Genomic DNA, 113,435 nt, shown 5'->3' on the forward strand with positions numbered 1-113,435 from the left:
GTCCAGACCGGCCTGCACGGCCTCGACGGCCTCGTCCAGGGTCAGCCCGCCGGCCAGGTGCTGCTCGGGGGCCCAGCGGATCTCGCCGTAGACGACGCCGTCGGCGACCAGGTCCTCGACGAACTCGCGGGCCACGCGGCGCAGCTGCTCGCGGGTCTGCATCACGGCGGTGGTCAGGGCGAAGACCTGCAGGTACTTCTCGAGGGACTCGCCGTTGGCGTGCTCGGCGATCCACTCGGCCAGGCCCTCGACGGTGTCCGCGGGGACCTCGACGCCGGCCTCGCGGGCCAGGTCGAGGACGGTGCCCACGCGCAGGCCGCCGTCGAGGTGGTCGTGGAGGGAGACCTTGGGCAGGACGGCCAGGTCGACCTCGAGCGGGGAGGGGGATGCGGTGTCCGGAAGCTGCGTCGTCGTCACGGGCGTCACTCTACGGCAGGGCGCTCAGCGCAGGGCCTCCTGCTCGGCCAGGGTGAGGCCCTTCACCCCGGAGCCCAGCCGGCGGCGCAGCAGGGCCTTGAGCAGACGGTCCAGCAGCAGGCCCACGAGCGCGGCACCCGTCACGGAGACGGCGATCTGCAGCACCGGATTCTCCAGCCAGCCCGCGGTCAGGCGCGCGATCATGATCGAGTACGCGGCCCAGCTGGCCGTGGAGAGCAGGTCCAGCGCCACGAACCGCACCGGCGGATAGCGGGTGGCGCCGGCCGTGAGGTTCAGGGCCACGCGGCCGCCGGGGATGAACCGGGCGGTGAACAGCAGCAGCGCGCCGTGGCTGTGCAGGTGGTGCCGGGCGACCTCGACCGTGGCCCGCACCCGCCGCAGCCGCATCCACCGGAACCGCTCCACGCCCACGGCACGGCCGATCGCGTACGCGGCCACGTCCCCCAGGAACGCGCCCGCGAAGCCGACCCCCCACAGCGCCCACAGGGAGAACGGGTGCCCGTCGCGGACGATCGCGCCGAGGGCCACCAGCACCGACTCCGACGGGAAGATCGGCACGATTCCGTCGAGCAGGCACAGCAGCAGCGTCAGCGGCAGGACCCACCACTGCGCGGAGGCGTGGAGGATCGCCTCCTCGAGCCACGCGAGCATCCGGTCAGCCGATCCGGTCCAGGATCACGGAGCGCTCGCGCAGGGTCCGGGCGTCGACGTCGTCGAGCTCGCCGACGGCCCACCCGCCGGCGAGCGCGGCCCTCGCCCGCTCGAAGCGCTCCGGCGTGTCCGTGTGCAGGGTCAGCACCTTCTGACCCTGGGCCACGCGCTCACCGGGGCGCACGTGCACCTCGACGCCGGCCGCGGCCTGGACGGCCTGGCCCTGCCGCTCCCGTCCGGCGCCGAGGCGCCACGCGGCCAGGCCCACGGCCATCGCGTCCAGCTCGGTGAGGACGCCGTCCGTCTCCGCGACGACGTCCTCGGTGTGGGCCGCCGTCGGGAGGGCCGCGCGGGGGTCGCCTCCCTGGGCCTCGATCATCCGGTTCCACACGTCCATCGCCCGGCCGTTGGCCAGGTGCTCGGCCGGGTCCACGTCCGTGACCCCGGCGCCGGCGAGCATCGCGGCGGCGAGCGCCACGGTGAGCTCCACGACGTCGGCCGGGCCGCCGCCGGCGAGCACCTCCACCGACTCGCGGACCTCGAGGGCGTTGCCGGCCGTCCGGCCCAGGGGCACGGACATGTCCGTGAGCAGCGCCGAGGTGTCCACCCCGGCGTCCCGGCCGAGGTCCACCATGGTCCGGGCCAGCTCGCGGGCGGACGCCTCGTCCTTCATGAACGCGCCCGAGCCGCACTTGACGTCCAGCACGAGGGCGCCGGTGCCCTCGGCGATCTTCTTGGACATGATCGAGGAGGCGATCAGCGGGATGGCCTCCACCGTGCCGGTGACGTCGCGCAGGGCGTACAGGCGCTTGTCCGCCGGGGCCAGGCCCGAGCCGGCCGCGCAGATCACGGCGCCCACCTCGGAGAGCTGGCGCAGCATCGCCTCGTTGCTGAGGTCGGCCCGCCACCCGGGGATCGCCTCGAGCTTGTCCAGGGTGCCGCCGGTGTGGCCGAGGCCGCGGCCGGACAGCTGCGGCACGGCCACCCCGAAGGAGGCCACGAGGGGGGCCAGCGGCAGGGTGATCTTGTCCCCCACGCCGCCGGTGGAGTGCTTGTCCGCGGTGGCCAGGGGGCGGCCGTCCGGGGTGGTGAGCCCGCCGAAGTCCATGCGCTCGCCCGAGGCGATCATCGCGTCCGTCCAGCGGGCGATCTCGGCGCGGTCCATGCCGTTGAGCAGGATCGCCATGGCCAGGGCGGACATCTGCTCGTCCGCCACCACGCCACGGGTGTACGCGTCCACCACCCAGTCGATCTGCTCGGGGGACAGCGTCCCCCGGTCCCGCTTGGTGCGGATCACCTCGACGGCGTCGAAGGGCTCGGCCTGCGGCTGCGCGGTCATGGGGGTCTCCTCGGGGGACGGCTGCGACGGTCAGCCTCCGACTCTAGCGAGCGGGCCCGGGAGCGCGCCGCGGGTCAGGGACGGTCCGCCCGCTCCAGGTCGGCCGGGCCGAAGGCGTCCGGGAGCACCGCGTCGATCCCCCGCTCCCCCGCCGGGGTGAGCAGCACGAGCCCGGGGGCGCGGAACTCGTACAGCAGCTGGCGGCAGCGGCCGCAGGGCATGGTGAGCACGCCGTCGCCGTCCACGCAGACGAACGCGGCGAGTCGGCCGCCCCCGCCCATGCGCAGGTCGGCCAGCAGCGCGCACTCGGCGCACAGCGTCAGCCCGTAGGACGCGTTCTCGATGTTGCAGCCCGAGACGAGGCGGCCGTCGTCGGTGAGCGCGGCGGCGCCCACCCGGAACCCCGAGTAGGGCACGTAGGCGTGCTCCGTGGCGGCCAGGGCCGCGGCCCGCAGCCGGTCCCAGTCCACGCGCGGCGCCGTCGTCGTGTGCTGCCCGTCCGCCACGGCTACTCCTTCACGTACGGCACGCCCGAGGCGGCCGGGCCGCGCGAGCGGCCCACGAGGCCGGCCACGGCGAACACCGTGACGAGGTACGGGAGCATCGCCATGAACTGGCTCGGCACCGGGGTGCCGAGGATCGCCAGGACGTACTGCATGTTGGTGGCGAAGCCGAACAGCAGCGCCGCGAAGAACGCGCCGATCGGGTTCCAGCGGCCGAAGATCACGGCCGCGAGCGCGATGAAGCCCTGGCCCGCCGTCATCTCCTTGGTGAAGGACGACGCGGAGACGAGCGTGAAGAACGCCCCGCCCATGCCGGCCACCGCACCGCCCAGCAGGACGGCGGCGTAGCGCGTGCGGTTCACGTCGATGCCCACGGTGTCCGCGGCCTTGGGATGCTCGCCCACGGCGCGCACGCGCAGGCCCCAGCGGGTGCGGAACAGGGCGAACCACAGCGCGATCACGAGCAGGTACATCGCGTAGCCCAGGATCGTCTGGTCGAACAGGATGGGCCCGAGCACGGGGATGTCCGCCAGGCCCGGAATCCGCAGGTTCGGGAAGTGCGGCGGCGCGTTGAGCTCGGTGTCCCCGCCCGTGAGGACGGTGGAGTACAGGAAGCTCGTCAGGCCGGCCACGAGCACGTTGAGCACGACGCCGACGATCACCTGGTTGACCAGGTACTTGATCGAGAACACGGCGAGCAGCCAGGACACGAGGACGCCGGCCACGATGGCGGCGGCCAGGCCCGCCCAGGGCGAGCCGGTGGCGGTGCCGACGACGGCGGCCGTGAACGCGCCCGCCAGCAGCTGACCCTCGATCGCGATGTTCACCACGCCCGAGCGCTCGGCCAGGATGCCGGCCATCGAGCCGAAGATCAGCGGGACGGCCAGCGCGAATGAGCCGGCGATCAGGCCGGTGAGGAACACGGTGGTGTTGTCCGCCGAGCCGATCACCCAGATGAGGAACGCGGCCACGAAGGCGACGGCGAACAGGGCGGCGGCCCAGCCGGGGGTGCGCCCCGAGCGCAGGGTCGCCAGCCAGGCCACCGCGGTCAGCACCGCCATGAGCCCGACGAGCAGCCAGCCCCCCAGCACGGGGTCGGCGGTCAGGTCCGGGAGCACGACGGCGTCGGACGCGTTCGAGAGTCGGAAGGTCGCCGTCGCCTCGGGGGCACCGAGGGCGAAGACGGCCAGGGCCAGCAGGGTCAGGATCGTCAGGGCGATCGGGGTGGTCCAGTGCCGGACCACGACCCGGGCGGGCTCGGCGGCCTCGGGGCGGACGACGTCGGCGTGGGGCCGGGCGGCGGTCGCGCTCATCGGGCGTCCCCCTTCTGCTCGTGCGGGCGGTGGGTCGGGGCCGTGTCCGTGGGCTGCGTGGTCGGGGCCTGCGGGTCCGCGACGGCGGTGGCCGCGGCCTCCTGGACGCCCGTGGACGGGGCGGCGGCGTGGCCGCCGGCGCCGGTCACCGCGGCGCCGGCCACAGCGGGCTGGGTCACGGGGTCGGCGGCGCGGCGGGCGCGGGCGGCGCCCGGGGCGGGCAGCCGGAAGATGGCGCGCACCAGCGGCGGGGCCGCGATGAGCAGCACGATCACGGACTGCACCACGAGGACGATGTCGACCGGCACCCCGGTCTCGGTCTGCATGGTCACGCCGCCGGCGCGCAGGGCGCCGAAGAGCAGGCCCGCGAACAGCACGCCCACCGGGTGGGACCGGCCGAGCAGGGCCACCGTGATCGCGTCGAAGCCGAAGGACCCGGCCACGGAGGTGTTCAGCGTGCTCTCCGTGCCGGCGACGTGGGTGGCGCCGGCCAGGCCGGCGAGGCCGCCGGAGATCGCCATGGCGGCCAGGTAGGAGCCCTTGACGGAGATGCCGGCCGTGCGGGCGGCGTCCGGGTTGGCGCCCACGGCCCGCAGGCGGAAGCCGAGGGTGGAGCGCTGCATCAGCCACCACGTGAAGAGCACGGCCAGCAGCGCGACGAAGAAGCCCCAGTGCAGCCGGAAGTCGGTCCCCAGCAGCCGCGGGAACATGGCGGAGCGGTCCAGCGGCGCGGACACCGGGTTCGTGGTGCCGGGCGCCCGCAGGACGGGGGTGTTCAGCAGGTACGCGAGCAGGTTCACCGCCACGTAGTTGAGCATGATCGTGAGGATCACCTCGTGCGCGCCGGTCCAGGCCTTGAGCACGCCGACGACGGAGCCCCACAGCACGCCGCCGAGCACGCCCATCACGACGACGAGCAGCAGGTGCACGCCGGCCGGCAGGTGCAGGTGCACGCCGAACCACGTGGCGAACATGGCGCCGAAGATGAACTGGCCCTGGCCGCCGATGTTGAACAGGCCCGCCCGGAAGGCGATGGCGATGCCCAGCGAGATGATGATCAGCGGGGTCGCCACGGTGAGGGTCTCGGTGAGCGGGTAGAGCATGCCCGTCGCGTCCGAGGCCCGGTAGTTGAAGACGGCGCCGCGGAACAGGGCCGCGAAGGCTCCGGCGAACGCGGCCCAGGCGGCGGAGAGCAGGTCGCCCGGGCGGGCGAAGAAGTAGCCGGCGGCGTCGCGGACGTCCTCGTCCACGGCGATGATCAGCAGGCCGGAGATCAGCAGGGACAGCAGGATCGCCAGGGCGGTGACCGTGCCGTTGCCCGAGAGGACCCGGCGCAGGGCGGAGTCGGCGGGGGCGGGCCGGGCGCGGGGGTCGGACTCGGGGGCCGGGCGCTGCGGGGCGGCGGTGCTCACGGGCGCTCTCCTTCCGTGGTGGGGTGGGCGGCGGGCGCCGCGCCGGTGGTGCCGGGCGTGTCCGCGGCGACGTCCGCGCCGGAGGCGAGGGCCGCGTCGTCGGGGGTCTGGCCGGCCATCATGAGGCCGAGCGTCTCGCGCGAGGTGTCCCCCGGCACGATGCCGACGATCCGCCCGTGGTACATCACGGCGATCCGGTCGGCCAGCTCGAGGACCTCGTCCAGCTCGGTGGAGACGATCAGCACGGGGGTGCCGGCGTCGCGCTCGGCGATGATCCGGTCGTGCAGGAACTCGATCGAGCCGACGTCCACGCCGCGCGTGGGCTGCGAGGCGATGAACAGGCGCAGCCCGTCCACGAGTTCGCGGGCCATGACGACCTTCTGCTGGTTGCCTCCCGAGAGGGAGGACACCGGCAGGTCCACGCCCTGGGTGCGGACGTCGAACTCGGCCACGCGGCGCTCGGCGAGCGCCCGTACCGCGGCGGGGCGCATCTGCACGGCGTTGCCGGCCGGGGCGACGTCGTACCGGTTGAGCACCATGTTCTCCGCCACGGAGAACGGGCCGACGAGCCCGTCCGTGGAGCGGTCCTCGGGCACGAAGCCGACGCCGGCGCGGATGATCTGGCGGGTGGACCGGCCGATCAGCTCCCGGCCGTCCAGGGTGACGGAGCCGGTGGCCTTGACCAGGCCCATGATCGCCTCGGTCAGCTCCGTCTGCCCGTTGCCCTGCACACCGGCCACGGCGAGGACCTCGCCCTGGCGGACGGCGAAGGACACGGCGTCCAGCAGCACCTGGCCCGTGGGCGAGACGACGGAGAGGTCCTCGACGCGGAACGTCTCCTCCCCCAGGGTCGGGGCCGTCTTGCGCCGCTCGAGGACGACGTTCCGGCCCACCATGAGGGCGGCCAGCTCGGCGGCCTCGGCGGAGGGCTCCGCCGTGCCGACCACGCGGCCGCGGCGCAGCACGGTGATGTCGTCCGAGACGGCCTTGACCTCGCGCAGCTTGTGGGAGATGAACACGATCGCCGTGCCGTCCGCCCGCAGCTGCCGGATGATGCCGAGCAGCTCGTCGGTCTCCTGGGGGGTGAGCACGGCGGTCGGCTCGTCCAGGATGAGGATGCGCGCGTCGCGGACGAGGGCCTTGATGATCTCGACGCGCTGCTGCACGCCCACGGGCAGGTCCTCGACGACGGCGTCCGGGTCCACGTCGAAGCCGTACTGGGCGGAGATCTCCCGGATCCGCCGGCGGGTGGCCTCGAGGTCGAGCACGCCCAGGGCGCGGGTGTGCTCGTCGCCGAGGGCCACGTTCTCGGCCACCGTGAAGACGGGCACGAGCATGAAGTGCTGGTGCACCATGCCGATGCCCGCGCGCATGGCCTCACCGGGACCGGAGAACCGGACGGGCTCGCCGTCGAGGAGGATCTCCCCCTCGGTGGGCTCGTAGAGCCCGAAGAGGACGTTCATCAGGGTGGACTTGCCGGCGCCGTTCTCGCCGAGGAGGGTGTGCACCCGCCCCGACTCCACGGTCAGGTTCACGTCCTCGTTCGCGGCGAACGAGCCGAAGCGCTTGGTGATCCCGCGCAGTTCGAGCCTCATCGAGGGCCTTCCGTCTGGTCGATGCTCGTGGTGCCGCGCTCGGCGGCGGGGGCGGGCCGGGCGCCCGCGCGCCGCGGGGCCGGTCCGGAGGGGTCCGGGCCGGCCCCGCGGCGGTGGCGAGGCGGGTCAGGCCTCCGGGGAGTACTCCGAACCGACCTTCAGCTCGCCCGAGATGATCTTCGCCTCGAGGTCCTTGAGCTCGTCCTTGAGCTCCTGCGGCACCGTGTCCTCGAAGTCGTGGAACGGGGCCAGCTCGACGCCCTTGTTCTCCAGCGTGCCCACGTAGGGCTCGGCCGAGAACTCGTCCTTCAGGTCCGCGGCGATCACGTCGGTGACGGACTGGCCCATGTTCTTCTTCACCGAGGTGAGGATCAGGTTGCCGTCCTTGGTGGACTCGTAGCCGTCCGAGTCCGGCCAGATGACCTTGACGTCCTTGCCGCCCTGGTTCGCCTCGCGGACGGCGTCCAGGGTGCCCAGGCCCACGGGGCCCGCCACCGGCATCACGATGTCGGCGCCCTCGTTGATGAAGTTGGCGGTGTTCGTCTTGCCGTTGGCCACGTTCTCGAAGTCGCCCGTGAACGAGCCGGTCTTCGCGTCCTTGTCCCAGCCCAGGACCTTGACGTCCTTGTCCTTGACCTCGTTGTAGTGCTCCACGCCGCGGGCGAAGCCGTCCATGAAGATGGTGACGGTGGGGATCTCGGCCCCTCCGTAGGTGGCCACGGTGCCGGTCTCGGTGGTGCCCGCCGCCAGGTACCCGGCCAGGAACGCCGCCTGCGCCGTGTCGTAGGTGAGCTTCTGGAAGTTGTCGGTGAAGTCGCCGTCGGTGACGTCCACGCCGAAGAAGTGGGTGTCCGAGTGCTGGGCGGCGATCGGCTTCATGGCGTCGCCGAGGAGGAAGCCCACGCCGATGACGGCGTCGCAGTCGCCGTTGACCATGGCGGTCACGTTCGGGGTGTACTCGCTGGGCTCGTTCGACTCGGCCTCGCTGGTGGTGATGCCGTAGGCCTCCTCGGCGGCCTTGAGGCCCTCGTAGGAGGACTGGTTGAAGGAGCGGTCGTCGAAGCCGCCCTCGTCCGAGACGATGCAGGCCTTGTAGTCGTTGTTGTCCGAGCCGACGCCGTCCACGGTGGCGATGGCCTCGCTCTCGGCGGCGCCGGAGTCCGAGGCCTCGGACTGCTCCGGCGGGGCGCCGCACGCGGTCAGCAGCAGGCCGGAGACGCCGAGCGCGGCGGCGGGGAGCAGGAGACGACGGCGGCGCGCGGCCGACGGGGTGGCGATGCCCATGGGGTCCTCATTTCGGAAGGCACGGTGCGAGGTCCGCGGCCGGTGGCCGCGGAAAGACGGGGCCCGTGCGGGTGGCCCCGTCCGGATGAGCGCGAGTCTACCGAACGGTGGGCCCGTCCCCTCCGGCGGGGGCGGGCGGCGGGGTCAGTGGTGGTCCTCGCCCGTGAGCACCTGCAGCGCGGCGGCGGTGAAGACCCGCATGCCCACGCCGATGGCCCGCTCGTCCGGCGCGTAGTCCCCGCGGTGCAGATCGTAGATGGGGCCACCCGGGGACCGGGTGCCGAGGCGCAGCATGGAGCCGGGCACCTTCTGGGTCATCCAGGCGAAGTCCTCGCCGCCCATCGACTGCGGGGTCAGGACGATCGCCCGGGAGCCGAGTTCCCGCCGCGCCGCGGTCTCGATCAGCGCCGTCTCGCCCTCGGTGTTGTGCACCGGCGGGACGCCGCGCACGTGCTCGAGCTGCACGTGCACGCCGTACGGCGCGGCGACCTGTCGGACCACCTCGTCGAGCAGCGCGCCGGCCTCCTCCCACACGTCCGCGTCGAGGCAGCGCATGGTCCCGGCCAGGTAGCCGGTGTTGTCGATCGCGTTGGGCGCGCTGCCGGCGGCGATCTGCCCCCACACCACGGAGACGGCCGAGCGCACGTCGATCCGCCGGGAGAGCACGGCGGGCACGTTCACGGCGATCTGGGACAGGGCGAAGACCATGTCCTCGGTGAGGTGGGGCCGCGAGGTGTGCCCCCCGCGTCCGGTGAGGGTGATCCGGATGGTGTCCGCCGCCGAGGTGATGGCGCCGATGCGGGTGCCGATCGAGCCGACGTCGACCTGGGGGTCGCAGTGCGCCGCCAGGATGCGGGGCACGTCGTCGAGGATCCCCTGCCGCAGCACGGCCAGGGAGCCGCCGGGCAGCCGCTCCTCCGCGGGCTGGAAGATGACGCGGACCGTGCCGTGGACCCGCTCGCCGACCGCGCGCAGGTCGGGGTCGGCGGTGGCCCCGCGGAGGATGCGGCCGAGGGCGACGGCCACACCCGCCATGACGGCGGTGTGCATGTCGTGGCCGCACGCGTGCGCGACGCCGTCATTGACGGACACGTAGGGCAGGCCGGTCTCCTCCTCGACCGGCAGCGCGTCGATGTCCGCGCGCAGGGCCAGCACCACCGGCCCCTCCCCGACGTCCACGTAGGCGCCCGTGGACTCCATCCGCACGGGCGAGAGCCCGTAGCCGGAGAGCAGCTCCACGATGCGGTCGGTGGTGCGGTACTCCTCATAGGAGAGTTCGGGATGCCGGTGCAGGTCCCGGCGGAAGGACACGATCTCGTCCTCGAGCTCGGCCACCACGGGGCCCACCGAGGGGACGGAGGTCGGACGGGGCCCGGTCAGCACGGAGTCGGAGGTGGTCATGGCCCAGCACCCTACTCCGGGGGTGCCGGTCGGTGCGGACCGGACCCGGCCGGGGACGCGGTCAGAGGACCTCGTCCACGCCCTCGGCCTTGAGCGCCTCGACGGCCTTCTTGACCTCCTGCGCGTGCTCCGTGGTGGTGACCAGCAGCGCGTCCTCGGTGTCCACCACGACGACGTCCTCGATGCCGATCAGCGCGATGACGCGCTTCGTGTCCGTCACCACGACGCCGGACGCGTCGTCCGAGTACACCCGCGGGGTGTCGCCGATCACCGTGATGCCGGAGGCGTCCTTGACCGGGTTCAGGCGGGCGATCGCCGCGAAGTCCCCCACGTCGTCCCACGTGAAGGAGCCGGGGATCACGGCCACGTCGCCGACGGCGGCGGCGGGCTCGGCCACGGCGTAGTCGATGGCGGTCTTCGTCAGCTCGGGCCACACCCGGGCCATGACCTCGTCCCGCTCCGGCGTCTCCCACGCGCGGGCGATCTGCATCAGGCCGGCGTGCAGCGCGGGCTCGTTCTCCTCGAGGTGGGCCAGCATGAGGCCCACGGGCGCCACGAACATGCCCGCGTTCCAGAGGTAGCGGCCGGACTTCACGTACTGCTGGGCGACCTTCAGGTCCGGCTTCTCCACGAACGCGGCGACGTCATGCGCGTCCGGAGCGCCGGCCACGCGGAGGCGGCGGCCCCGGCGGATGTAGCCGAAGCCCGTGGCCGCGTGCGTGGGCTCGATGCCGATGGTCACGATCCGGCCGGTGGCCGCCGTCTCGACGGCCTGCCGCACCGCGTCCTGGAAGACCTCCACCGGGGAGATCACCTGATCCGCCGCGAACGAGCCCATGATCGTGTCCGGGTCACGCAGGGAGAGGATCGCCGCGGCCAGGCCGATGGCGGCCGCGGAGTCCTTGGGCGAGGGCTCGAGCACCAGATCCGTCTCCGCCAGATCCGGCAGCTGCATGCACACCGCCTCCCGGTGGGCCCCCCCGGTCACCACGAGCATGCCCGCGGCCAGGGGCGCCAGACGGTCCCACGTGGCACGGATCAGGGTCTGGCCCGAGCCGGTGAGGTCGTGGAGGAACTTCGGCGCGGCGGCCCGCGAGAGGGGCCACAGGCGGGTGCCCACGCCCCCGGCGGGGATCACGGCGTGGAAGCGGGACAGGGCCGTGCCCGGCGCGGCCTCGCGCGGGGCATCGGTCAGGTTCGGATCGGTGCTCACCGGGCCAGACTACGGAACCGTCCGGACGGGGGACCACTCGACGCGTCCCAGGCGGGGCACAGCCCAGACCGAACAGGACGGCGGCGGGGCGCCGCACGCGTCACAGTGGTCGCCCGGGTCCCGGTCGGGCACGGAGGCGCGGGAAGGGTCTACCCTAGGTGGAGGAATCCACTCGCACACGCCCCTGCCCGTCGTCGTCCCACGGCGGAGGACCGGGATCGTGCATTCCCCCTGGAGGTATCAACCGTGTCTAGCGCCACTGCGCAGGCCCCGGCCAAGAACGGCCGCGGAACCCTGTACCGGGGCCACGGCGGCATGTGGTCCTGGGTGGGCCACCGCGTCACCGGCGTCGTCATCTTCTTCTACCTGCTCGTCCACGTGCTGGACACGGCCCTGGTCCGGGTCTCCCCCGAGGCCTACAACGCCGTGATCGGCTCGTACAAGACGTGGTACTTCGCGCTCGGCGAGGCCGGCCTCGTCGCGGCGATCATCTTCCACGCCCTGAACGGCCTGCGCATCATCCTGGTCGACTTCTGGAAGGGCGGCACCCAGCACCACAAGACCCTGCTGTGGATCGTGCTGGGGCTGTGGGTCGTCCTGACCCTGGGCTTCGCCATCCGTCACTTCAGCCTCGCACTCGGAGGTCACTGAGCCATGAGCACCACCGCTGAGACCACCATCGCGGCGCCCCGCAGCCGCCGTCTGGACCCCAAGTACACGCGCGACGGCGGCGGCCGCGGCAACTTCGAGATGCTCGCCTGGCTGTTCATGCGCATCTCGGGCGTCTTCCTCGTCGTGCTGATCGCCGTGCACCTGACCACCAACCTGCTGGTGGGCGACGGCATCCACGCCATCGACTTCGGCTTCGTGGCCGGCAAGTGGGCGCACCCGCTGTGGCAGTTCTGGGACCTGGCCCTCCTGTGGCTGGCCATGCTGCACGGCGCCAACGGCGTGCGCACGATCATCAACGACTACACCCGTCGCGGCAGCGCCCGCTTCTGGCTGACGATGATCCTGTACATCGCCACGGCCGTGATCATCATCCTCGGCACCCTGGTGATCTTCACCTTCGATCCCTGCATGGTGGACGCCTCCGGCGCCCTGCTCGAGGGCTCCCCGGCCTTCTGCGGCTGACCTCGGAAACGCTCACCCTGCGGTGCGGCCGGCCCGAGCGGCCGCCGCGTCACAGACACCCAGAAAGAGAGACCTGAATGCAGGTGCACAAGTACGACGTGGTGATCGTCGGCGCCGGCGGCGCGGGCATGCGCGCGGCCATCGAGGCCGGTCAGCGCGCGCACACCGCCGTCCTCACCAAGATCTACCCCACGCGTTCCCACACCGGCGCGGCCCAGGGCGGCATGTGCGCGGCCCTCGCCAACGTCGAGGAGGACAACTGGGAGTGGCACACGTTCGACACCGTCAAGGGCGGCGACTACCTGGTGGACCAGGACGCCGCGGAGGTCATGGCTAAGGAGGCCATCGACGCGGTGCTGGACCTCGAGAAGATGGGCCTGCCCTTCAACCGCACCCCCGAGGGCAAGATCGACCAGCGCCGCTTCGGCGGCCACACCCGTGACCACGGCAAGGCGCCCGTGCGCCGCGCCTGCTACGCCGCGGACCGCACCGGCCACATGATCCTCCAGACGCTGTACCAGAACTGCGTCAAGCACAACGTGGAGTTCTTCAACGAGTTCTACGTGCTCGACCTGCTGCTGGTGGAGGAGGACGCCGTGCGCGAGGACGGCACCGCCTACAAGCAGAAGCGCACCGCCGGCGTCGTCTCCTACGAGCTGGCCACCGGCGAGATCCACGTCTTCCAGGCCAAGTCGGTCATCTTCGCCACCGGCGGCGCCGGCAAGGTGTACAAGACCACCTCGAACGCCCACACGCTCACCGGAGACGGCATGGCCATCGCCTACCGCGCGGGCCTGCCGCTGGAGGACATGGAGTTCGTGCAGTTCCACCCGACCGGCCTGGCCGGCCTGGGCATCCTGCTCTCCGAGGCCGCGCGCGGCGAGGGCGGCATCCTCCGCAACGCGGACGGCGAGCGCTTCATGGAGCGCTACGCCCCCACCATCAAGGACCTCGCCCCGCGCGACATCGTGGCCCGGTCCATGGCCGAGGAGGTCCGTCAGGGCCGCGGCGCCGGCCCCAACAAGGACTACGTGCTGCTCGACCTGACGCACCTGGAGCCCTCGCACATCGACGAGAAGCTCCCGGACATCACCGAGTTCGCCCGCACCTACCTGGGTGTCGAGCCCTACACGGAGCCGGTGCCGGTGTTCCCCACCTGCCACTACTTCATGGGCGGCATCCCCACGAATATCCAGGCCGAGGTCCTCCAGGACAACGACACCGTCGTGCCGGGCCTGTACGCCGCCGGCGAGGTGGCCTGCGTGTCCGTGCACGGGTCCAACCGCCTGGGCACCAACTCGCTGCTGGACATCAACGTGTTCGGCCGCCGCGCCGGCATCTACGCCGCCGAGTACGCCGCGCAGGCGGACTGGGTGGAGCTGCCCGAGGGCGGCGAGCTGCCGACCGTGGAGCACATCGAGAACCTGCGCTCCGCCACCGGGTCCGAGCGCGTCGCGGACATCCGCGCCGAGCTCCAGGAGTCCATGGACGCGGACATGCAGGTCTTCCGCGACGAGGACTCGATCCGCCGCGCACTGGCCAAGATCGAGGAGCTGCGCGGGCGCTACGAGAACGTGTCCGTCCAGGACAAGGGCCACCGCTTCAACCTCGACCTGCTCGAGGGCATGGAGCTGGGCTACCTCCTGGACATCGCCGAGGCCATGACCCTCGCGGCCCTGGGCCGCAAGGAGTCCCGCGGCGGGCACTACCGCGAGGACTACCCCGACCGCGACGACGAGAACTTCATGGCGCACACCATGATCTACCGTGACGAGACCGCGGAGATGGAGGGCGTCAAGGGCATCCGCTTCGAGACCAAGCCCGTCGTCGTGACCCGTTACCAGCCGATGGAGCGTAAGTACTGATGAGCCACTCAGCAACCGAGACCGAGGCCCCCGTGGCCCAGGCGCAGACCCAGTCCGCCGGTGGCGGCGCAGGCGAGGTCGAGAGCTTCGACATCGTGCTCAAGGTCCGCCGCTACCTCCCGGAGTCCTCCGAGGAGTCCTACTGGGACGAGTGGCGCCTGACCATGTACGGCACCGACCGCGTGCTGGACGCCCTGCACAAGGTCAAGTGGGACCACGACGGCACCCTGTCGTTCCGCCGCTCCTGCGCCCACGGCGTGTGCGGCTCCGACGCCATGCGCATCAACGGCCGCAACCGCCTGGCCTGCAAGACGCTCCTGAAGGACCTCGACCTGTCCAAGCCCATCCTGGTGGAGCCCATCAAGGGCCTGCCGGTGGAGAAGGACCTGATCGTGGACATGGACCCGTTCTTCCAGTCCTACCGCGAGATCATGCCGTTCCTGGTCGCCGAGGGCCACGCGCCCACCAAGGAGCGCTACCAGTCCCAGGCCGACCGGGCGATCTACGACGACACCACGAAGTGCATCCTGTGCGCCGCGTGCACCTCGTCCTGCCCGGTGTTCTGGACGGACGGCCAGTACTTCGGCCCGGCCGCCATCGTCAACGCGCACCGGTTCATCTTCGACTCGCGTGACGAGGCCGGCGACATGCGCCTGGAGATCCTGAACGACAAGGAGGGCGTGTGGCGCTGCCGCACGACCTTCAACTGCACCGACGCGTGCCCCCGCGGCATCCAGGTGACCAAGGCGATCTCCGAGGTGAAGCGGGCCATCCTGGCCCGCCAGTTCTGATCCCCCCGCACCACGACGGCGGCCCGTCTCCTCGCTCGAGGAGGCGGGTCGCCGTCGTCGTGCGTGGTACCCCTCCCGCCGAGGCCCGCAGACGCGCCGTCACCGGCCCGGCGTAGCGGCGTGTCTGCGGGCCTCGGCGTGGGGACGGGCGGGACCGGAGGCGGAGTCGGGGGCGGTCCGAGCTCAGACGTCGAAGGCGTCGCGCGTCTCCCGCCGGTGCGCCACACGCAGCCACACCGCGCTGGACACGAGCATCCCGACGACGGCACCCAGCACGACCGGCCCCCCTCCCCCGTCCTGCACCATCCGTCCACCGTCGACCATCCAGAAGGCCGCCGTGAGCATCCCCAGCACCACGAGCACGCTCCCCACGGGGCGCACGGCCCGGATGCGGCGGGTGATGCCGGCCAGGAGCACCAGGGTCAGGACGACCACCGCCGCGGCGGCCACCGGCCACGCCCCCGCCGGGGTGAGGAACGCGGCGACGTCGGCCTCGGTGACCTCGCTCGCGCCCCAGGAGCGCGCCTCCAGCACGGCGCGGGCGTAGCCGGGCGTCGACTGCAGCGCGAGCACGCCCCCCACGCCGGCCGCGCTCAGTGCGCCCGTGACGGCCGTGACGGTCTGGAACAGGCGCAGGGGACGCAGCGACGCGAGATCGGGGGCGGGGTCCGTGATCTCGTGGGGATCGTCGTCGAGGGGGTGCATGCCCCCATCATGCCCGGCGGCGCAGGAAAGTCGTCGCGAGGCCGGGGTTGAAGGCGCACACGAGCCAGGCCGCGTTCACGAGCGCGAACAGCCCGCCCAGGACCAGGGGCAGCACCACGTCCCCGGCAGGGAAGACGAACAGGCGGATGGTCCCCAGCAGCGTCACGAAGATGGCGATGGAGGCGAACAGGGCGCCCATGATGCGCGCCGTGTTGCTGTGCCGGGTCAGCCCGACGAGGACGATCGCGTAGACCGCCAGACCCAGCAGGGTCGCGAACCAGACGCTGCCGGTGAGGGCGCCCTCGATCGCCTCGGCGGTCATCGCGGGCGACTGCGCGCTGCCCTCGGGCAGCGAGTCCGCGATGTCCTGGGCCGCGCCCGGGAGGAGGTTGCGCAGGATCGACGCGGCGTAGAGGACCGCGGACGCGACCGTCAGTCCGAGCAGCGCCCGGAACACGCCGGGGGTGCGGGCGTCGGGGCGGATCAGCGGGCGGGCGTCCGGACCGGAGTGCCCGGCGATGCGCCGCCGCGCCTCATCCGGGCCCACCACGGGCCGCCCGCCGCCGTCCAGGTCGTCGGGGTGGGGGGACACGGGATGCGGGGGTCGATGATCGGAGGCCATGTCGCCATGGTCTCCGCTGGCCGACGCCGGGGCGAGGGCTGGCGACCCCGGACTCGCCGCCGGCGAACGGCGTCGGGATCAGGCGCGGCGGCCCTGACGGGTGTAGGCCGCGACCTGCGGGTTGAAGGCCTTGACCAGCCACAGGATGTTCACGATCACCAGCGCCAGGCTCAGCACGGAGGCCAGGACGCCGCCGATGCCGGGGTAGGTCACGAAGGAGAAGATGCCGCCGACGGCGCTGAGGGTGCCCAGGATCGCGACGACGATGCCGAGGATGCGGGCCCAGTTCTTGGCCCCGCGCAGGTTGAAGTACACCAGGGCGTACAGGGCCACGCCGATGAGCAGGACGATGATCGTGCCCACCGTCACGGAGGCGCCCACGACAGGCGCGATCTCCTCCACCTGCTCGGGGGTGAGGCCACTCTGGCGAAGGGAGTCCCGCATGCGTTCGATGCTCTCCTCGCCGCCGAACAGGGCCGGCAGGGAGGACAGCACGTACAGCGCGAGCGACGTGAGCGTCAGCGTCAGGAGCGCGGGGAACGCGGCCGGCTCCGGGACGATGCCGTACGGGCTGCCCGGCTGGGCGCCGTAGCCCGGGGCCGCGTAGGGCTGCGTGCCGTAGCGGGAGCCCGCGGCGGGCTGGCCCGGGTTCGGGTCCTGGTGCGGTCGATCGGTGGTCATGGAGTGTTCCTCGGTGTCGTGGGTGACGGTGATGGCGGTGACGGGCGCGGCGGCAGGATCACTCGTGCCGCAGTGCCTCGATGGGATCCTTCCGGGCCGCACGCAGGGCGGGCAAGGTGCCGGCGATGAACGCGATGGCCACGATCAGCAGCAGGATCAGCAGCAGGGCGAGGGGGTTGACCGCGAACAGGACCAGGCCGGTGACGCCGCTGAGGGGGCCGGTGGTCAGCACCTGGTTCGCGATGAGTCCGACGGCGACGCCCAGGCCGATGCCGATCAGCGAGCCGAGCAGGCCGATCACGACGGCCTCCATGGTGAACAGGCCGAAGATCTTCCCGCCGGTCATGCCGAGGGCCTTCATGAGGCCGATCTCCCGGGTGCGCTCCTGCACCGCCATGAGCAGGGTGTTGATGATGCCGAAGCTGGCGGCGAGCAGTGCGATGAGTGCGAAGCCGGTGAGCACCCACGTGACGGCGTCGATGATGCCGCGGATCACGCCGAGCTGCTCCTCGAGGGTCTGCGCCAGCAGGCCCTGGTCGGCCAGCGCCTGCTTCACGGCGTCCTCGTTGGCCTCCGGATCCTCCACGATCGCCGTGGCCTGGAAGTAGGTGTCCCGCTGGGACTCCGGCAGGCCCTCCGTCGTGATGTCGTAGATCGCCTGCTCGAGCGACTCCGACGGCGTCGGGGCGGTGCCCGCACCGGACGCGGCCGCCTTCGTCACACCGACCACGGTGGCCTTTACGGACTTCTGCTCCTGCAGCGGGGTCGCCGCCACGACGGTCAGCTCCGTGCCGATCAGGTCCTCGGCGTCGCTGGCGCCCAGGTCCTCCACCCACGACTCGGGCATGACGATCTCCGCGGCGCCGGCCTCGGGGGCACGGCCGGCGGAGAAGGTGAGCATGTCGATCTCACCGGAGCTGCCCATGAAGCCGGTCTGCCACTTGCGGTCGTCCGGGCCCTGGATGTACTCCGGCTCGGCCACCCGATAGGTCTTCACCTCGGTGACGTGCTCGGTGTCCTCGATCGCGGCGAGGTCCTCCTGGGTGAGCAGTGGCATGCCGAACATCTCGCCGCCGGCGGCGTCCTGCTCCGTGTACTCCTGGGGCGAGCCGCTCGCCGGACCGGCCGAGGACATGTCCTGCTGCTTCATCACGGTCAGCTCGCCGGGCTTGCCGAAGCCCTCGACCACGTTGTCCACGTACTTGTTGATTCCCGCGCCGAGCCCCGTGGTGAGGGTCAGCGTGAATGCGCCGATCACGATCGCGACGACGGTGAGGAAGGTGCGCAGCTTGGAGCGCATCGTGTTGGCGAGCGCCGTGCCCGCGACGTCGGTGGCCTTCATGCCCGTGCTCCGTCCTGCTCGGTGCCGATGCGCTCGTCGGCGATGACCACGCCGTCCTGCAGCTCGACGCGACGGTCGCACTTCGCGGCCAGGTCGTCGTCGTGCGTGACCACCACGAGGGTGATGCCGTCGTCGCGGTGCAGGCCGAAGAGGATGTCCTCCACGGCCGCCGAGGTGGCGGAGTCCAGGTTGCCCGTGGGCTCGTCCGCGAACAGCACCGTCGGGTTGTTCACGAGCGCGCGGGCGATGCACACGCGCTGCTTCTGGCCGCCGGAGAGGTCCGTGGCCTTGTTCTTCGCCTTGTCCGCGAGCTCGAGCCGCTCGAGCACCGCCATGCCGCGGCGGGTGCGCTGGGCCCGGCCCACGCCGGCGATCTTCAGCGGCAGCACGGTGTTCTCCAGGACCGTCTGGTTCGGGTTCAGGAAGAACTGCTGGAACACGAAGCCGAACCGCTCGTTGCGCAGCTGGGAGATCTCCGCGGCCTTGAGCTGGGAGACGGGACGGCCGTCCATCGCGACGACGCCGGCGGAGGGCTGGTCCAGCAGCGCCAGCAGGTGCATCAGGGTGGACTTGCCGGAGCCGGACTTGCCGACGACGGCCAGGGACTCGCCGCGCTGGATCTGCAGGGTGATGCCCTTCAGCGCGTCGAAGCGGGACGCCCCGCGGCCGTAGACCTTGACGAGGTTCTCCGTCTCCAGGACAGGTTCGGCGCCGGGTGGGACCTCGGCGACGGCGGGGATGGGGACCGCGGTGGACATGGCTCCGGCACTCCTCTGTCGGTGGGGCTCGCCCCCGCTGCGGCAGGAGCGGAGGCAGTGCCTCCATCCTGACAGCCACGCACGTGCCGCCGCCTCCGCCTCGAGTCGGAGAAACACGACGGCCCGCGTCCCCCGCAGGTCGGGGGCGCGGGCCGTCGTCGGGGGGCCGCGGGGCCGGTGCGGCCCGGCTCAGCGCAGCGGCGGCAGGAAGCCGACCTTGGCGTAGACGTCCTCGAGCACGGGGGTGGCCACGGCGCGGGCCTTCTCGGCTCCGGAGGCGAGGATGCGGTCCAGCTCGGCGGGGTCGTCCAGCAGCGCGAGGGCGCGCTCGCGCACGGGGGCCAGGCGCTCGACGACGGCGTCCGCCACCGCGACCTTGAGGTGCCCGTACATCTTGCCGACGAACTCCTCCTCGAGCTGCGGGATCGGCGTGCCGGACACCGCGGAGAGGATGGTCAGCAGGTTGGAGACGCCGGGCTTGAGCTCACGGTCGAAGCGCACCTCGGTGCCGTCGTCGGTGACCGCGGACTTGATCTTCTTGGCGGTCTTCTTCGGCTCCTCGAGGATGTTGATGAGCCCGTTCGGGGACGCCGCGGACTTGGACATCTTCGACGTGGGGTCCTGCAGGTCGTAGATGCGCGCGCCGGTCTCCGGGTAGAAGCCGGTGGGCACCACGAACGTCTCGCCGTAGCGGTGGTTGAAGCGCTGGGCCAGGTCGCGGGTGAGCTCCACGTGCTGGCGCTGGTCGTCGCCCACGGGCACGCCGTGCGGCTGGTAGAGCAGGATGTCCGCGGCCATGAGCATGGGGTACGCGAGCAGGCCGACGCCGGCCGCGTCCGTGCCCTGCTTGGCGGACTTGTCCTTGAACTGGGTCATGCGCATGGCCTCGCCCATGCCGGTCATGCAGGTCAGCACCCACGCCAGCTGCGCGTGCTCGGGCACCTGGGACTGGACGAACAGCGTGGAGCGCTCGGGGTCGATGCCGCCGGCGATGAACTGCGCGGCGGCCACCCGCGTGCGCTCCGCGAGCGCGGCCGGGTCCTGCGGCACGGTGATGGCGTGCAGGTCGGGGATGAAGAAGAACGCCTCGAAGTCGGCCTGGGTGCGCTCCCAGTTCACGAGGGCGCCGAGGTAATTGCCCAGGTGGAGGGAGTCCGCCGAGGGCTGCATGCCGGAGAGCACGCGGTGCCGGGCGGACGCGCCGGCCAGGTGGGCGGTGGCGGCGGCGTCCTGGGCCAGGACGTCCTGCACGGAGTTCTTCTTCATGGTCATCTCAGCCTCGGGTCTCTCCTGCACGGTCAGAACTGGTAGTCGACCACGAGCGGGGCGTGGTCGGAGAAGCGGGTGCCCCAGCTGGGGGCGCGGTCCACGACGGCGGTCGTCGCCCGCTCGGCCAGGCCCGCGGTCGCCATGTGGTAGTCGATGCGCCACCCGGCGTCGTTGTCGAAGGCCTTGCCGCGCATGGACCACCACGTGTACGGGCCCGGCACCGGCCCGGCGAGGGCGCGGTGCACGTCCGTGAAGCCGAGCTCGCCGAAGAACCGGTCGAAGTAGGCGCGCTCCTCGGGCAGGAAGCCGGCCTTCTTCACGTTGCCCTTCCAGTTCTTGATGTCCAGCTCGGTGTGGCCCACGTTGAGGTCGCCCGTGACGAGGGCATGCTCCTCCCCCGCGGCCAGCTCGGAGAGGCGGCGGACCATCTCGTCGAGGAACCGGTACTTGTCCACCTGCTTCGGGGTGTCGACCTCGCCCGAGTGCACGTACGCGGAGACCACGGTCAGCGGCGAGCCGTCCGGCAGGCGCAGGTCGGCCTCGATCCAGCGGCCGGCGTCGTCGAAGTACCCGTCGGCGTCGGCGATGCCGGTGCGGACCTCGCCGAGCGGGAACCGCGAGGCGATCGCGACACCGGCCCGCCCCTTGGCGGCGGCCACGGCGTCCGCCAGGTGCACCTCGTCCCAGTCCTCGCCCACGATCTCGCGGACCAGCTGCGCCGTGACGTCCGCGGGGGCGCGCACCTCCTGGAGGGTGAGCACGTCCACGCCGCGACCGGCGAACCACTCCCGCATGCCCTTGCGGTGCGAGGCGCGGATGCCGTTGACGTTCACGGTGGCCACGCGCACGGCGCCGTCGGCCTTGGGCGCCCCGGCGTTGGCGTGCACCACGGGCTCGCCCTCGGCGGGCTCGGGGTACTTCCCGGTGACGGGGTCCTTCTCGGGCAGCGCCGTCATCAGCCGATCACCGTCCCGCTCACCGGGCCCTCGGCGCCGCCGGCCCGGGACTCCTTGATCATGTCGCGGGCGTTGGAGGCCGTGATGTCGATGGTCTCCAGGGCGCGGTCCACCATCTCGCGGTCCATGCCCTCGCCCGCGGCGAGCTGCTCGCGCACCACGCGCACCTGCACCTGGGCGATCTTGAACGAGTGGTCCAGCTTGGTGTCCCGCAGGGGGTCCGCGGCCGGCGCCTGCGGGGCCACCGCGGGGGCGGCGTCGGTATCCCGGCCACGCAGGGCGGCGACGTCGGCGCGGGCGTTCTGCATGGCGGTGTCCACCTTGCGGCCCGCGGCCTGGACACCGCGGCGCATCTGCAGGTACACGACCACCGCGAACACGAGCCAGCCGGCGGCGACGGCGACCACGAGCCACCCGATCACGTCGTTCTGGTTCGCGGCGAAGATGATCGCCACGATCAGGATGACGATCATCGCGACGAACCCGAGCGATCCCACGCGCAGGCCGGCGCGGGGGCCGCGGCGCGCGCCGTCGGGACCGGGGGTCAGGGACTGGGACATGGGTGCTCCTCCGGAGGGGCTCGTGGGGTCTGCCCTCCATCATCCCGCATCGTGGGGTGGGGTCCGAATCGGGCGGCCCGCGTCGGTGCCTATCCTGAGGCGATGACCCCCCGCCCCCCGCACCCCGCCGACCCTGCGTCCGGGGCCTTCACCCCTGACCAGCGCCGCATCCTCACCGCACTGCTCATGCCGCTCTTCCTCGCGCTGATGAGCGTGTCCGTGGTGAACGTGGCGCTGCCGGCCATCGAGTCGGGCCTGGACGCCACGAGCGCGGATCTGCAGTGGGTGCTGGCGGGGTACACGCTGACGTTCGGCACCGTTCTCGTGGCCGCGGGCCGCGCCGGCGACCTGTGGGGGCGCAAGAGCCTGTTCCTGGCGGGCATCACGCTGTACATGCTCGGCTCCCTGCTCTCCGGCCTGGCCGGGGACACCCTGCTGCTCAACGCCGGGCGCCTGCTCACGGGCCTGGGCGCGGGCGTGTTCAACCCCCAGGTCATCGGGTTCATCCAGTCGAACTTCCACGGCCGCGCCCGCGGGCGGGCCTACGGGCTCTTCGGCACTGTGGTGGGCCTCGGCGTGGCCGTGGGGCCCCTGCTCGGCGGGCTGTTCCTCGGCGCGTTCGGCCCCGAGTGGGGCTGGCGCTCCACGTTCCTCATGAACGTGCCCGTGGGCCTGGCCGCTGTCGCGATGGGCGCCCTCTGGCTGCCGCCGCCCACCCGCGTGCACGGCCTGCCCCCCGCCCCCGGCCCGCGCGGGATCGCGGCGCTCGACCCGGTGGGCGCCCTGCTGCTCGGCGCCGGCGGGGTGAGCCTCATGGTGCCGTTCATCGTCCCGGGCACCGCCTGGCTGCTGGTGCTCGCCGCCGCGCTCGTGACGGCGTGGTGGCTGTGGGAGAAGCGCGTAAAGGCCCGGGCCTCGGCCACCGGCGTGCAGCCCATGGTGGACCCGGCCCTGTTCCGGCGGCCGTCCTTCACGATCGGCGCGCTCGAGTCCACCATCTACCTGGCCACCATGCCGGCGGTGTTCGCGATCGTGGCGATCTTCCTGCAGCGCGGCATGGGGTTCACGCCGCTTGAGGCCGGCCTCGTGGGTCTGCCCGGCGCCGTCGTCGTGGCCTCTCTGTCCCCGTGGGTGGGCTCGATGGTGCAGCGGCGCGGGCCCGTGCTCGTGCTGCTCGGCGCCCTCGTGGGCCTCGTGTCGCTGGGGGTGCTCGCGCTCGCGTTCGAGCGCAGCGCGGCCGGCGCGTGGTCGCCGTGGATCGTGGGGGTGGGGTTGATCGTGCAGTCGGCCTCGCAGGCCCTGCTGCTCACCAGCACGCAGGTGCTGATGATGGACGACGTCGCCGGCCACGAGGCGGGGGCGGCCGGCGGCGTCGCCCAGACGGCGCAGCGCCTCGGCACCGCCCTGGGCCTGTCCGTGGTGACGGGCGCGTTCTTCGCGGCCCTGGCCGGCGCCGCAGCCGAGAGCGCCGGGCCGCCGTCGGCCGCGGCGTACGCGCACGCGGCCTCGACCGCCATGGGCATGGTGGCCGTGTGCTGGGCGCTCACCGCCGTGGTCGCGGCCCTGGACGTGGTCCGGCGGCGCCGCGCCGCGCGCGCGGCCTGACCGGCCCGCGGGGCCTCAGCGCAGGAACAGCGCGCCGAGCCGGCGGGCGGCCAGCCACACCCCGACGCCGGCCATCACCACGAAGTAGAGGACGTGGCCGGCGGTCGCCCAGCTCAGCACGCCCACCGCGAGCGCGCGCATCATCTCCACCGCATGCCACAGCGGGAACACGCGGATCACCCACTGGATCGGCTCCGGGTAGACCGCGAGCGGGAAGAACGTGGCCGAGAACAGGAACATGGGCATCAGCACGATCTGGACCCAGTCCATGTGCTGGAACGTCTTCATCCAGCTCGTCACCGCCATGCCGAGGGAGGCGAAGCCCAGCGCCACGAGCAGGGCGCCGGGGATCATGAGCAGCGCCGTCCACGAGGTGACGAGACCGGCCACGGTCATGACGATCAGGAAGCCGACCGCGTAGATCAGCCCGCGCAGCAGTGCCATCGCGATCTCCCCGAGTGCCACGTCCAGCGGGCCCAACCGCGTGGAGAGCATGGTCTGGTACGTCTTCGCGTAGCGCAGCTTGAAGAACACGTTCCACGTGGAGTCGTAGATGGCGCCGTTCATCGCCGAGACCGCCAGCAGTGCGGGGGCGAGGTACATGCCGTACGGGACGGGGGTGCCATCCGGGCCGGCCACGTCGCCGACCAGCGCACCGAGCCCCAGCCCCAAGGAGGCCAGGTAGAGCACGGGTTCGAAGAACCCGGAGAAGAACACCACCCAGTTGTTGGACTTCAGGGACAGGAACGCCCGCTCCATCACCGCGCGCACGTTGCCCGAGTACGCGCCGGCCAGGCGGCCGCGGCGCACGGGGATCTCGGGCATGGGGGGCACGGCGACGGCGTGTTCCCGCACCACCGAGGACGACGGCGCGGCCGGCTCCGCCTGCGCGGCGGCGGGTGCGACGTCGGCGCGGGCGGCCCCGGTGCGCGCGGCACGGCGGCCCAGGCGCGGGGCACGGTCCCGACGGGCGGCCGTGACGGCGTCGCGGTCCGGGGTGCCTCGGACCCAGCCGAGGCGGCGCGTGTAGATCCGCACCGCGAGCCAGGCCCCGCCGAGCGCGAGAACCAGCAGGAACGCCACGTGCACCACGGTGAGCCAGGCCGGCTCGGCCATCCCGTAGGAGAGCACGCGGCCGAGCTGGGCGGCATGCCACTGCGGGGAGAGCCAGCCGATCCAGCGCAGCCACACCGGCAGCGCCTCGAGCGGGTAGAAGGTCGCGGAGAACAGGAACAGGGGCATGACCACGAGCCGCTGCAGGGTGGCGAACTGGCCCTTGTCCTCCTTCAGGGAGGCCGCGAACGCCATGATCGGCGCGCCGACGGCGAGCCCGCCGAGCGTGGCGGTGAGGACCTGCACCCACGCCCACGGGCTCGAGACCACGCCGAACGCCAGCATCACCAGCAGGAACACGGCGGCCTGGAACACGAACCGCAGGCTCACCGCCACGAGGTGGCCCAGGGCGATCTGCGCCGGAGACAGCGGGGTGGCCTGCGCCGCGTAGTACGTGCGCTGCCACTGGAACCCGCCCATCACCGGGTAGGAGAACTCGACGGACGCCGTCATCAGCGCGCCCGAGGCCAGCAGCGCCGGAGCGATGAACGCGACGTAGGAGACCCCGCCCAGGGCGTCCTGCGGCATCCCGCCGCCCATGAGCTGGGCCAGGCCCAGGCCCATGGCCAGCAGGTAGAGCACGGGCTCGCCGAGCGCCCCGACGAGCAGCACCGCGCCGTAGCGACGCATGGACCGCAGCTGGTGTTCGGCGTAGAGCAGGACGCCGCGGCGCTTCACGCGCTCCGCGGACGCCGCCGCGGTGACCGGCGGGCGCAGCGGCTCGGCGGGCGTGGCGGGGCCGGGGGCCGTCGTCGTGGTGGGGGACGGCACGGGTCAGTCCACCAGGGTGCGGCCGGTGAGGATGAGGAACACGTCCTCGAGGCTCGCGCGGCGGGTCAGCGTGGTGGCGGGGGCGGGCAGGGCGCCCTCGTCGACGAGTCGCTGCACGACGTCGTGCAGGTCGTCCGCGCGTCGGGCGTAGACGAGGACGCGGTCCGGGAGGACCTCGACGCGGTGCACGACGCCGTCACCCACGTGGGCCTGGACGGTGCGGGCCGCGGCCTCGTTGCGGTCCGCGCCGAAGCGCGCCTCGAGGACCTCGCGGGAGGCGTGCTCGCGGATGAGCTCGGCGGGGGTGCCGGCGGCCATGATCTCACCGCCGTCGACCACGACGAGCCGATCGCACAGCTGCTCCGCCTCGTCCATGTGGTGCGTGGTCAGCAGCAGCGTGGTGCCGCGTTCCTTGAGCCGGTAGAGGCGGTCCCACAGGATGTGGCGGGCCTGCGGGTCCAGGCCCGTGGTGGGCTCGTCGAGGAGGAAGAGGGCCGGCTCGTTGACCAGGGCGCGGGCGATCACGAGCCGCCGCTTCATGCCGCCGGAGAGGTCGGTGACCTTGGCGTCCGCCTTCTCGGTGAGCTGGGCGAAGGCCAGCAGCTCCTCGGCCTTGGGCCGCAGGTACGAGTAGGGCAGACCGAAGTAGCGGCCGTAGATCAGGATGTTCTCCCGGGCGGTGAGCTCCTCGTCCAGGTTGTCCTGCTGCGGCACCACGCCCAGGCGCGCACGGACGGCCGGCCCGTCCTCCTCGGGGTCGATGCCCAGGATGGTCAGCTCGCCCGCGGTGCGCTGCGAGGTGCCCGCGAGCATGCGCATGGTGGTGGACTTGCCCGCGCCGTTGGGACCGAGCAGGCCGAAGCACTCACCGGGACGCACGTCCAGGTCGATGCCCTTCACGGCGTGGAACTCGCCGTACTGCTTGCGCAGCCCACGGGCACGGATGACGGAGGCGGGGGCCGCATGCAGAGTGGTGTGACTCACAAGGCGACAGCATAGGCGCACCACCCGCCCGGACGCGCGCCGCCCCCTCGGCGACGAACCCTGCGATTCGCAGGGTTCGTCGCGGGGCGGGGAGAGGTCAGGCGCCGGCCCGCTCCCCGGCCCAGTCCTCGCCGTCGGCGGCGCGCTCGGCGGCCTCGACGACGTTCGCCAGCAGCATGACGCGGGTCATCGGCCCGACGCCGCCCGGGTTCGGCGCCATCCAGGCCGCCTTCTCCTTCACGGCCGGGTCCACGTCGCCCAGGACGCGCGACGTCCCGTCCTCCCCGGTCACGCGGGAGACGCCCACATCCAGGACGATCACGCCCTCCTTGACCTGCTCCGGCTTCACCATGTGGGCGGAGCCGGCGGCGGCGATCACGACGTCGGCGCTCGCCAGCAGCTCGTCGAGGTTCGTGGTGCCGGTGTGGGCCAGGGTCACGGTGGCGTTGACCTCGCGGCGGGTGAGCACGAGGCCGGCAGGCCGGCCGATGGTCACGCCGCGGCCGATCACGAGCACGTGCTTGCCGGCCAGCTCCACACCGTGGTGGCGCAGCAGCTCGACGCAGCCGGCCGGGGTGCACGGCAGCGGCGAGTCCAGCTCGCCGCCGACCGAGGCCACGAGCCGCCCCAGGTTCATGGGGTGCAGGCCGTCCGCGTCCTTGTCCGGGTCGATGGCCTCGAGCACCTTCTGGGTGTCCACGTGCTTCGGCAGCGGCAGCTGGACGATGTAGCCCGTGCAGGCCGGGTCCTCGTTCAGCTCGCGCACGACGTCGAGGATCTGCTCCTCCGTCGCGTCCGCGGGCAGCTCACGCTGGATGGACTCGATGCCCACCTCGGCGCAGTCGCGGTGCTTGCCCGCCACGTACTTCTGCGAACCGGCGTCCTCACCGACGAGCAGGGTGCCGAGGCCGGGGGTGCGCCCGCGCTCGGCGAGGGCGGCCACGCGGCCGCGCAGCTCCTCCTTGATCGCGGCGGCGGTGGCCTTGCCGTCCAGGACCTTCGCGGTCATCGGCGGCTCACCAGCCCTCGAGGCCGTCGTACAGCGGGAAGTCCTCGGTGAGCTTCACGACGCGGGCGCGCAGCGCCTCCACGTCCGGGCTCGGCTTCAGCGCCTCGGCGATGACGTCGGACACCTCGCGGAACTCGGCCTCGCCGAAGCCGCGGGAGGCCAGCGCGGGGGTGCCGATGCGCAGGCCGGAGGTGGTCATCGGCGGACGCGGGTCCCACGGCACCGAGTTGCGGTTCACGGTGATGCCGACCTCGTGCAGGATGTCCTCGCCCTGCCTGCCGTCCAGCTGGGACTCGCGCAGGTCCACCAGGACCAGGTGCACGTCCGTGCCGCCGGTGAGCACCGAGATGCCGTGCTCGGCCATGTCCGGGGCGGTCAGGCGCTCGGCCAGGATCTGCGCGCCGGCCAGGGTGCGCTCCTGCTTCTCCTTGAAGTCCGCGGAGCCGGCGATCTTGAAGGCCACGGCCTTGCCCGCGATCGCGTGCATCAGCGGGCCTCCCTGCTGGCCCGGGAACACGGCGGAGTCGATCTTCTTCTTCAGCTCCTCGGTGGAGAGGATGAAGCCCGAACGGGGGCCGGCGAGGGTCTTGTGCACGGTGGAGGAGACGACGTCGGCGTGCGGCACCGGGTTCGGGTGCAGGCCGGCGGCCACGAGGCCGGCGAAGTGGGCCATGTCCACCCAGAGCCTGGCGCCGACCTCGTCCGCGATCGAGCGGAAGGCGGCGAAGTCGAGCTGACGGGGATAGGCGGACCAGCCGGCCACGATCACCTTCGGCCGGGCCTCGAGGGCCTTCTCGCGCACCTTGTCCATGTCGATGCGGTGGGTGTCCGGCTCCACCTCATACGCGGCGATGCTGTAGTTCTTGCCGGAGAAGTTCAGCTTCATGCCGTGCGTCAGGTGGCCGCCGTGCGCCAGGGACAGGCCCATCATCGTGTCCCCGTGGTCCAGCAGCGAGGTCATCACGGCCACGTTGGCCTGGGCGCCGGCGTGCGGCTGGACGTTGGCGTGCTCGGCGCCGAACAGGTCCTTGGCGCGCTGGATGGCCAGGTTCTCGGCCACGTCCACGAACTCGCAGCCGCCGTAGTAGCGGCGGCCCGGGTAGCCCTCCGCGTACTTGTTGGTCAGCACCGAGCCCTGCGTCTCGAGGATGGCGCGCGGCACGAAGTTCTCCGAGGCGATCATCTCGAGCGTGCCCCGCTGGCGGCCGAGCTCGTCCGCGAGCGCCGCGGCGATCTCCGGGTCCACCTCGGCGAGGGGCTGGGTGTTGATGTCGGGCGTCTGCGTCACGGGGGTTCCCTTCGAACGGGGGTCTGTGCGGCCGGAAGGCTCCGGTGCCCTCCATCCTAGTGACCGGGCGCCGTCGTCGGGTCTGCACGACGGCGGCGGCGGCCCCGGCCGCCACCCTCGGCGCGCGGTTCTTTTGACTGATTCAGAAATATGCCAAGATCGGGGGTGACGCCGCCCACCGCGCCGATCGGTGCGCGGCCGACGTCGATCGACGAAGGAGAGTTCCATGACGGAGTACCAGAAGACGACCCCGCACGCGACCGGTTCCACCCGCCAGAACGGCGCCCCGGCCGTCAGCGACCGCCAGTCCCTGACCGTGGGCAGCGAGGGGCCCATCGTCCTGCACGACACCCACCTGCTGGAGACCCACCAGCACTTCAACCGCATGAACATCCCGGAGCGCCGCCCGCACGCCAAGGGCTCGGGCGCGTTCGGCGAGTTCGAGGTGACCGAGGACGTGTCGAAGTACACCAAGGCCCTCGTGTTCCAGCCCGGCACGAAGACCGAGACCCTCCTGCGCTTCTCCACCGTGGCCGGCGAGCTCGGCTCCCCGGACACCTGGCGCGACGTGCGCGGCTTCGCACTGCGCTTCTACACCGAGGAGGGCAACTACGACCTCGTCGGCAACAACACCCCGATCTTCTTCCTGCGCGACCCGATGAAGTTCACCCACTTCATCCGCTCGCAGAAGCGCCTGCCGGACTCCGGCCTGCGCGATGCCACCATGCAGTGGGACTTCTGGACCAACAACCCCGAGTCGGCGCACCAGGTGACCTACCTGATGGGCCCGCGCGGCCTGCCCCGCACCTGGCGTGAGATGAACGGCTACGGCTCCCACACCTACCTGTGGGTCAACGCCCAGGGCGAGAAGCACTGGGTGAAGTACCACTTCATCTCCCAGCAGGGCGTGCACAACCTCTCGAACGACGAGGCCACCAAGATCGCCGGCGAGAACGCCGACTTCCACCGCCAGGACCTGTTCGAGTCCATCGCCAAGGGCGACCACCCCAAGTGGGACCTCTACATCCAGGCGATCCCCTACGAGGAGGGCAAGACCTACCGGTTCAACCCCTTCGACCTGACGAAGACGATCTCCAAGAAGGACTACCCGCGCATCAAGGTCGGCACGCTGACCCTGAACCGCAACCCGGAGAACCACTTCGCGCAGATCGAGTCCGCCGCGTTCAGCCCGAGCAACACCGTGCCGGGCATCGGCCTCTCCCCGGACCGCATGCTCCTGGGCCGCGCCTTCGCGTACCACGACGCGCAGCTGTACCGCGTGGGCGCCCACGTGAACCAGCTGCCGGTGAACCGTCCCAAGAACGCGGTGCACAACTACGCCTTCGAGGGCCAGATGTGGTACGACCACACCGGCGACCGCTCCACCTACGTGCCGAACTCCAACGGCGACTCCTGGTCGGACGAGACCGGCCCGGTGGACGACGGCTGGGAGGCCGACGGCACCCTGACCCGTGAGGCCCAGGCGCTGCGCGCGGACGACGACGACTTCGGCCAGGCCGGCACCCTCGTCCGCGAGGTCTTCTCGGACCAGGAGCGTGACGACTTCGTGGAGACCGTGTCCGGCGCGCTGAAGGGTGTCCGCCAGGACGTCCAGGCCCGCGCCTTCGAGTACTGGAAGAACGTGGACGCCACGATCGGCCAGCGCATCGAGGACGAGGTCAAGCGCCACGAGGGCGACGGCATCCCCGGCGTCGAGGCCGGCGGCGAGGCCCGCATCTGACGGCCCCCTCCCCCGGCGGGCGCCCGCGCGCCCTCCGCTGAACGCACGGCGGCCGCTCCCTCACACGAGGGGGCGGCCGCCGTCGTCGTGGGGCGAATGCCTTGGTCAGCGCTTGCCCCAGCGGCGCTCCTGCGCCTGGGACAGCTTGTCCTTGACCACCTTCACGACCTTGTCCTTGGCGGGCACGGCCACGTTGTCCCGCAGCGGGACGGCGACCTTGTCACGCACGGTCTCGAACGCGGAGGCCGCCACGGCGCCGGCCTGGGCCAGCTTCGACTCACCCTCGGCGTCCGAGGCTCGGGTCTCGTCGCGGTCCGCCCGCAGGTCCGGGAGGGCGGCGCCCTCGGTGTCGTCCTCGGCGGGCTCCTCATCCGTGGGGGCGGAGGAGGTGGAGGTGTCTGGGGCCACGGTCGTGGGCGTCGACGACGTCGGCGCGGCGGTCCCGGCAGTCCCGGCGGCTGCCGCCGACTGGGCGGCGCGGGCCTCGCGGCGGGTCGCCGGAGTGGCGTCCTCCGCACGGCCGGACGAGGCCGCGGTCGGATCCAGCTCCGGGGCGCCGCCCAGGGGCGTGGCCGGCGTGGTGCCGGCGTGGGTCTCCGGGGCCTCGGCCCGGCGGGTGGCCGGGGCGGCCTCGAGCGGCGGGCGCTCAGCCGCGGGCTCGACCGCCGCCGGCTGCGCGACGTCCGCGCCGTGGTCATCGGTGCGCGCCGGCTCGCGGTCCGCCTCCGCCACGCGACCGGGCACCCCGGGCGTGCCGTCGATGCGCAGGGACCCGGCGGCCGAGCGCTCCGTCCCGTCGACGCCGGTCTGCTGGGCCTGGTCCGACTCGGTGGCCACGACGGTGACCGAGCCGTGCGCGGTGGTGGCGACCGTGTGCGTCTCGAGGTGCTCGCCCTGCGGGACGGGGATCCCGTCCGTGGCGAACTCCTTGGTGGGGGTGTGCTCGGCGGCGACCTCGTCGGCGGGGACGGTCCCGTGCACGTGCTCGGGGGCCGGGGTGAGGTGGCTCCTCTGCTGCGGAGCCTCGGCCACCGGTGCCGCCGGGGCGGGGGTCTCGGTCACCGGGGACGGGGAGGCCGGGGTCGCCGGGACGTCCGCCGCGGGCGTCTGCTCGTCCAGGGTGACGCCGGAGCCGCCGGCCACACCGGCCGCGCCCAGGCCCACGGTGTCCGCCTCGCGCACCGTGCTCGGCACCGCCGGAGCGGGGCGCAGAGTGCCCCGGGTGGCCGGAGCCGCGGCGTCGCGGCGGTGGGTCTGAGCGGTGGCCTCGGTGCTCGGGGCGTCCTGCTGGTCCACGGTCACCCCGGCACCGCCGGCCACGCCGGCGCCGGACTCGTCGGTCTCGCGGTCCGCCGCGGCGGTGTCGAACGCAGCCAGACCCCCGGCGGGCCTCACGGCCGGCGCCGGGCGCGCGTCCTTCTCGGCCGCCACCTCGTCCAGGCGGGAGAGGCGGGTCGGGGCCGCGGGGGCGGCCGCCTGCTCACCCGCGGTGTCCGCGCTGACGCCCCGGCGCTCGAGCCGGGTCTCGGCGGCCTCGGCCTCGGCCTCACGACGACGGCGGGAGGCGATCACCGAGACGATGATCAGGATCAGCAGCACGACGATGATCGCCGCGATGATCCAGTAGAGGGTGGACTGTGGCATGGGGGTGCTCCTCGGTCGTCTGGGGCGACCGGCCGGGCCGGGCGCCGCGTCGTGCCTCCCCCGCCGCCGCGCGGCGGGGAACCTGGTCTTGAGGATGACACGGGGCCCGGCTCCCCGACCAGGGATCAGCCCCGTCATCCCGCGGTTCCGCGCGGCCGGCACCGCCTACCATCGACGCCATGGACACGGCAGCCCTCTCCCCCAGCCCCTCCCCCGCCTCCGGCGCGGAGCACGCCCGCGTGCTCACGCTGGCCTGCACGAACCGCAAGGGCATCGTGCACGCCGTGACGGGCGCCCTGCTGGGCGTGGAGGCGGACATCACCGAGTCGCAGCAGTACGACTCCCCGGACACCGGCGACTTCTTCATGCGCGTGGAGTTCGTGACCCCGGCCACGCGGGAGGACATCGAGCAGGCGCTCGCGCCGGTGCGCGAGGAGTTCGGCATGCGCATGGGCCTGTGGGACGCGGCGCAGCGCATGCGCACCCTCGTGATGTGCTCCAAGGACGGGCACACCCTCAACGACCTGCTCTTCCAGCAGCGCGCCGGCACCCTGCCCATCGAGATCCCCGTGGTGGTCTCGAACCACCTGGACCTGCAGCCGCTCGCCTCCTTCTACGGCGTGCCCTTCATCCACGTGCCCGTCTCGAAGGACCCCTCGAGCCGGGACTCCAAGGAGGCCGCGGAGGACCGGCTGCGCGACCTGATCGCCCAGTTCGACATCGAGCTGGTGGTCCTGGCCCGCTACATGCAGATCCTCTCGGACGAGCTGTGCCGGGACCTGGCCGGGATGGCCATCAACATCCACCACTCGTTCCTGCCCTCCTTCAAGGGCGCCCGCCCCTACCACCAGGCGCACGAACGCGGCGTGAAGCTCATCGGCGCCACCGCCCACTACGTGACCGCCGACCTGGACGAGGGCCCGATCATCGCGCAGTCCGTGCAGCCGGTGACCCACGCCCAGACCGCCGCCGACTTCGTGGCCCGCGGCCGCGACGTCGAGGGCTCCACGCTCGCGCAGGCCGTGCGCTGGCACGCCCAGCACCGCGTCCTCGCGGACGGCCGGCGGACCGTCGTCTTCAGCTGAGCCCGGGACGGCGGCGCCACGCGGCGCCGTCGTCCTCCACACCTAGGCTGGTGGCATGGCCCACATCATCACCGTCGCGGGTGCCACCCCGCGCATCCACGAGTCCGTCTTCCTCGCCCCGACCGCCGCGATCACCGGCGACGTCGAGATGGCCGAGCGCTCCTCCGCCTTCTACGGCGTCTCCGCCCGCGGCGACTCCGCCCCCATCCGCGTCGGGGCGGGCACCAACCTGCAGGACAACGTGGTGCTGCACGCGGACGAGGGCTTCCCGTGCACCCTCGGCGCCGGTGTCTCCGTGGGCCACTCCGCCGTGGTGCACGGGGCCACCGTGGAGGACGACTGCCTGATCGGCATGTCCGCCACGGTGATGAACGGCGCGGTCATCGGCGCCGGTTCGCTCGTGGCCGCCGGCGCCCTGGTGCTCGAGGGGACGCAGGTCCCGGCCGGCTCGCTCGTGGCGGGCGTCCCCGCGAAGGTCCGCCGCCCCCTCACGGACGAGGAGCGGGAGGGCCTCAAGAAGAACGCGGCCACCTACCTGCGGCTGTCCGCCGCGCACCGGGACGCCGTCGCCGGCTGAACCAGGCCCGGAGGATGTGGGACGGTGGGCACCATGCCCACCACTTCCACTCTCCCCCGCACCCGACCCGACGACGTCCCCGAGCGCCTGCTCATCCTCCCCGCGGCGCAGGACGTCGCCGACACCCCCTACGCCCACGCCCGGCGGCTGGCCGAGCAGGCCGTGGCCGACGTCGGCGGCACCGCCGTGGCCGAGGGCGACCCCTCCGCCACGGCCCTGCTGATGGTCCGCCCGATCCCGGTCGACACGCTCGCCGCGGCCCTGGCCGCCCACCCCCACGTGAGCTGGGTGCAGCTCCCGTTCGCCGGGATCGAGCCGTTCGTCCCCCTCGTGCGCAGCCGCCCGGACATCGTGTGGACGTCCGCCAAGGGCACGTACGCGCCGCCGGTGGCCGAGCACGCGCTGCTGCTCACCCTGGCCCTGCTGCGGGACCTGCCCGCGCGCGTCCGCGCCACCACGTGGGGCCCCTCCTCCGGCCGCACCCTGAACGGCCTGAACGCCGTGGTCGTGGGCGGCGGCGGGATCGCACAGGAGTACATCCGCCTGCTCAAGACCTGGGACGTGCGCGTCACCGCGGTCCGCCGACGCGCGGGCGACGTGCCCGGCGCGGACCGCACCGTCACGACCGACTCCCTCGACGAGGTCCTGCCCGGCGCGCAGGTCGTGATGATCGCCGCGGCGGCCACCGAGGAGACCCGCGGCATGGTCGACGCCGACCGCCTCGCCCTCCTGGACGAGGACGCCGTGCTCGTGAACGTCGCCCGCGGGGCGCTGGTGGACACGGACGCCGTCGTCCAGGCCCTCGCGGCGGGTCGGCTGCACGGCTACGGCACGGACGTCACCGACCCCGAGCCGCTCCCGGAGGGCCACCCGCTCTGGACCGAGGAACGGGCCCTCATCACGCCGCACACGGCGGACACCCCGGAGATGTGCGTCCCGCTGCTCCACGCGCGGGTCGAGCGGAACCTGCGGGCCCGCGCGGCCGGGACGGAGCTGGAGGGCCTGGTGGACGCCGAGGGCGGGTACTGACCCGCCCCCGGCGTCCCCGGCGCCGGCTCAGCGGCGCGGCGCGTCCGCCTCGTGCTCGGCGGCGTCACGCTCGGCCGCCATCTCGATCTGGCGGCGGCGCTCCTCGGCGGCCCGGCGGGTCAGCTCGGCGCCGACCTCGGGGTCGCGGGTGAGGTTCTCACCGGTGGTCGGGTCGAACAGGTGCACCCGCGTGGTGTCCACCCACAGGCGGGTCGGCGTGCCCGGCCGGGCGCGGGACTCGCCGGAGAGGGTGGCCACGACGACGGGGCGCAGCTCGTCCGCGTCCAGGTCCTTGGCCAGCGCGGAGAGCATCTCGGCCACGGCCGGGTCCGGATCGAACTCGATGTAGCCGTACTGCTCGTGGCCCAGCCACTCCAGGTGCGTGAGCGTCGCGTCGAAGGTGGAGCCCTGGCCGCGGCGGCTGTCCTCCACCAGCTCGGCGTCCTCGAAGAACTCCGGCCGCAGGCCGAGGAACACGATGTCCCGCCCCTCGGCGGCGCGGGCCTTCTCGGGCGGCACCGGGATGTCACCGATCGGCGAGGACAGCACGTGGCCGCCCTCCTTCTGCCTCAGCGAGGCGGGCAGGAAGTTCATCGACGGCGAGCCGATGAAGCCGGCCACGAACAGGTTGAGCGGCTGCTCGTAGAGCTCGCGCGGGCTGGCCACCTGCTGCAGCTCGCCCTTCTTGAGCACGGCCACCCGGTCGCCCAGGGTCATGGCCTCGGTCTGGTCGTGCGTCACGTAGACGGAGGTGGTGGCCAGGCGGCGCTGCAGCTGCGAGATCTCCGCGCGCATCTGCCCGCGCAGCTTGGCGTCCAGGTTGGACAGCGGCTCGTCGAAGAGGAACGCGTCCGCCTCGCGCACGATCGCCCGGCCCATGGCCACGCGCTGACGCTGGCCGCCGGAGAGGTTGCCGGGCTTGCGCTCGAGGTGGTCCTCGAGCTCGAGCACGCGGGCGGCGTCGCGCACCTTGCGGTCGATCTCCTCCTCGGAGGGCTTGTTGTCCTTGATCAGCCGCAGCGGGAAGGCGATGTTCTCGTACACCGTCAGGTGCGGGTACAGCGCGTAGTTCTGGAACACCATCGCGAGGTTGCGGTCCTTGGGGGCCGCCTCGTTCACGCGGCGGCCGTCGATCAGCATCTCGCCGTCGGTGATGTCCTCGAGGCCCACGATCATGCGCAGCAGCGTGGACTTGCCGGAGCCGGAGGGGCCCACGAGGATGACGAACTCGCCGTCCTCGATCTCCAGGTTCACGTCCTTGATGGCGTGGAAGCCGTCGTCGTAGGTCTTGTCGATGTGGTTCAGGGTGATGGAGGCCATCGGGGGGTCCTTTCAGGAGGTCTCGTGTGCGGGCCTCAGCCCTTCACCGCGCCGTTGGTCAGGCCGGCCACGATCTGACGCTGGAACGCCAGCACCAGGATCACGATCGGGATGGTCACGATGATCGCGGCCGCCGAGATGGCCCCGGTCGGCGACTCGAACTGCGAGGCGCCGGTGAAGAAGGCCAGGGCGGCGGGCACGGTGCGCGCGGTCTCGGTGGAGGTCAGGGAGATGCCGAACACGAAGTCGTTCCAGGCGATGAAGAAGGCGATGATCGCCGTCGTGAAGACGCCGGGGGCGGCCAGCGGGACGATCACCTTGCGGAACGCCTCGAGCGGGGTGGCGCCGTCCACCTGCGCGGCCTGGTCGAGCTCCCACGGGATCTGGCGGAAGAACGCGGCCAGGGTCCAGATGGAGATCGGCAGGGTCAGGGACAGGTAGGGGATGATCAGGCCGACCCACGTGTCGTACAGCCCGAGGGTGCGCCACATGTTGAACAGCGGCGTCACCAGGGAGATGACGGGGAACATCGAGACCATCAGGGACACCGTGAGCACGATCCGCTTGCCCGGGAAGTCCAGGCGGGCGATCGCGTAGGCGCACAGCGTGGCCAGGATGACGGCGATGATCGTGGCGATCACGGTGATGCCGATCGAGTTGCGCAGCGCCGTGAGGAACAGCTCGCGCGAGCCGCCCACGAAGATCTCCTCGTAGTTCACCGTGGACCACTGGGTGGGCAGCAGCTTGCCGTTGGCGAGGTCGGCGGGCGTCTTGAAGCTGGTCGCGAAGATCGAGAACAGCGGGAAGAGGCACCACACGCCGATCACGACGGTGAGGATCCACCACAGTGCGGTGGCCTTCCCGGTGCCGCGACGGTGGGGCGCGCGGCCCTCAGGCGCGCGGCCCTCGGGGGCGGGAGCGGATGCGGCGGTGCTCACTTGGAACCTCCTCGGTCGGCCAGGTCCACCTTGAAGCCCTTGACGGCGATGACCGCCATGAGGGCCACGCACAGGAACAGGATCACGGAGACCGCCGAACCCATGCCGATCTCGAGCCGGCCGATGGACGTGCGGTAGGCCAGCAGCGAGAGGACCTCGGTGCCGTAGGCGCCGTTGGTCATGATGTAGATGGAGTCGAAGATGCGGAACGCGTCCATCGCGCGGAACAGGACGGCCACCATGATCGAGGCCTTCATGTTCGGCAGGATGACCAGCTTCATCCGCTGCCACCACGAGGCGCCGTCGACGGAGGCGGCCTCGGTGAGGTCGCCCGGCACCTGGGCCAGGCCGGCCAGCAGGAGCAGGGAGATGAACGGGGTGGTCTTCCAGATCTCGGAGAGCATGATCACGAACAGCGCGGTGCTGCCCTGCGCGAACCAGTTCAGGTCCGCGTCGACGCCCGGCAGCCACTCGAACCAGGCGTTGATGTAGCCCGAGTCGATCGAGAACATGTAGAACCACGCGAACGCGGAGACCACGGTGATGATGCCGTACGGCACCAGGATGATCGTGCGGATCAGGCCGCGGGTCTGCTTGATGGCGTGGTGCATGGCCAGGGCCAGCAGGAAGCCGAGGATGAGCTCGACCACCACGGTCACCACGGTGATCAGCAGGGTCACCCCGAGGCCCTTCCAGAACACGGGGTCCGTGAGGATCACGCCGTAGTTGCCCAGGCCCACGAACTCGCGGTCGCCCGGCGCGGTGAGCCGGTACTTGAACAGCGAGTCGTAGAGGGCCTGCAGGATCGGGTACAGGACCACGAACAGCATCACGAAGAACGCGGGGCCGGCCAGGAGCCAGCCGAGACGCGCCTCGGACTTCGCGCGCTGGGACTTCACCCGGCGGGGGCGACGACCCTCGGCGGCGCGCGGGGTGGATGCGGCGGGTGCGGTGTCGACGTGGCTCACAGCAGACGCTCCCCTCTCAGGACTTCCTGGATGAAGTCGTCGGTCTCGGCCGGGGTGGACTCGGAGACGCCCGACGGCGGCGCGTAGCGCTGCTGGATCGCGGTGGAGACCTCGTTGTAGTACGGGGTCTGCGGCCGCGGGGCGCCGAGTTCGAGGGACTCCCGGATGGTGTCCGCCATGGGGTACTTCTCGGCGACCTCGGGGGCGTCGTAGGCCGCCGGGTCGGCGGGCGGGTTGCCGTTCTCGACGAAGTACTGGCTCTGGTGCTCGGTGGTGGTGATGCAGGAGATCGCGTCCCAGGCGAGGTCCTGGTGCTCGGACTTCGCGCCCACCCCCAGGTTGATGCCGCCCACGGGCGGCGCGGCGTCCTTGCCCTCGACGGTGCGGGGGTAGACGGCCCAGCCGATGTCCTCGGGCAGGTCCTCCGGCAGCGAGCCCTCCTCCACGGAGCCGAGGGTGGCCGGCCAGACGAACGGCCAGTTGACCATGAACGAGCCGTTCTTGCCCTGGAAGAGCAGCATGGAGGCGTTCTCGTCCTGCGTCGGCAGGCCGGCGCTGCCGAGACCCTCCTTGCCGATCGTGGAGATGATCCGGGCGGCCGTGCGGCCGGCCTCGGAGTCGAGGTTCGTGGTGACCTCGTCCGTGGGCGCCTCGGCGTTGGGGACGATCTGCTCCCCGCCGCCCTCGATGAGCGCGTTGAGCCACACGGTCATGGACTCCGCACGGGCGCCCTGGACGGCCAGGTCCTTGTCCTGGCTGCGGGCGGCCTCGATCAGCTGGTCCCACGTGACGGGCTGGGACATGTCCAACCCCGCGGCCTCGGCGACCGACTTGCGGTACCAGAGCAGCTGCGTGTTGGCCCAGAACGGGACCGTGACGAGCTCGTCCTTCCAGCTGGCGGCCGCGAGCGCGCCCTCCAGGGCGTTGTCCTTCGCGTAGGCCTGCATCTCCTCCGGCACGGGGGCCAGGAAGCCGGGCTCGGCGAGCTCGGGGACGAACGGCGGGTCGAGGGACATGATGTCCATCGACGTGTCGCCCGCGGCGAGGCGGCGGGTCAGCTGCTCGCGCTGGGAGGCGGCGTCCGTCGGAAGCATGGACGTCTCGACTCTGTACCGGCCGTTCGCGGCGTCGGTGCACTGGGCGGCGATCTTCGCCTGCCCGCCGTCGTCGGGGTTGGTGTACCAGGTCAGGGTGGGCGTCTGCTCGGCCGGAGCACACCCGGCCAGGATCAGCGCGCCCGCGGCGACGGCGCCGGCCAGCGTGGCCCGGCGCCGTTGACGTGCCCGCGTGTCGTGTCTCACAAGTGGAACCTCAATCGATGCGAGTCGGATGTGACGGCCATCATCACGCATCACAGCGATTCCTGCACGTTTCGCGGACCCCTTTCTCAGCGGGCGCGGCGGTTCGTCCGGGCGGTCGGCTCCGCGGCGGCGGGATCCTCGGGCCACGGGTGCTTGGGGTAGCGCCCCCGGTTCTCAGCGCGGACCTGCGCGTAGGGGCCGGCCCAGAAGGAGGGCAGGTCGGCGGTCACGGCGAGCGGGCGACCTGCCGGGGAGAGCAGGTGCAGGACCACCGGCTCACGACCGTCCGCGACAGCGGGGGTGACACGCGCCCCGAAGAACTCCTGCAGCTTGGCGGCGACCACGGGCGGGGTGTCCTCGTGGACGGCCGGATAGTCCACGACGACGGCGCGCCCGCTCGGCACGGGCAGGCGCTCGGGGGCGAGCTCGTCCAGCCGGCCCGCCTCCGGCCAGGGCAGGGCGCCGCGCAGCAGCGCCTCGGCGTCCAGGCGTGCGAGGGACCGCCCCGCGGCCAGGTCGGCCGCAAGCCCGTCGACCAGCGCGTCCAGGCCGGGCAGCGCCGCGTCCGAGAGGTCCGGCCACGGGGCGCCGAGGACGCGGTGGAGCAGGTGCACCCGGCGGCGCAGGCGTTCGGTCCGACCGCTCGGGTCGAACCGGGCGAGGCCGTCGGCGGCGAGTGCGGCGCGCACGGCCTGCGCGGCGGCGTCGGGGGCGACGGGGGCCGGCGTCTCCGCCAGCACGAGCGCGCCCAGCCGGTCCACGCGGCGGCCGGTGAGCCGGTCCCCGCGCCAGTCGGCGGTGTCCTCGGTGCGCCGCAGGCCCGCGCCGGCGAGCTCGGCGAGCGTCCGGTCGATCGGCGCGGTCGCGCGGATCGCGGCACCCGTGCCGGCCGCGTCCCCGGCCACACGGGCGACCTCGGCCACGGCCAGCCACTCCTGCCCCGCCAGGCCGCCGCCGGCGGCGTCGCGGGGCAGGGCCGCGCGGGTGCCGGAGGCGAGCAGGTACGCGCCCGCCTCCCCCGCGCGTCGGGCGATCCACGCGGGGAAGGCTAGGGCGGACACGAGGCCGGCGGGGTGCCGGCGCGCGGCCGCCGTCGCCTCGGGCCCGGGCTCTCCCGGCGCTCTCGTCTCCAGGGAGTGGTGCGCGTGCCGACGGGCGAGTCGTTCCAGTCGGTCCGCCTCCCGACGCCAGCGCCCTGCCTCCGGGTGCCGGCCGTCCCGCACGGACGCGACCAGCGCCTCGAGGTCGGCCCCGGGGGCGCGCAGGTCCAGGGCGAGGGCCGCCGTCGCCTCGGCCGCGGGGCGGGGCCCCGTCCACAGTGCCGCGCGCAGGAGGGCGTGGCCGAGCGGCGGGTCCAGGGGCAGCTCGGCCAGGACGGCGCCGTGCGGGGTGATGCGCCCGTCCGCGTCCACCGCGTCGAGGGAGGCGAGCGTGCGCTCGGCGGCGGCCATCGCGTCGGCCGGCGGATCCTCGGGCAGGGTCAGCCCGCGGCCGCCCGGGGCGCCCCACGCCGTGAACGCCAGGGCCACCGGCGCGAGGTCGACGACGGCGAGGGCCGGCGTCGGGGCTGCGGGCGCGGTGCCCAGGGCCGCGGCGGTGTGACAGCGGACCACGGTGCCGGGGCCGAGGCGGGCGGCGCGGCCCGCCCGCTGGCCGGCGGCCGCGCGCGAGGCCTGGACGGTGACGAGCCCGGCCATGCCCCGCCCCCGGTCCCGGCGCGGCTCGCGGGCCAGGCCCGAGTCGATCACGAGGCGCACCCCCGGCACGGTCAGCGAGGACTCGGCGACCGCCGTCGCGACGACGACGCGCGGCACGGCGGGGTCGGCGCGGCCGGCGAGCGCGGCGTCCTGGTCGGCGGGTTCCTGGCGGCCGTGCAGGACGCGGACCTCGGTGTCCGGGGCGAGCGCGGCGACGCGCCCCGCGACCGCCTCGACCTCGGCCACCCCGGGCAGGAAGACGAGGGCGTCCACGGACGGGTCGGCGTCGAGCGCTTCGGCGTGGGCGCGCGCGGCCGTGGCCGCGACGTGGTCGAGGAAGGCCCGGTCCACGCGGCCCTCGGCGGTGAGGCGGTGGCCGCGGAACGGGGCGTGCTCCTCGCGCAGCGGGTGCAGCACGGCCGGGGTGGAGACCACGGGCAGGGGCGCCTCCTCCCCCATGCCGCGGGCCCAGCGGGCGGCCAGGGCCGCCGCGTCCACGGTCGCGGACATGGCCACGAGCACGAGTTCGGGGCGCAGCTGCCGCAGGTCGGCGAGGAGGGCGAAGAGCACGTCCGTGTCCAGATCCCGCTCGTGGACCTCGTCCAGGACCACCGCGTCCACGCCATCGAGCCCGGGGTCGGCGAGGAGGCGGCGCAGCAGCAGGCCCGGGGTCACGAACTCGACGGCCGAGGCCCCGCCGCCCACCGCGTCGCCGCGCACGGCGTACCCGACGGCGGCGTCCGCGAGCCGAGCCTGCGCGTCGGGGTCGGCGCCGGGCAGCACGTCGGCCGCGGCGGCCAGCACCGCCGTGCGCAGCCGCCGCCAGGCCGCGCGCACCGCGACCCGCCGCGGCTGCGTGACCAGGACGCGCCCGCCGCCGTGGTCCGCGAGCCGGACCGCGAGCGCGGGCGGGACCACGGTGGTCTTGCCCGTGCCCGGGGGCGCCTCGACGACGGCCGCCCCGCGCGCGTCCAGTGCGTCTTCGAGCTCGGGCAGGGCGGCGGCGAACGTCAGGCCGGTGCTGAGGCGGCCCAGAGCGGCGGAGAGGCAGGCGGGGACGGAGACGGGATCGACGGGGGTGGGCATCGGGACCCATTGTGCCCGCCTCCGTCGCGCTGTCCCGGGGCCGCCCCACTGACTAGGCTGTGACCCATGACCACACCCGTCCAGGAGCACCTCGATCGCCTCACGTCGGCCCACGCGGGTGAGGGGGAGGTCCCGGACGGGCTGGGCGTCGCGATGCTCATGGTGGACGGGCACCGCTACGTCTCCGGATCCATGACGCCCGTGCCGCTCGCCACGCTCGCCTCTCCCCTGTTCCACGCGCAGGCCCTCGAGGACCTCGGCGCGGTGCGGGTGGGCGAGCGCGTGGGCGCCGCCCCCGTGCGGGACCTGGACCATCGGGTCGAGGTGGACGCCGTCACGGGCCTGCCGCACAACCCGCTCCAGAACGCGGGCGCGGTGGCCACGGCCTCCCTGGTGAAGGGCCGCGGTGGCCGCGACCGCACCGCGCGCATGATGCAGCTGCTCTCCGCACTGTTCGACCGCGAGGTCACCGTCACGGAGTCGGCCGCGCGTGCGGAGAACCGCGCCCAGCATCACACCCGGTCGGCTGCGTGGCTGATGAAGTCCCTCGACACCCTGGACGCCGACCCCGAGACGCTGCTCGAGGACATCGCCACGGTGCGTGCCGCCGCCGTGACCGTGGAGGACCTCGCCCTGCTCGCCGGCACCCTCGCGCACGGCGGTGTCCACCCCGTCACCGGGGACCGTGTGCTGAGCGAGGAGACGGTCCGCGGTGTGCTCTCCGTGATGGACTCCTGCGGCATGGACACCCGGGACTCCCGGTGGGCATACGACGTCGGCCAGCCCGGCTGGGCGTCGACGCGCGGCGGCACGGTGCTCGTGGTGGTGCCGGGCCACCTCGGTCTGGCGCTGCAGTCGGACACGACGGACGAGAACGGGCTCGGCGCCGCGGCGATGGCCGCCCTGCGGACCCTCGTCGAGGACTTCGAGCTGCACCCGTCGGTGGTCACCGGCTCCCCGCGGGCGGCCCTGCGCACCCACTACCGGATCGATCAGGCGCCTTCGGGCACGGTGCGCAGCGCCGTCGTCCTCGAGGCGCTCGGGCGGTTCGCGGACACCGTGCACGTCATGGAGCTGGGCGGTCACCTCGGCTTCAGCCAGGTGGACGCGATCGCCCGCGTCAGCCGTGGTCTGCCCGAGGTCCTCGAGACGCTCGTGGTGGACATGCGCTCGGTCAGCTCCATCTCCCGTCCGGCCCGGCTGCTGGTGGCCCAGTGGTTCGCCCGCGCGCTGGGCAACGGGCTCGACGTCGTCGTCGTGGACAGGGACGCCGCGGAGATGAAGGAGCTGATGGCGGCCGTCGAGGAGTCCGTGGAGGTGGACCTGCCCGAGCCGCTGCAGGATGAGGCCGAGGGGGTGGATCCCGCCGCCGAGGGCGCACAGTTCGTGTTCTTCGACTCCCGCTCGCGGGCCGCCCAGTGGGCCGAGCAGCGGCTGCTCTCCCGCCACGCCCCCCACCTGCTGCCGCGGGACGCCCAGGAGGCGGCCGTGGCACCCCTGCTGCAGCACCTCTCCGCGGACGACGCGCGCCTGCTCGAGTCCATGATGGACGAGCGGGTCTACGCGGACGGCCAGATCATCCGTCGCGCCGGCCAGCCGTTCGGCGGCATCTACGTGATCGTCTCCGGCACCGTGGAGCTCTCGGGTCAGGGCACGGGCAGCCGCCGCGTGCGCCGCACCCTGCTCACCCCGGGGATGACGTTCGGCGAGATGGCCCTGGGCCAGCCCGGCCGCCAGCCCTCCACCGTCCGCGCGCGCGGGCCGGTCACGGCGCGAGTCCTCACCGCCCAGGTGATGGTCGCGCTCCAGGAGGGCTTCCCCCAGCTGGCCCTGGCCCTGTGGGAGGCGCTGGCCCGCGACGCGTTCACCGCGCTGGGCCAGCTCATCCGGGAGACCGGCGCGCTGCAGGACTGACGACCCGCGGGGGCAGCGTCCCCGTGGGACGCTGCCCCCACCCCCGTCACCGCCCGAGGACGTGGCGCAACGCGCCCTCCAGTTCGGGGTCGCGCATCTCGTAGCCGGAGGAGACCAGCCGGTCCGCCACGACCTTCTGGTCCGCCGCGACGGTCTCCACCCGGCCCTCCTCGCCCAGCAGCAGGCGCGGCCCGGCCTCGGGCACCGGGATGAGAGCGGGCCGGCGCAGCACCCGCCCGAGCACGGTGGCGAACTCCTTCGCCGTGACCGGCTCGGGCGCCACCGCGTTGACCGGGCCGGTGACGCCGTCGTCGAGCACCGCGTGGGCGAAGGCCCCCGCGATGTCATCCGCGCCGATCCAGCTCAGCCACGGGCTGCCGTCGTGGCTCTCCCCGCCCGAGGTCGCGACCGGGCCGCCGAGCCCCGCGAGGAACAGCGGCAGCACCTGCTGCAGCATGCCCCCGGCCGGGCTCAGGACCACGCCGGTCCGCAGCATCGCCACCCGGATGCCGGACGTCTCGGCGCGTCGGGCCTCGGCCTCCCAGTCCGCGACGACCTCGGCGAGGAAGTCGTCCCCGGGCTCCAGATCCTCGACGAGGCCGCTGCCGAACGGGCCCGTGCCCGCGTCCGCCCCGTAGTACCCGATCGCCGAGCCGTTCACGAGTGCCCGCACCCGCGCGTCGTCCCCCTCCCGTGCGGCAATCCGGGCGAGCGCGTCCACGAGGGTGCGCGTGCCGCGGACGCGCGAGTCGTGCACGGCCTCCTTGTGCGCGTCCGAGAACCGGCCGGCGATGGGCTCGCCCGCCAGGTTCACGACGACGTCGGCCTCGGCCAGGGCGTCCTCATCCACGGTCTCCCGGCCGGGGTCCCACAGCGCCGCGTCCAGCGCGTCGGCCTTCTTCGGGCTCCGCACGAGCCGGATGACGCGGTGGCCGCCGGTGGTGAGCAGGGCACAGAGCTGCCGGCCGATCAGTCCGCCGGCCCCCGTCACAGCGACCGTGCGGGCCGGCCCGCCGACGAGGGGGCCGGGGTGGGCGGCGTGGAAGTCCAGGTCGTCGGCCATCACGCGGGCGCGGTAGGCGAACTGGCGGCCCAGCTCCGCCTCGAAGGCCTCGTGGGTGCGGCGCGAGGCCGCGGTGCCCAGAGCGGGCACGCGGGACATCAGGGACTCCCCCGGCAGGGCGTACTCGATGTGGTCCGTCACGACCGTGCCGCGCCGGCCGTCCGCCGTGTCCGCCTCACCGGGCGCGGCGTCATCGAGCAGGTGGGTGTGCCGCCAGGAGGCGAGGGGGCCGGAGACCATCTCATCCCGGAACATGCGGCCCTCCTCGTAGGCCGTGTGGCGGGCTCGCCACGGCACCGCGGGCGCGGCCCCACCGGGGAGGCGGGAGGCGACGGCGTCCGGCAGCAGGCCCGTGAGCATCCCATGGGCCGCGCCGGCGAACAGGCCGGCCGCCCCCGGGGCCTGGATGCGCAGCCGCGACTCGGAGCCCACGCGGAGGCCGTCCGTGGGTCCCTGGACCACCTCGCCGGCGAAGGGCGGGGTGAGCCGCTCCAGCGCGCCGGGGTTCTCCAGCCAGCGGAAGACGACCTCACGCGGGTGGCGCAGGAGGGTGCGGTGCTCGAAGACGGTGATCTCGGTCATGGACGCCAGCCTGACACAGGGAGCGGACGGGCGAACACCTGTCCGGGCCGGGCCGTGCAGGACAATGAGGGGATGGACCTGCTTCCCGAGCTGCGCTGGACCGCCGCCGCCCTGCCCGCCACCGAGCTGACCCTCGTGGCCGTCTTCTCCCCCGAGGACCAGACGGTGCGCGCCTCCGGCGTGGCCGTGCCGGGGGACTCGGAGCCCCCCGCCGCCGCGATCGGGCGCCTCCTCGAGACGCTCATGGACCGGCTCGTGGCCCTGGACCCGGAGACCGCCGACCGCGAGATGAACCCGCGCCCCGTGGAGCCGCGTCCGGGTGCGTCCCAGCCCGTCGCCGACGCCCTGGCCGCCTACGCCGCGGGGGACGTGGCCGCGCTGGACGCCCTCGACGTCGCCCAGCCGGGCACCGCGTTCCGGCAGCGGGCGTGGCGGGAGCTGCGCGGCATCGCCCCCGGCTCCCCCGCCACCTACGGCGGCCTGGCCGAGCGGTGCGGGGCCCCGCGGGCCGTGCGTGCCGCCGGCGGGGCGTGCGCCGCCAACCTGGTGGCCGTCGTCGTGCCCTGCCACCGCGTGGTGCGCGCCGACGGCGCCGCCGGCCACTACCTCTACGGCACCGCCGCGAAGCAGGCCCTGCTGGCCCACGAGGCGGCGCGCGCGGGCTGACCGGCCCCTCCCCACGGCAACGTCGGTTGAGTTGTCACGGGTCCCGGGCACGCACACCCGTGACAACTCAACCCGCGTTGCGGACACGAGAAGGGGCCGGGCCGCGCGCTCCACGCACGCGACCCGGCCCCCGGCGCTCAGCCGCTCAGTCGCTCAGTCGCTCAGACGGAGAGCTTGTCCACGATCGCGTTGAGCGTCGCGGACGGGCGCATCACGGAGGTGACCTTCTCCAGCTCCGGCCAGTAGTAGCCGCCCAGGTCCACCGGGGAGCCCTGCACGCCGTTGAGCTCGGCCAGGATGGTCTCCTCCTGGGCCTCCAGCTCCTCGGCGACCGGCTTCGCCGCGGCCGCCAGCTCGGCGTCCTCGGTCTGCTTCGCCAGCTCGCGGGCCCAGTACAGCGCCAGGTAGAAGTGGCTGCCGCGGTTGTCCAGCTCGCCGACCTTGCGCTTCGGGGACTTGCCCTCGATCAGCAGGGTGCCGGTGGCGGCGTCCAGGGTGTCCGCCAGGACCCGCGCGCGGTGGTTCTCGTTCGCGACCGCCTCGTGCTCGAAGGACACGGCCAGCGCGAGGAACTCACCCAGGGAGTCCCAGCGCAGGTGGTTCTCCTCCACCAGCTGCTGCACGTGCTTCGGGGCGGAGCCGCCCGCGCCGGTCTCGAACAGGCCGCCGCCGTTGAGCAGCGGGACGATCGACAGCATCTTCGCGGACGTGCCCAGCTCGAGGATCGGGAACAGGTCCGTGTTGTAGTCACGCAGCACGTTGCCGGTCACGGAGATGGTGTCCTCGCCGCGGCGGATGCGCTCCACCGAGAGCTTGGTGGCCTCCACCGGGGAGAGGATGCGCAGATCCAGGCCCTCGGTGTCGTGTTCCTTGAGGTACTCCTCGACCTTCTTGATGAGCTCGCGGTCGTGGGCGCGGGTCTCGTCCAGCCAGAACACGGCCGGGGTCTGGGACGCGCGGGCGCGGGTCACGGCCAGCTTCACCCAGTCGCGCACCGGGACGTCCTTGGTCTGGCAGGCGCGCCAGATGTCGCCGGCCTCGACGTCGTGGGAGAGCAGGGTCTCCCCGGCGGAGTTCTTCACGGCCACGGTGCCCGCGGCGTCCATGATGAACGTCTTGTCGTGCGAGCCGTACTCCTCGGCCTTCTGCGCCATGAGGCCCACGTTCGGGACGGTGCCCATGGTGGTGGGGTCGTAGGCGCCGTTGGCCTTGCAGTCGTCGATCACGGCCTGGTAGACGCCGGCGTAGGAGGAGTCCGGGATGACGGCCAGGGTGTCCTGGGTCTGGTCGTCCTTGTTCCACATGCGGCCGGAGGTGCGGATCATGGCGGGCATGGAGGCGTCCACGATCACGTCGGAGGGCACGTGGAGGTTGGTGATGCCCTTGGCGGAGTTCACCATGGCCACGTCCGGGCCGTTCTCGTAGGCGGCGGCGATGGCGGCGCGCACACCCTCGGCGGTCTCGGCGTCGAGCTTGTCCAGGCCGCCCTCGATCGCGGCGAGGCCGTTGTTCGCGGACAGGCCGGCGGCGGCCAGCTGCTCGCCGTACTTCTCGAACAGCTCGGAGAAGTAGGCCTTCACGACGTGGCCGAAGATCACCGGGTCGGAGACCTTCATCATGGTGGCCTTCAGGTGTGCGGAGAAGAGGATGCCCTCCTCCTTGGCGCGCTTGACCTGCTCGGCGAGGAACGCGTCCAGGGCCTTGGCGGACATGAACGTGCCGTCCACGACCTCGCCCTTGAGGACCTTCAGGCCCTCCTTGAGCACGGTGGTCTTCCCGTCCTCGCCGGTGAACTCGATCGTCAGCACGTCGGCGGTCGGCAGGGTCACGGATTGCTCGTTGGCTCGGAAGTCGTCCGCGCCCATGGTGGCGACGGCGGTCTTGGAGTCCGGGGTCCACTCGCCCATCGAGTGGGGGAAGCGCTTGGCGTACGCCTTCACGGCCTTCGGAGCGCGGCGGTCCGAGTTGCCCTCGCGCAGCACCGGGTTCACGGCGGAGCCCTTGACCGAGTCGTAGCGCGCCTTCGCGTCCTTCTCCTCGTCGGTCTTCGGCTCGTCCGGGTACTCCGGCAGCGCGTAGCCGTCCGCCTGCAGCTCCTTGATCGCGGCGCGCAGCTGCGGCACGGAGGCGGAGATGTTCGGCAGCTTGATGACGTTCGCCTCGGGGGACTTCACGAACTCGCCGAGCTCGGCGAGGGCGTCCGCGGTGCGCTGGTCCTCGGGCAGGACGTCCTTGAACGCGGCGAGGATGCGGCCGGCCAGCGAGATGTCACGGGTCTCCAGCTCCACGCCGGCGGTGCCCGCGTAGGCACGCACGATCGGCAGCAGCGACGCGGTGGCCAGCATGGGGGCCTCGTCCGTGAGCGTGTAGATGATCTTCGACATGCGGATGATCTCTCCTTCTGGCCGCACTCGAGACGCGGCCCTCGTCGGCAGGGAACGGGTGACTCCCCGCCAATCTACCCGGCGCCTCGGACGCGCCACACCGTGTGTGGCTCGGCGTCAGCGTCCCCGGCCGTCGCCGGTGCCCTCGCCGGGCCGGGCGGGGTCGCCCGGGTACCAGGGGGGCGTCGGGTCGGCGGGGGCGCCCCCCGACGACGGCGGCACGGCCGGTCCGGCGGGCCCGCCCCGGAACGCCTCGCCGAGGCGGGCAGGGCGGCGTGGACCGTGGCCGGCTCAGATGCCGAGCACGGCCTGGGCGATGAAGAAGTAGACGACCAGGCCGAGGGCGTCCACGAGCGTCGAGATGAACGGGTTCGAGAACACGGCGGGGTCGGCGCCGATCGTGCGGGCCGCCAACGGCATGAGACCGCCGACGGTGGCGGCGAAGGCACACACGGTGAACAGCGTCGCCCCGATCACGAGACCGACGGGCCACGAGAACACGAACCCGGCGAGCACGAGGCCCAGCAGGCCGATGCACCCGCCCAGGGCCATGCCGACGCGCAGCTCGCGGAACATCACGCGCGGCGCGTCGCGGGGCCGGACGTCGTCGAGGGCGAGCGCCCGGGTGACCGTGGTGGCCGCCTGGTTGCCCGTGTTGCCGCCGGTGCCGATGATCAGCGGGATGAACAGGGAGAGGACGACCATCTCCTCGAGCGTGTCCTCGAAGACGCCGAGCACCTGCACGGTGAGGGTGGCGCCGATCGCGAGCACGAGCAGCCACGTGATGCGCGAGCGCATCAGCGCCAGGACGGAGGTCGCCAGGTAGGGACGACCCAGCGGCTCCACGCCGCCGGCGCGGGCGGAGTCCTCGGTCGACCCCTCGTCGAGGACCTCGAGGGCGTCGGCCACCGTGAACACCCCGATCAGGCGACCCTCCGAGTCCGTCACCGGCACGGTCCACAGACGGCGGTCCGCGCAGAGCCGGGCCACCTCCTCGGCGTCCTCGGTGGCGACGGCGGACACCGGTTCCCGCATGATCTCCGAGACTCGCGCATCGAGCGGCTGTGTGACCAGCACGGAGACGTCGACGACGCCCGTCAGACGCGCCTGGGGACTGACCACCGGCACGGAGACGATGGCGGCCTGCTCCTGCCCCCCGTGCTCCCGGAGGTTCTCGAGCGCGGTGGACACGGTCCAGTCCTCGCGCAGGCGCACGGGCGCCATGCGCAGCCGCCGTCCCACCGAGTCCGCCGGGTAGCCCAGGAGCCGGCCGGCCTTGCCGCTCGCCTCCGCGTCGAGCCCGGCGAGCATCTTGCGGGCCACGGTGGCCGGCATCTCGTCGAGCAGCCGGGCCTGGCCCGAGACCCGCAGCTCGGCGAAGAGGTCCTGGACCTGACCGTCCTGGAGCTTGCGCACCAGGTCGGACTGCTGGCCCGTCTCCATCGCCGCGAAGACGTGGACCGCCGTCGTCTTGTCCAGGAGGCGGAACAGCATCGGGGCCATGCGCGGCTCGGAGCGGTCCAGGAGGTCGAGCGCGTCGCCCGGGGACAGCGCGCGCAGCAGCTCGACCGCGCTGTCGAGGTCGTCCCTGCGCAGGTGCTCACGGATGCGGTCCTCGACGCTCTCGACCTCGCGGCGGGTCATCGCCTCGTCACCTCCTGGGGGTCGCGGGGCCCGGTCCGGGCCCCCGTCCGGCAGCGGCGCGCCGCGCTCAGCCGTGGAAGAAGTGGCGCGCCCCGGTCAGGTACAGGCTCACGCCGGCGGCCTCGGCCGCGGCCACGACCTCCTCGTCCCGGACGGAGCCGCCCGGCTGGACGACGGCCTTCACGCCGGCGTCGATGAGGATCTGCAGCCCGTCCGCGAACGGGAAGAACGCGTCCGAGGCGGCCACGGACCCGCGGGCCCGCTCGGGGGCGCCCTCCCCGGAGACGTTCTCCGCGCCGCCGGCGCTGCTCACGTCCTGCCCGCCGGTCTGCGCGGCGCCCAGGGTGTTGGCGCGCTCGACGGCCAGGCGGCAGGAGTCGAGGCGGTTGACCTGGCCCATGCCCACGCCGACCGTGGCGCCGTCGTGGGCCAGCAGCACGGCGTTGGACTTGGCCGCGCGCACGGCGCGCCACGCGAAGGCCAGGTCGGCCAGGACGGCCTCGTCGGCGGCCGGGCCGGCGGCGAGGGTCCAGGTGGCCGGGTCGTCGCCGTCCGCGTCCACCGCGTCCGCGATCTGCAGCAGCATGCCGCCCGAGACCTGCTTGGCCTCCACCGCATCCCGCAGGAAGCCCTCGGGCAGGCTCAGCAGACGCAGGTTCTTCTTGGCGGAGAGGATCTCCAGGGCCTCGGGCTCGAACGCCGGGGCCACGACGACCTCCGTGAACACGTCCTTCACCTGGGCGGCCATGGCGGCGGTGACCGGGCGGTTGGCCGCGATCACGCCGCCGAACGCGGAGACCGGGTCGCACGCGTGGGCCTTGGCGTGCGCCTGCGCGATGTCCGTGCCCTCATCCGTGACGGCCAGGCCGCACGGGTTGGCGTGCTTGACGATCGCCACGGCCGGGACCGGGTGGTCGAAGGCGGCGCGCACCGCGGCGTCGGCGTCCACGTAGTTGTTGTAGCTCATCGGCTTGCCGTGCAGCAGCTCGGCCTGCGCGATGCCGGGGGCCGCCGAGGAGTCCAGGTACAGCGCCGCGGGCTGGTGCGGGTTCTCGCCGTAGCGCAGGATCTGCGCGCGCTCGAGGGAGAAGCCGGCGTAGGGCGGGAACACGGGGATCTCGTCCGCGTCCGTGTCCTCGCCGAAGTGGGCGGCGGTCCAGGCGGCCACGGCGTTGTCGTACCCGGCGGTGTGGGCGAAGGCCAGGGCGGCCAGGCGCCGGCGGGCGCGCAGGTCGAAGCCGCCGGACTGCGCGGCCTGGACCACCTCGCCGTAGCGGGCCGGGTCCACCACGATCGCCACGGACGCGTGGTTCTTCGCGGCCGCGCGCACCATGGACGGCCCGCCGATGTCGATCTGCTCGACGACGGCGTCCTCCGCGGCGCCCGAGTTCACGGTGTCCACGAACGGGTAGAGGTTCACGACGACGAGGTCGAACGGCTCCACCTCGAGCTCGCGCAGCTGGGTCACGTGGTCCTCGCGACGACGGTCGGCCAGGATGCCCGCGTGCACGCGCGGGTGCAGCGTCTTCACGCGGCCGTCCAGGCACTCCTGGAACCCGGTGACCTCGGCGACCTCGGTGACGGGCACACCGGCGGCGGCGATGCGCTGGGCGGTGGAGCCGGTCGAGACGATCTGCACGCCCGCGGCGTGGAGCCCTGTGGCGAGCTCCTCGAGGCCGGTCTTGTCGTACACGGAGATCAGGGCCCGCTTCAGGGGCACCGTGTCCAGGACGGTGGTGGTGGTGGGCTGGGCAGAGGTCACGAGGGGGCGCTCCTTCGAGGGGGTCCGGGTGCGTCCCCCAGCATAGGCCGGGCCGCATAATGGCCCAGGCGTCCGCGTGACGGACCGCCCCCACTCCACCCGACGAACGGGAGCCGACCATGTCCTCCGCCACCCCGCCCCGCCCCAGCGCCGACGGCGCGCACCCCGGGCCCGCGCCCGACGTCGTCGCCCCCGACGCCGCCCTGCCCACCGGTGAGGCGGTCGTCCAGGAGCTGCCGTGGCGCTGGTCCGTCCAGGGCCGCATCTTCCTGATCGGCGGCCTGGGCTTCATGTTCGACGCGTGGGACGTCACGCTCAACGGCGTGATGATCCCGCTGCTGCGCGAGGAGTGGGCCCTGGACAAGGCCGACGCCGCGTGGATCGGCACCGCCAACCTCATCGGCATGGCCGTGGGCGCGTTCCTGTGGGGCACCATCGCGGACCGCATCGGCCGCAAGGCGGCGTTCGCGTGGACGCTCGCGATCTTCTCCGTGTTCACGATCGCGGGCGCGCTGACCGACTCCCTACTGTGGTTCGCGCTGTTCCGCTTCGTGGCCGGCATGGGCCTGGGCGGCACGATCCCCGTGGACTACGCGCTCGTGGGCGAGTTCACCCCGCGCCGGCTGCGTGGCCGCGTCCTGGCCGCGATGGACGGCTGGTGGCCCGTCGGCGCCGCGCTGTGCGGCCTCGTCTCCGCCTGGCTCGTGGGCACGTGGGGCGACTGGCGCCTGCCCCTGCTGGCCATGGTCCTGCCGGCCCTGCTCGTGTTCGTCGTGCGCCTGGGCATCCCCGAGTCCCCGCTGTTCCTGATGAGCCGGGGCCGCGAGGCACAGGCCCGCGCCGTCATCGACCGCATGGTGGCGGCCACCGGCGCGCCCCGCCGGCCCTACACGATGCCCCCGGCCGAGCCGGCCCGCTCCGGCGGCGTCGGCGCGCAGCTCGCCGCGGTCTGGCGGTTCTCCCCGCGCATCACCGCGATCGCCTGGGCCCTGTTCGTGGCCATCATGCTCGTCTACTACATCGCGCTGCAGTGGCTGCCCACGTTCCTCATCGACGCCGGCTACGCGGAGGGCCGCGCCTTCATCATGACCTCCGGCATGGCCGCGGCCGGCCTGCTCGGCGTGGTCGTGGCCACCGCGCTGATCGAGGTCACCGGCCGCCGCTGGCTGCTGGCCGTCAGCGCCGTCGTCGCGAGCGCCCTGACCGTCTGGCTGGCGAGCGTGCTGGACGTGCCCGCCGCGGTGCTGCCGCTCGTGCTGGCGTTCGGCTTCGTGGTGCAGGTCGCGATCCCGGTGCTCTACACGTACGTCTCCGAGCTGTACCCGACGACGCTGCGCGCCTCCGGCTTCGGCTGGGCGTCGGCGGCCTCGCGGGTGGGCGCGGGCCTGGGCCCGCTGCTCTTCGTGGGCACGCTGGTCCCCGCCCTCGGGCTGCCGGGGGCGTTCGCCGTCACCGGCGGGCTCGTGGTCCTGGCCTGCGCGGCGATGCTGGCGCTGGCCCCGGAGACCCGCGGCCGCGCCCTCGAGGTCAGCGCCGACTGAGCTCGCCGAGCACGCGCAGCAGCAGGGCCCGCTCTTGGACCTTGATGCGCTCGTGCAGCTCGGCCTCGGTGTCCGTGTCCAGCACGGGCACCGCGGCCTGGGCGAGGATCGGGCCGGTGTCCACGCCCGCGTCCACCACGTGCACGGTGCAGCCGGTGACCTTCACCCCGTGCGCCAGCGCGTCCCGGACGCCGTGGGCCCCCGGGAAGGAGGGCAGCAGGGCCGGGTGGGTGTTGAGGATGCGGCCGTCGAACCGCTCGAGCAGCGGGGCGCCCAGGATCCGCATGAACCCGGAGCACACCACCCAGTCCGGCGCGTAGGCGGCGACGGCGTCCGCGAGCGCCTCGTCCCACGCGCGCCGGTCCGCGTGGTCCTTCGGTGACACCACGAACGTCTCGATCCCGTGGGCGCGGGCGCGCTCCAGGCCGCCGGCGTCGGCGACGTCGGCGCCCACCGCGGCGATCTCCACGTCCAGGGCGCCGGAGGCGACGGCGTCGAGGACGGCCTGCAGGTTGGTGCCGGAACCGGAGACGAGGGCAACGATGCGCATGCGCCCATCGTAGGGTGAGGGGGTGTCCGCCCCCGTTCCCTCCTCCCCGCCCCGCCCGCCGCAGGGCGCCCCGGACCCCGGCCGCGTCCGCACCGGCCGTGCCCTGCTGTGGCAGTCCGTGGCGCTGCTGGGGATGGTGCTCTCCTTCTCCCTCGTGCTGCCGTGGAAGCTGATCGCCCTCGCGCTGGGGCTGGTCGCCCTCGTGCTCGGCGTGCGCGTGTGGGTCACGAGCCGCGGCGCCGACCGCTCGGGACTGCCCCGCGCGGTGGCGTCCGCCGGCATGGCGATGGCGCTGGTGGGCATGACGACGGCGGCGCTGCCGCTGCTCGCGTGGGACGCGACGGTCCAGCTCGAGCAGTGCGGCGCCTCCGCGCTCACCGTGCGGGCACAGCAGGCGTGCGCGGACGAGTTCACCCGTCAGGTGGAGGAGCGCACGGGGGTGCCCCAGCTGCGGCCCTGAGCCGCGGGCGTCAGTCCCGCGCCCGGCGCGGGGACGGCCGGTCGCGCGGGCCCGAGGCACGGTCGCCGGACCGCGGCGCCGTCGTCGTCCCGTCCCGGTGCCCGGCCACGGCCAGGGCCGTGAGGTAGCCGGCCGCGCAGCCCAGCGCGACCCATCCGGCGACGGCGGCGCACACCGCCCAGACGTGGGAGCCGATGTCCGTCAGCGTGCCGAGCCCGAGCGTCCCGGAGGTGAGGGCCAGCGGCACGAGCAGCAGCAGCCCCGTGAGCAGTCCGGTGAGCACGGCTAGGGCCAGCGTGGACAGCGTCAGGGACACCGCGCGGCTGCCGTGGCGGGTGTGCAGCCAGTCGTCGAGGTGGTTCTCCCCCTCCCGCAGCAGCCACACGCCGGCCACGACGCCGGCGCCGATCGGCACGGCCAGCAGGAGCAGCTGCCACGGCGACCACGTCCCGGGCAGCGCACCCAGCGCCGGGAGGGCGGGCGCGGTGGCCGGCGTCGCGCCGAACACGGAGTAGAGGCTGTCCGCACCCACGGAGAACCCCGGGCCCGCCGTCCACGCGATCGACCACGCGGTGAACGTGGGCAGCCAGCCGATCTGCAGCAGCGCCAGCAGCAGGCCGCCCAGCGGGCCGCCCCCGATCGCCTGGGCCACGGTGACGACGGCGGCCCACTCGACGGCCAGCCGCCCCGCCACGAGCAGCGCGTTCAGGCCCGTCAGGGCGAGCACGGCGACGGCCGCGGCGCGCACCACGGACCACGCGTACGAGCCGGCCCAGCGTTCGTACTGCGAGCGCCGCGAGATCCGCTCCGTGAGGTCCAGGCCGATCAGGTGCGCCCAGGTGCCGGCCTCGCGCCGCGCCCCCGCGAGGGCGGCGACGCCGAAGAGCAGGGCGGGCAGCAGCGCCGCCGGGGCGGGGTGGGCCGTCAGCTCGTCCGTGCCGGGCAGGAACGCCACGGCCAGCCCCACCAGGGCGTAGGCCCCCACCGCGCCCACGAAGGCCTGCCACGCCTGGTCCCGGTAGGACGCGCGGGCCAGGCGCCGGCCGGCCCGCCAGGACAGCGCGAGCGGGACCAGGGTCAGGCCCCACGGCACGAGCCACGCCGTGCCGGTGATGAGGTGATCCGGCGCGGTGGGCATGGCCGTGGCCACGGTGACGGGCACCGCGTGCAGGGCCAGCCACAGGACGCCGCCCACCTGGACGGCGCCCTCGATGGTCGGCCGCTCGAACCCGCCCGTGGCCCACACCGCGAGGGTGGGGACCATGACCGCCAGCAGGCTGATCATCGCCGTGACGAGCGCCTCGACCACCCCCTGCAGCCACAGCGGCAGGGGGACGGGGCGCAGCAGACGGGGCGCAGCGGGGCGGGAACTCACCCGTCCATGGTGCCACCCGACTCCGGGCGGCGCCTGGACGGGGGCGGGCCGCGCGGGCCGGTGCGACGACCGTCACGCGCCCCGAGAGTTCACCGCGGGGTCACCGGGCCGTCGTCGGCGGGTGTCCCGGCCGTGGTCCGGGGTCCTTAGCGTCGGCCACGTGCGTGTCGTCGTGGTCGCCGAATCGTTCCTGCCCCATATGAACGGGGTCACCCACTCCATCCTCCAGGTGCTGCGCCACCTGCGGGAGCGGGGCGACGAGGCGATGGTGGTCGCCCCGGCTGCCTCGTGGTCCGCCGGGTGGACCCAACGCGCGGGCGCCGGTGAGGCCCCCCGCGAGGTCGAGGGCTTCCCCGTGCGCACCCTGCCCTCCGTGCCCCTGAGCGGGTACGCCTCCGTGCGGGTGGCCGCCGGCACGGTGGGCCGGCTGCGCGGCATGCTCGCCGACTTCGCCCCGGACGTGGTGCACATCGCCTCCCCCTTCGTGCTGGGCTGGCGCGCGGTGCAGGCGGCCGAGGAGCTCGGCATCCCCTCCGTGGCCGTCTACCAGACCGAGGTCCCCGGCTACGCGGCCCGGTACGGCGCCCCGTGGCTGGAGGACGTCCTGTGGAGCCACGTGGCGCGCCTGCACAACATGGCCACGCTGACGCTCGCGCCGTCGTCGTTCACCGTCCGGCAGCTGCACCGCCAGGGGGTGCGACGCGTGCACCTGTGGGGCCGCGGCGTCGACTCCCGCCGATTCCATCCCGCCAAGCGGGACGAGGCGCTGCGCGCCGAGCTCGCCCCGAACGGCGAGAAGCTCGTGGGCTTCGTGGGGCGGCTGGCGCACGAGAAGCAGGTCGGGGACCTGCGGGTGCTCTCGGACCTGCCGGGCACCCGCCTCGTGGTCATCGGCTCCGGGCCGCTGCGCGAACAGCTCGAGCGGGAGCTGCCCGGCGCGCACTTCGCCGGCTTCCAGGGGGGCGAGGACCTCGCGCGCCACGTGGCCAGCCTGGACCTGTTCGTGCACCCCGGCGAGTCCGACACCTTCGGCCAGACGCTGCAGGAGGCGATGGCCTCGGGCGTGCCCGTCGTCGCCGTCGGCCGCGGCGGCCCCCTCGACATCGTGGACGCCTCCCGCACCGGCTGGCTCTACCCGCCCGGCGAGCTGGACGAGCTGCGCCGCCACGTCGCGGACCTCGTGTACGACGACGTCAAGCGGGCCGCGTTCGCCGACGCGGCGTGGGCGTCGGTGCAGGGCCGGACCTGGCCGGTGCTGTGCGAGCAGCTCGTGGGCTACTACGAGAAGGCGATCGCGGTGCAGGAGCGCCGCCGCGTGGAGCTGGCCCGCCGGCTGCTGACGGCGCCGTCGCTGCTGGCCGCGCGCGTGTTCGGCTGAACCCCGGGACGGACGACGGGCCGGACGCCGGACGGGCGCCCGGGTGTCGTGTCCGGAGTCGTGGCTAGGGTGGCGGGCATGGACGCCACCCCGCATGCCCGCCCCGCCGAGCCTGGCCCCCTGCCCGATCCCGCCGAGCCCCGCCGCCTCGCCGGCAAGGACGTGCACCCCGTCGGCCTCGGATGCATGAACATCGTGCACGGCTACTCCGGATTCCTCGACGACGACGCCGCCGTCGACCTGCTCACCCGCGTGCTGGACGACGGCACCGACCACCTGGACACCGCCACCCTCTACGGCGGCGGCCGCAGTGAGGAGCTCGTGGGGCGCGCGCTCGCCCGGGCGGGGTCGGGCGTCCGCGAGCGCGTGCTGCTCGCCTCCAAGGGCGGGCTCGTGCGGGACGGGCAGCGACGGATCGACGGCCGCCCGGAGACACTGCGCGCGCACGTGGACGCCTCACTGCGCCGGCTCGGCCAGGACCGGATCGACCTGTACTACCTGCACCGGCTGGACCCGGAGGTCCCCGTCGAGGAGTCCGTGGGAGCGCTCGCGGAGGCCGTCACGGACGGCAAGATCGGGGCGATCGGCCTGTCCGAGGTCTCGGCCGTCACCCTGACCCGGGCCGTGGCCGTCCACCCGATCGCGGCCGTGCAGTCCGAGTACTCCCTCGCCACCCGCAACCCCGAAGGGGGCGTGCTCGAGGCGTGCCGCCGCCACGGGACCGCCTTCGTGGCCTTCTCCCCCGTCAGCCGCGGCCTGCTCACGGACGCGCCGCCGCGGCTGGACCGGCTGGACGCGGGAGATCTGCGGCACCGGCTGCCCCGCTTCGCCGAGGGCCACTACGAGGCCAACCTGACGCTGCGCGAGGCGCTCTCGGCCGAGGCCGTCCGGCTCGGGACGAGCACGGCGGGGCTCGCCGTCGCCTGGGTCCTGGCCCAGGGCGAGGACGTCCTGGCGATCCCGGGCACCACCTCGTGGGAGCACTGGCTCGAGGACCGGGACGCGCACGAGGTGCGGCTGACCCCGGCCGACGTCGCCCGGCTGGACGACCTCGTCAACGACGCGACCGTGGCGGGGCCGCGCTACAGCGAGAGCCAGCAGGCCAGCATCGACACCGAGGCGGCGCCGCCGCGCTGAGCCGAACGTGGGGCCCGGGGTGGCCCGCGTCTCATTTCGGTAACAGAGCGCGCTCCCTGTCAGGATGGGCGTCAGGCACCGCGGCCTCCTCCGACCGCGGCGCGCCACGGGGGGCACCGCGGGGCGTCTCTACCCCGACGTCCGAGGAGGACACCATGAATGAGTCTCTGGAGACCCTGCGCGACGAAGTGTTCGCGCGCAACCCCGGCGAGGCCGAGTTCCACCAGGCGGTGTCCGAGGTGTTCGAGGCGCTGGGACCGGTGATGCAGCGCCACCCCCAGTACGTCGAGGCCGGGGTCATGCACCGCCTCTGCGAGCCGGAGCGCCAGATCATCTTCCGCGTCCCGTGGATCGACGACGCCGGCGTCGTGCAGGTCAACCGCGGGTTCCGCGTGGAGTTCAACTCGGCGCTCGGCCCGTACAAGGGCGGGCTGCGCTTCCACCCCTCCGTGTACCTCGGGATCGTCAAGTTCCTGGGCTTCGAGCAGATCTTCAAGAACTCGCTCACCGGCATGCCGATCGGCGGCGGCAAGGGCGGCTCGGACTTCGACCCCGCCGGCAAGTCCGACCGCGAGATCATGCGGTTCTGCCAGTCCTTCATGACGGAGCTGCATCGCCACATCGGTGAGCACACGGACGTGCCGGCCGGTGACATCGGCGTGGGCGCCCGCGAGATCGGCTACATGTTCGGCCAGTACAAGCGACTGACCAACCGCTTCGAGGCCGGCGCCCTCACCGGCAAGGGCCTGACGTGGGGCGGCTCGCTGGTCCGCACTGAGGCCACCGGCTACGGCGCCGTGATGTTCGTCGACTCCATGCTGCGCACGCGCGGCGAATCCATGGACGGTCAGCAGGTGCTGATCTCCGGCTCCGGCAACGTGGCCATCTACGCCGCGGAGAAGGCCGCCGCGCTCGGGGCCACCGTGCTCACCGCGTCCGACTCCTCGGGCTACATCGTGGACCCGGACGGCCTCGACCTGGACCTGCTCAAGCAGATCAAGGAGGTCGAGCGTGCCCGCATCTCCGAGTACGCCGAGCGCCGCGGCGGGCGGTCCCGCTACGTGACCGGCGGCAGCGTCTGGGACGTCGAGGGCACCGTGGCCCTGCCGTGTGCCACCCAGAACGAGCTCGACGAGTCCGCCGCGCGGACCCTGCTGAAGAACGGGGTGAAGGCCGTGGCCGAGGGCGCGAACATGCCCTGCACCGAGGCGGCCGCCCACCTGTTCGTCGACTCCGGGACGCTGTTCGGCCCGGGCAAGGCCGCCAACGCGGGCGGCGTGGCGACGTCGGCGCTGGAGATGCAGCAGAACGCCTCGCGGGACTCGTGGAGCTTCGACTACACCCACGACCGGCTCGAGCAGATCATGCGCGACATCCACGACCGCTGCGTGGAGACCGCCGAGGAGTACGGCACGCCCGGCAACTACGTGGCGGGGGCGAACATCGCCGGGTTCATCAAGGTCGCCGACGCGATGATCGCCCAGGGCGTGGTCTGAGGCCCGGCCCTGTCCCTTCCGTGATCCTCCGCCGCCCTGCGACATCACCGCCGTTCTGACGCGCGGTGATGTCGCAGGGCGGCGGTCGCTCAAGGGCGCCCGGCTCCTGCACAGGCCCCCCGACGTCGGGTGCCCTCCACCGCCGGCGCGGCCGACCCGTCGCGCCCCCGACGGGCCCACGAGACTGGGCCGCATGACCCTGCTCTCCGACCACTCGCGTGCGCTGCTCCCGGGACGCGGGCCCCTGCTCAGCGCGGCGGACCCTCACGACGGGGCGGCGCGGCGCCGTCTCGAACGCGCCTGGACCCGCGGGGTCCTCGTGCGGCTCTGCCCGCGCGTCTACATCAGCGTCAGCGACTGGGCCGCGCTGCGTCCGTGGGACAGGGCGGTCGTGTCCGCCGTCGCCCTCTCGATCGCCCGCCCCGCGACGGTGTTCACGGGCCTGACCGCGGCCCGGTTGCACGGTCTGGGGCCGGCCGTCGAGCCGCCCGTGCTCGAGCTGCGCGCCCCCTCGCCCGGGCATCACGGCGCCGGTCCGCTGACCCGCCGTCCCTTCGCCCCCTCCGTGGTGGCCCACGATCGCCGGCTTCCCGTCCCGCCGCGCCGCCGACCCCGGTGGGGGCTGCCGGAGGCGGCCCCCGCCGCGCCTCAGCCGGTCGAGGCCGTCCTGTCGGACGGGCAGAGCCTGGGAACCGTCCTGGCGGATCCGCTGCCCACGGTGCTGCTGGTGCTGGGGGCGGCCACCCCGTTCCGCGACGCCGTGGCCCCGCTGGACGCGCTCGTCCGAGCCCGGCCCGAGGAGGCCGCACGCTGGGCGAGGCAGGCGGAGAGCCGACTCAAATCCGCGGCCGCCCTCCGCCGATTCGAGCGGGCCTGGCACTTCGCGGACGCGCGGGCGGAATCCGCCGGCGAGTCCTACAGCCGGGCCAGCATCCACGAGCTCGGCTTCGTCCCGCCCACGGCGCTGCAGCATCGCCACCGGGATGCGAACGGACGCGAGGTGGCCCGCACGGACTTCTGGTGGGAGCAGGTGCGGGTGTACGGGGAGTTCGACGGGCTGGGCAAGTACGACCTGTCGTTCTTCGACGGTGACGACACGGCCCGCCGCGCCAGCATCCGCCGGGAGAAGGAACGGGAGGTGGCCCTGCAGCTGGTCACCCGGGCGGGCGCGCATTGGACGTGGGGAGACCTCCTGCGGCCGGACCGGCTGGCGCGGATCCTCACCGCCGCGGGCGTCCCCCGCTCGGTCTGATCCACGGCCGTCCCACGGGCCCGGTCCCGACCTCCGCGAGCCCGAGCGTTCGACCTCCGCTCTGCGACATCACAGCCGTGCTGCACGGCGGTGATGTCGCTGGGCGGCTGCCGGGCAGTCAGCAGCCCACATCAGCCTGCCTCAGCCGGCCAGGGCCGCCCGCTGCTCGGGGCTGATGCGCACGGGGCGGCCCGTCTGCCCGTCGACGAACACCATGACGGACGTCGCGGTGGCGCAGAGGGTGTCGTCGACGCCGTCGTGCAGGGCGTAGCCCACGTGCACCGAGGCGGCCTTCACGGCGTCCACGCTCACCACCACGCGCAGTGGCACGGGGCGGTAGGGCATCTGGGCCCGGTACTTCACGGTGTGCTCGGAGATGAACGTCCGCACACCGGGGGCCACCCCCTCGAGCAGGTCGATCGGCGGGGCCTGCCCGCCGCCGGCGCCGGTGTTCGCGGGCACGCCGAAGGCCGCCACGCGGGCCTCCTCCAGCAGCTGCACCACGGCGATGTTGTTCACGTGGCCGTAGGCGTCCATGTCCGCCCAGCGCAGCGGGATGCGGACCTCGACGGAGCGCGAGGCGGTCAACGGGCGGCCTCCTCGTCCGCGGACCGGCCGTCGCGCTGCGCCGCGGCGTCGAGGGTCGCCGGCGCCTCGTCGTCGCCGAGGATGTCCTCGCGCCAGGCCTCGGGCTGCACGTCCACGAACTCGACGGGCAGGATGCCCAGGTCCTCGAGCTGATTGGACAGCGTGGCCCCGTCCGGGCCGTAGCACCACGGGATGCCCGGGGTGGAATGGCGGGTGTCCTCCGCCCGACCGCCCGCGAGCAGCGCCTGCGAGGGGGTCAGCTGCCGGATGACGATCGCCTTGACCCGGTCGGGGTGGCGCTGCGCGAACTCGGCGTAGATCTCGGGGTCGTGCTGGCCGTCGTCGCCCACCAGGATCCACTGGATGTCCGGGAACTGCTCGGCGAGGCGCTCGAGCTGGACCCTCTTGTGCTCCTGGCCGGAACGGAACCAGCGGTCCTTCGTGGGCCCCCAGCTGGTCAGCAGCAGGGCGCCGAGCGGGTAGAGGTTGCGGCCCAGGAAGCGGGTGAGGGTCTGCGCCACGTTCCACGCGCCCGTGGACAGGTACAGCACGGGGGCCTTCGGCTCGAGCTCGGCGATCCGGCGCAGCAGCACGGCGATCCCCGGGGTGGGCGTGCGGGCGTGCTCGTCGATCACGAACGAGTTCCAGGCCGCCAGCAGGGGGCGGGGCAGCGAGGTGACCACCACCGTGTCGTCGATGTCCGAGACCAGGCCGACCCGCGCACCCGGCTCGCAGATGTACAGGTCCATGACGGCGCGCTCCTCCTGGCCGCCGACATGGAGGGTGGCGGTCTGCCAGCCGGGCTCCAGCTCGACGTCCAGCACGACGTCGACGACGCCCATCCGGTCCGTGCGCACCGTGGTCCGCAGGTCCCCCACCTGCACCTCCACCTCGGCATAGGCCATGGGTGGGGCCACGAAGTTGCGCCAGCCGCGCACGCCGTCCGCCACCACCTTCGACAGCCGACGGCCGTTCATGAACTCCTCGTCGGGGGCGATCACCACGCGGGAGAGGAGCCGCACCCAGCTGGTGCTGCCGTAGCCCGTGAACGCCATGACCGTCGGCACGTTGCCGGCACGCAGCGCACGGGCGCGGTGCCAGCGGTTCCATCCCTCCTGCAGGTGCGTGGCGACGTTCTCCACGGGAGTGGGGTCACCGGAAGGGACCAGGCGGCCGCGCCGGGGCGCGGGCGTGGGTGCGTCGGAGGCTGCGGGCATGCGTCCAGTATTCCGCACCGCGCGCGCTCTCAGCGGATCTCGGGGACCAGCGCGGTCAGGCGGTCCAGCATGCGGCCGACCTTGCCGTTCTCGATCGCGGCGGCCACGTGCCCGTCCGTGAACCGCTCGCCGCGCACCAGGTAGGTGAACAGCGTGCCGAGGTCGGCCAGGGACGCCTCGGCGATGCCGGCCTCGCTCACCCGGTCCACGTTCCGCAGGTAGTCGACGTCGATGCCCGCCAGCTCCTGCGCGGCCACGAGGCCGGGGAACACGCGGTTGTCGTAGTCCGGGTAGACGCCGCCGAGGGTGCCGGGCGCGGGGGCGCCGTAGGAGGCGATCGGCCGGGCCTCGGTGCCGTAGCCGGCGGCGAGCAGCTCGCGCAGCGCACGCACGGCGGCCACGCGCTGGGGCGTGGGGGTCTGCGGGCCGGTGAGGGTGGCGTCGTCGTCGGGGGTCGGGAGGGGGTGCTCGGTCATGGCGGCTCCTCTGCTCGGGGGGGTCGGCCCCATTGTCTCGCGTGCGGTCCGGCGTGTCCGGACCCCCGCCTAGGCTCGGGGCATGAGCCCAGCCCTGCCCCGCCCCGCCGAGCTCCGCGCGATCGCCCTCGACGCCGCCCGCGCGGTCGTCGGCGACCTCGCCGCCGCCTTCCGCTCCCCCACCGCCATCGGGCCCGAGGCCAAGACCACGCACCACGACCTCGTCACCGTGCACGACCGACACACCGAGGCCCGGCTCGTCGCCGCGCTCACGACGGCGGTCCCCGGCTCCGGCGTGCTCGGCGAGGAGCTCGGGGCGCAGGCCGGCACCGGTGAGGCCGCCCGGCTGACCTGGATCGTCGACCCCATCGACGGCACCTCCAACTTCACACACGGCTTCGCGATGTTCTCGGTGTCCCTGGCCGCCGAGGTCGACGGCGAGGTGGTGGCCGGCGTCGTGCTGGACCCCGTGGGCGGGCTGGCGTTCTCCGCCGACGGGGACGGCGCCTACCTCACCCGCGGCGACGGGCCGGAGCGTCCGCTGGCCGAGGTCGGCCGGCCGGCGCCGGCCGGCGGCGAGCGCGCCCAGAACCTCGTGACCTCCTATCCGGCGGGCGAGGCGCTCGCGCGCGAGGGCGAGGACGCGCTGCGCCGCTTCGGGCGGCTCGTGACCGCCCACGCGACCGTGCGCCGCACCGTCTCCGGCGCCCTCGAGCTCGCCCACACGGCGGCGGGCTGGGCCGACGCCGCGCTGTACGTGGACACCAAGCCCTGGGACGTCGCGGCGGGGCAGCTGATCCTGCGCCGCGCCGGGGGCAGGTGGCTCACGCCGGACCCGGCCGCGCCGTCGTCGGGCCGGCTCGTCGACGACGGCCCGCGCGCCCACACGTGCCCGTTCGCGCTCGCCGTCGCCCCGGGCCGCGAGGCGCCGACGACGGCGGCGGTGCTGGGTGACATCGTCGCCTCGCGGGCGACCGACCATGTATAGAGTGGATGTGAGCCCGATCTCAGCGCCGCGCCCGACGGCGCCCGTCCCGGCATGCCAGGAGGCCCCGATGACCCAGCAGCACCATGACACCGACGACGCCCCGTCGATGCAGCGCCCCGATCCGGTCGCGGAGCCCGGGGACCACCTGATGTTCGAGCACCCGGACGGCGAGGCCGTCCTGGTGCTGGACGAGGACCAGGTCTGGCGACTGCTGGGCCGCGTGGGCCACGCGCGCCTCGGGCTGGCCGTGGACGGGCGGCCGGACATCGTGCCGGTGAACGTGCGGGCCCACGACGGCGCCATCTACTTCCGCACCGCGCCCGGCTCGAAGCTCGCCGAGCTCACGGTGAACCCGCGCGTCGTGGTGCAGGCCGACGGGATCCTGGCCGACCAGGCCTGGTCCGTGCTCGTGCACGGCACCGCGCGCCGCCTGGACACGGAGGCGGAGATCGCGGAGGCCGAGTCCCTCGGCATCGAACCGTGGGTGCCGACGCTCAAGGACTTCTACGTCCGCGTGGACGTCCAGCGCGTGTCCGGCCGCCACTTCGTGTTCGGCCCGCACCCCGAGCGCAACGAGTCCCAGACCGACTGAGCCGCCGGCAGGACGCGTGGGCTGAGCCGGACGGCTCAGCCCACGTCCGCCGGGCTCAGGGCTGCGCCGGGGGCTGGCCGCCCTCGCCGCCCGCCGGGGGCTGGCCACCGCCGGGCCCGCCCATCCCGCCCTGCTCCTGCTCAGTGGTGGTGTCGATCGGGACGTCGATGGTGATGGCGAAGCCCTTCTCCACGGAGCCCGTGATCTGCGGCAGCTGCGTCTCGTAGCCGTCCGAGAAGACGTTGTCCGTCTCGAGGCTGACGTCGGCGAAGTTCTCCGTGGACCCGTCGTAGGCCGAGGTGGCGTAGACCTGCGCGGACTGCTCCTCGGGCATGGCGATCTGGGAGGTGAGGACGTTGTTCGTCGAGTCCGTGATGGACGCCTTGTCCGGGAACACCTCGAAGTGCAGGTGGGGCCACCGGCCGTCGTAGCAGCCGGGCCACACCGTGGTGAAGGTGACCGTGCCGTCGTCGCCCACCACCTGGACGCCGCGCAGGTAGGTCTCCTCCGTGATGCCGTCCGAGTACATCGAGTAGCGGCCCTGCGCGTCGGCGTGCCAGAGGTACACGGCGGCGCCGGTCATGGCGGCGTCGCCGTTGGCCATGTCGATCACGTTCATCGTCACCCTCAGCGGGACGCCCTCGGCGGCGGTGCCCGTGTCGATGCTCGTGGTCAGGTCGGAACGTTCGATGCCGGACGCGTCGAGCACGTCCGGGCCGTTGGAGCCGCCGCCCGGGTACGGGCGTGCGTTCTCGGTGACCATCTCGGTCAGGGTGGCGGACGGCGAGGCGCTCGCCGCCGACGAGGAGGAGGCCGCGGGTGACGAGGAGCCGGCGCTCGCCGACGTCGAGCCGGAGGAGGACGAGGCGCCCTCCTGGACACCGCACGCGGCGAGGACGAGGGCTCCCGCCCCCGCGCCGAAGATGCCCAGCGCGTTGCGGCGGGAGACGAGCGTGCCGACGTCGAAGGCGGCGCCCTGGTCCTCGACGTCCTCGGCCGGGCGGTGGAAGGCCCGGCCCTCGAAGGTGGGCGTGACGGCGGGGGCCTCGCCTCCCTCGGAGACCTGGGGGAAGGGACGGCGGGAGCGGATCGAGAGCCAGGGGCCATGGAGTTCCTCTCGTGGGGCGCCCGCCGGGTGGCGGACCGCGTCGAGAGGCCAGCATGGCAACGGATGCCGGACGTTTTCGTGAGATCGGCGGGATGGTTCCAGGACATCTCCTGGGCGGTTTCTGACACGGGCGGGACCGCCGGCGCCTCGGTCGACGCCTCAACTACCTGCCGGTCCAGCTCCGTTGCTGAAACATGCACCTGGAAAGGTGGCGCACACTCTCAGGGTCGAGTCAGCGATTCCGGCGCCGGGCCGCCTCAGACCTCCGGGGCCTCCCCCAGGTGGCTCGGCGCCCACATCGCCAGGCGGGTCTGCACCACGACGACGTTCGGCCCGTCCGCCTGGAACGAGCGCTCGAGCGCGCCGCGCACGTCCCCCACTCCCACCGTCTCGGCGGGCACGCCGAAGGAGGCGGCGAGGGCCTGGAAGTCCGGCCGGTCGAGCTCGGTGGCCGTGGCCTTGCCGAACGCGCCCTCCATGTACTCGCGCAGGATGCCGTACCCGCCGTCGTCGATGATCAGCCACGTCACCGCCGCGCCGTGCTGCCGGGCGGCCGCGAGCTCGGCGATGGAGTACATCGCCGAGCCGTCGCCGGCGACGGCGAGCACGCGCCCGTCGATCCCGGTGCGTCCCTGGTGGGCCAGGCCCACCGCGCCGCCGAACGCGGCCGGGAACCCGTAGCCGAGCCCCCCGGCGCCCTGCGCCGAGTGGAACTCGCCGTCCTGCGCGTCCCAGCAGTTCCACGCCCAGTAGGCGGCGATGGTCATGTCCCAGTACGTCTGCATGGTCGACGGGACGGCGGCGCGGATGTCCGCCAGGAGCCGGCGCTCCACGCCGAGGTCCTGGGCGTCGAGCCGGGCGGTGATGCGCGCGTTGACGTCGGCGACCACCTCGGCCGGGGTGCGGCCGTGCCAGACGGCGGCGTCCTGCGCCACCGAGCCCGACTCGCGCAGCGCCGCGGCGAGGGCGTCGAGCGCCTGGCCGGCGTCGGCGCGCACACCCAGCGTGGGGTGGTTGGTCTCCAGCACGCGCGGCTCCGCGTCCACCTGGATGAGGCGGCCGCGCGGCTCGAGCGTGAAGTAGTTCGAGGTGACCTCGCCGAGCGAGGAGCCCACCACGAGCAGCACCTCCGCGTCCTCGAGCAGGTCCGTGACGAGGCGGTCCTCCACCCAGCCGCCGAGGCTGAGCGGGTGCTCCCACGGGAAGGCGGTGTTGCCGCCCGGCGAGCAGACCACGGGCGCCTGGAGCAGCTCCGCGACCTCCCGCAGGCTCGCCATCGCGGCCCGGCCGGAGCGGCGCACGCCGCCGCCGGCCACGATCGCCACCCGCCCGGCCCCGCGCAGCCAGCGCACGGACTCGGCCACGAGCTCGGCGCGCGGCGGGTGGTCGTAGGGCACGGCGAGGGCGTCCTCGACCGGGGGCACCATGACCTCGCCGAGCAGCACGTCCTGCGGGATCTCGACCCACACCGGCCCCTGCGGCACGGTGACGGCCTCGGCCCACGCGTCCTGGATCGCGGACGGGATGCCCGAGGCGTGGTGCACCGTGAACTGGGCCTTGGTGACGTTGCGGGCCGAGGCCTTCTGGTCGTCCAGCTGGTGCAGCATGCCCTTGCGCCGGGCACCGAGCCCGGACAGCGGGATCTGCGAGGCGATCACGAGCATCGGCACACCGGTCGCGTAGGCCTCCTGCAGGCCGGCCAGTGAGGTGAGGGCACCCGGGCCGGTGGACAGGAACAGGACGCCGACCTCACCGGTGGCCCGGGCGTACCCGTCCGCGGCGAAGGCGGCGTTGTTCTCCACGCGGTTCGAGACGAACTCCAGCGGGGAGCGGGACAGGGCGTCGAAGAGGCCGAGGGCGTGCTGGCCCGGGATGCCGAAGACCGTCCGTGCACCCAGGGCGTGGAGCGTCTCGACGGCGAGGTCGCCGCCGTTGCGCCGCGGGGCCGCCGCCGTCGTCGTCTGCTCGTCCGTCATCGGCCCGGCTCCTCACCGGCGGCCGCGCGGGTGGCGCGGCGGTCGGCCATCAGGGAGATGAGGTCGTACGCCACGTGGGAGGCGGCGACGCCGGTCAGCTCGGCGTGGTCGTAGGCCGGGGCCACCTCCACCAGGTCCGCGCCCACGATGTCCAGCCCGCGCAGGCCGCGGAGGATCTCGAGCAGCTCGCGGCTCGTGATGCCGCCGGCCTCGGGGGTGCCGGTGCCCGGCGCGTGCGCGGGGTCGAGGACGTCGATGTCCACCGAGATGTAGAGCGGCCGACCCCCGATGCGCTCGCGCAGCTGGTCCACGATCTCGTCCACGCCCTGACGGAACACGTCCGAGGAGGTGACGATGCCGAAGCCCATGCGGTGGTCGTCGTCGAGGTCCTTCTTGCCGTAGAGCGGACCGCGCGTGCCCACATGCGAGATGGCCTCGGTGTCCAGGATCCCCTCCTCCACGGCGCGGCGGAACGGCGTGCCGTGGGTGTACTCGGCGCCGAAGTAGGTGTCCCACGTGTCCAGGTGGGCGTCGAAGTGCAGCAGGGCCACGGGCTCACCCGCCCGGGCGGAGGCGGCGCGCAGCAGCGGCAGCGCGATGGTGTGGTCGCCGCCGATGGTCATGAGCGAGGAGCCGTCCTCGGTGAGGTCCATCGCGTCCTGCTGGATCGCCTCGATGGCCTCGCCGATGGTGAACGGGTTCACCGCCATGTCCCCGGCGTCCACCACCTGGGCCTGCGCGAAGGGCGAGGTGTCCGTGGCGGGGTTGTACGGGCGCAGCAGCCGCGAGGACTGCCGCACGTGGCCGGACCCGAAGCGTGCACCGGGGCGGTAGGAGACACCGGCGTCGAACGGGACGCCGACCACCTTGATCTCCGGGGCGACGCCGGCCGCGGCCGCCTCGTCCAGGCGCGGCAGCAGCGCGTAGGTGGGGGCGCCGCCGTAGCGGGGCACGAGGGCGGAGTTCACGGGGCCGAGGCGGCCGTTGTCCTCGACGCGGGGGATCTCGAGCATCTGGGATGTCCTCTCGGGGCGGTTCGGTTCGATTCGGTTCGGTCTGGTCTGTCCGGTGCGGGCGTGCCGCACGGGGTCACGCGTGGCCCACGAGGGTCCACAGCACGACGGCGGGGCGGTCGTCCGGATTGGCCCACGAGTGAGGCTCGCGGCCGGGGAGGGTGACGGTGTCCCCCTCCTCCAACAGGTGCACGGCCTCGGTGGTCCGCAGTTCGAGGCGGCCGGTGGCCACGTGCACCGCCTCCACGCGGCAGTCCACGGTGTACAGCTCCGCCTCCCCGCGGCCGTGCGGCGCGATGTCGGCGCGCAGGATCTGCAGGTCGCGACTGCCGCGCGGGGTGATCAGGCGCTCGCGGATGCCCTCGCCGCCGAGGCTGATCGCGGGGGCGTCGGCGAGGCGCACGACCGTCACCTCGGGCGCGTCCAGGACGTCGCCCGGGCTCGCGCCGAGCACCTGGCACAGGGTCACGAGCGTGCTCACGGACGGGCTCGTCAGGTCCCGCTCGAGGCGGGAGAGGAAGCCCTTGCTGACGCCGGCCGCCTCGGCCAGCTGGGCCACGGTGAGCCGCCGCGCCTCGCGCAGCGCGCGCAGCCGGCGGCCGATCAGCGCCTGGCCCGGGGTGGTCTCGAGCGGGAGGGCCTTCATCGCGTTCCTCCCGACGTCGGCCAGGCGAGGACGCGGGCCGGGGCGCCGTCGCCGCCGGCCAGGGGCAGCGGATGCACCTCGAGCCGGAGGCGGGCGGACCAGTCGGCGCGCGGCGCCGCCCCTGCGGGGCGGAGCGCGTCCAGCCCCACGAGGTTCTCGACGATGATCCCGTCGCCGCCGAGGAAGGCCGCGTGGGCAGGAAGGTCGGGCTCACCGGCGAGCCCGGTGGGATCGGGACTGAGCATGTCCACCCCCAACAGACGGATGCCACGATCCCACAGCATGGCCGCGGCCTCTCCTGTGAGGAAGGGATGACGCGCGCGGAGGAGGCCGTCGCGCCAGTGTCGATCCCAGCCCGTGGCCAGCAGGAGTCGGGCGGGCGTCTGCGCATCCGTGCCGGGCAGGAGGGGGGCCAGGCGCGCGGCGGAGATCGGCTCCCCGGGGGCGAGCCCGGCCAGACCGAGGACGAGGGTGTCCCCGCACAGCTCGTCCCAGGTCAGCCCCTCGACGGTGCGGCCGCCCGGCACGGTGTGGCACGGGGCGTCCACGTGGGTGCCGGCATGCGAGCCGATCTCGAGGGCCATGACCGCGACCCCGTCCTGGGCGACGGTGAGGGCGGGACGGATACGCACACCTGGATCGCCCGGGTACACGGGCATGCGGTCCTCCAGGGGGCGCGAGAGGAGCAGGGGGGCAACGGAGTCAGACGCCACGGCGTCCCTCGATCGACGCGCCGGCCTCCGGGCGGGCCTCCGGCCGATGACGCGGCCAGGCGAGCAGGGCGTAGAGCAGGGCGCTCAGGAGGAACACCGGGACGGTGACACCGACGGGACTGGGCCACACGTCCGTGAGCAGCCACGACGTCGCGGCACCGACGACCCACACGGCCACTGCTCGCCCGTGGACACCCCCGCGGAACCAGGCGCGCGGGCCACGGGCCACGAGCACGTCCAGGGTGGTGCGGCGGCCCTGGAGCACGTAGTCCACGAGGATCACGGCGAACACCGGCACGAAGAAGGCGCCGATCAGCGCAAGGAAATCTGTGAAGCGGGTGAGCAGGTCGAACCACATCGCACCGATGACGCTCACCGCGCCGAGCACCAGGGCGACAGGCACGAACGGAAGGGGCCGGCTCAGCGAGGCGTGGGTGACCGACGTCGCCATCCCGTAGACCACCATCGTGTTCGTGGCCATGACCGAGAGGAACATCACCACGGCCAGCGGCCAGCCGAAGGCCGCGACGAGGGTCGCCGGGTCGAAGGGGGTGGCCGCGGCGTCGCCCAGGAGCACGTGTGCGAAGGCCGTGAGGCCCAGGCTCATCGCGATGACGGTGGACAGGGTGTAGCCGATGCCAGAGCCCAGCGCGGCCGCTCGCGGGGTGCTCGCGTTCCGGGTGATGTCGGCGGAGAGGACGGTCCACGAGATGGCCGTGGCGAAGACGAGATCGAAGGCGAGGGCGGGAGTCAGCTCGACTGCGGGGTCCACCGGGATCGACGCCAGCTCGGCCGGGCCGTGGGCACGGAAGGCGGTGACGAAGATCCCGCCCATCACGGCGAGCATCACGAGGGCGAGCCAGGGTTCGATCCGCGCGATGCCCTCGTGCCCGAGGATCGCCAGGGCCACGACGACGAGCTGGCACAGGACCGCGAAGAGCATCGGCGAGGAGAATCCGGTGGCCGCGGACACCAGGGCGTCCACCGCGAGGCCGGCCAGCATGGCCTGCACCCAGGACCACCCCATCAGGACCACCACGTTGAACGTCACCGGCAACAGAGATCCGCGGTGGCCGAAGGCCGCACGGGTCAGCGCCATGGTGGGCAGACCGGTGCGGGCGCCGATGACCCCGACCCCCACCAGGACGAGGGCGCCGAGGACGGTGCCGAGCACGATGCTTGTCAAGGCGGTGGCATAGGAGACCCCGGGCTGGAAGAGGGTCCCCGTCAGAAGCGTGGTGACCACGAGGTTGGCGGCCAGCCAGATCAGGAGCATGCGGAGCGTGCTCACGGTGCCGCGGGGCGGTGTCTGGACGACATGCTCGGACACACGCGCTCCTCTCGTTCGACCCGGAGCCTGCGCCCCGTCGCCCTGGACGACATGTTGCCTGCGATGCAACATGTGTTTACCGTAGACCCAGATCGTGTGATCGGCAACACGCCGATCTCTCCTGTCCCGCCCGCGGCGCCCCCGCATCCCGGCGCCCTGGATCCCCTCGCCCCAAGGACCACCCGTGACCCTCAACCTGACCATCGTCGCCGTCTACCTGGTCGGCATGCTCGCCTTCGGCTGGTGGGGCAAGACCCGCGCCGCCAGCTCGGAGGACTACCTCGTGGCGGGCCGCCGCCTCGGGCCGGTGCTGTTCACCGGCACCATGGCCGCCGTCGTGCTCGGCGGCGCCGCCACCGTGGGCGGCGTCGGCCTGGGGTACGAGTTCGGGCTCTCCGGCGCGTGGCTCGTGGCCGCCATCGGCGTCGGCGTGCTCATCCTGTCGGTGGCGTTCGCCCCGATCCTGGCCCGCCTGAAGATCTACACCGTCTCGCAGATGCTGCGCCTGCGGTACGGCCGCGGCGGGGCCTCCCACGCCTCCTCCTTCGTGATGCTCGCCTACACGCTCATGCTCGCCGCCACCTCCACGGGCGCCTACGCGTCGATCTTCGTGGTGCTCTTCGGCTGGGACCGCTGGCTGTCCGTCCTGGTGGGCGGCGGCATCGTGCTGGCCTACTCCGTGCTCGGCGGCATGTGGTCCATCACCCTGGCCGACATGGCCCAGTTCCTCATCATGACCATCGGCCTGTTCGCCCTCATGCTCCCCCTCTCCCTGGCCAACGCCGGCGGCTGGAGCGCCATGCAGCAGCGCCTGGGCGCCGAGTTCTTCAGCTGGGACGGGATCGGCGTGCAGTCGATCGTCACCTACTTCGTGATCTACACCCTCGGCCTGCTGATCGGCCAGGACGTCTGGCAGCGCGTCTTCACGGCCCGCTCCCCGCGCGTGGCTCAGATCGGCGGCGCCACGGCGGGGCTGTACTGCATCGCCTACGGCGTCGCCGGCGCCGTGATCGGCATGGCCGCCCGCACGGTGACCGCGGACATCGCCACCACGGACGACGTGTTCGCGTGGGTCGCCCAGAACCTGCTGCCCGTCGGCGTGGGCGGCGTGGCCCTGGCGGCCGCCGTCGCGGCCATGATGTCCACCGCATCAGGGGCGATCATCGCGGCCTCGACCGTGATGCGCACCGACATCCTCCCCATCCTCCGCGGCGAGGCCGCCGCCGCCGAGGACGGCGCCACCACCGAGGACGCGGCCACGGAGACCGCGGCGGAGCTCGCCTCGAACCGCGGCTGGGTGCTGCTGCTCGGCGCCGTCGTGCTGGGGCTGGCGATCGTCGTCCCGGACGTGGTGGCGGCCCTGACCATCGCGTACGACATCCTCGTGGGCGGCCTGTTCGTCGCGATCGTCGGCGGCCTCGTGTGGAAGCGCGGCACCGGCACGGCGGCCCTGTGGTCCATGGTGGTCGGGACGGTGGGCACCCTCGGCACCATGGGCTGGCTCGAGCTGAACGCGGCCGAGCCCTTCGAGGGCGTCTTCGCGAACGAGCCAATCTACGTCGGCCTGGCCGCCTCCGCCGTCGTGTACGTCCTCCTCAGCCTGATGACCCGGCCCACCGACCCCGCGGTCCTCGAGGCCTGGCGGGTGCGCTCCCGCCACGGCGTCGACCCCGCGGTCCGAGCGCAGGTCTGACCGATGCGCCCGGGGCCTGCGGTCCTCCGATGCCCGCACGATGGTCAGGCCAGACGATGCGGCGGCGGGCGATCCTTCCTCAGGCTCCTCCCGGCCCCTAGTGTTTCCGTATAGCTCGGGACCGGGACGCCCCCTCGGGGCCGTTCCGGCTTCCATCCACCCGGGCCTCGCTGGAGACAGAAAGGCAACGGTTCCCATGACCACCAAGAATCGCGCCGTGGCATTCCACGGCATCAAGGACGTGCGCGTCGACGAGCTGGACTTCCCCAAGCTGGAGATGCCCGACGGCTCCGCCGCCCCGCACGGCGTCATCCTCAAGATCGTCGCGACCAACATCTGCGGCAGCGACCTGCACATCTACCGCGGGTCCTTCCCCGCCCCCGAGGGCATGGTGCTGGGTCACGAGATGACCGGCCAGGTGCTGGAGGTCGGCAGCGACGTCCAGTTCCTGCAGGAGGGCGACCTCGTCTCCGTGCCGTTCAACGTGGCCTGCGGCCGCTGCCGCAACTGCCGCGCCGGCCGGACCGAGATCTGTGAGACCGCCAACCCGGAGCAGGCGTGCGCCGCCTACGGCTTCAATCTGGGCGGCTTCCAGGGCGGACAGGCCGAGTACCTGTTCGTGCCGTACGCCGACTTCCAGCTGCTGCGCTTCCCGGACCAGGAGCAGGCGATGGAGAAGATCCTGGATCTGACCGTGCTCTCGGACATCCTCCCGACGGCGTTCCACGGTCTCATGGAGGCCGGCGCCAAGCCCGGCTCCACCGTCTACATCGCCGGCGCCGGCCCCGTGGGCCGGTGCGCCGCGGCCGCCGCTCGGCTGCTGGGCGCCTCGTGCATCATCGTGGGCGACCAGGACGCCTCCCGGCTGGAGCTGGTGCGCAAGCACGGCTGCGAGACCATCGACCTCTCCGCCACGGAGAACCTGCAGGACGCCGTGAACGACATCCTGGGCGAGCCGATGGTGGACTGCGCGGTGGACTGCGTCGGCTCCGAGGCCCACGGCCTGGGCTCCGCGTCCGATGAGATGCAGCCGATCGCCGCCGTGAACCAGGTCCTGGACATCACCCGTCCGGGCGGCGCCACGGGCATCATCGGCATCTACGGGCCGAACCCGATCGCGGAGACGAAGGCCGAGCAGGAGGGCACCTTCCCGGTGGACTTCGGCAAGGCCTGGATCAAGTCGCCCCACATCATCGGCGGCCAGGCGCCCATCATGCGCTACAACCGCCAGCTGATGATGTCGATCCTGTGGGACCGGATGCCGTACCTGACGGAGATGGTCAACCCGCGCGTGATCACCCTGGACGAGGCACCCCAGGCCTATGCGGAGTTCGACCAGGGGTCCCTGGAGAAGTTCGTCATCGACCCCCACGGCATGATCGCCCGCTGAGCGGTCCGCCCCCGGAGGCACGACGGCGCCCCTCACCTGCCCGCGCAGGTGAGGGGCGCCGTCGTCGTCCGCGGATCATGCCGCGTGCAGCAGCGTGGCGGTGATCCCGAGGCCCGCCAAGCCCACCACCAGGGCGACCATGCAGGCCACCGACGCCAGCGCCGGCCGGGCCCGCTCCCGCGCGATCCCGTCCGCCTGCGCCACGTAGCGCCGGCGCTGCGTGGCCAGCACCGCCGCCCCGCCGACGGCCGCCACCACCGCAGGCCCGAACGCCCACGCGCCGACGGCCGGCCACCACCTCAGGAACGTGAGGCTGAGGACGCCCAGCGCCAGGACCGTGCGGCCCCAGCTCATCACGGTGCGCTCGGGCTGCAGCCCCGGGTCGTGATGCAGACGCATCGCCTCAGCCCCGCGGCAGGACGACGGCGAGCATCAGCACCACGACGGCCAGCACGACGCCCCCCGCCAGGACCGGGACGATCAGCGGCAGCGGCAGCGGACGGCCGCGGCGCATCGCCCGCTCTACCCGGAGCCAGCGCACACCCGCGCCCAGGGCGAGCAGCGCCGCCAGGACGAGCAGCACCGTGCTCAGCACCACCCGGACCGGCGGCGCGAAGAGGGCGCCGGTGAACGCCTCCACCGCGACCCCGCCGGCCAGCAGCGCCAGCGCCGTCCGGACCCAGGCCAGGAACGTGCGCTCATTGGCGAGCGTGAACCGGGGGTCCGGCTCCACCCCGCCCGCCAGGAGGCGGTGCTGCCAGGCCGGCCGGCCGCCGTCGTGGGCGGCGGCCTCGGGGCCGTCGGGGGTCTCTGCTGCGTCCATGCGGCCATGGTAGCGACGGCGTAGACTGGCGGGTCGGGCGCGCGCCCGGCCGCCGTGGTCCGCGGCGGCGGCGCCCGTCCCCGCCCGACCATCCGATGGAGCCCCATGAGCCCCGCCCACACCGCCACTCCTGCAGCACGCCCCGAGCCGACCCGCGAGCAGGTCCGACGCTGGCGCCGCTACCTCGCCGACGAGATCGCCGAGGGCCAGATCTACCGCGACATCGCCGCCCGCAAGGACGGTGTGGAGCGCGACATCCTGCTCGGCCTCGCCGAGGCCGAGCGCCGCCATGAGCAGCACTGGCGGATTCTCCTGGGCAAGCACGCCGAGAACCCCCCACGCCCCTCCTTCCGTCGCGTCCTGCTGCGCTGGCTCGCACGGATCTTCGGCTCCGTGTTCGTGCTGGCCCTGGCCCAGCGCGCCGAGTCGGACACTCCCTACGCGGAGGACCAGGACGCCCCCGAGGGCATGGTGGCGGACGAGGCCATCCACGAGGAGGTCGTGCGCGGCCTCGCCGCCCGGGGTCGCGAGCAGCTGGCAGGCAACTTCCGTGCCGCCGTCTTCGGCATGAACGACGGGCTGGTCTCCAACCTGGCGCTCGTGATGGGCATCGGCGCGACGGGCGTGGCGCCGTCCGTCGTGCTGTTCACGGGCGTGGCCGGCCTGCTGGCGGGCGCGCTGTCCATGGCGGCCGGCGAGTACGTCTCGGTGCGGTCCCAGCGGGAGCTGCTCGAGGCATCCTCCCCCACCCAGATCACCCTCGAGGCGGCCCAGCACCTGGACCTGGACCACAACGAGCTCAAGCTCGTCTACCTGGCCCGCGGCATGACGCCCGAGGACGCCGAGCACCGCGCGCTCGAGCGCCTCGGCTATCTCACGTGCGACTGCAACCCGCGGTTCTCCGCCCGTCCCGACGGCTCCCAGGGACCCGTGGACCACTCGAACTCCTTCGCGGAGATCGGCTCGGCGTGGAGCGCCTCCCTGTCCAGCTTCGCGTTCTTCGCCTCCGGCGCGCTCATCCCGATCCTGCCGTACATCTTCGGCATGTCCGGGCCGTGGGCCCTGGGCCTGGCTGCGGCGATGGTGGGCGCGGCCCTGCTCTTCACCGGCGGTGTGGTCGGGCTGCTGTCCGGCTCCTCACCGCTGGCCCGGGGCCTGCGCCAGCTCGCGATCGGCTTCGGCGCCGCCGCCGTGACGTACGTGCTCGGCCTGCTCTTCGGCGCGAACGTGGGCTGACGCGGGGAGGGCGGTCTGGCGCCCCGGCCACGAGAAGAGGGTCCGGTCCTCTCCGTCCTCTCGGCGGCTCAGTTCCTCCAGAGCCCCGATGAGTGCACCGACAGCGGTGGGCCGGCCCGCTGTCGCAGTGTCGCTCTGCTCTGTGTCATGAGGAGCGGAAGGTGGTGACCATGCGGGCCTCAGGTACGCGGTTCCCACCGGAAGGTGCTCTTTGCCATGGCGAACGCCGCCACGACGAAGGCGAGGCTCGGCAGCAGCAGGCTGACGGCCTCGTGGAGGGCCATGCCGCTCCATCCCTCGATGATCAGCTCGGTCACCGCACCGCCGGGGAGCAGGCGTTTGACTCCGGCAAGCTCCTCCGTGCCGGTCAGACCGACCCACATGGAGGCGCCGAGGGCGACGACGAACAGGGGCAGCGTGGTCACCTGCGCGTGGTCCGGGGAGTTGGTGAGACCCGCCGTCGCGATGGCCGCGCCCACGAACATCAACTCCAGGACGACGACGGCGGCCACGACGGCCACGACCCCCACCGGAGGGGTGCCGACGACCGACAGGATCGCGACGATGACCCCGGCCTGCACCAGGTTCACCAGCGCAATCGGCAGCACGAGACCGCTCAAGATGGAGGCGTCCTTCGCCGACGTGGAGCGCAGCCGCTTGAGGAACAGGTTCTGGCGGCGGGAGGCCAGGGTGGTCGTCGCCGTGATGTAGGTGCCCATGGCGGTCACGGTGACCAGGATCAGAGCGGCCGTCACCGGGGTGCCCCCGAAGTTCTCGCGGTTGAAGATCAGGACCGCGCTGAAGGCGAGGGGGATGAACAACGACGAGGCTGCGACGAGGCGGTTGCGGACGAGCTGTGTCATCTCGCTGCGGGCGATGGCGAACATTGCGGGCTCCTCTTGTGGTGGTCGAGTCGGTCGTGAGGACGTGTGATCAGGCGTTAAGGGCGCGGAAGAGGGATTCGAGCCCCTCGGCTCCGACGTTCAGGCCCTCGAGCTCCACATCGCGGGAGCGGGACCACACCAGGAGGCGGTACAGGTCCTCCTGGAGGTTCGTGGTGGGGATGGTGACCGCGCCGCCGGGTGCGATCGTCGCGTCCTCGAACGGGACGGTGGGCTCACCACTCAGCCGGAAGCTGATGGTCGAGGGGAAGGCCGAGGTGAGCTCGGCGACTGTCCCCTGCCGATGGATGCGGCCGCTGTGCATGAGCGCGATGCGGTCGGCCCGCTCCTGGGCCTCCTCGAGGTAGTGCGTGGTGAGCAGGATCGTCGCGCCCTCGTCACGCAGCCGGTCCACGACGTGCCAGAGTGCGTCGCGTGCCTCGATGTCCAACCCCGTGGTGGGCTCGTCAAGGAAGATCAGCTCCGGTGAGCCGAAGATCGCCGTGGCGAAGTCGAGGCGGCGCTTCTCGCCGCCAGAGAGCTGCCCGGTCCGGGTGTCCCGACGCCGGCGGAGGTCCACGAGGTCCAGGACACGGTCGACGTCGTCGTCCCGCCGCGTCAGACGACCGATCAGCGCGAGGGTCTCGCGTACGGTCAGGTCCGGGGCGAACCCGCTCTCCTGGAGCATGATCCCCACCCGACGACGCAGGGTGCGGTCGCTCGGGTCCTGCCCGAGGACCCGCACGGAGCCGGCGGTCGGGGCCCGGTGACCCTCCATGACCTCGATGGTGGTGGTCTTCCCGGCACCGTTGGTGCCGAGCAGGCCGAAGAACTCCCCACGTCGGATCTCGAGATCGATCCCGTCGACGGCAGTGAAGTCCCCGTAGTCGACCCTGAGGTCGTGGATCTCGACGATCGTCTCCGTGCGAGAGTCGACGGCGGTGGGGGCGGGGAGAAGCGTCGTGTTCTGCATGTCCCCCACACAACCAACCGGAATCCGCCCCCGACAGTGAGGTCACGTCACTGCGCGGCATGACAGAGTTGGTGCGCAAGCATGACGCTGCGTCACTGGTGCGGGGCGGGCCGGTGACGGAAAGGTGGATGTCGTTCCGATCCCGCGGCACCCGCGGCGGATCGGGACCGCCGAAGAGAACCAACCATCGACCTGGACACGGGAGGCTCCCATGAAGACCATCCGGACCATCGCATTCATCCTGTTTCTCTGTGCCACCGCGTTCGGCGTCATGTTGACGCTGCACTACCTGCCCATCCCCGAGATCCTGCCCTCTGAGATCACCTCCTGGGTCCCCGCACGGGACACCGCCGACGCCACCTGGCTGATCGTCGGCATGGTGGTCGCCGTCGTCGCGACCGCTGTGGGGTTCTCGGCCAGCCACAAGGCCGTCGAGCGAGAGACGCAGGTGACCTCCTGAGGGGCACCCGATCCACGCGCTGACTGAACATGGAGTGCCCATGACCTCCGAGCACACGTCGGAGACGCGAAGGCTGCGCAGTAGGACGAGCTTCGTCCTGCTCGCAGTCTTCGGTGTTGCCGCCATCGTCGCCCTCCTGACGTCCGCTGTGGAGCCGTGGCCCCCTCTCGTCCTGGCACCCGGCCTCATCGCCGGCCTCTGGCTGCTGTCCCAGTGGCACCGGGAGGTGGCTGCTCCGACGCGTTGGGCAGTGCTCGCCCTGGGCACTCTCACCTGGGCGCTCAGCGCCCTCTGGGATCTGACTCCCCTGGGCGCCCTGGCCTTCGCCCTCGCCGGTGCGCTCGAGGTCATGTGGAGCCGACACGCCAGGGCCGTCGTGACCCTGCTGGTGCTCACTGTCGGGTCGGCGGCCGGCGCTCTCGTGTTCGTCACCGATCCCCAGGCCTTGTGGGTCTATGTCGGCATGGGCGCCCTGCTGACGGGCGTCGCGTGCGTGACCATCCCCGTTTCCCGAATCTCCTTCGACCTCATGCGCCTGCAGGACCAGCGTGCGGAGCAGGAGCGGGCAGCCTCTCTCGATGCCGAGCGGCTGCGCTTCTCCCAGGACCTCCATGACATCCAAGGCCATGCGCTGCACGTGGTGAAGCTCAAGATCGCCGTCGCCCAGCGGATGCTTTCCACGGACACCGACGCGGCCCAGCGGGAACTCGATGAGGCTCAGCAGACCCTGCGCCAGACCATGGCCGAGACCAAGGCGCTGGCACAGGACGGGCACACCTTGACCCTGCGCGGTGAGCTCGCGAACTCCGTCGCGCTGCTCGAGGCCACAGGCATCACCGTCACCACCGACGACGACGGCGGCCCGCGAGGCGAAGAGTTCGAGCATGTGGCCGGCGTCGTGATCAGGGAGGGGACCACCAACATCCTGCGTCACTCCGACGCCCGCAGGGTCGAGATCAGCCTTGCCCCCGGGCACGTGGTGATCTCCAATGACGGTGCGGCCGGTGTCTCCGCCGAGGACCACACGGGAGGGCTGGACAACCTCCGGTCCCGCCTCGCGGGGGTCGGAGGCCGCCTGGACGTCTCCTGTGTCGACGGACGGTTCACCCTCGGGGCACGATGGGAAGCGGACGAGGAGGAGTCGGTGTGAATGACATCAGGATCGTCCTGGCGGACGACGAGAAGCTCCTGCGCACAGCACTGGCCACTCTGCTGGAGATAGAGGGCGGCATCCGCGTCGAGGAGGTGGCCGCCGACGGCCATGAGGCGGTCGAGGCAGTGCGCCGCATCGATCCCGACATGCTGGTGACGGACATGGAGATGCCCGGTCTGGACGGCGTCGCAGCCGTCGCGACGCTCCGCGAGACCCACCCCGACCTCCCGGTGGTGATGCTCACCCGCCACGCCCGTCCCGGGGTGCTCCGACGGGCGCTGAAGGCTGGCGTCACCGGGTTCGTCACCAAGTCTGCGGAGCCGGGGGAAATCGCCGATGTGATCCGCAGGGTGAACAGCGGGCAACGATGGATCGATCCGGACACCACGGCCCGGGCGATCTCGGACGACTGTCCCCTCACCGACCGGGAGCTCGACGCCCTGCGTGCCACGGGCGAGGGGTACTCCGTGGCCAGGATCGCGCAGCAGCTGCACCTCGCGGAGGGCACGGTCCGCAACTACCTCTCCAGCGCCATGCAGAAGACCCAGACGTCCACGCGCCATGACGCGGCGCGGTTCGCCCGCCGCCACGAGTGGCTCTGACTCCGCGTCTCCCGTCATCTCACAGGACCTCACCACGACGACGGCCCCTCACCCTGGCGGGTGAGGGGCCGTTCGCTGTGGTCGCCGTGCCGTCAGGCCCGGCGGCCGAGGGTCGGGATCAGGCCTGGGCCTGCAGGATCTCCCGCATGAGCTGGGCGGTCTCGGACGGGGTCTTGCCGACCTTCACGCCCGCGGCCTCGAGGGCCTCCTTCTTGGCCTGCGCGGTGCCGGCGGAGCCGGAGACGATGGCGCCGGCGTGGCCCATGGTCTTGCCCTCCGGGGCGGTGAAGCCGGCCACGTAGCCGACGACCGGCTTGGTGACGTTGGCCTTGATGAACTCGGCCGCACGCTCCTCGGCGTCGCCGCCGATCTCACCGATCATCACGATGGCCTGGGTGTCCGGGTCGGCCTCGAACGCCTCGAGGGCGTCGATGTGGGTAGTGCCTATGACCGGGTCGCCGCCGATGCCGATGGCGGTGGAGAAGCCGAAGTCACGCAGCTCGTACATCATCTGGTAGGTCAGCGTGCCGGACTTGGACACGAGGCCGATGGGGCCGGAGCCGGTGATGGTGGCCGGGGTGATGCCGGCCAGGGCCTCGCCCGGGGTGATGATGCCGGGGCAGTTCGGGCCGATGATGCGGGTCTTCGGCTTCCCGTCCTCGCCGGTCTTCGACTGCGACAGGGCGAAGAACTCGGCGGAGTCCTGCACCGGGATGCCCTCCGTGATGACCACGAGCAGCGGGATCTCGGCCTCGATGGCCTCGATCGCGGCGTCCTTGGCGAAGGCCGGCGGCACGAAGGCCACGGACACGTCCGCGCCGGTCTTCTCCATGGCCTCCTTGACGGTGCCGAAGACGGGCAGCTCGACGGCGTTGCCGTCCTTGTCCTCGTGGGACACGGTGGTGCCGGCCTTGCGGGCGTTCACGCCGCCCACGATGTTCGTGCCGGCCTTGAGCATGAGGCGGGTGTGCTTGGTGCCCTCGCCGCCGGTGATGCCCTGGACGATGACCTTGGAGTCCTTGTTCAGGTAGATCGACATAGCTGTTTCCTCAGTCTTTCCGAACGGTCAGTTCGCGGAGTGGGCGAGCTCGGCGGCCTTGTCGGCGCCCTCGTCCATGGTGGCGGCCAGGGTGACGAGCGGGTGGTTCGCCTCCTGCAGGATGCGGCGGCCCTCCTCCACGGCATTGCCGTCCAGGCGCACGACCAGCGGCTTGGTGGCGGTGTCACCCAGGATCTCGAGGGCCTTGACGATGCCGTTCGCGACGGCGTCGCACGCGGTGATGCCGCCGAAGACGTTCACGAACACGGACTTGACCTGCTCGTCGCCCAGGATGACGTCGAGGCCGTTGGCCATGACCTCGGCGTTGGCGCCGCCGCCGATGTCCAGGAAGTTGGCCGGCTTCACGCCGCCGTGCTTCTCGCCGGCGTACGCGACGACGTCGAGGGTGGACATCACGAGGCCGGCGCCGTTGCCGATCACGCCGACCTGGCCGTCCAGCTTCACGTAGTTGAGGCCGTTGGCCTTGGCCTTGGCCTCCAGCGGGTCCTCGGTGCGCTCGTCGACGAGGGCGGCGTGGCCCTCGTGGCGGAACGCCGCGTTGTCGTCGAGGGAGACCTTGCCGTCCAGGGCGAGGATCGTGCCGTCGCCGGTCTTCACCAGCGGGTTCACCTCGACGAGGGTGGCGTCCTCCTTCTCGAAGACCTCCCAGAGCTTCTGGATGACCTCGGCGACGTCGGCGCGCAGCTCCTCGGGGAAGCCCGCCTCGGCGACGATCTTCTGGGCGGTCTCGGCGTCGATGCCGGTCAGCGCGGAGACGGGCACCTTGGCGAGGGCCTCGGGGCGCTCCTCGGCCAGCTGCTCGATCTCCATGCCGCCCTCGACCGAGCACATGGCCAGGTAGGTGCGGTTGGCGCGGTCCAGCAGCACGGAGAAGTAGTACTCCTCGGCGATGTCGGCGCCCTGGGCGATCATGACCCGGTGCACGGTGTGGCCCTTGATGTCCATCCCCAGGATGGCCTTGGCGTGCTCGTAGGCCTCGTCGGCCGTCTTGGCGACCTTCACGCCGCCGGCCTTGCCGCGGCCGCCGACCTTCACCTGCGCCTTGACGACGGTGACGCCGCCGATCTTCTCCGCGGCCGCCTTGGCCTCGTCCGGGGTCTGCGCAACGATGCCGGCCAGCACGGGGACGCCGTGCGCCTCGAACAGATCGCGCGCCTGGTACTCATACAGGTCCACGGTGGTGTGTCCTTCTTGGTCGAAGACAGGGTCTGCCGGCCTCGCCCGCGGGCGCGGCCGACGTCGACGCCCCCTCCGTGGCCGGGCCGGGCACGGGGGCACAGCAGGGCGGCGGACGGCGGCGTTCCACGGCTCACTCTAGTCCACACCCCGGAGAGACCGGGGAGTCGGCGGGCCGGTCCCGTCAGCCCTCGACCTTCGTCAGCGGGGCGTAGCGCAGCAGCAGCCGCTTCTGCGCCCCGGTGGCGTCGAAGGTGACGGTCGCGACGGTCTTGTCCCCCGCGCCCGCGACGGCGTCCACACGCCCCTCGCCGAAGGTCGCGTGGGAGACGCGGTCGCCCGGGCTGAGCGCCACGATCTCCTTCTGCGGCTGCACCCGGCTCGGCGCCTTCCCGCGCACCACACCGGAGGGCACCGTGAGGTCCGCCGGCTCGTCCCCGCGGGTGAGGCGCTGGGGCCGCGCGCCGTCGTCGTCCCGGGACCGCCAGGCCGGTCGCCCGCCGCCGAACCGCCCCGCGTAGCGCGAGGTGCCGGCGCCGGTCAGGCTCAACGACCCGGCCGAGCGCGTGGTGCCCTCCCGCTCCCAGTCGATGAGCGCCTCCGGGATCTCCCCGAGGAACTGGCTGGGCGGGTTGAACTGGTGCTGGCCCCACAGCGAGCGTGCCTCGGCGCGCGTCAGGAACAGGCGACGGCGGGCGCGCGTCAGGCCCACGTAGGCCAGACGGCGCTCCTCCGCGAGCTCCTTCTCGTCCGTCATCGAGCGGGCGTGCGGGAACACCCCGTGCTCCATGCCCGTCAGGAACACCACGGGGAACTCGAGGCCCTTGGCGGTGTGCAGCGTCATGAGCGTGACCTGGCCCTGCTGCTCCGCGAGCGCCTCGCCCTCCACGTCCGGGGCCGTGGGCAGCTGGTCCGCGTCCGCCACGAGCGCCACCTGCTCGAGGAAGTCGGACAGGGTGCCGTCCGGGTGCGACGTCTCGAAGGAGCGGACGACGGCGACGAGCTCGCCGAGGTTGTCCGCGCGGGACTCGTCCTGCAGGTCCTCGGACTCGCGGAGGGCGGCCAGCATCCCGGACTGCTCGAGGACGGCCTCCAGGACGGTGGCCGGGCCGGCGGACTCGGCGACCTGGCCGAGGTCGTCCATCATCTGCACGAAGCCACGGACGGCCTTGAGCGAGCGCGCGGCCATGCCGGGGGCGTTCTCGGCGTCGCGCAGGGCCGCGGAGAACGTGGAGCGGTTGCGCTCGGCCCACGCGGCGATGGCGCCCTCGGCCCGGTCCCCGATGCCCCGCTTGGGCTCGTTGAGGATGCGGCGCACGTTGACGTCGTCGTCGGGGTTGACGATCACCCGCAGGTAGGCGAGCGCGTCCTTGATCTCCTTGCGGTCGTAGAAGCGCGTGCCGCCGATGACCCGGTACGGGATGCCGCGCGTCACCAGCCGCTCCTCGAGCGCACGGGACTGCGCGTTGGTCCGGTAGAACACGGCGACGTCGGCCGGGCGGATCCCGTCCTCGTCCTGCAGCCGGTCGATGGTGGTGGCGATCCACTCCGCCTCGGCGGACTCGTTCTCCGCGGCGTAGCCGACGATCGCCGGGCCCTCCCCCTCGGCCGTCCACAGGCGCTTGGGACGGCGGTCCGGGTTGCGCTCGATCACCGCGTTGGCGGCGTCCAGGATGGTCTGCGTGGAGCGGTAGTTCTGCTCGAGCTTGATGGTGACGGCGTCCGTGAAGTCCTGCTCGAACTCGACGATGTTGCGGATGTCCGCGCCGCGGAACGCGTAGATGGACTGGTCCGAGTCGCCGACGACGGTCAGCTCGCCGCCGGGGGTCTCCACGCCCTCGGGGTCGCCCGCCGGGCCGGCGAGGAGCCGGATCAGGCGGTACTGGGCGTGGTTGGTGTCCTGGTACTCGTCCACGAGGACGTGGCGGAACCGGCGGCGGTAGTTGTCCAGCACGCGCGGGAACGCCTCGAACATGTGGACCGTCATGCCGATCAGGTCGTCGAAGTCCAGGGCGTTGGCCTGGCGCAGGCGGGCCGTGTAGTCCCGGTAGACGGCGGCGACGGCGCGGCCCCACGGGTCCCCCTCGGCCACGGTGGCGGCGTAGTCGTCCGCCTCCACGAGCTCGTTCTTCAGGGAGCTGATGCGGTTCAGCAGGGCCTTGGGCGCGAAGCGCTTCGGGTCCAGCTCGTGCTGCTTGGCGACGGTGGTGACCAGGCGCAGGCTGTCCGCCGAGTCGTAGATGGTGAACGTGGACTTCAGCCCGATGTTGGCGGCCTCGTTGCGCAGCAGCCGCACGGCGGAGGAATGGAACGTGGAGATCCACATCCGCTGGGCGGTGGGACCGATCAGCCCGGCCACGCGCTCGCGCATCTCCGCGGCGGCCTTGTTCGTGAAGGTGATGGCGAGGATCTCGTGCGGCCGCGCCCGGCCGGTGGCGAGCAGCCACGCGATGCGGTGGGTCAGCACCCGGGTCTTGCCCGAGCCGGCGCCCGCCACGATCAGCAGCGGCGCCCCCGTGTGGGTCACCGCGGCGGCCTGCTGCGGGTTGAGCCCCGCCACGAGCGACTCGGGAGTGTGCGCCGGAGCGGCCGGGCGGGCGTCCTCGCCCCAGGCCTCGGGGTCCGCGGCCGCGCGCGTGACGGCCGGGGGCACGAGCCCGGGCAGGGCGGTCTCCGGGTCCGCGGGGCGGCGGGTCCGGTCGAGGTTCAGGGGCGTGCGTCCGAGCGCGGAGAAGAGGTCAGCCATGGCGGACCCAGTCTAGGCGCGGCCCCGGACGCGACAGGGGGCGCCGTCGTCGCCATCCCCCACCGCGCCGCCCCGCCCCACCCCACCCGCACTTTCGAACGTGATGTGGGGCCTATCTCGCGTTCGAAAGTCCCCAAGACCCCGATTCCACGTTCGAAAACCGGCGGGAATCGAACGGCCCGCTATGGTCTTCTGGGCGTTCCGCGCGATGTGGCGGCGGAGCCTCCTTCCCCTGCCCCGCCACGTCACCCCGGAGCCGCCATGTCCACCACGCCGACCCCGCCCATGTCCCACGGGTCCACCCCCAGCCGGATGACCTGGATGGACGCGATGCGCGGATTCGCCGTGCTGCTGGTGATGTTCACCCACACCTACACGATGCCGCAGGGCCTCGACGCGACCTTCAGCTCCGTGGCGTTCGCGAACGTGGTGCAGGTGTTCCAGTCGTGGCGGATGCCGATGCTCGTGTTCCTGTCCGGCGTCCTGCTGCCCCGCTCCGTGTCCAAGCCGCTGGGCACGTACTACCGCGGCAAGGCGGAGCGGATCCTGTGGCCGTTCCTCGTCTGGATGGTCGTGCTGGCGCTGGCCACGGGCAGGCCCGGGTCCCTGCTGTCCGGCGAGTTCTGGCGCGGTGGCGCGTGGCACCTGTGGTTCCTGTGGGTGCTCATGCTCTGCTATCTCATCGGCCCGGTGATCCGCCGTGTCCCGGCGCTGGTGGTCGCGGCCGTCCTCTTCGTGCTGCTCCTGGAGTTCGTCAGCGGCCCCCGCGACTGGGTGCGTCCCCTGTACTGGGGTGTGTACTTCTTCCTCGGTGCCGCGTCCGCGCGACTGCTCCCCCGGATCCGCACGGCGCCGGCCGCCCTGGGTGTGATCGCGGTGATCCTGATGGTGCTCACCGTGACGGCCACGCGCACCGGCGCGCTCGTGGTGGCGGAGCGCCAGCCCTGGTCCGTGTTCGCTGCTCTGCCGGGGATCCTCGTGGTGCTGTGGCTCGGCCCGCGCCTGCCCCGTCTGCCGTTCCTCGAGTTCTGCGGCCGCCGCTCGATGGTCCTCTACGTCGCCCACATGCCGGTGCTGATCCTGGCGGTGGCGGCCTTCCGCGACCTCGCCGCGGTCCGCCCGGTCGACTTCTACGTGGCCATCGCGTCGTTCACGTTCCTCGTCCCGCTCGCCCTCGCGCTCGGCTACCGACGGGTGCGCTGGCTCTTCGAGTTCCCGACGGCGGGACGCGGCCGGGAGCGGCCACGCACCCGGGCAGCGGTCCCGGAGGCGGCCGACGCCGTGCCGGCGCAGACCGCCGAGCCCGCCCCGACGACGGCGCCCCTGCCGGTCGTCGAGCCGGCGTCCGAGCCGCAGTCCACCGCGGGGCCGGCCCCGGCCACCGAGCCGGCGTCCGACGCACCCGCCCAGGTCCCCCGCCCGCGGCCTCGCCACGCGGACTGAGCCGCCCCGGACTCGCCCCCACCCGCACTTTCGAACGTGATGTGGGGCCTATCTCGCGTTCGAAAGTTCCCATGACCCCGATTTCACGTTCGAAAGTGAGCTGGGCTGGGCGGGGCTGGGCGGGACCGGACCGGCTCGGCCGGTCTGGGAGGATGGACCGCGGAGGTGCCCCGTGTCCCAGAAGTCTCGCAAGTCCCGTCCGCGCCCGTCGCGGCCCGCCGCGCGCCCGGTCGCCGAGTCCCCGCGCTCCCGTCCCACGCTGCGGGACGTCAACGTCCGTGAGGACCTCGCCGCGGCCGCTGAGCGCGAGGGCAGCCCGGCGATCCCGGTGAGCGCGCTGATCGTGACCACCCTGCTCGTGGGCGCGTACCTCCATCTGCTGGTGCTGCAGCAGATGACCCAGCTCAGCGGCGGCCTGGCGATGCCGGACTCCCTGCTGTTCTACGGGCAGGACCACATCCGCGCGCTCTCCGCGGTCATGGACGAGGACGCCCGCGGCCAGCTGAACTGGGTGCACAAGACGGCCGGCGTGATCTTCCCGATCGCCGTGGCACTGACGGTCACCGCGGTCGGCGCATGGCGCCTGCGTCCCGTCGGCGCCAAGTGGGCCGTCTTCGGGCTGGGCGTGCTGTTCGCGGTCGTGGACATCTGCGAGAACATCGCGATCGAGCAGGCGATCGCCGCCGGCGGCCCGGGCACCGGCCTGGCCGCCGCCCTGACGCTGACCCGCTGGGTCCTGCTGGCGCTGCTCGCGCTGGCGGTGGCCGTGATGCTGTGGGCCGGGCGGCGCCGTCGTGGTCGCGCCACGCGGGCGGCCTGAAGGGCTCGGCTAGACTCGCTCACCGGACCGACGCACGGTCCGCGCCCCAGTAGCTCAGTTGGATAGAGCGACCCTCTCCTAAAGGGTAGGCCGTCGGTTCGATTCCGGCCTGGGGCACCTGGGCGGCCGGTCCGGTCGCCGCCTCATTCCGCGTCGGCGAACTGCGTGGTGTAGAGCTCCGCATACCGCCCGCCCGCCGCGAGCAGCGCGGCGTGCGTGCCGCGCTCCACGATCCGCCCGGCCTCGACCACGAGGATCTCGTCCGCGCTGCGCACGGTGGAGAGCCGGTGCGCGATCACGATCGCGGTCCGCCCGGCCAGCGCCTCCCCCAGCGCCTCCTGGATGGCGCGTTCGTTGGTGGAGTCCAGCGCCGCCGTCGCCTCGTCCAGCACCACGACGCGCGGAGCCGCCAGCAGCAGCCGCGCGATCGTCATGCGCTGCCGCTCGCCGCCGGAGAGGCGGTAGCCGCGCTCGCCGACCACGGTGTCCAGCCCGTCCGGCAGCGCCTCGACCACGGGGCGCAGGCGGGCCCGCTCGACGGCGTCCCACAGCTGCTCGTCCGTCGCGTCGGGGCGGGCCAGCGTCAGGTTGGCGCGCACGGTCTCGTGGAAGAGGTGGCCGTCCTGGGTCACCATGCCCACGGCCCGCTGCAGGTCCGCGAACGCGAGGTCCCGCACGTCCACGTCGCCGATCTCGACGGCGCCGGAGGTGACGTCGTGCAGGCGCGTGACGAGCGAGGCGATGGTGGACTTGCCCGCACCCGAAGAGCCCACGAGGGCCACGGTGGCCCCGGCGGGCACGGCCACGTCGATCCCGTGCAGCACCTCCTCGCCGCCGCGCGTGTCCAGCACGGCGACCTCCTCGAGGGAGGCCAGGGACACCTGCTCCGCGGTGGGGTAGGCGAAGCGCACGTCCCGCAGCCGCACGGACAGGGGCCCCTCCGGCAGGGCCGCGGGCCGCGCGGGCTCCGTGATGAGCGGCTCCAGGTCCAGGACCTCGAACACGCGCTCGAAGCTCACGAGCGCGCTCATGATCTCCACGCGGGCGTTCGCCAGCGCGGTCAGGGGGGCGTACAGGCGGGTCAGCAGCAGGGCGAGGGTGACGACGTCGCCGGCGTCGAGGGTGCCCGCGATCGCCTGGAGCCCGCCCACGCCGTACACGGCCGCGAGCGCGAGCGCGGAGACCAGGGTGAGCAGCGTGGTGAAGACGGCCTGGCGCACGGAGATGTCCACGCCGGTGGCGCGCACGCGGTCCGCGCGGCGGGCGAACTCGGCGGACTCGGCGGCGGGGCGGCCGAAGAGCTTGATGAGTGTGGCGCCGGGAGCGGAGAACCGCTCGGTCATCTGGTCGCCCATGGCCGCGTTGTGCCCGGCCCGCTCGCGGGACAGGCCCGCCAGCTTCGAGCCGACCGCCCGGGCCGGCAGCAGGAACAGCGGCAGCATCACGAGGGACAGGACGGTGACCTGCCAGCTGGTGGCCACCATCACGCCCAGGGTCAGCGCGACGGACACCACGTTCGCGACGACGCCGGAGAGCGTCCGCGAGATCGCCGACTGCGCCCCGATCACGTCGTTGTTCAGGCGTGAGACGAGCGCGCCGGTGCGGGTGCGCTGGAAGAACGCCACCGGCATGCGCTGCACGTGGTCGAACACGGCGGTGCGCAGGTCGTAGATGACGCGTTCCCCCAGCCCGGCGGAGAGCCATTTGGTGAACACGGACAGCGCCGCGTCGAGCACGGCCACGAGGGCGATCAGCAGGGCCAGCCGCACCACGAGCCCGCGGTCCGCGCCGCCGGTGATCGCGTTGACGACGTCGCCGGCCAGCACGGGCGAGGCCACGCCGAGCACCGCGCCCACGATGGACGCCGCGACGAACACGATCAGGCGGGTGCGGTACCGGCCCGCGAACGCGATGGTCCGGCGCACCGTGCCGCGGGCGAGGCTCTGCTGGGCGTCGGACTGCCCGCGGGTCATCCGCATCATGGACATCCGTGCCGCCGACTCCATGCTCATGGGCCCCTCCGCTCTCTCGACCGTTGGAGAGTCTAGGAACCGCCGGGCACGGGCGGGCGCGATTCCGCTTCCGGCGTCAGGCCGCCAGGCGCAGGTAGTCCCGCCACGCTTCGGCGGGCCGCTCCAGCTCGCGGATCCGCCACTGGGCCCCGCGCGGGCGCACCGGCTCCACCCGCAGCCGCCAGCCCAGGGCCTCGAGCGAGCGGTCCGCCTTCGCCCCGTTGCAGCGCAGGCAGCAGGCCACGAGGTTCTCCCACGAGTTCTCGCCGCCCCGCGAGCGCGGCCGCACGTGGTCCACGGTGGTGGCGTGGGCGCCGCAGTAGGCGCAGCGGTGTCCGTCCCGGCGCAGCACGCCCTTGCGGGAGACCGGGGCCGCATCCGTGTGGGGCACCCGGATGTACTGGTGCAGCAGGATCACGAGGGGTCGGCCCCACGCGCGGGTGGGGCTGCGCATCGGGTCACCGGCGTCCTCGAGCACGCTCGCCTTGCCGGTGGCCACGAGCAGCAGCGCCCGGCGGTCGGAGACGACCGAGAGGGGTTCGTAGCCGGCGTTGAGGACGAGTGTGCGCATCGGGGGCCTCGGAAGCGTGGGGACACAGGGGCGTCGTGTCTCCACGCTAGACGCGGGTGCATCGGCGCGCCACGTGTCGCCTGCGGCGGCGGAAGAGGTTCACCGGCCCGTCACCGGGCCATCACGCCCCCGTCACGCACGACGACGGCGCGCCGCGCCTCAGCCGTCGAGACGCTCGACCCACACGTGCGCGGCCGTGGCCTCGGCCAGCTCGAGGGCCCCGCCGTCCGCGGCCGCGCCGTCCTCCGCCTCGCCCTCGACCCGGATGTACCCGGCGTCGCGGGCGGCCTCGGCACGCACCACGCGGCCGGGGGTCACGCCGGCGCCGGCCAGCTGGGCCAGCAGCTCGGGGTCGGTCTGCACGCCCTCGGCCAGCCCGCGGACGCGGAACCGGCCGGCGGTGGCGGCCTCCTCGGAGAGCCGGGCGCCCGCCAGGCCCATGTCGCGGCTCCAGTCCTCGGCGGAGGCCTGCTCGGGCCGGGGCGGGATCGGGGTGCCGTAGGGGGTCTCGGTGGGGTTCTCCAGGAGCGTGAGCAGGCGGCGCTCCACCTGGTCGCTCATCACGTGCTCCCAGCGGCAGGCCTCCTCGTGGACGAGCTCCCACTCGAGGCCGATCACGTCCGCGAGCAGGCGCTCGGCCAGGCGGTGCTTGCGCAGCACGGACACGGCCCGCTCGCGGCCCGCCACGGTCAGCTCCAGCCGACGGTCCGCGCCCACGTGCACCAGCCCGTCCCGCTCCATGCGGGCCACGGTCTGGGAGACGGTGGGGCCGGAGTGCTCCAGACGCTCGACGATGCGGGCGCGCAGCGGGGGGATGCCCTCCTCCTCGAGCTCGAGGATCGTGCGCAGGTACATCTCGGTGGTGTCGATCAGATCCGTCATGGCACGTCCTCTTCCCTCGGGCTCTTCGTCCCGGACATCCTAGCGAGGCGTGAGTCACGTGGACGGCCGGTGGTCCCGGGCGCGGGAGAATGGGCGCGACCCGCGACCCCGAAGCGTCAGGAGCACGCATGACCTCCCCCGCCGAGATCACCATCCCCCAGGACCTGCTGCCGGCCGACGGCCGCTTCGGCGCCGGCCCCTCCAAGGTCCGCCCCGAGCAGCTGAGCGCGCTCCAGGACGCAGCCGGGCTGCTCGGCACGTCGCACCGTCAGAAGCCGGTCAAGGACCTGGTGGCGAGCGTCCGGTCAGGCGTCGCCGAGCTGTTCTCGGCGCCGGAGGGCTACGAGGTGATCCTCGGCGTCGGCGGCTCCACCGCGTTCTGGGACGCGGCCGCCTTCAGCCTGGTCCGCGAGCGCGCCCAGCATCTGAGCTTCGGCGAGTTCGGCTCGAAGTTCGCCAAGGCCACCGACCAGGCGCCGTTCCTGGCGCCGTCGGACATCCGCACCTCCGAGCCGGGCACCCGCCCCGAGCCGGAGGCCGTGGCCGGGGTCGACGTGTACGCGTGGCCGCACAACGAGACCTCCACCGGCGTGATGGCGCCCGTCGTCCGCCCCGCGGGCATCGACGAGGACGCGCTGGTCGTCGTCGACGCCACCTCGGCCGCGGGCGGCCTGCCGGTGGACGTGTCCGAGGCGGACGTGTACTACTTCGCGCCGCAGAAGAACTTCGCGTCCGACGGCGGTCTGTGGCTCGCGCTGTTCTCCCCGCGGGCCCTGGCGCGGGTCGCGGAGATCAAGGAGTCCGGCCGCTGGATCCCGGCGTTCCTGGACCTGGCCACGGCCGTGGAGAACTCCCTCAAGGACCAGACCTACAACACGCCCGCGCTGGCCACGCTCGTCATGCTGGACGCGCAGCTGCGCTGGATGAACGGTCAGGGCGGGCTGGACGCGATGACCGCCCGCACCGCCGACTCCTCCTCGCGCGTGTACGCGTGGGCCGAGGCGTCGTCCTTCGCCACGCCCTTTGTGGCCCGGTCCGAGGACCGCTCCGCCGTGGTCTGCACCGTCGACTTCTCCGACGACGTCGACGCGGCGGCGGTCGCCCAGGCCCTGCGCGCGAACGGCGTGGTGGACGTGGAGCCCTATCGCAAGCTCGGCCGGAACCAGCTGCGGATCGCGACCTTCGCCGCGATCGAGCCCGAGGACGTCGCGGCACTGCTGCGCTGCATCGACCACGTGGTCGAGCGCCTGGCCTGAGCCGTCCCCGGACGGGGACACGGGCCCGCGGGGGACTCCACCGCGGGCCCGTTGCGTGTCCGCCCCGGCGGGTCAGCCGGGGCGCGCCGTCTCAGCCGCGGTCGTCCGGCGCGGTCTCAGGCGCCGGGGCGCCGGGCACACGGCCCTCGGCCACGGCCTTGAGCCGCTCGCGCTCCTCCTCGTTCACGCGCTCGGCGTACGGCACCCACGGGGGCGCCACGAGCGCACCCTCCCCCGCCATGAGGCCGGTCTCGCACACGGTGACCTGCTTGGCGCGTGGGGCCCGGGCGATCGTCACGTACCAGAGCCAGCCCGCGTAGCCGGGCATGCGGCACGCGAAGCGGTGCGTCAGGAGCCGGTCGTCGTCCACGAGCACGTCCACGTGCTCCCCCACCTCGTCCGGGGCGGCCAGCCCGGCCAGCCCCGCGCGGGCGGCGTCCACGGCGGCGGCGAGCAGCTCGTCGCGGCGCGGGGCCCGGCGACGCGCGGGCGGCACGGCCGCCCTCTCCTCCGCGGGCGCGGGCTCGGCGTCGGGGCTCCGGTGGTCGACGCGCGGGGCGTCGTCGTGGGTGGTCATGGCTCAGGCCTCCAGATCGTCGGCGACACGGCGCAGCACCTGCGCCATCTTCTGCGCCTGGGCGCGCTGGGGGTAGCGGCCGCGGCGCAGGCCGTTGGAGGTCTGGTCCAGCCACGTGATGAGGTCCTCCATGAGGACGGCCATCTCGGTGGCGCCGGGTCGGTGGTTGCGGACCACCGAGGGTGCGGCGTCGAGCACGCGCAGCGAGAGCGCCTGCTTGCCGCGGCGGCCCTCGGCCACGCCGAACTCCACGCGGGTGCCTCCGCGCAGCTCGGTCACCCCGGCCGGCAGGGCCGAGGCGGGCACGTGGACCTCCTCGCCCTCGTCCGTCTGGGCGAACCCGAAGCCCTTGGTCGAGTCGTAGAACTTGATGCGCCCGGTGGGCATGTGCGTCACCTGCTCCTCGTCATGTGGGTCCACCGCGTCGGGCCGGCGCCGCAGGGGCGGCCGTGCTCTCGTCTCGGGTCGGCGGGGTCCGGCACCGGCGTGGCGGTGCGCCGCGGCATCGGTGGGACCAGCCTGGCCGTGCGCCCGGAGGGGACGGCGGAGGACGTGGTCGTCAATGACCTCCCAGGATAGCCCGACTAGAGTGGCGGGCATGCCTCGGACCTCCACCCTCCCCGCCTCCGCGCCCGCCGCCGACCCCGCCGATCACCGGGGCGGTCGTGGCGTCGTCCTGGTGCTGGGCGTGGCCGTGACGGCGGTGTCCGCTCTGGCCCTGGTGGCCCTGCTGGTCGCGTACTTCCTGGCGTGGCCGGCGTCCCCGGCGCTGTTCGCGCTCGCGCTGTTCGGCCTGCCCGTCGGCTTCGGCCTGATGCTGCTGCACGTGGTGCTGGGCGCCGTCCGGCGCTCGCGCCCCTGAGCCGTCGGGCCAACGACGCCCCGTGACATCCAGCACCCTTTCAGGGTGTTCCCAGGTCGGGGCGGTTGACTGGGCCCCATGCAGCCTCAGAACCCCGAAGCACGCCTCCTGGTGGTGGACGACGAGCCCAACATCCGCGAGCTGCTCTCCACGTCCCTGCGCTACGCCGGCTTCGAGGTCACGGCCGCGGCCAACGGCCGGGAGGCCCTGGACGCCGCCGAGGAGTTCCAGCCGGACCTGGCCGTGCTGGACGTGATGCTCCCGGACATGGACGGCTTCACCGTGACCCGCCGCCTGCGCTCCGCCGGCCGTCACTTCCCCGTCGTGTTCCTCACCGCGCGGGACGGCACCGAGGACAAGATCACCGGCCTGACGGTCGGCGGTGACGACTACGTGACCAAGCCGTTCTCCCTCGACGAGGTGGTCGCCCGCATCCGCGCCGTGCTGCGCCGCACTGCCTCCCTCGACGACGACGACGCGGCGGTGCTGCGCGTGGACGATCTCGAGCTCGACGACGACGCGCACGAGGTCCGCCGCGGCGGCGAGGTCGTGGAGCTCTCCCCCACCGAGTTCAAGCTGCTGCGCTACCTCATGATGAACCCGAACCGGGTGCTCTCGAAGGCCCAGATCCTGGACCACGTGTGGGAGTACGACTTCAACGGGGACGCCTCGATCGTCGAGTCCTACATCTCCTACCTGCGCCGCAAGATCGACGTCGGCGGCCGCGAGAAGATGATCCACACCAAGCGCGGCGTCGGCTACATGCTCCGCACCGCGGACAAGCGCTGACGTGCGTGCGCGGCTCGACGCCGCGGCGGCCCGCGTCCGCCATCCGCGCGCCTGGCTGAGGGGCGCGTGGCAGGGGCAGTCCCTGCGCACCAAGCTGGTCGTGATGATCGCGGCGCTCATGCTGGCCCTGGTCGCCGTGACCGCCGTGGCGACCGCGGTGCTGTTCCGCCAGGAGGCGGTGCGCCAGCTGGACGAGGACATGGCCGCCAACCGGGACACCGTCTCGATGTACCTGGCCAACGTCGCCCAGACCGGCGAGTACTACATGCCGCAGCTGCCCATCCTGCGCTTCTACGGCGTCGTGTGGGACAACGAGGGCGCGCGGGTCGTCCAGACCCCGGTGATGCCGGGTGCGGACGAGCCGGCCCTGCCGGACATCACCCCGGCCGAGGCCCTGGAGCGCGGCTCCGCCTCCTTCGAGGTGCCCGGCACACAGCCGGACTCGAGCGGCTGGCGCGTGCAGCTGTACGGGCTCAGCAGCGGCGACGGCACCATGGCCGTGGCCCTTCCCCTGCAGAGCGTGACCTCCTCCGTCGAGCGCGTCACCTCGATCGTCGTGACCATCGGCCTGCTCGCGACGGCGGGCACCGTGATCGTGGCCAACCTGGCGGTCCAGCGCGCGTTCCGCACCCTGAACCGCGTGGAGCGCACCGCCGCCAAGATCGCCGCCGGCGACCTGAGCCAGCGCGTGGAGAGCGCGGCGCCCGACACCGAGGTGGGCCGGCTCTCCCGCTCCCTCAATGCCATGCTCGCGCACATCGAGTCCGCGTTCCGGGACAAGGAGATCTCCGAGGACAAGATGCGCCGCTTCGTGCAGGACGCCTCCCACGAGCTGCGCACCCCCCTGGTCACCATCCGCGGATTCTCCGAGCTGTACCGGCACGGCGGGCTGCGCGAGGAGGAGGACGTCGCCGCCGCCATGCAGCGCATCGAGTCCGAGGCCACCCGCATGACCCGCCTCGTGGAGGACCTGCTCACCCTGGCCCGCCTCGACGAGCAGCGCCCCCTCGAGCACGCCCCGGTGGACCTGCTCATCCTCGCGATGGACTCCATGATGGACGCCTCCGTGAACGCCCCGGACCGCAAGGTCACCCTCGTGGGCCCCGACGGCGACCGGGCGGCCCCGGCGCCCATCCTCGGCGACGAGAACCGGATGCGCCAGGTGGTGGTGAACCTCATGGCCAACGCCCTGCGCTACACCCCCGCCGGCACCCCCATCGAGATCGCGGTCGGCACCGTCGACCACCTCGGCGGCCAGGCCGGGGCGGACGGCGCGGGCCGCAGCTCCGTGATCGAGATCCGTGACCACGGGCCGGGCGTGTCCGAGGACGACCGCGCCCGCATCTTCGAGCGGTTCTACCGCGCGGACACCTCCCGGCACCGCGAGACGGGCGGCACGGGGCTCGGCCTGGCCATCGTCGCGGCGATCGTGGCCCAGCACGGCGGCTCCGTCCGGCTGCTGGAGACCGAGGGCGGCGGCGCCACCTTCTCCGTCCACCTGCCGTGGGCGCCGTTCGAGGACGAGGCGGACGAGGACGTCGAGGACGAGCGCCCGTCCGCACGGGACACCGACGACGACGCGGCCGGCCCACCCACCGGCCCTCTCGCCCAGACCGCGCCGTCGGGCGCCGGCGCCAGCGCCGCGGACGCCGCCCGGCGCAGCCGCCTGCTGCGGGCGGCGGAGCGGTTCCGTCGCGCCTCGGCCGAGCGCCGCCGCCGGGTGTCTGCTCCTGCACAGGCGCCTCAGGCCGACGCCCCGTCCCCAGGCGGGGACGACCCGGCGGCCGGGCGCGACGCGCGTCCCTAGCGTGGTGCCCGGCGGCACCCGCCGCCCATCAGCACTCATCAGAGGGGACAGTCACATGAGCATCGTGCAGATCGACGTCGAGGACCTGCGGGCCAAGAGCGGGGCGGTGGAGGGCTCCATCGGCCGCCTCCAGGCGGAGGTGAGCACCATGGAGGCCAACCTGCGCCAGCTGCAGGACACCTGGCGCGGCCAGGCGGCCGCGAACTTCCAGGGTGTGCTCACCGAGTGGCGCGCCACCCAGCAGCGCGTGGAGGAGTCCCTGGCGGGCATCCGCCGCGCGATGGACGCCGCCGCCACCCAGTACCAGGACGCGGAGACCGCCAACGCCGCGATGTTCCGGTTCTGAGCGCCCGGAACGGTCCGGGGTGCGGCCGGCCGGCCGCGCCCCGGTCCGTGCTTCCTAGAGTGGGGGCATGACCGTCCTGATCGACCCGCCCGCGTGGCCCGCCCACGGCACCGTGTTCTCCCACCTCGTCTCCGACGCCTCCCTCGAGGAGCTCCACGCGTTCGCGCGGGCGGCGGGGCTCTCGGAGCGGGCCTTCGACCGGGACCACTACGACGTGCCCGCGCACCGACGCGCCGAGCTCGTGGCCCGCGGGGCGGTGCCCGTCACCGGACGGGAGCTGGTGCGCCGCCTCGCCGCCTCGGGGCTGCGCGTGCCCGCCCGGAGCCGCGCCGAGAAGCGCGACGTCGTCCTCGCCCGGCGCTGGGCGCGGCTGTTCGAGGGCACGGCGGCGAGCCCGGACGCGGTGACGACGGCGGGACGCGACCTGCTGGCCCGCTGGGCGGAGCCGCATCGGCACTACCACGACCCGGCCCACCTGCTCGCGGTGCTCGAGTCCGTGGACCTGCTCGAGCGGGCGGGGGCGAAGGCCGGGCCGGATCCGCGTGCGGTCCGCCTGGCCGCGTGGTTCCACGACGCCGTCTACGTCGGGGACCCCGCCGCGCCCGCCGGCCAGGACGAGGCGGACTCGGCCGCCCTGGCCCGGGACGTGCTCACCGACCCGCGGCTGGCGGTGCCGGCCGACGTCGTCGACGAGGTGGCGCGCCTCGTGTTGCTCACCGCCGCCCACGACCCCGCCCCGCACGACGCGGCCGGGGCGGTGCTCTCGGACGCGGACCTCGAGGTCCTCGGCCGCTCCCCCGAGGCCTACGCCCGCTACGTGGCCGCGGTCCGGCAGGACTACGCGCACGTGTCCGACGCGGACTGGGCCCGCGGTCGCGGCGCGGTGCTGGACGCCCTGCTGGACGCCGAGCGGCTGTATCGGACCGCGCCCGGCCGAACGCGCTGGGAGGCCGCCGCCCGCCGCAACCTGGCGGCGGAACGAGCCGCGCTGTCGGCCTGAGCGGGGCGCCCCGGTGCCGGCCCCGGACGCGGCGAGGCCCGCCTCCCCGGACGGGGAGACGGGCCTCGCTGGCTGGGCGCCCGAACGGGCCGGGCCGGCTCAGCGGCTGATCACATCATGCCGCCCATGCCGCCCATCGGGTCCATGCCCTCGGCGCCGGCGGCGGCCTTCTCGGGCTTGTCCGCGACGACGGCCTCGGTGGTCAGGAACAGGCCCGCGATGGACGCGGCGTTCTGCAGGGCCGAGCGGGTCACCTTCACCGGGTCGTTGATGCCGGCGGCCAGCAGGTCCTCGTACTCGCCGGTGGCGGCGTTCAGGCCGTGACCGTCGTCGAGGGTCTTGACCTTGTCCGCCACGACGCCGGGCTCCAGGCCGGCGTTGAAGGCGATCTGCTTCAGCGGGGCCTCGATGGCGACCTTCACGATGTTCGCGCCGGTGGCCTCGTCGCCCTCGAGCTGCAGGCCGCCGAACGCCTTGGCGCCGGCCTGGATCAGGGCCACGCCGCCGCCGGCGACGATGCCCTCCTCCACGGCGGCCTTGGCGTTGCGCACGGCGTCCTCGATGCGGTGCTTACGCTCCTTGAGCTCCACCTCGGTGGCCGCGCCGGCCTTGATGACGGCCACGCCGCCGGCCAGCTTGGCGAGGCGCTCCTGCAGCTTCTCGCGATCGTAGTCCGAGTCGGTGTTCTCGATCTCGGAGCGGATCTGGGCCACGCGGCCGGCGATCTGCTCGGCGTCGCCGCCACCCTCCACGATGGTGGTCTCGTCCTTGGTGACGACCACCTTGCGGGCGGTGCCCAGCAGGTCGAGGGTCGCGTTCTCCAGGGACAGGCCCACCTCGGAGGAGATGACCTGGCCGCCGGTGAGGATGGCGATGTCGGCGAGCATGGCCTTGCGGCGGTCACCGAAGCCCGGGGCCTTCACGGCCACGGACTTGAAGGTGCCGCGGATCTTGTTGACCACGAGGGTGGCCAGGGCCTCGCCCTCGACGTCTTCGGCGATGATCAGCAGCGGCTTGCCCGACTGCATGACCTTCTCGAGGATCGCCACCATGTCCTTCACGGAGGAGATCTTCGAGTTGACGATGAGGATGTAGGGATCCTCGAGGACGGCCTCCTGGCGGTCCGCGTCGGTCACGAAGTAACCGGAGATGTAGCCCTTGTCGAAGCGCATGCCCTCGGTGAGCTCGAGCTCGAGGCCGAAGGTGTTGGACTCCTCGACGGTGATGACGCCCTCCTTGCCGACCTTGTCCAGGGCCTCGGCGATGAGGGAGCCGATCTGCTTGTCCGCGGCGGAGATCGAGGCGGTGGCCGCGATCTGGTCCTTGGTCTCGATCTCGCGGGAGGCGGAGAGCAGCTCGGAGGTGACGGCCTCCACGGCCTTCTCGATGCCGCGCTTCAGGGACAGCGGGTCGGCGCCCGCGGCCACGTTGCGCAGGCCCTCGCGGACCAGCGCCTGGGCCAGCACGGTGGCGGTGGTGGTGCCGTCGCCGGCGACGTCGTCGGTCTTCTTGGCGACCTCCTTGACGAGCTCCGCGCCGATCTTCTCGTACGGGTCCTCGAGCTCGATCTCCTTGGCGATGGAGACGCCGTCGTTGGTGATGGTGGGGGCGCCCCACTTCTTCTCCAGCACCACGTTGCGGCCGCGGGGGCCGAGGGTCACCTTCACGGCGTCGGCCAGGGTGTTCAGGCCCTTCTCCAGGCCGCGGCGGGCCTCTTCGTCGAATGCGATGGTCTTGGCCATGTGCAGGTCCTTTCTGGACGTCGGCTTCCTACTGCTGGTGGCTGACCCGCGCCGGTGCCCGCGACGGACGGCCCCTGGGGGCCTCACCGGTGGACAGGTCCTCCTCCACGGCGCCGGGCCGACCGGGGTACGGCTGGCAGTCGCGCCTTCGGAGTGCTAACCCCATTATGAGCACTCGCACCGGGAGAGTGCAAAGGGTCCGCAGTGCGGGGCCCGCCCTTCCGCGGACGGCGGACGGCCCCCGGCAGAACGCCTCGGAAGGCGCCCCGCCGGGGGCCGGAAAGGGTGCGCGGCCGGCACGGCCGCACGACGGGCGGATCAGCTGGTGACGACCACCGCGATACCGTTCACCTGCAGGTTCGGGGTCTGCATGACCGGGAAGCCGAGCTCCTTGCCGACCGCCTCGGCGGCGGCCTTGTTGGCCGAGCCGTTGTACAGGACGGTGGAGGACTGGATGCCGTAGCCGCTCCAGTTCTTCGCGTCCACCGAGGTGTAGCCGGCGCCCGTGAGCCGCTGCGCGTAGGAGGCGGCGAGGCCCTGGGTGCGGGTCGCGTTGTACACGGTGACGTGGGTGCCGCGCACGGCCGCGGACTGCGCGGCTGCACGAGAGCTCGACGCGGCCGCAGACTGCGCGGCCGCACGAGAGCTCGACGCGGCCGCGGACTGCGAGCGCGAGGCCTCCGCCGCGGCGGCCGAACGGGACGCGGCGGCGCGCGAGGACTCCGCCGCCTGGACGGCCGCCGCCGACCGGGACGCCTCTGCGGACTGCGCGGCGGCCTCGGAACGCGAGGCCTCCGCCGCCTGTGCCTCCGCGGCGGCCCGGGACGACGCGGCAGCCTGGGACGACTCGGCGGCCTCTGCGGCGGCCGCCTCCTGCGCCACCCGCGAGGACTCAGCCGCGGCCGCAGCCGCGGAACGGGACGCCTCCGCCGTGTCCTCGGACGGGGTGGCGGACTCGGTCGCGGATGCAGTCGACGCCGACGCGGAGGACGCCGAGGAGGACTCGGACGACGCCGACGTCGACGGCTCGACCGCCGGGGCCGTCGTCGAGCTCTCGGCGGCGACGGGCTCGGAGCGGTCGCCGGTGAGCCACGGCAGGACGACGCCCACGAACAGGCCGGCGAGCAGGACGAGGCCGGCCACCCAGAGCAGCGGGCTCAGGCGGCGACCCCCGCCCGCGGCGGTCGCGCCGGCAGCGGCGAAGGACTCGCGGTGCGCGCCGCGCTGGTCCGTGTACTCGGGGACCTCGTCGAAGCGGTCGGGCTGGTAGGCCATGGGTCAGTTCTCCTGGCGGGAAGCGGGCGTGGACGGCGCCGGATCCGCGGGTCCCCTCCGGGCCCGGCTGCGGGTGCCGCGCTTGCGCAGCAGCCGCGTGACCAGCAGGGGTCGGTAGGCCAGGGCGGCCTCACGGTCCAGCAATCCGTTCAACACCTGATAATAGGCGGTCGGAGGCAGCCCCAGACGCTCTCGGACGGCGTGGTCCTTGGCCCCGCCGTACCGCCAGGTTGCGGCCTCCAGGTCCAGGACCGCACGCTCCAGGTCCGTCAGCTCGTCCCGTCGCGCCCGCGCGCGGGCACCCTCGTCCGGGGCCGGATCGGGCGAGACGGGCGTGGGGTGGGACATGGCGGCCACTGTACCCACCCGGTCTACCCTCGGGGCATGGAGTTCATCGCGCCCCTGGATCCGGGCTGGGAGGCGGCCCTCGCCCCGCAGGCCGCCGCGTTCGAGCAGGTCGGCGAGCGGCTGCGGGCCCGCCGGGCGGCCGGAGAGCAGGTGCTGCCGGCGCCGGAGCACATCCTGCGGGCGTTCCGTCAGCCGTTCGCGGACGTCCGCGTCGTCGTGCTGGGCCAGGACCCCTACCCGACGCCGGGCCATCCGATCGGCCTGAGCTTCGCGGTGGACCGCCACGTGCGGCCGCTGCCCCGCTCCCTGGCCAACATCCACCGGGAGCTGCACGACGACCTCGGCATCGCCCCGCCCGCCCACGGCGACCTCTCCGCGTGGACGGACCAGGGCGTGCTGCTGCTGAACCGCGCCCTCAGCGTGCGGGCCGGCGCACCCGGCAGCCACCGCGGCCTCGGCTGGGAGCAGATCACGGAGGCCGCGGTGCGGGCCCTCTGCGCGCGCGGCACCCCGCTCGTGGGGCTGCTGTGGGGAGCCGACGCGCGGCGCATGGCGCCGCTGCTGACGGCGGCGGGGGCCGGCGTCGTGGAGTCCCCGCATCCCTCGCCCCTGAGCGCCCACCGCGGGTTCTTCGGCTCCCGGCCGTTCAGCCGGGTGAACCGGCTCCTCGAGGCGGCCGGCGCGGCCCCGGTGGACTGGCGCCTGCCCGACTGAGCCGGGCCGCCGGTCAGCCGCGCTGGTGCATCACGAGCTCGGTGGGCAGCAGCGTGCCCATCCGGTCGGTGATCGGCTTGGCCAGGGTGTTGCCGAAGGCGACGCCGGCCGCGATCGCCACGACGATGACCGCGGCGTTGAACAGTCCCTCGACGCCCAGCAGCGTGGCCCCGGTCTCCACGGTGAACCCGTAGACGGACCGGAACATGGTGAGTCCGGGAAGCAGGAACAGCATGGACGGCAGGACGATCACGAGCGCCGGGGCTGCGAGCCGCTGGGCCACCAGGCGGCCGAGGAACCCGACCGCCGCCGCGGCGACCGCGGGCACCAGCCGGTCGCTGACCCCGACCTGCTGCGCGGCCAGGTACGCGCCGAAGCCGGCCCCGGACACGAGACCGCAGGCCAGGATCTGCGGCCACCGCGACTGCTCCACCACCGCGTCCGCCATGCCCGCGGCCATCACGAGGCCCAGCAGCAGCAGCGGCGGATAGCTCAGCGTCCCCGCCTCGGCCAGGTCCAGCTGTTCGAATCCCAGGAGATCCCCGATGCCCACGGCGATCATGATCCCGGCCATCACGCCGGCGAACACGAGCAGCGCGGAGAGGAAGCGGCCCGCGGCGGTCACCGGGAAGCCGTGGATGGCGTCCTGCACCGCGGTGACGAACCTCGCCGTGGGCAGGAGCATCATGATGCCGCCGGCGATCACCAGCGCCGGGTTGACCGGCAGGTCGAGGGCGTGGGCCATCAGCGCGATCACCGTGGCCGTGATCGCCCCGAACATCGTGGAGAAGATCTCCGGGAAGCGCGCCTTGTCCGCCTGGACCTTGAGCCAGAAGACCAGCCAGGTGGAGACCATGCCCAGGGCCGCGCCCGTCCAGGTCCCGCCGATGAACGGCACGAAGCAGGCCACGAACACGCCGGAGAAGAGGACCTCGAAGACGGCGGGGAACGGCTTGGGCTGATGCCGGATCTCCACGAGCCGGCGCTGGGCCTCGGCCCGGTCCACCTCGCCCGCGGCGATCTCCTCGACGAGCCGGTGGACGGCCACGAGCCCCTCGAAGTTCACCGAGGACGAGCGGACCACCCGCTGGAGGGTGAACGGGGCCTCGCCGCGTGAGGAGTCGGGCGCGTAGTTCAGGGAGATGGACTGGTTGGTCAGGTCCACCTCGGTCTCGAGGATCCCGTAGGCCTGCGTGGCCACGATGATCGAGGTCTCCACGTCCAGCGAGGCCGCGCCGAAGCTGAACATCGTCTCGCCCAGCTTGAGCGCGAAGTCCAGGGTGGTGCGGGCCTCGAGGGCCTGCGCCTCCGCGCGACGCTGCTGCAGCGTGGAGCGCATGCGGCGCCCATACGGCGAGGAGTGCAGGCGGTCGGCCAGCACGAGCGCCTGCGTCGGCAGGTTCTCGACGAAGACCTCACGGGAGCGCCGGCCCCGCCGACGCCCGCGCTTCTCGGGCGGGCCCACGGGGACCACCGGGTCCGGGACGGTGATGTCCGGCGCGGGGATCACGTCCGGAGCGGGCAGGGCGCCGTCGGCGTCCGCGGGGGCCAGGACGGAGGTGGGCACCTGCTCGGACAGCGGCGGCTCGGTCAGGGGCGCGTCCGCGGCCGGTTCCGGCAGCGTCTCCGCCTCCGGCTCTGCCGGCTCCTCCGGCTCCGGCTCCGGATCGGCGGCGGCGGGGCGGACCACGGGCGGCAGCGGCTCCGTCGGCTCGACGGCGACCGCGGCCGCGGCCGGGTGGGCCGACTCCGCCGGGTCGAGGTCGAGCAGGCCGGGGTCCTCCGGGTCGATCGCGAGGTCGCCGACAGCGGCGGCGTCCTCGGCGCCGGCCGGGCGCAGCACGGGGATGAGCGTGGGGACGGCCGGGGGCTCCGCGATGCGGGGGTCGAACCGCGCCGGCTCCTGGGTGCCCTCCTGCTCCATGCGGCTCACCCTCTCCTTCCGTATGCGGGCGCTGGACGCGCCACGGCGGTGGGCCGAGCCCCGCCGACGCGTCCATCCAACCACGCCGACACCTCCCCCGCCGGGGCCTTCGGCACCGCGGCCCGGGGATGCGAAAGGGCCCTCCCGGAGGAGGGCCCTGCTGCGGTGGATCTTACTGGACTCGAACCAGCGACCTCTCGCGTGTGAAGCGAACGCTCTAACCAACTGAGCTAAAGATCCGGGCGTCGCCCCATCGGGGTGACAACTCGAAGAACGATACCTCAGGCGGCGTCGCCTGTCCACCCGGGCGACGGCCGCCCCGCGCACGGCGGAGCGGCCGTCGAGAGCCGACGAGCACGTCAGGCGTCGGTCAGCGTGGCGCCGGGCTCGAAACCGCCCTGGGCGACCAACGAGGCCCCGGCGCCCGGAGCGGGCCCCGGTCAGGAGCTGCCGCCGAGGGAGGAGACCGCCCTGGTGGCGTCCGCCAGACCGGCGCCGCAGCCTGCGTAGCAGGTCACCGGCATGGACCGGGCCGTGGACGTGAGGGTGGACTCGACCTGGGCCGGGGTGAGGCTCGGCTGCTCGGCCAGCAGCAGGGCGGCCAGGCCCGCGACGTGCGGGGTGGCCATCGAGGTGCCGTTGTAGGCGGCGTGGCCGGCCGTCGTCGGGGTGGTGGCGCCGTTGTTCACGGTCGAGATGATGTTCGCGCCCGGGGCGGTCACGTCCACGACGGAGCCGTAGTTCGAGAACGAAGCGCGGGCTCCCTGCGAGGTGGAGGCGGCCACCACGATGGTGTTCCGGCAGTTGGCCGGGCGCACGTTGGCGGCGGGCTGGTTCTCGTTGCCCGCCGCCACGACGACGGGCACGCCGCGGGAGACGGCCGCGTTGATCGCGTTCTGGTAGGTGGTGCCGCACATGCCGGAGCCGCCGAGGGACATGTTGATGACGTCCGCCGGGTTCGGGTTGGCCGGCACGCCCGCCACGGTGCCGCCGGCGGCCCACACGACCGCGTCGGCGATGTCGGACAGCGAACCGCCGCACTTGCCGAGCACGCGGATGGGCTGGATCTTCGCGTTCGGGGCCACGCCGACGACACCCTGGGAGTCGGCCACGGCCGCGACGGTGCCCGCCACGTGGGTGCCGTGCCACGAGGAGTCGGAGGCACCGGCGGTGCCGCACTCGCCGGCGGCGTACCAGTCGCCCTCGTCGCGCGGGTTGGAGTCGCGGCCCCCGCCGTCGCGCGCCGCCCGGCCGTCGGAGATGAAGTCGTAGCCGGGCACGACGTTGCGGTCGAGGTCCGGGTGGGAGGTGATGCCGGTGTCGATGACGGCCACGGTCACACCGGAGCCCGTCGTGCGGTCCCACGCACCGGGGACCCGCATGCCGTGGGTGCCGGTGAAGCCCCACTGCTGCGAGTAGAGGGCGTCCACGGGACTCAGGCCGGTGGCGGTGAGGATGGCGTCCGGCTCCACGGCCTCGACCGCCCCGGAGGCCTTCAGGTCGGCCATGAACTTCGCGGACTCGGCCTGGTCCAGCTTGCGGTCCGCCTTGATCACGCGGGAGCCGAGCGCGGTCTCACGCAGCTCCTTCACGGAGACGCCGGCCTCCTTCGCGGCCTTGCCCCAGGCGTTGGCTCGGCCCTTCGCGTGGGCGGTGGCGGCGGTCTCCTTGTAGGTGACGATGAAGGAGTCGTAGCCGTCGGCGTTCGGGTCCTCGACCTGCGCCGCCGCCAGGGGCGAGGCGGCGGTCGGGGTGGCTGCCGGTGCGGCGGGGGCGTCGCCGGAGGGGGCCGCGAGCGCGGGGGACGAGGTCAGGGTCCCGCCGGCGAGGACGGCGCCGGCCACGAGGGCGCCGATGCGGCGGCGGGTGCTGCGGGGTGGGGAGGACTGCACGGGATCTCCTCGGAGTTCTGGGCCACCGGATGCGGGTGCCCGAGGGGCTCGGGCCGGGGTGACTGGGATCACGGTAAGGTCACGATTCCGTCACGACGAGGCCGCGGGCCGAAGTCTGGCGGATGGTCGAGGCATCTCTGGCGGATCCGCCAGCCAAGCCGGGCGGATGGTCGGGGCGCGCACAGCGGCACCCCAGCGTCGGCCCGCGCCGGACACGACGACGGCGCCGCGCCCTCCCGGCGGAGGTGCGCGGCGCCGTCGGGCCCGCGGTGGGGTGGAGCCCCCTGCCGGATTCGAACCGGCGACCTGCTGTTTACAAGGCAGCTGCTCTGGCCAGCTGAGCTAAGGAGGCCTGCGGCCGGCGCCCGGGGGCGCCGCGGCCGACCCTCCCAGCGTACAAGGCCCGGGCGGACGACGCGGGGCGTCCCCGCGTGGGGACGCCCCGCGGACCTCGGCGCCGGGTCAGCCGGCGATCTTGGCGCCCGCCCATTCGATGAAGGTCTTGTCCTCGCCGTCGAGCGCCCAGTTCTTCCCGTCCACGAACACGGTGGGGGTGCCGGCCACGCCGGCGGCGCGCGCCTGGCGGGTGGTGTACTCGACCGCGGAGCGGAACGTGCCGTCCTCGACGCAGGAGGCGATGTCCGCGCCGTGCTCCTGCGCGAGCTGCGTGAGCGCCGCGTTGTCCAGGCCCTTGCCCTGGTGCTCGTCGTAGGCGGCGAACAGGGCGGATACGAAGCCGTTGTAGGCCTCGGGCTTCTGGTCCGCCACACAGTACGCGGCGTTGGCGGCGCGGGCCGAGTAGTTCTGGTTGTTCGGGGCGCTCAGGTAGTCCACCATCCGGTACTCGACCGTGACCTCGCCCTGCTCGAGCCACTGCTCGATCTGGTCCCCGTTGGTGGACTCGAAGTCCGCGCAGTGCACGCAGTTGAAGTCCTCGTAGAGCACGATCCGCGTCGGCTCACCGTCACCACGGGCCTCGGTGTTCGGCAGGGTCTCGGGCTGGGAGCTCGCGGCCTGCTTCGGCACCTCGATCTTCGAGGGGTCGACCTCGCGTTCTCCCGCGCCCTCCGCCAGGTCCGTGGCCGAGGTCAACTCGATGCCGCCCTGCTCGTTCGCCACGGCGGGGATGGGGCCGGCGGTGGCGGCGTCGTCGCCGTTGCGGTTGAGCACGAACGCGACGACGAGGCCGATCACGAGCACCACCGCGAGGACCGAGCCCCAGATGACGCCGGTGCGGCGGCGACTGTCCTTCCTGCGCTGCTCCTCCTGGATCTGGCGGGCACGCGCACGAGCGTCCGTCGCCGAGGTGTGCGAGCCTGACGTGTTCCGGGCCAAGGGTCCTCCTCGTGGGGCAGTCGGTCCGGGTCGAGCACCGGAGCCGGCGGGCAGCGGGCGCGCCGCGCCAGGCGAGCATAGCGGCCCTGTCTGAAAGGATCGTGACCATGGACACCGCCGAGACCCCCTCCCCCGTCGATCGACTGACCATCACGGGCGCCCCGTCGGGGGACGCGACCGAGGACCCGGCGACGTCTCTGCTCGCCCTGCCCTGGGCGCTCCCCCTCGAGACGTGGCCGCGTGAGGTGCTGGCGGCCCTGCCGCGGGGCATCTCCCGTCACGTGGTGCGCTTCGCCCGGATGGGCGGGGGCATCGTGGCGGTGAAGGAGACCACTGAAGAACTCGCGTTCCACGAGTACCGGCTGCTGCGCCGGCTCGAGCGGAGCCCGGCGCCGTCGGTGGTGCCGGTGGCCGTGGTCACCGGACGCACGGAGGACGACGGCACGCCCCTGCCCGCCGCCCTCGTGACCCGGCACCTGCGCTTCTCCCTGCCGTACCGCGCCGTGTTCTCGGAGCGCCTCGAGCGCCGCACCCTCGTGCGGCTCATGGACGCGCTGGCGACCCTGCTCGTGGAGCTGCACCTCGAGGGGTTCTTCTGGGGTGACGTCTCCCTGTCCAACGTCCTGTTCCGGCGGGACGCGGGCGGGTTCGCCGCTCACCTGGTGGACGCCGAGACCGGCGAGCTGCGGGAGCGGCTGTCCACCGGCCAGCGCGAGCACGACCTGGACGTGGCCGCCGTGAACGTGGGCGGTGAGCTGCTGGACCTGCAGGCCAGCGGGCTGCTGGACCCGGAGGTGGACCCCGTCACCACGCCGGACCTGCTCGTGGCGTCCTACCGACGGCTGTGGGACGAGCTGACCGAGCCTCTGCTGTTCCCCCGCGCCGAGCCGTGGCGCCTGGACCGCCGCGTCCGCCGCCTGCAGGAGCTCGGGTTCGAGCTGGCCGAGTACTCACTGCGCGCCGCCGACGCCCCCGGGATGATGATCGCCCGGCCCGTCGAGATCCACGCGGGCTACCACCGCCGTCGGCTGACCCGCCTCACGGGACTCGAGGTCCAGGAGAACCAGGCCCGGCGGCTGCTCGTGGACATCGAGGCCGCCCGCCGGGAGTGGGACCCGTACATGGACATCGAGGCTGCGGCGCACCGCTGGGTGGTGGAGGTGTTCGACCCCGTGGTCCGCTCGGTGCCCCTTGAGCTGCGAGCCAAGCTCGAGCCCGCCGAGGTGATGCACCAGCTCCTCGAGCACCGCTGGTACCTCTCCGAGGCCCGCGGCCAGGCCGTGCCCCTGCAGGAGGCGGTGGACTCCTACGTGGACACGGTGCTGCGGGCCCGCCGCGACGAGGACGCGGTGGCACTGCACCCCACGACCACCATGCTGCGCGCCGTCCCGCCTGCGGACGCGGACTGACGCCGGACGCGGCTCAGCGGCGCAGGAGCAGGAAGCCGGGGGCCGGGACCGCCGCCGGCACCGTGCCGGGGCCGAGCGGGCCGTGGTCGCCGTGGCCGGCGAGCAGCTCCGCCCGCGTCAGGTCCGCGGGCACGGGAAGCGGCTCCGCGCCGAGGGCGACGAGCAGGACGACGTCGGCGTCCTCGCCGGCGCGGGTGAGGCGCACGTGGCGCCGGGCCGCGTCCACCTCGGCCCGGACGCGGTCGCGGCGAGGGTCGGTGAGCTGGGGCAGCGTGCGGCGCAGGCCGATCAGGGTGCGGTAGGCGGCGAGCACGCGCACCCCGCGGCCCTGGCCGTCCGTGCCGCCCGCGGCCTCCGCCCAGTCCAGCACCGCCGCGTCCCGCGTCGCGGGGTCCTGCGGGTCGGGGACGTCGGCCGGGTCCCAGCCATGGGCGGCGAACTCGCGGCGTCGTCCCTGCCGGACGGCGTCCCCGAGCTCGGGCTCGCGGAACGAGGTGAAGAACGGCCACGGCGTCGAGGCCGCGAACTCCTCCCCCATGAAGAGCATCGGCACGTGCGGGCCGGTCAGCAGCAGGGCGGCCTCGGCCGCGAGCGCACCCTCGGACAGGGCGGCAGCGGTGCGGTCGCCGCCGGCACGGTTGCCCACCTGGTCATGGTTCTGGATGCTGGCCACCCACGCATGGTTCGGGACGGCGTCCGGCACGGCGCGCCCGTGATCGCGGCCGCGGAAGGTGGAACGGGTGCCGTCGTGGAAGTAGGTGCGCTCCATGACCTTGGCCACCGCCTCCAGCGGGGCGAAGTCCGCGTAGTAGCCGTGGGTCTCCCCCGTCGCGGCCACGTGCAGGGCGTGGTGGACGTCGTCGTTCCAGGCCGCCGCGAGGCCGAGCCCGCCGGCCTCGCGGGGCAGCACCAGACGCGGGTCGTTGAGGTCGGACTCGGCCACGAGGGGCACGGGTCGGCCGGCACGGGCCGCGATCCCGTCCGCGAGCGCGGCCATCTCCTCGAGCAGGTGCACGGCGCGGGCGTCCCGCAGGGCGTGCACCGCGTCGAGGCGCAGCCCGTCCACGCGCATCTCCTCGAGCCAGAAGCGGACGTTGTCCAGGACGAGCCGGCGCACCTCGTCCGAGTCGGCGCCGTCCAGGTTCAGGCCGTCGCCCCAGCCGGTGCCGCCCTGACCCAGATACGGCCCGAACACCTGCAGGTAGTTGCCGGAGGGGCCCAGGTGGTTGTGCACGACGTCCTGGACCACGCCGAGGCCGGCGGCGTGGGCGGCGGCCACGAAGCGGCGGTAGGCGGCGGGGCCGCCGTAGGACTCGTCGACGGCGAACCACGCCACCCCGTCGTAGCCCCAGTTCCGAGGGCCGGAGAAGGAGTTCACGGGCAGCAGCTCGACGTGGGTGACCCCGAGGTCCCTCAGGTGCGGCAGGCGGGCGATGGCGGCGTCGAGGGTCCCCTCCGCCGTGAAGGTCCCCACGTGCAGCTCGTAGAGGACGGCGCCGCGCAGGCCGCCGCCCTGGGGCGCGGCCGGATCGGACTCCACCCCGGGCGGCCCGGCCCAGCCCTCGTCCGGCCACGCGAAGACGCGGCCGGCGACGTCGCGGCGGGAGGGCCCGTGGACCGTGTCGGGCTGGCGGCGGGAGCGGGGGTCCGGCACGGGGTCCGCCCCGTCCACGCGGTAGCCGTAGCCGGGGTCGGCCGGCGGCTGGGCGGCGTCGAGGCCAAGGGCGGCCAGCGGGTCCTCCGTGGGCGTCCACCAGCCTCCGGCGGCGGGGGCCATGGCCACGACGGCGGCGACGGGCCAGCGGTCCTCGGCGTCGTGCAGGGCGCCGGGCTCGGTGTCGACGAGGACGAGGTCGACGCTCTCGGCGTGCGGCGCCCAGACGGCGTAGGGGATGGCGCGCGCGGCGTCGACGGCGGCCCGCTCGGCCGCGGCGGGGTCCACGGGGTCGGAGCCGATCGGGTGCAGGCCCGGGGCGGGGGCGTCGGCCGGACGGGGCTCGGTCACGGGGCGGTCCTCTCTCGGCGGTCGGACGGGGCGTGCGCCGGGACGAGCAGCGCGACGGGCAGGGTGCTGAGCAGTTCGTCGAGGCGCACGGCGCCGCGCGCGTCCGGGTGGACGGGGTGGCCGGTGACGGCGTCCTCCCACCGCCCAGCCGGCACGGTCACGACGGTCTGGCCCCAGCCACCCGCGGCCGCGAGGCGGACGGGCCAGCGCGTGGCCACGGCGAGCGCCCCGCCCCGGTCGAACGCGATCGCGTGTTCGGCGGCGGGGCCGGAGACGTCGAGCGGGCGGTGGCCGGTGAACAGCTCGGGCCGGTCGCGGCGGGCGCGCAGCACGCCGGCCACGACGGCCAGCTTGGCGGCGGCGGGGTCGTCGAGGCCGGGCGTGTGGCCGGCGTCGAGGCGGTCCAGCAGGTCGGCCCGGGCCGCGAAGTCCACGGGGCGGCGGTTGTCCGGGTCCACGAGGGTGGGGAAGGGCACCTCCGTGCCCTGGTAGACGTCGGGGACGCCGGGGGCGGCGAGCTGGACGAGCTTGTGGCCGAGCTGGACCACCAGGCCGGGCTCGGCGATGCGGTCCGCGACGGCCTGGAGCACGCCCCGGGCAGGCCCCTCGGGGGAGGTGACGGCGGCGGCGAGTGCGGCGAGCCGGGCCTCGAACTCGGGGTCCTGGTCCGTCCAGGTGGTGGCCAGGGCCGCCTCGCGGGAGGCCTTCTGCAGGAAGCCGAGGATCCGCTCCTCCTCCGGCGTGGTGCCGTCCGTGGGCCAGACCCCCACGATGGACTCCCAGAGCAGCCGCTCCGCGTCGGGGTGGCCGAGCGGGTGGAGGCGCCTCAGCTCCGCGAGCTCGGCGGCCCAGCGGTCGGGCTCCTCGGCGAGCACGGCGATGCGGGCGCGCACGTCCTCGCCGCGCTTGGTGTCGTGGGTGCTCAGGGTGGTCATGGCCGTCGGCCAGGCGGCCTGGCGCGCCTGCTGGGCGGCGTGGAAGTCGGCCAGGGACAGGGCGACGTGGGAGGGGTCTCCGCCGACCTCGTTCAGATTGGCCCACCGGGTGTACCGGTAGAAGGACCGGTCCTCGACGCCCTTGGCCATCACCATGCCGGAGGTCTGCTGGAACCGGCGGGCCACGGGCGAGTCCGGGTCGGTCAGCTCGGGCCGCAGGTCGCCGAGCACGTCGGCGAGGCCCGGCTCCGCCTCGGCCGCGTCCGCCAGCGCGCCCTCGAGCACGGCCAGGCCCACGGGCAGGTAGGTGCGGTACACGGGCAGCCGGGCCAGCACAGCGGCGAACGCGGCGGCCACGTCCTCGTCCGGGTGGGCACCGAGGGCGTGCACGGCGCGGACCTCCCGGACCAGCCGGGCGGTCTCGGCCGCGAGGGGGCCGGTGGCCACGTCGTGCTTGGCCCGCACCACGGCCTCGTCCCACTCCCGACGACGGCGCGCGTCCTCGGCCGCATCGCCCGCGGCCTCGGGATGCATGAAGACGCGTTCGACCTCGCCGAGCGCGTCGTAGCCGGTGGTCCCGTCCACGGGCCAGTCCGCGGGCAGCGTTTCACCGGGCTCGAGGATCTTCTCCACCACGAGGTAGCCCTCCGGCAGGACGTGGGAGCGCAGGCGCCGCGCGTAGCCGGCCGGGTCCGCCAGGCCGTCCGGGTGGTCCACGCGCAGCCCGTCCACGAGCCCTTCGCGGACCCAGCGGGCGGGTTCGGCATGGACGGCGTCGAAGACCTCGGGCTCCTCCACCCGGACGCCCGCGAGCGTGGTGACGGTGAAGAAGCGGCGGTAGTTCAGCTCGGCGTCGCCGCGGCGCCAGCCGACCAGCCGGTAGTGCTGGCGGTCGTGCACGGCGCGGGCCAGGCGGGCCTGCTCCGCGGTCGGCTCCTTCGCCGAGTCCGCCGCCGCGAAGACCTCCGCGGCGCGCAGCCCGGTCTCCGTCTCGGCGGCCTCGAGCGATCCGGGGGCGAGGGGGTAGACGTTGTCCCAGTAGCGCAGACGGCCGCCCTCGGCGTCGACGACGAGACGGTCCAGTTCCGCGTCCGCGTTCCCGTCAGGGCCGTCTCCCAGCACGGGGATGAGCAGGGACCCGTCGCCGGCCGCCCAGTCCACGTCGAACCACGCCGCATGCGCTGCCTCGGGACCGTGGGTGAGCACGTCCCACCACGCCGGATTGGCCGGGGGCGTGGCCACGCCCACGTGGTTCGGCACGATGTCCACGAGCACGCCCATGCCCGCCTCGTGCGCGGCGCGCGCGACCATGTCCAGTCCCTCCGCCCCGCCGCGGGCGGCGTCCAGCCGGGTGGGGTCCACGACGTCGTACCCGTGGTCGGAGCCGGGCTCGGCCTCGAGCAGCGGCGAGAGGTAGAGCCAGTCCACGCCCAGGCGCCGCAGATAGGGCACGAGCCCG

General features: G+C 73.3%; 98 protein-coding genes and 3 tRNA genes (2 of these 101 running past the window's edge). 36 read left to right on the forward strand and 65 right to left on the reverse strand.

What is annotated here, in order from left to right; genetic code table 11:
- The 10 genes from OVA32_RS11060 to OVA32_RS11105 all read right to left on the reverse strand — a co-directional run.
- A protein-coding gene (locus tag OVA32_RS11060) for an adenosine deaminase (RefSeq protein WP_002856556.1) crosses the window boundary here: on the reverse strand, window positions 1–417 show its beginning. 795 nt of this gene lie to the left of the window's left edge; the window shows 417 of its 1,212 coding nt (coding positions 1–417); it begins with the start codon at window positions 415–417; its stop codon lies off the left edge, out of view.
- Between the two features lie 24 nt (window positions 418–441).
- Entirely contained in the window at window positions 442–1,089 is a 648-nt protein-coding gene (locus OVA32_RS11065) for a DedA family protein (RefSeq protein ID WP_002856558.1), read from the reverse strand.
- Between the two features lie 4 nt (window positions 1,090–1,093).
- A complete protein-coding gene (locus OVA32_RS11070) occupies window positions 1,094–2,428 on the reverse strand; it encodes a thymidine phosphorylase (RefSeq protein ID WP_002856560.1) in 1,335 nt (444 codons plus the stop codon).
- A 74-nt stretch (window positions 2,429–2,502) separates the two neighbouring features.
- Entirely contained in the window at window positions 2,503–2,934 is a 432-nt protein-coding gene (locus OVA32_RS11075; protein ID WP_002856562.1) for a cytidine deaminase, read from the reverse strand.
- A 2-nt stretch (window positions 2,935–2,936) separates the two neighbouring features.
- Window positions 2,937–4,244, reverse strand: coding sequence for an ABC transporter permease (locus tag OVA32_RS11080; protein ID WP_095353411.1), 1,308 nt, complete (start codon window positions 4,242–4,244; stop codon window positions 2,937–2,939).
- Complete coding sequence (locus OVA32_RS11085) at window positions 4,241–5,656, reverse strand: ABC transporter permease (protein WP_095353410.1); 1,416 nt, start codon at window positions 5,654–5,656, stop codon at window positions 4,241–4,243. The genes OVA32_RS11080 and OVA32_RS11085 overlap by 4 nt, the downstream gene beginning before the upstream one ends.
- Complete coding sequence (locus OVA32_RS11090; protein WP_095353409.1) at window positions 5,653–7,251, reverse strand: ABC transporter ATP-binding protein; 1,599 nt, start codon at window positions 7,249–7,251, stop codon at window positions 5,653–5,655. The genes OVA32_RS11085 and OVA32_RS11090 overlap by 4 nt, the downstream gene beginning before the upstream one ends.
- A gap of 126 nt (window positions 7,252–7,377) precedes the next feature.
- Window positions 7,378–8,535, reverse strand: a complete 1,158-nt coding sequence (locus OVA32_RS11095; protein ID WP_095353408.1) for a BMP family lipoprotein — start codon at window positions 8,533–8,535, stop codon at window positions 7,378–7,380.
- A gap of 144 nt (window positions 8,536–8,679) precedes the next feature.
- On the reverse strand, window positions 8,680–9,936 hold the full coding sequence (locus tag OVA32_RS11100) for an amidohydrolase (RefSeq protein WP_036314553.1): 1,257 nt from the start codon (window positions 9,934–9,936) through the stop codon (window positions 8,680–8,682).
- A gap of 61 nt (window positions 9,937–9,997) precedes the next feature.
- The gene (locus OVA32_RS11105; RefSeq protein WP_095353407.1) at window positions 9,998–11,149 is read right to left on the reverse strand and encodes a mannose-1-phosphate guanylyltransferase; all 1,152 of its coding nucleotides are present in this window, start codon (window positions 11,147–11,149) and stop codon (window positions 9,998–10,000) included.
- 246 nt (window positions 11,150–11,395) lie between these two features.
- Between OVA32_RS11105 and sdhC the strand changes: the two genes are divergently transcribed.
- From sdhC to OVA32_RS11125, 4 genes are all read left to right on the forward strand, one after another.
- Window positions 11,396–11,800 carry a succinate dehydrogenase, cytochrome b556 subunit gene (sdhC, locus tag OVA32_RS11110; protein ID WP_078025777.1) on the forward strand — a complete coding sequence of 135 codons (405 nt, stop codon included), beginning with the start codon at window positions 11,396–11,398 and terminating at the stop codon, window positions 11,798–11,800.
- Window positions 11,801–11,803: 3 nt separating this feature from the next.
- Window positions 11,804–12,283, forward strand: a complete 480-nt coding sequence (locus OVA32_RS11115) for a succinate dehydrogenase hydrophobic membrane anchor subunit (protein ID WP_036314556.1) — start codon at window positions 11,804–11,806, stop codon at window positions 12,281–12,283.
- Between the two features lie 77 nt (window positions 12,284–12,360).
- The gene (gene sdhA, locus OVA32_RS11120) at window positions 12,361–14,148 is read left to right on the forward strand and encodes a succinate dehydrogenase flavoprotein subunit (RefSeq protein WP_078025778.1); all 1,788 of its coding nucleotides are present in this window, start codon (window positions 12,361–12,363) and stop codon (window positions 14,146–14,148) included.
- The gene (locus OVA32_RS11125; protein WP_010079347.1) at window positions 14,148–14,939 is read left to right on the forward strand and encodes a succinate dehydrogenase iron-sulfur subunit; all 792 of its coding nucleotides are present in this window, start codon (window positions 14,148–14,150) and stop codon (window positions 14,937–14,939) included. The genes sdhA and OVA32_RS11125 overlap by 1 nt, the downstream gene beginning before the upstream one ends.
- A gap of 183 nt (window positions 14,940–15,122) precedes the next feature.
- On the opposite strand, the gene OVA32_RS11130 is transcribed toward OVA32_RS11125, so the two are convergent.
- The 8 genes from OVA32_RS11130 to OVA32_RS11165 form a co-directional block, all read right to left on the reverse strand.
- Entirely contained in the window at window positions 15,123–15,644 is a 522-nt protein-coding gene (locus tag OVA32_RS11130; protein WP_267714514.1) for a hypothetical protein, read from the reverse strand.
- Between the two features lie 7 nt (window positions 15,645–15,651).
- Window positions 15,652–16,236, reverse strand: coding sequence for a hypothetical protein (locus OVA32_RS11135; protein WP_135040345.1), 585 nt, complete (start codon window positions 16,234–16,236; stop codon window positions 15,652–15,654).
- Between the two features lie 108 nt (window positions 16,237–16,344).
- The gene (locus tag OVA32_RS11140; RefSeq protein ID WP_036381954.1) at window positions 16,345–16,947 is read right to left on the reverse strand and encodes a hypothetical protein; all 603 of its coding nucleotides are present in this window, start codon (window positions 16,945–16,947) and stop codon (window positions 16,345–16,347) included.
- Between the two features lie 58 nt (window positions 16,948–17,005).
- A complete protein-coding gene (locus OVA32_RS11145; RefSeq protein ID WP_095353404.1) occupies window positions 17,006–18,289 on the reverse strand; it encodes an ABC transporter permease in 1,284 nt (427 codons plus the stop codon).
- Window positions 18,286–19,047 (reverse strand): ABC transporter ATP-binding protein, encoded by a 762-nt coding sequence (locus tag OVA32_RS11150; protein ID WP_095353403.1) that lies wholly within the window; start codon window positions 19,045–19,047, stop codon window positions 18,286–18,288. Before OVA32_RS11150 ends, OVA32_RS11145 begins: the two co-directional genes overlap by 4 nt.
- Before the next feature lie 189 nt (window positions 19,048–19,236).
- Window positions 19,237–20,319, reverse strand: coding sequence for a tryptophan--tRNA ligase (gene trpS, locus OVA32_RS11155; protein WP_210079374.1), 1,083 nt, complete (start codon window positions 20,317–20,319; stop codon window positions 19,237–19,239).
- Window positions 20,320–20,345: 26 nt separating this feature from the next.
- Entirely contained in the window at window positions 20,346–21,272 is a 927-nt protein-coding gene (locus OVA32_RS11160) for an exodeoxyribonuclease III (protein ID WP_210079169.1), read from the reverse strand.
- A complete protein-coding gene (locus tag OVA32_RS11165) occupies window positions 21,272–21,832 on the reverse strand; it encodes a hypothetical protein (RefSeq protein ID WP_210079168.1) in 561 nt (186 codons plus the stop codon). The genes OVA32_RS11160 and OVA32_RS11165 overlap by 1 nt, the downstream gene beginning before the upstream one ends.
- 102 nt (window positions 21,833–21,934) lie before the next feature.
- On the opposite strand from OVA32_RS11165, the gene OVA32_RS11170 reads away from it, so the two are divergent.
- Window positions 21,935–23,437 (forward strand): MFS transporter, encoded by a 1,503-nt coding sequence (locus OVA32_RS11170; RefSeq protein ID WP_267714522.1) that lies wholly within the window; start codon window positions 21,935–21,937, stop codon window positions 23,435–23,437.
- Between the two features lie 15 nt (window positions 23,438–23,452).
- Here the strand turns inward: OVA32_RS11170 and OVA32_RS11670 are convergent, their stop codons facing one another.
- The 4 genes from OVA32_RS11670 to glyA form a co-directional block, all read right to left on the reverse strand.
- Window positions 23,453–25,321 carry an ABC transporter permease gene (locus tag OVA32_RS11670; RefSeq protein WP_061866939.1) on the reverse strand — a complete coding sequence of 623 codons (1,869 nt, stop codon included), beginning with the start codon at window positions 25,319–25,321 and terminating at the stop codon, window positions 23,453–23,455.
- Window positions 25,322–25,324: 3 nt separating this feature from the next.
- Window positions 25,325–26,305: an ABC transporter ATP-binding protein gene (locus tag OVA32_RS11185; RefSeq protein ID WP_144879214.1), complete on the reverse strand. Its 981-nt coding sequence runs from the start codon at window positions 26,303–26,305 to the stop codon at window positions 25,325–25,327.
- A 97-nt stretch (window positions 26,306–26,402) separates the two neighbouring features.
- On the reverse strand, window positions 26,403–27,314 hold the full coding sequence (locus OVA32_RS11190; RefSeq protein ID WP_135040446.1) for a bifunctional methylenetetrahydrofolate dehydrogenase/methenyltetrahydrofolate cyclohydrolase: 912 nt from the start codon (window positions 27,312–27,314) through the stop codon (window positions 26,403–26,405).
- 7 nt (window positions 27,315–27,321) lie between these two features.
- Window positions 27,322–28,602, reverse strand: a complete 1,281-nt coding sequence (gene glyA, locus OVA32_RS11195) for a serine hydroxymethyltransferase (protein ID WP_010079361.1) — start codon at window positions 28,600–28,602, stop codon at window positions 27,322–27,324.
- A 226-nt stretch (window positions 28,603–28,828) separates the two neighbouring features.
- Between glyA and OVA32_RS11200 the strand changes: the two genes are divergently transcribed.
- The gene (locus OVA32_RS11200; RefSeq protein WP_135040448.1) at window positions 28,829–30,343 is read left to right on the forward strand and encodes a catalase; all 1,515 of its coding nucleotides are present in this window, start codon (window positions 28,829–28,831) and stop codon (window positions 30,341–30,343) included.
- A 105-nt stretch (window positions 30,344–30,448) separates the two neighbouring features.
- On the opposite strand, the gene OVA32_RS11205 is transcribed toward OVA32_RS11200, so the two are convergent.
- Complete coding sequence (locus tag OVA32_RS11205) at window positions 30,449–31,987, reverse strand: hypothetical protein (protein ID WP_101965723.1); 1,539 nt, start codon at window positions 31,985–31,987, stop codon at window positions 30,449–30,451.
- Window positions 31,988–32,166: 179 nt separating this feature from the next.
- On the opposite strand from OVA32_RS11205, the gene purU reads away from it, so the two are divergent.
- Genes purU through OVA32_RS11220 form a run of 3 tightly spaced genes read left to right on the forward strand, consistent with a single transcriptional unit; the run spans window position 32,167 to window position 34,678 of the window.
- The gene (gene purU / locus OVA32_RS11210) at window positions 32,167–33,072 is read left to right on the forward strand and encodes a formyltetrahydrofolate deformylase (RefSeq protein WP_036314586.1); all 906 of its coding nucleotides are present in this window, start codon (window positions 32,167–32,169) and stop codon (window positions 33,070–33,072) included.
- Between the two features lie 55 nt (window positions 33,073–33,127).
- Entirely contained in the window at window positions 33,128–33,649 is a 522-nt protein-coding gene (locus tag OVA32_RS11215; RefSeq protein WP_036314590.1) for a gamma carbonic anhydrase family protein, read from the forward strand.
- A 33-nt stretch (window positions 33,650–33,682) separates the two neighbouring features.
- Window positions 33,683–34,678: a D-isomer specific 2-hydroxyacid dehydrogenase family protein gene (locus OVA32_RS11220; RefSeq protein WP_228062844.1), complete on the forward strand. Its 996-nt coding sequence runs from the start codon at window positions 33,683–33,685 to the stop codon at window positions 34,676–34,678.
- A gap of 27 nt (window positions 34,679–34,705) precedes the next feature.
- Here OVA32_RS11220 and OVA32_RS11225 read toward each other — a convergent pair whose 3' ends face one another.
- From OVA32_RS11225 to OVA32_RS11245, 5 genes are all read right to left on the reverse strand, one after another.
- Window positions 34,706–35,998 (reverse strand): ABC transporter ATP-binding protein, encoded by a 1,293-nt coding sequence (locus OVA32_RS11225; protein ID WP_135039813.1) that lies wholly within the window; start codon window positions 35,996–35,998, stop codon window positions 34,706–34,708.
- Window positions 35,999–36,033: 35 nt separating this feature from the next.
- On the reverse strand, window positions 36,034–36,936 hold the full coding sequence (locus OVA32_RS11230) for a carbohydrate ABC transporter permease (protein ID WP_080695955.1): 903 nt from the start codon (window positions 36,934–36,936) through the stop codon (window positions 36,034–36,036).
- On the reverse strand, window positions 36,933–37,904 hold the full coding sequence (locus OVA32_RS11235; RefSeq protein ID WP_041102962.1) for a carbohydrate ABC transporter permease: 972 nt from the start codon (window positions 37,902–37,904) through the stop codon (window positions 36,933–36,935). Before OVA32_RS11235 ends, OVA32_RS11230 begins: the two co-directional genes overlap by 4 nt.
- A complete protein-coding gene (locus OVA32_RS11240; RefSeq protein WP_060974376.1) occupies window positions 37,901–39,205 on the reverse strand; it encodes an extracellular solute-binding protein in 1,305 nt (434 codons plus the stop codon). The genes OVA32_RS11235 and OVA32_RS11240 overlap by 4 nt, the downstream gene beginning before the upstream one ends.
- Before the next feature lie 86 nt (window positions 39,206–39,291).
- A complete protein-coding gene (locus tag OVA32_RS11245; protein ID WP_061866948.1) occupies window positions 39,292–41,988 on the reverse strand; it encodes an ATP-dependent helicase C-terminal domain-containing protein in 2,697 nt (898 codons plus the stop codon).
- 66 nt (window positions 41,989–42,054) lie between these two features.
- Here OVA32_RS11245 and OVA32_RS11250 point away from each other — a divergent pair, with 66 nt between their 5' ends.
- Window positions 42,055–43,902: a glutaminase gene (locus OVA32_RS11250; protein ID WP_041102967.1), complete on the forward strand. Its 1,848-nt coding sequence runs from the start codon at window positions 42,055–42,057 to the stop codon at window positions 43,900–43,902.
- Window positions 43,903–43,948: 46 nt separating this feature from the next.
- On the opposite strand, the gene OVA32_RS11255 is transcribed toward OVA32_RS11250, so the two are convergent.
- Window positions 43,949–45,547 carry a TIGR01777 family oxidoreductase gene (locus OVA32_RS11255; RefSeq protein WP_061873229.1) on the reverse strand — a complete coding sequence of 533 codons (1,599 nt, stop codon included), beginning with the start codon at window positions 45,545–45,547 and terminating at the stop codon, window positions 43,949–43,951.
- A 72-nt stretch (window positions 45,548–45,619) separates the two neighbouring features.
- Here OVA32_RS11255 and OVA32_RS11260 point away from each other — a divergent pair, with 72 nt between their 5' ends.
- Window positions 45,620–46,213 carry a methylated-DNA--[protein]-cysteine S-methyltransferase gene (locus OVA32_RS11260; RefSeq protein ID WP_102708613.1) on the forward strand — a complete coding sequence of 198 codons (594 nt, stop codon included), beginning with the start codon at window positions 45,620–45,622 and terminating at the stop codon, window positions 46,211–46,213.
- Between the two features lie 161 nt (window positions 46,214–46,374).
- On the opposite strand, the gene OVA32_RS11265 is transcribed toward OVA32_RS11260, so the two are convergent.
- From OVA32_RS11265 to purH, 3 genes are all read right to left on the reverse strand, one after another.
- Complete coding sequence (locus tag OVA32_RS11265; protein WP_267714536.1) at window positions 46,375–48,597, reverse strand: NADP-dependent isocitrate dehydrogenase; 2,223 nt, start codon at window positions 48,595–48,597, stop codon at window positions 46,375–46,377.
- A 291-nt stretch (window positions 48,598–48,888) separates the two neighbouring features.
- Window positions 48,889–50,241 carry a magnesium transporter gene (gene mgtE / locus OVA32_RS11270; RefSeq protein WP_061866951.1) on the reverse strand — a complete coding sequence of 451 codons (1,353 nt, stop codon included), beginning with the start codon at window positions 50,239–50,241 and terminating at the stop codon, window positions 48,889–48,891.
- A gap of 67 nt (window positions 50,242–50,308) precedes the next feature.
- Window positions 50,309–52,003 (reverse strand): bifunctional phosphoribosylaminoimidazolecarboxamide formyltransferase/IMP cyclohydrolase, encoded by a 1,695-nt coding sequence (gene purH / locus OVA32_RS11275; protein ID WP_061866952.1) that lies wholly within the window; start codon window positions 52,001–52,003, stop codon window positions 50,309–50,311.
- A 119-nt stretch (window positions 52,004–52,122) separates the two neighbouring features.
- On the opposite strand from purH, the gene OVA32_RS11280 reads away from it, so the two are divergent.
- Complete coding sequence (locus tag OVA32_RS11280; protein WP_041102977.1) at window positions 52,123–53,544, forward strand: MFS transporter; 1,422 nt, start codon at window positions 52,123–52,125, stop codon at window positions 53,542–53,544.
- On the opposite strand, the gene purN is transcribed toward OVA32_RS11280, so the two are convergent.
- Complete coding sequence (gene purN, locus OVA32_RS11285) at window positions 53,531–54,094, reverse strand: phosphoribosylglycinamide formyltransferase (protein WP_041102979.1); 564 nt, start codon at window positions 54,092–54,094, stop codon at window positions 53,531–53,533. The two genes, OVA32_RS11280 and purN, sit on opposite strands and share 14 nt — an antisense overlap.
- A gap of 22 nt (window positions 54,095–54,116) precedes the next feature.
- On the opposite strand from purN, the gene OVA32_RS11290 reads away from it, so the two are divergent.
- The gene (locus tag OVA32_RS11290; RefSeq protein ID WP_020621608.1) at window positions 54,117–54,554 is read left to right on the forward strand and encodes a hypothetical protein; all 438 of its coding nucleotides are present in this window, start codon (window positions 54,117–54,119) and stop codon (window positions 54,552–54,554) included.
- Between the two features lie 10 nt (window positions 54,555–54,564).
- On the opposite strand, the gene OVA32_RS11295 is transcribed toward OVA32_RS11290, so the two are convergent.
- Window positions 54,565–55,929, reverse strand: a complete 1,365-nt coding sequence (locus OVA32_RS11295) for a DUF6350 family protein (protein WP_230594448.1) — start codon at window positions 55,927–55,929, stop codon at window positions 54,565–54,567.
- 160 nt (window positions 55,930–56,089) lie between these two features.
- Between OVA32_RS11295 and OVA32_RS11300 the strand changes: the two genes are divergently transcribed.
- The 4 genes from OVA32_RS11300 to OVA32_RS11315 all read left to right on the forward strand — a co-directional run bounded on the left by OVA32_RS11300 (window position 56,090) and on the right by OVA32_RS11315 (window position 61,192).
- Complete coding sequence (locus OVA32_RS11300) at window positions 56,090–57,307, forward strand: glycosyltransferase family 4 protein (RefSeq protein ID WP_041102988.1); 1,218 nt, start codon at window positions 56,090–56,092, stop codon at window positions 57,305–57,307.
- Between the two features lie 78 nt (window positions 57,308–57,385).
- Window positions 57,386–58,444, forward strand: coding sequence for an aldo/keto reductase (locus OVA32_RS11305; protein ID WP_052006988.1), 1,059 nt, complete (start codon window positions 57,386–57,388; stop codon window positions 58,442–58,444).
- A gap of 155 nt (window positions 58,445–58,599) precedes the next feature.
- Window positions 58,600–59,940, forward strand: a complete 1,341-nt coding sequence (gene gdhA, locus OVA32_RS11310; protein WP_036382024.1) for an NADP-specific glutamate dehydrogenase — start codon at window positions 58,600–58,602, stop codon at window positions 59,938–59,940.
- 193 nt (window positions 59,941–60,133) lie between these two features.
- Complete coding sequence (locus tag OVA32_RS11315) at window positions 60,134–61,192, forward strand: hypothetical protein (RefSeq protein WP_020621603.1); 1,059 nt, start codon at window positions 60,134–60,136, stop codon at window positions 61,190–61,192.
- A gap of 141 nt (window positions 61,193–61,333) precedes the next feature.
- On the opposite strand, the gene OVA32_RS11320 is transcribed toward OVA32_RS11315, so the two are convergent.
- From OVA32_RS11320 to OVA32_RS11330, 3 genes are read right to left on the reverse strand one after another with little or no spacing between them, the layout of a single operon-like run.
- Window positions 61,334–61,780, reverse strand: coding sequence for an acyl-CoA thioesterase (locus OVA32_RS11320; RefSeq protein WP_002853740.1), 447 nt, complete (start codon window positions 61,778–61,780; stop codon window positions 61,334–61,336).
- A complete protein-coding gene (locus OVA32_RS11325; RefSeq protein WP_134377451.1) occupies window positions 61,777–62,997 on the reverse strand; it encodes an App1 family protein in 1,221 nt (406 codons plus the stop codon). The genes OVA32_RS11320 and OVA32_RS11325 overlap by 4 nt, the downstream gene beginning before the upstream one ends.
- A gap of 29 nt (window positions 62,998–63,026) precedes the next feature.
- The gene (locus OVA32_RS11330) at window positions 63,027–63,473 is read right to left on the reverse strand and encodes a DUF6508 domain-containing protein (RefSeq protein ID WP_134377452.1); all 447 of its coding nucleotides are present in this window, start codon (window positions 63,471–63,473) and stop codon (window positions 63,027–63,029) included.
- 82 nt (window positions 63,474–63,555) lie between these two features.
- On the opposite strand from OVA32_RS11330, the gene OVA32_RS11335 reads away from it, so the two are divergent.
- Together OVA32_RS11335 and OVA32_RS11340 are read left to right on the forward strand one after the other, a co-directional pair.
- Window positions 63,556–64,461, forward strand: a complete 906-nt coding sequence (locus tag OVA32_RS11335) for an inositol monophosphatase family protein (protein WP_134377453.1) — start codon at window positions 63,556–63,558, stop codon at window positions 64,459–64,461.
- Between the two features lie 67 nt (window positions 64,462–64,528).
- On the forward strand, window positions 64,529–65,053 hold the full coding sequence (locus OVA32_RS11340) for a pyridoxamine 5'-phosphate oxidase family protein (RefSeq protein ID WP_020621599.1): 525 nt from the start codon (window positions 64,529–64,531) through the stop codon (window positions 65,051–65,053).
- 55 nt (window positions 65,054–65,108) lie between these two features.
- Here the strand turns inward: OVA32_RS11340 and OVA32_RS11345 are convergent, their stop codons facing one another.
- From OVA32_RS11345 to OVA32_RS11370, 6 genes are all read right to left on the reverse strand, one after another.
- On the reverse strand, window positions 65,109–66,143 hold the full coding sequence (locus OVA32_RS11345) for a 3,4-dioxygenase subunit beta (RefSeq protein ID WP_134377469.1): 1,035 nt from the start codon (window positions 66,141–66,143) through the stop codon (window positions 65,109–65,111).
- A 275-nt stretch (window positions 66,144–66,418) separates the two neighbouring features.
- On the reverse strand, window positions 66,419–68,137 hold the full coding sequence (locus tag OVA32_RS11350) for a thiamine pyrophosphate-binding protein (RefSeq protein ID WP_144879206.1): 1,719 nt from the start codon (window positions 68,135–68,137) through the stop codon (window positions 66,419–66,421).
- Window positions 68,134–69,150, reverse strand: coding sequence for an agmatinase (gene speB, locus OVA32_RS11355; RefSeq protein WP_061866960.1), 1,017 nt, complete (start codon window positions 69,148–69,150; stop codon window positions 68,134–68,136). The genes OVA32_RS11350 and speB overlap by 4 nt, the downstream gene beginning before the upstream one ends.
- 76 nt (window positions 69,151–69,226) lie before the next feature.
- The gene (locus OVA32_RS11360) at window positions 69,227–69,796 is read right to left on the reverse strand and encodes an XRE family transcriptional regulator (RefSeq protein WP_061866961.1); all 570 of its coding nucleotides are present in this window, start codon (window positions 69,794–69,796) and stop codon (window positions 69,227–69,229) included.
- On the reverse strand, window positions 69,793–70,509 hold the full coding sequence (locus tag OVA32_RS11365; protein WP_256748563.1) for a cyclase family protein: 717 nt from the start codon (window positions 70,507–70,509) through the stop codon (window positions 69,793–69,795). Before OVA32_RS11365 ends, OVA32_RS11360 begins: the two co-directional genes overlap by 4 nt.
- Complete coding sequence (locus OVA32_RS11370) at window positions 70,499–71,839, reverse strand: purine-cytosine permease family protein (protein WP_060973602.1); 1,341 nt, start codon at window positions 71,837–71,839, stop codon at window positions 70,499–70,501. Before OVA32_RS11370 ends, OVA32_RS11365 begins: the two co-directional genes overlap by 11 nt.
- Before the next feature lie 184 nt (window positions 71,840–72,023).
- Between OVA32_RS11370 and OVA32_RS11375 the strand changes: the two genes are divergently transcribed.
- Both OVA32_RS11375 and OVA32_RS11380 read left to right on the forward strand, forming a co-directional pair.
- Complete coding sequence (locus OVA32_RS11375) at window positions 72,024–73,532, forward strand: sodium:solute symporter (RefSeq protein WP_134377456.1); 1,509 nt, start codon at window positions 72,024–72,026, stop codon at window positions 73,530–73,532.
- A gap of 196 nt (window positions 73,533–73,728) precedes the next feature.
- The gene (locus OVA32_RS11380; protein WP_134377457.1) at window positions 73,729–74,922 is read left to right on the forward strand and encodes an alcohol dehydrogenase catalytic domain-containing protein; all 1,194 of its coding nucleotides are present in this window, start codon (window positions 73,729–73,731) and stop codon (window positions 74,920–74,922) included.
- 75 nt (window positions 74,923–74,997) lie between these two features.
- On the opposite strand, the gene OVA32_RS11385 is transcribed toward OVA32_RS11380, so the two are convergent.
- A complete protein-coding gene (locus OVA32_RS11385) occupies window positions 74,998–75,321 on the reverse strand; it encodes a DUF202 domain-containing protein (protein WP_134377458.1) in 324 nt (107 codons plus the stop codon).
- Window positions 75,322–75,325: 4 nt separating this feature from the next.
- Window positions 75,326–75,745, reverse strand: a complete 420-nt coding sequence (locus tag OVA32_RS11390) for a YidH family protein (RefSeq protein ID WP_036317007.1) — start codon at window positions 75,743–75,745, stop codon at window positions 75,326–75,328.
- A 105-nt stretch (window positions 75,746–75,850) separates the two neighbouring features.
- On the opposite strand from OVA32_RS11390, the gene OVA32_RS11395 reads away from it, so the two are divergent.
- On the forward strand, window positions 75,851–76,981 hold the full coding sequence (locus OVA32_RS11395) for a VIT1/CCC1 transporter family protein (RefSeq protein WP_049147151.1): 1,131 nt from the start codon (window positions 75,851–75,853) through the stop codon (window positions 76,979–76,981).
- 179 nt (window positions 76,982–77,160) lie between these two features.
- On the opposite strand, the gene OVA32_RS11400 is transcribed toward OVA32_RS11395, so the two are convergent.
- Window positions 77,161–77,868, reverse strand: coding sequence for an ABC transporter permease (locus tag OVA32_RS11400; protein WP_060973830.1), 708 nt, complete (start codon window positions 77,866–77,868; stop codon window positions 77,161–77,163).
- 46 nt (window positions 77,869–77,914) lie between these two features.
- On the reverse strand, window positions 77,915–78,835 hold the full coding sequence (locus OVA32_RS11405; protein WP_060973829.1) for an ABC transporter ATP-binding protein: 921 nt from the start codon (window positions 78,833–78,835) through the stop codon (window positions 77,915–77,917).
- 211 nt (window positions 78,836–79,046) lie between these two features.
- Here OVA32_RS11405 and OVA32_RS11410 point away from each other — a divergent pair, with 211 nt between their 5' ends.
- From OVA32_RS11410 to OVA32_RS11420, 3 genes are read left to right on the forward strand one after another with little or no spacing between them, the layout of a single operon-like run.
- A complete protein-coding gene (locus tag OVA32_RS11410; RefSeq protein ID WP_060973828.1) occupies window positions 79,047–79,295 on the forward strand; it encodes a hypothetical protein in 249 nt (82 codons plus the stop codon).
- Between the two features lie 40 nt (window positions 79,296–79,335).
- Window positions 79,336–80,445 carry a sensor histidine kinase gene (locus tag OVA32_RS11415; RefSeq protein WP_060973827.1) on the forward strand — a complete coding sequence of 370 codons (1,110 nt, stop codon included), beginning with the start codon at window positions 79,336–79,338 and terminating at the stop codon, window positions 80,443–80,445.
- Window positions 80,415–81,050 (forward strand): response regulator transcription factor, encoded by a 636-nt coding sequence (locus OVA32_RS11420; RefSeq protein WP_060973826.1) that lies wholly within the window; start codon window positions 80,415–80,417, stop codon window positions 81,048–81,050. The genes OVA32_RS11415 and OVA32_RS11420 overlap by 31 nt, the downstream gene beginning before the upstream one ends.
- Window positions 81,051–81,168: 118 nt before the next feature.
- On the opposite strand, the gene sucD is transcribed toward OVA32_RS11420, so the two are convergent.
- The 3 genes from sucD to pcrA all read right to left on the reverse strand — a co-directional run bounded on the left by sucD (window position 81,169) and on the right by pcrA (window position 86,032).
- Window positions 81,169–82,089: a succinate--CoA ligase subunit alpha gene (gene sucD, locus OVA32_RS11425; RefSeq protein WP_061867723.1), complete on the reverse strand. Its 921-nt coding sequence runs from the start codon at window positions 82,087–82,089 to the stop codon at window positions 81,169–81,171.
- A 27-nt stretch (window positions 82,090–82,116) separates the two neighbouring features.
- Entirely contained in the window at window positions 82,117–83,286 is a 1,170-nt protein-coding gene (sucC, locus tag OVA32_RS11430) for an ADP-forming succinate--CoA ligase subunit beta (protein WP_041103060.1), read from the reverse strand.
- Window positions 83,287–83,470: 184 nt separating this feature from the next.
- Window positions 83,471–86,032, reverse strand: a complete 2,562-nt coding sequence (gene pcrA / locus OVA32_RS11435; RefSeq protein WP_101967280.1) for a DNA helicase PcrA — start codon at window positions 86,030–86,032, stop codon at window positions 83,471–83,473.
- 261 nt (window positions 86,033–86,293) lie between these two features.
- On the opposite strand from pcrA, the gene OVA32_RS11440 reads away from it, so the two are divergent.
- From OVA32_RS11440 to OVA32_RS11450, 3 genes are all read left to right on the forward strand, one after another.
- The gene (locus tag OVA32_RS11440; RefSeq protein ID WP_101967279.1) at window positions 86,294–87,475 is read left to right on the forward strand and encodes an acyltransferase family protein; all 1,182 of its coding nucleotides are present in this window, start codon (window positions 86,294–86,296) and stop codon (window positions 87,473–87,475) included.
- A gap of 172 nt (window positions 87,476–87,647) precedes the next feature.
- A complete protein-coding gene (locus tag OVA32_RS11445) occupies window positions 87,648–88,295 on the forward strand; it encodes a hypothetical protein (RefSeq protein WP_044659023.1) in 648 nt (215 codons plus the stop codon).
- Window positions 88,296–88,338: 43 nt separating this feature from the next.
- Window positions 88,339–88,412, forward strand: a tRNA-Arg gene (locus OVA32_RS11450).
- 26 nt (window positions 88,413–88,438) lie between these two features.
- Here OVA32_RS11450 and OVA32_RS11455 read toward each other — a convergent pair.
- The 3 genes from OVA32_RS11455 to OVA32_RS11465 all read right to left on the reverse strand — a co-directional run bounded on the left by OVA32_RS11455 (window position 88,439) and on the right by OVA32_RS11465 (window position 91,760).
- Window positions 88,439–90,307, reverse strand: a complete 1,869-nt coding sequence (locus OVA32_RS11455; protein WP_179288559.1) for an ABC transporter ATP-binding protein — start codon at window positions 90,305–90,307, stop codon at window positions 88,439–88,441.
- Between the two features lie 76 nt (window positions 90,308–90,383).
- On the reverse strand, window positions 90,384–90,878 hold the full coding sequence (locus OVA32_RS11460; RefSeq protein WP_020628346.1) for an HNH endonuclease: 495 nt from the start codon (window positions 90,876–90,878) through the stop codon (window positions 90,384–90,386).
- Between the two features lie 159 nt (window positions 90,879–91,037).
- Window positions 91,038–91,760, reverse strand: a complete 723-nt coding sequence (locus tag OVA32_RS11465; RefSeq protein WP_020628347.1) for a metal-dependent transcriptional regulator — start codon at window positions 91,758–91,760, stop codon at window positions 91,038–91,040.
- A gap of 128 nt (window positions 91,761–91,888) precedes the next feature.
- Between OVA32_RS11465 and serC the strand changes: the two genes are divergently transcribed.
- Window positions 91,889–93,016 carry a phosphoserine transaminase gene (gene serC, locus OVA32_RS11470; protein ID WP_044659024.1) on the forward strand — a complete coding sequence of 376 codons (1,128 nt, stop codon included), beginning with the start codon at window positions 91,889–91,891 and terminating at the stop codon, window positions 93,014–93,016.
- Window positions 93,017–93,107: 91 nt separating this feature from the next.
- Here serC and OVA32_RS11475 read toward each other — a convergent pair whose 3' ends face one another.
- Together OVA32_RS11475 and OVA32_RS11480 are read right to left on the reverse strand one after the other, a co-directional pair.
- Window positions 93,108–93,593 carry a DUF3027 domain-containing protein gene (locus OVA32_RS11475; RefSeq protein WP_041103071.1) on the reverse strand — a complete coding sequence of 162 codons (486 nt, stop codon included), beginning with the start codon at window positions 93,591–93,593 and terminating at the stop codon, window positions 93,108–93,110.
- A gap of 3 nt (window positions 93,594–93,596) precedes the next feature.
- Window positions 93,597–93,980 (reverse strand): cold-shock protein, encoded by a 384-nt coding sequence (locus OVA32_RS11480; RefSeq protein ID WP_020628350.1) that lies wholly within the window; start codon window positions 93,978–93,980, stop codon window positions 93,597–93,599.
- Between the two features lie 211 nt (window positions 93,981–94,191).
- On the opposite strand from OVA32_RS11480, the gene OVA32_RS11485 reads away from it, so the two are divergent.
- The 5 genes from OVA32_RS11485 (at window position 94,192) to OVA32_RS11505 (ending at window position 98,397) form a co-directional block, all read left to right on the forward strand.
- The gene (locus OVA32_RS11485; RefSeq protein ID WP_041103073.1) at window positions 94,192–94,455 is read left to right on the forward strand and encodes a hypothetical protein; all 264 of its coding nucleotides are present in this window, start codon (window positions 94,192–94,194) and stop codon (window positions 94,453–94,455) included.
- A gap of 78 nt (window positions 94,456–94,533) precedes the next feature.
- Window positions 94,534–95,244 carry a response regulator transcription factor gene (locus OVA32_RS11490; protein ID WP_041103075.1) on the forward strand — a complete coding sequence of 237 codons (711 nt, stop codon included), beginning with the start codon at window positions 94,534–94,536 and terminating at the stop codon, window positions 95,242–95,244.
- 1 nt (window position 95,245) lies between these two features.
- The gene (locus OVA32_RS11495) at window positions 95,246–97,051 is read left to right on the forward strand and encodes a sensor histidine kinase (RefSeq protein WP_267714572.1); all 1,806 of its coding nucleotides are present in this window, start codon (window positions 95,246–95,248) and stop codon (window positions 97,049–97,051) included.
- Window positions 97,052–97,106: 55 nt separating this feature from the next.
- The gene (locus tag OVA32_RS11500; RefSeq protein WP_010079419.1) at window positions 97,107–97,397 is read left to right on the forward strand and encodes a WXG100 family type VII secretion target; all 291 of its coding nucleotides are present in this window, start codon (window positions 97,107–97,109) and stop codon (window positions 97,395–97,397) included.
- 67 nt (window positions 97,398–97,464) lie between these two features.
- Window positions 97,465–98,397: a DUF4031 domain-containing protein gene (locus OVA32_RS11505; protein ID WP_036315913.1), complete on the forward strand. Its 933-nt coding sequence runs from the start codon at window positions 97,465–97,467 to the stop codon at window positions 98,395–98,397.
- Between the two features lie 110 nt (window positions 98,398–98,507).
- Here OVA32_RS11505 and groL read toward each other — a convergent pair whose 3' ends face one another.
- The 3 genes from groL to OVA32_RS11520 all read right to left on the reverse strand — a co-directional run bounded on the left by groL (window position 98,508) and on the right by OVA32_RS11520 (window position 101,762).
- Window positions 98,508–100,139, reverse strand: a complete 1,632-nt coding sequence (groL, locus tag OVA32_RS11510; protein ID WP_036315916.1) for a chaperonin GroEL — start codon at window positions 100,137–100,139, stop codon at window positions 98,508–98,510.
- Window positions 100,140–100,457: 318 nt separating this feature from the next.
- A complete protein-coding gene (locus OVA32_RS11515; RefSeq protein WP_135019355.1) occupies window positions 100,458–101,414 on the reverse strand; it encodes a LytR C-terminal domain-containing protein in 957 nt (318 codons plus the stop codon).
- A gap of 3 nt (window positions 101,415–101,417) precedes the next feature.
- Window positions 101,418–101,762, reverse strand: a complete 345-nt coding sequence (locus OVA32_RS11520) for a DUF3263 domain-containing protein (protein ID WP_152743975.1) — start codon at window positions 101,760–101,762, stop codon at window positions 101,418–101,420.
- Window positions 101,763–101,798: 36 nt separating this feature from the next.
- On the opposite strand from OVA32_RS11520, the gene OVA32_RS11525 reads away from it, so the two are divergent.
- The gene (locus tag OVA32_RS11525) at window positions 101,799–102,476 is read left to right on the forward strand and encodes a uracil-DNA glycosylase (RefSeq protein WP_044659029.1); all 678 of its coding nucleotides are present in this window, start codon (window positions 101,799–101,801) and stop codon (window positions 102,474–102,476) included.
- A 13-nt stretch (window positions 102,477–102,489) separates the two neighbouring features.
- Here OVA32_RS11525 and OVA32_RS11530 read toward each other — a convergent pair whose 3' ends face one another.
- The 5 genes from OVA32_RS11530 to OVA32_RS11550 all read right to left on the reverse strand — a co-directional run bounded on the left by OVA32_RS11530 (window position 102,490) and on the right by OVA32_RS11550 (window position 107,627).
- Window positions 102,490–104,400: a threonine/serine ThrE exporter family protein gene (locus OVA32_RS11530; protein ID WP_044659030.1), complete on the reverse strand. Its 1,911-nt coding sequence runs from the start codon at window positions 104,398–104,400 to the stop codon at window positions 102,490–102,492.
- A gap of 166 nt (window positions 104,401–104,566) precedes the next feature.
- Window positions 104,567–104,640: transfer RNA gene (locus OVA32_RS11535), tRNA-Val, on the reverse strand.
- Between the two features lie 200 nt (window positions 104,641–104,840).
- A complete protein-coding gene (locus OVA32_RS11540) occupies window positions 104,841–106,292 on the reverse strand; it encodes a S8 family peptidase (RefSeq protein WP_044659035.1) in 1,452 nt (483 codons plus the stop codon).
- Window positions 106,293–106,567: 275 nt separating this feature from the next.
- Window positions 106,568–106,644, reverse strand: a tRNA-Thr gene (locus OVA32_RS11545).
- A gap of 110 nt (window positions 106,645–106,754) precedes the next feature.
- Complete coding sequence (locus OVA32_RS11550) at window positions 106,755–107,627, reverse strand: DsbA family protein (RefSeq protein ID WP_044659031.1); 873 nt, start codon at window positions 107,625–107,627, stop codon at window positions 106,755–106,757.
- Between the two features lie 107 nt (window positions 107,628–107,734).
- Between OVA32_RS11550 and OVA32_RS11555 the strand changes: the two genes are divergently transcribed.
- Window positions 107,735–109,036 carry a DUF4032 domain-containing protein gene (locus OVA32_RS11555; RefSeq protein WP_052833430.1) on the forward strand — a complete coding sequence of 434 codons (1,302 nt, stop codon included), beginning with the start codon at window positions 107,735–107,737 and terminating at the stop codon, window positions 109,034–109,036.
- A 13-nt stretch (window positions 109,037–109,049) separates the two neighbouring features.
- On the opposite strand, the gene treZ is transcribed toward OVA32_RS11555, so the two are convergent.
- Window positions 109,050–111,041 (reverse strand): malto-oligosyltrehalose trehalohydrolase, encoded by a 1,992-nt coding sequence (gene treZ / locus OVA32_RS11560; protein WP_135019354.1) that lies wholly within the window; start codon window positions 111,039–111,041, stop codon window positions 109,050–109,052.
- Window positions 111,038–113,435, reverse strand: partial view of a malto-oligosyltrehalose synthase gene (treY, locus tag OVA32_RS11565; protein ID WP_135019353.1) — the 3' portion only. The gene runs 83 nt beyond the window's last position; the window shows 2,398 of its 2,481 coding nt (coding positions 84–2,481); the start codon falls outside the window, past its right edge — the gene reads right to left on this strand; it ends in the stop codon at window positions 111,038–111,040. Before treY ends, treZ begins: the two co-directional genes overlap by 4 nt.

The organism is Micrococcus sp. SL257, assembly GCF_026625585.1.
GTDB lineage: Bacteria > Actinomycetota > Actinomycetes > Actinomycetales > Micrococcaceae > Micrococcus > Micrococcus luteus.

Excerpts from the sequence above, each read along its gene's own strand:
- serC (WP_044659024.1), top strand. The coding sequence starts at position 91,889 with ATGACCTCCCCCGCCGAGATCACCATCCCCCAGGACCTGCTGCCGGCC.
- speB (WP_061866960.1), bottom strand. The coding sequence starts at position 69,150 with ATGCTCGAGATCCCCCGCGTCGAGGACAACGGCCGCCTCGGCCCCGTG.
- gdhA (WP_036382024.1), top strand. The coding sequence starts at position 58,600 with ATGAATGAGTCTCTGGAGACCCTGCGCGACGAAGTGTTCGCGCGCAAC.
- OVA32_RS11325 (WP_134377451.1), bottom strand. The coding sequence starts at position 62,997 with ATGCCCGCAGCCTCCGACGCACCCACGCCCGCGCCCCGGCGCGGCCGC.
- OVA32_RS11475 (WP_041103071.1), bottom strand. The coding sequence starts at position 93,593 with ATGACCACCCACGACGACGCCCCGCGCGTCGACCACCGGAGCCCCGAC.
- OVA32_RS11065 (WP_002856558.1), bottom strand. The coding sequence starts at position 1,089 with ATGCTCGCGTGGCTCGAGGAGGCGATCCTCCACGCCTCCGCGCAGTGG.
- OVA32_RS11280 (WP_041102977.1), top strand. The coding sequence starts at position 52,123 with ATGTCCTCCGCCACCCCGCCCCGCCCCAGCGCCGACGGCGCGCACCCC.
- OVA32_RS11145 (WP_095353404.1), bottom strand. The coding sequence starts at position 18,289 with ATGAAGGCCACCGACGTCGCGGGCACGGCGCTCGCCAACACGATGCGC.
- OVA32_RS11405 (WP_060973829.1), bottom strand. The coding sequence starts at position 78,835 with ATGCAGAACACGACGCTTCTCCCCGCCCCCACCGCCGTCGACTCTCGC.
- sdhA (WP_078025778.1), top strand. The coding sequence starts at position 12,361 with ATGCAGGTGCACAAGTACGACGTGGTGATCGTCGGCGCCGGCGGCGCG.
- purN (WP_041102979.1), bottom strand. The coding sequence starts at position 54,094 with ATGCGCATCGTTGCCCTCGTCTCCGGTTCCGGCACCAACCTGCAGGCC.
- OVA32_RS11315 (WP_020621603.1), top strand. The coding sequence starts at position 60,134 with ATGACCCTGCTCTCCGACCACTCGCGTGCGCTGCTCCCGGGACGCGGG.
- OVA32_RS11480 (WP_020628350.1), bottom strand. The coding sequence starts at position 93,980 with ATGCCCACCGGGCGCATCAAGTTCTACGACTCGACCAAGGGCTTCGGG.
- OVA32_RS11125 (WP_010079347.1), top strand. The coding sequence starts at position 14,148 with ATGAGCCACTCAGCAACCGAGACCGAGGCCCCCGTGGCCCAGGCGCAG.
- trpS (WP_210079374.1), bottom strand. The coding sequence starts at position 20,319 with ATGACCATGAAGAAGAACTCCGTGCAGGACGTCCTGGCCCAGGACGCC.
- OVA32_RS11080 (WP_095353411.1), bottom strand. The coding sequence starts at position 4,244 with ATGAGCGCGACCGCCGCCCGGCCCCACGCCGACGTCGTCCGCCCCGAG.
- OVA32_RS11395 (WP_049147151.1), top strand. The coding sequence starts at position 75,851 with ATGAGCCCCGCCCACACCGCCACTCCTGCAGCACGCCCCGAGCCGACC.
- OVA32_RS11360 (WP_061866961.1), bottom strand. The coding sequence starts at position 69,796 with ATGAAGGCCCTCCCGCTCGAGACCACCCCGGGCCAGGCGCTGATCGGC.
- OVA32_RS11130 (WP_267714514.1), bottom strand. The coding sequence starts at position 15,644 with ATGCACCCCCTCGACGACGATCCCCACGAGATCACGGACCCCGCCCCC.
- OVA32_RS11170 (WP_267714522.1), top strand. The coding sequence starts at position 21,935 with ATGACCCCCCGCCCCCCGCACCCCGCCGACCCTGCGTCCGGGGCCTTC.
- purU (WP_036314586.1), top strand. The coding sequence starts at position 32,167 with ATGGACACGGCAGCCCTCTCCCCCAGCCCCTCCCCCGCCTCCGGCGCG.
- OVA32_RS11440 (WP_101967279.1), top strand. The coding sequence starts at position 86,294 with ATGTCCACCACGCCGACCCCGCCCATGTCCCACGGGTCCACCCCCAGC.
- pcrA (WP_101967280.1), bottom strand. The coding sequence starts at position 86,032 with ATGGCTGACCTCTTCTCCGCGCTCGGACGCACGCCCCTGAACCTCGAC.
- OVA32_RS11460 (WP_020628346.1), bottom strand. The coding sequence starts at position 90,878 with ATGCGCACACTCGTCCTCAACGCCGGCTACGAACCCCTCTCGGTCGTC.
- OVA32_RS11380 (WP_134377457.1), top strand. The coding sequence starts at position 73,729 with ATGACCACCAAGAATCGCGCCGTGGCATTCCACGGCATCAAGGACGTG.
- OVA32_RS11500 (WP_010079419.1), top strand. The coding sequence starts at position 97,107 with ATGAGCATCGTGCAGATCGACGTCGAGGACCTGCGGGCCAAGAGCGGG.
- OVA32_RS11205 (WP_101965723.1), bottom strand. The coding sequence starts at position 31,987 with ATGCCACAGTCCACCCTCTACTGGATCATCGCGGCGATCATCGTCGTG.
- groL (WP_036315916.1), bottom strand. The coding sequence starts at position 100,139 with ATGGCCAAGACCATCGCATTCGACGAAGAGGCCCGCCGCGGCCTGGAG.
- OVA32_RS11070 (WP_002856560.1), bottom strand. The coding sequence starts at position 2,428 with ATGACCGCGCAGCCGCAGGCCGAGCCCTTCGACGCCGTCGAGGTGATC.
- OVA32_RS11250 (WP_041102967.1), top strand. The coding sequence starts at position 42,055 with ATGACCACACCCGTCCAGGAGCACCTCGATCGCCTCACGTCGGCCCAC.
- OVA32_RS11520 (WP_152743975.1), bottom strand. The coding sequence starts at position 101,762 with ATGTCCCACCCCACGCCCGTCTCGCCCGATCCGGCCCCGGACGAGGGT.
- sucD (WP_061867723.1), bottom strand. The coding sequence starts at position 82,089 with ATGTCGATCTACCTGAACAAGGACTCCAAGGTCATCGTCCAGGGCATC.
- OVA32_RS11525 (WP_044659029.1), top strand. The coding sequence starts at position 101,799 with ATGGAGTTCATCGCGCCCCTGGATCCGGGCTGGGAGGCGGCCCTCGCC.
- OVA32_RS11165 (WP_210079168.1), bottom strand. The coding sequence starts at position 21,832 with ATGTCCCAGTCCCTGACCCCCGGTCCCGACGGCGCGCGCCGCGGCCCC.
- OVA32_RS11485 (WP_041103073.1), top strand. The coding sequence starts at position 94,192 with ATGCCTCGGACCTCCACCCTCCCCGCCTCCGCGCCCGCCGCCGACCCC.
- OVA32_RS11420 (WP_060973826.1), top strand. The coding sequence starts at position 80,415 with ATGGGAAGCGGACGAGGAGGAGTCGGTGTGAATGACATCAGGATCGTC.
- OVA32_RS11455 (WP_179288559.1), bottom strand. The coding sequence starts at position 90,307 with ATGAGCATGGAGTCGGCGGCACGGATGTCCATGATGCGGATGACCCGC.
- OVA32_RS11465 (WP_020628347.1), bottom strand. The coding sequence starts at position 91,760 with ATGACGGATCTGATCGACACCACCGAGATGTACCTGCGCACGATCCTC.
- OVA32_RS11140 (WP_036381954.1), bottom strand. The coding sequence starts at position 16,947 with ATGACCACCGATCGACCGCACCAGGACCCGAACCCGGGCCAGCCCGCC.
- OVA32_RS11200 (WP_135040448.1), top strand. The coding sequence starts at position 28,829 with ATGACGGAGTACCAGAAGACGACCCCGCACGCGACCGGTTCCACCCGC.
- OVA32_RS11515 (WP_135019355.1), bottom strand. The coding sequence starts at position 101,414 with ATGGCCTACCAGCCCGACCGCTTCGACGAGGTCCCCGAGTACACGGAC.
- OVA32_RS11555 (WP_052833430.1), top strand. The coding sequence starts at position 107,735 with ATGGACACCGCCGAGACCCCCTCCCCCGTCGATCGACTGACCATCACG.
- OVA32_RS11090 (WP_095353409.1), bottom strand. The coding sequence starts at position 7,251 with ATGAGGCTCGAACTGCGCGGGATCACCAAGCGCTTCGGCTCGTTCGCC.
- OVA32_RS11260 (WP_102708613.1), top strand. The coding sequence starts at position 45,620 with ATGGACCTGCTTCCCGAGCTGCGCTGGACCGCCGCCGCCCTGCCCGCC.
- OVA32_RS11255 (WP_061873229.1), bottom strand. The coding sequence starts at position 45,547 with ATGACCGAGATCACCGTCTTCGAGCACCGCACCCTCCTGCGCCACCCG.
- OVA32_RS11160 (WP_210079169.1), bottom strand. The coding sequence starts at position 21,272 with ATGACGGCGCTGCCCGAGAAGGACCCCGTCACCGGGAAGTACCCCGAG.
- OVA32_RS11490 (WP_041103075.1), top strand. The coding sequence starts at position 94,534 with ATGCAGCCTCAGAACCCCGAAGCACGCCTCCTGGTGGTGGACGACGAG.
- mgtE (WP_061866951.1), bottom strand. The coding sequence starts at position 50,241 with ATGACCCGCCGCGAGGTCGAGAGCGTCGAGGACCGCATCCGTGAGCAC.
- OVA32_RS11415 (WP_060973827.1), top strand. The coding sequence starts at position 79,336 with ATGACCTCCGAGCACACGTCGGAGACGCGAAGGCTGCGCAGTAGGACG.
- OVA32_RS11335 (WP_134377453.1), top strand. The coding sequence starts at position 63,556 with ATGAGCCCAGCCCTGCCCCGCCCCGCCGAGCTCCGCGCGATCGCCCTC.
- OVA32_RS11095 (WP_095353408.1), bottom strand. The coding sequence starts at position 8,535 with ATGGGCATCGCCACCCCGTCGGCCGCGCGCCGCCGTCGTCTCCTGCTC.
- OVA32_RS11100 (WP_036314553.1), bottom strand. The coding sequence starts at position 9,936 with ATGACCACCTCCGACTCCGTGCTGACCGGGCCCCGTCCGACCTCCGTC.
- OVA32_RS11190 (WP_135040446.1), bottom strand. The coding sequence starts at position 27,314 with ATGACCGCGAAGGTCCTGGACGGCAAGGCCACCGCCGCCGCGATCAAG.
- OVA32_RS11215 (WP_036314590.1), top strand. The coding sequence starts at position 33,128 with ATGGCCCACATCATCACCGTCGCGGGTGCCACCCCGCGCATCCACGAG.
- OVA32_RS11400 (WP_060973830.1), bottom strand. The coding sequence starts at position 77,868 with ATGTTCGCCATCGCCCGCAGCGAGATGACACAGCTCGTCCGCAACCGC.
- OVA32_RS11505 (WP_036315913.1), top strand. The coding sequence starts at position 97,465 with ATGACCGTCCTGATCGACCCGCCCGCGTGGCCCGCCCACGGCACCGTG.
- OVA32_RS11330 (WP_134377452.1), bottom strand. The coding sequence starts at position 63,473 with ATGACCGAGCACCCCCTCCCGACCCCCGACGACGACGCCACCCTCACC.
- OVA32_RS11530 (WP_044659030.1), bottom strand. The coding sequence starts at position 104,400 with ATGGAGCAGGAGGGCACCCAGGAGCCGGCGCGGTTCGACCCCCGCATC.
- OVA32_RS11385 (WP_134377458.1), bottom strand. The coding sequence starts at position 75,321 with ATGCGTCTGCATCACGACCCGGGGCTGCAGCCCGAGCGCACCGTGATG.
- OVA32_RS11220 (WP_228062844.1), top strand. The coding sequence starts at position 33,683 with ATGCCCACCACTTCCACTCTCCCCCGCACCCGACCCGACGACGTCCCC.
- OVA32_RS11245 (WP_061866948.1), bottom strand. The coding sequence starts at position 41,988 with ATGCCCACCCCCGTCGATCCCGTCTCCGTCCCCGCCTGCCTCTCCGCC.
- OVA32_RS11150 (WP_095353403.1), bottom strand. The coding sequence starts at position 19,047 with ATGTCCACCGCGGTCCCCATCCCCGCCGTCGCCGAGGTCCCACCCGGC.
- OVA32_RS11390 (WP_036317007.1), bottom strand. The coding sequence starts at position 75,745 with ATGGACGCAGCAGAGACCCCCGACGGCCCCGAGGCCGCCGCCCACGAC.
- OVA32_RS11265 (WP_267714536.1), bottom strand. The coding sequence starts at position 48,597 with ATGTCGAAGATCATCTACACGCTCACGGACGAGGCCCCCATGCTGGCC.
- OVA32_RS11350 (WP_144879206.1), bottom strand. The coding sequence starts at position 68,137 with ATGACGGACGAGCAGACGACGACGGCGGCGGCCCCGCGGCGCAACGGC.
- OVA32_RS11305 (WP_052006988.1), top strand. The coding sequence starts at position 57,386 with ATGGACGCCACCCCGCATGCCCGCCCCGCCGAGCCTGGCCCCCTGCCC.
- OVA32_RS11115 (WP_036314556.1), top strand. The coding sequence starts at position 11,804 with ATGAGCACCACCGCTGAGACCACCATCGCGGCGCCCCGCAGCCGCCGT.
- OVA32_RS11340 (WP_020621599.1), top strand. The coding sequence starts at position 64,529 with ATGACCCAGCAGCACCATGACACCGACGACGCCCCGTCGATGCAGCGC.
- OVA32_RS11410 (WP_060973828.1), top strand. The coding sequence starts at position 79,047 with ATGAAGACCATCCGGACCATCGCATTCATCCTGTTTCTCTGTGCCACC.
- OVA32_RS11225 (WP_135039813.1), bottom strand. The coding sequence starts at position 35,998 with ATGGCCTCCATCACCCTGAACCACATCGACAAGACCTACGACGACGGC.